Here is a 115343-nt window from a genome sequence, read left to right as displayed (position 1 = left end):
GCCAATTACAAAAGTGGGTGGAGGAAAATCAATGCCACTGGATCAAGAACTTCTACTCTTCCGACTTGCTTTCTTCTGAGTTTGTTCAGCTGTGGGCGACGACCAACAACCCGACGATTAATCACCAAATTTATGAAGATGCAAAAAAGCTCGGGATTTGGGTCAATGTTGTCGATGACACGCCGTATTGCGACTTTATTACACCATCAGTAATCAACAGAGGTAAGATTCAAGTAGCAATCTCAAGTGGCGGTGCCTCTCCGGTACTAGTGAGAAAAATTAGGCAGACCGTTGAGTCACTACTTCCACAGAACACTTCGTTGCTTGCTGAGTTTGCGGCATCAAAAAGAAATTCGATTAAAGAGCACTATTCAAATGTGACTGAACGTAAGCGCTTTTGGGAGTTATTTTTCGATAGCAGACTAGTAAACGAAGCACATAGTCGTGAACAGTTGGAGTCTGTATATCAATCTATGCTTCAGGAAAGCAGAAATGAGGAGGCGACGACATACTGGATAGAGTTTGGTCTCGATGTAGAGCTCTTAACATTAAAAGCACTTCAGCAAATGCAAGCAGCAGAGTTAGTCTTTCACCCGATTGATTGCCCTTTTGAATTTATTGACTTGGTTCGCAGGGATGCAAATAGGAAGCCCTTTAAGGATGCAGTGGAGTTGGCGACTTTGCTGCAGGAAGCGAAAGGTGGTTCGGAGAGACTTTGTGTATTGATACCATCCGGCAGCAGTGAATTTAATTTGCTCGTTGGGCAAAGCAAGTTGTTTAAGTTAGGAGCGGTGATGTAAAAAAGCTCCTAAGAAGGAGCTTTTAATTTTTAGTCTCTAAAGTTTTCAAATTGGAACGGTTGCCCCAAGTCTGCTTCCTTTACTAATGCGATAACAGACTGTAAGTCGTCGCGTTTTTTTCCAGTAACACGAACTTTTTCGCCCTGAATCGCAGCTTGAACTTTGATCTTGGCATCCTTAATCGCTTTCACAATTTTTTTCGCTGTTGGCGTGTCGATACCTTGCTTAAACGTAACATTTTGGTTCCACAGTTTACCCGATTGTTCAGCGGTTTGTGAGTCCATAGAGTTGACGTCCACACCACGCTTAGTGAGATTTCCTCGCAAAATATCTCGCATTTGCTTAAGTTGAAAATCATCTTCAGCGTTGAGTTTAACGGTTTCTTCTTTGAGTAACTCGAATGAGGCGTCGACTCCTCGGAAATCAAAACGAGTAGACAGCTCGCGAGAGGCATTTTCAACAGCGTTTCTTAGCTCTACAGTGTTGATTTCAGAGACGATATCAAATGATGGCATAATGTATCTATCCTTTCTAAAAACTTAAAAACGAGTCTTAACAGCTTCAGACAATAAATCAAGCATTTCTACGGTATGCTCCCAGCTTAAACATGGATCAGTGATCGATTGGCCATATTTTAACGCGCTAATATCATTCATTGGCTGGTTACCTTCTTCTATAAAGCTCTCTGCCATGATACCAGCGATCTGTTCGCTACCAGATTTGATTTGCTCACAGATATCTTTAGCAACGTCAAGTTGTTTTCTATGCTGCTTTTGGCAATTCGCGTGGCTGAAGTCAACCACAAGTCTTGCGGGCAAATCGAACTCATTCAGTTGAGCACATGCTTGTGCTACCGAATCACGGTCAAAGTTAGGGCCTTTGTCTCCACCTCTCAAGATAACGTGCCCATGAGGGTTGCCGCTAGTGCGGTAAACTGTCATTCGACCATTTTTATCTGGTGAGTAAAAGTAATGCGAAGCTTTTGCCGCTCGAATAGCATCAATAGAGATTTTGACGTTACCATTGGTACCGTTTTTAAAACCAACAGGACAAGACAAAGCAGAAGCCATTTCTCTGTGAATTTGTGATTCAGTTGTTCTCGCGCCAATTGCACCCCAAGTGATCAGGTCAGCAATATATTGACCTGTAATCATGTCTAGAAACTCAGTCGCGGTTGGCAGGCCAATTTTGTTGATATCCAGTAGAAGCTGACGAGCTTTGCTTAGCCCTGTTTCAAGCGCGTATGATCCATCCAAGTTCGGATCGGTAATTAAGCCTTTCCAACCGACGACAGTTCGAGGCTTTTCAAAATAAGTGCGCATGACAACAAACAATTCGTTTTCGTATTGTTTTTGAATACTGGCGAGTCTAGTTGCGTAATCGATTGCTGCGTCGGTGTCATGAACAGAGCAAGGGCCTACAATCACTAACAGTCGTTTGTCTTCGCCTAATAGAATTCTTTCAACGGTCTTTCTTGATTGCGCAATACATTCCGCTACGGAATCGGTGATCGGATGGGCACTTCCAAGCTCAGCTGGTGTTGGCATAGGCCCTAGCGCCTGGGTTCTAAGTTCGTCGGTTTTTAATGGCATGCTAAATTCTGTTTTGTCTATATTTGTTTTGAAGACGTAAAGATAACGGAATTACATGCAGTAATAAACTTTTATGTTGAGTTTAAGGCCCGCAAGTAGATATTTATTTCAATTCTTTAATGAGTACAGTAGATAAGCGCTAGACAGAATATTGTAGCAAGCTGAGTTGACAGAGGACTAGTCATGATTTCTAATCAATTGAAAATTAGCTTAGTTTGGAGTCATGATGACCGACAAAACCCTCAGAAATTCGACTTCTGATATCGAATTTGGTGATACCTTCCCTTCAATAAAAGAGCAAGCAAACGGAAATAGGCTTTATGTGGATCTGTCTCGCTTGGTATGTGAAAAAATCGCATTTCACCCTGCGTATGTTGATCCTCAAGCTAGTATCGAAGATAGCATTCGAAAAAAACTGGAGGAGTTATGTGGTCAGCAAATCGTTAGAGACTTCTTTGTTACGACGTTATTTGATGCGATCAGTTCTGAAATACGACCTCAGCACTCCGAAGTTCAAGTTTGTTTAACGGGCCTAAACAGCCATGAATTTAGCTCCTTGATCGGAGGGGAGTTGGAGCAACATGAGTTAAATCCCAGTATGGGAAGAAGAGGGGTGTCAAAACACGCATCAAAGGAATATAGGGCGGCTTTTGCACTTGAGTGTGAGGTGATTAAAAAGCTTCGTGAACAGTATTCAAATGTGGAAATTGTTATACCTTTTGTACGCACGCTGTCTGATGCTGCGACCATTATTGATAAACTCGCAGAACAAGGGTTACCTAGAGGTTTAGATGGATTGAAGGTCCACTTTTCTGTTGATGTTCCTTCAGCTGCTCTGCTTTCGGATAGATTACTTCATTATTTCGATGGACTTGTGGTGAACTTGGGCCATTTAACGCAATTTACATTAGGTATAGATCGCAATAACAGTGAGATGTCATACCTATTTGACTTGGATAACGAGTCTGTACTCTTGCTGCTAGATAAAACGATTGAATCTTGTAAAGCATGTAACAAGAACGTTGTGGTGTTAGTTGAGCATTTAGATAAAATGCCAAAAACTTTAGACTATCTATCTAGTCAAAGCGCCATTCGAGCTCATGTTACGTCGTAACAAACTTAAGCATATGTCAAACTACAGGTTATTGGAATTGACAAAAGGCATTGCACATCATTAACTGGTCAGATGACCTTTCAGTAATGTGGAATGCCAATGCTGTCCTTACTTACCAAAGCAAACTTGTATCTGAGCCTATTTGGCTTTTCAAAAGTACCGTTAATATGGCTTTGTAGGCCAAAAATAGTGTACTTAGACGGCTCTTCAATCTCTGTAAAAATACCGTTGAAACGAAGAACCAAGAATCACCTGAATAGTATGTACTTTGGTGTCTTGGCCATTGGTGCAGATATTGCTGGTGGCTTTATGGCTATGAGCAAGGCGAAAGAAAAGGGTGTCAATATTTCTCTTGCTTTTAAAGAGGTTCAAGGCAAGTTTTTAAAAAGAGCTGAGGGGGATGTTCTATTTACATGTGCGGATGGTGATAAGATTGCTCAAATGTTAGAGCAAGCGATCGAGACGAGAGATAGAGTCAACCAGCACGTGACGATTATCGCTACTTGTCCGAGTATTGATCCTGATTTACCGGTTGCGGAGTTCGTGCTTACGCTCTCGATTAAAGTTGTTGATTAATCTTCGATGTCAATTTGCTCTATTGCGATAATCTTGTTTTTATTCAGTACTATTTTCCAGCGATAAAAGCTGGGCTCTTTACCTACCCGATTTTCTTGAATAATAAGGTTAAATAAGTGACGCTTATCGACTGATTCGCGTGTAACTTGCCCTTTAGTCAATGTATAGACCTTATTAGAACCTTTATCCATAAGGCGTGTTAAAGAACGCATGCTAATAAGTAATACATCTTTCGTTTCTTCGTATCCACTCATAAAACGTGAAGTCGACATTTCTGTTTCACTTCGGTAGTGGAGAATGGTTTCCTCTCTTTGAACGACACGCTTCTTACGTATGATTTTAATTTTGTCTGGTAAATTGTCTCTGATTTTGTAACTTAGCCATTCGAGCTTTTGCCCAACGGTTTTTTTCGTGGTTGGGTCAACATATCGTTTCCGCCATTTTGGTTTGTCTTTTCTTACCCAGCGTAATAGAACGTCTCTTAAGTCATCTTTAAATATTTCTCTTAACGCGTAGAGAAATGACATGATAACAATGAATGAAACCGTAATTTCCCCCCAGTAATCTCGAGCGGTAATAGCGAGTATGGTGACGAACACCATGACAAAACCCGTAGCTATCCCTTTAGACGCGCGCCTTAGATTCTTTCCCAATGAAGTCGTCTCTTGCTTGAGTACAATTGGATGTTCGATTAAGCGACGAAGTAAACGCATTTTATTGCTCATTCTTGTTAAATCGGCGCGGACTTTTTCTGAGTTATAATTATTTAATTTTCGGTGATTTGTTTCTTTTTCAACGATTCTTATCAGCTTTTCTTTAACACTTACATACGCATCGTTTCTTGGTAAATGAGCAATTAAGGCGAGAAAATTTTGCTCCGTGTACCAAGAGAGGTAGTTGTCTATGTTGGCATAATAGCGTTTAAGGTTTTCTTCATACGGAATATTTCGTCTTAAACGTTTGAGTATATCGATGGCGAGCTCTATTACCTCATCAACTTCTTGTTCTGTGATGGTGTCTTTGTCTTGGCCATTTATGCGGTTTACTGTTTTATCCAATGCGATGACATATTGATACGCAAAAAGGCTCAAGCTCACACGGTACTGCCTACTTGGCAGCCGCTTTCTCTGAGCTAGTCGGCTGTGTATGAGAGGGAGTAAAGCTTCATCACTATAGTAAGTGCGTTTTTGACTGATGGAATTGTAATAAAACTCAGATTCACCGATTTTCTGTTGGCTAAGGCCCAGCTCACCGGGCACAAATAAGTAGATGTCCAAATTTGAGTGCTTCGATGTACCAATGGCGTGAGAGATTTTGAGTGTTATGCCGTCATGTTTGTCAACAGTGACCAACCTAGTCTCCTCAATTTATTATAATTTTAATGTTATAAGGAAAGCATAACCGAGTTTGGGTATAATCACCGAAAATTTGAATTGAGATATTTGACATGATTAGAGTTGGACAAGTAAACAACCTTGAAGTTGTGAAGCTTGCAGATTTTGGTGTTTTTCTAGACGCTGGAGAATTTGGAACTACATTACTACCTAATAAATATGTTCCGGAAGGAATTAAAGTGGGTAGCCAGCTGGATGTTTTCTTGTACTTCGACTCAGAAAATCAGTTGTCAGCAACAACAGCAAAACCTGTTGCCCAAGTGGGAGAATGGGGACTTATGAGCGTTGAAGGTGTTAACAGTACTGGCGCTTTTGTTAACTGGGGAATAAAAGAGAAAGATCTTTTGGTTCCTTTCAGTGAGCAACGTGGTCGCTTGAAGCAAGGCCAAAAATTGTTGGTCTATGTATACAATGATAAAGCCTCTGGCCGAATAGTCGGCACGACTAAATTCAATAAACTCTTGGATAAAACACCCGCAAACTATCGAACCAACCAGCAGGTTGAGCTCATTATTGCAGAGAGGAGTGAGCTAGGATTTAAAGCGATTGTTAATGGTCAACATTGGGGGATGATTTTTTCTTCCGACGTATTTGGCAAATTATTCGTTGGTAAACGCTTGAAAGGCTATATCAAAGCCATTCGAGAAGACGGAAAAATCGACTTATCTTTGCAAAAAGTCGGTGTTGGAAGAATGGACGACCTCAGTAGTAAAATTATTGATCAGCTAGAGCGCAGTGATGGCTTCCTTCCATTGAATGATAAGTCGACTCCTGATGCTATTTTCTCTGTTTTTAAAACCAGCAAAGGCACTTTCAAGAAAACGATTGGCGGGCTGTATAAACAGGGTAAAATTGTTATTGAAAAAGACGGAATTCGTTTAACTTAAAGTGTTAAAGTGTGCTTCAGTTCTGCCTGATTATCAGGCAGAACACTTAGTTAACCTGAGCTCAGGTTAGTTAGCCTTGTTGAGGGAAAATCATGTCTCAGATAGCAAACACGCCCAAGCCACCTTATTACGCGGTTATTTTTACGTCAGAAACCAATGACGATTTAGAAGGGTACGAAGCGATGGCAGAGCAAATGGTTAATTTAGCTTCAGAACAACTGGGCTTTTTAGGTATTGAATCGGCAAGAGAGCAAGTGGGTATAACGGTATCCTATTGGTCAGATATAGAGTCAATAAGACAATGGAAAGCAAACACAGAACACTTAGCTGCGCAGCGTCTAGGAAAAGAGAAGTGGTATGCTTCGTATAAAACTAGAGTTTGCAAGGTTGAGCGAGATTACGAATTTTGAAGCCACTTACAAACACCGAATAAAGAATAGTAAATGGACGTTATCATTCTAAACGGCGCTAGTAGTGCAGGTAAAACCTCTATCGCCAAGCAACTACAATCAAATTTAAAAGAGAATTTTTTGCATATAGGCATTGATACTTTTATATCCATGATGCCAGCAAGGTGTAATGAACTTTCTGAAATAGATATCTCTTCTGATGGCTTTTATTGGCAGCGTAATGTTTCTCAAGAAGAAGTAGCGTTGAAAATACAATGCGGGAAATATGGTAGACAGATTAATGAAGTGTACCGCTCTACGGTAAGACATTTCGTTGATTCCGGCATTAAAGTGATTGTAGATGATGTTATGGATGGTAGCAGAGAACAAAGTTTGTGGTTTGACGCTCTAGAAGGAACATCTTTTGGGTTTGTTGGAGTGTATTGCTCTTTATCAGTGCTAGAAGCACGAGAAAAGTGTAGAAGCGATAGGATGAATGGTTCAGCCAGAGAACAGGTGAAAATGGTCCATCAAGGGGTAAATTATAATCTAATGGTAGACACGACAAACCACTCAGCAAAAGAATGTGCGCTTGAAATAATTAGTGGACTGAAGCTAGAGCCTAAATAAAAACCTAGGCTCGTAGCGATTCTTAGCCTAAAACAGATTATTATCTCTGACTAACTCGCGCGGCAGTCCATTTTTCACTCTGGTTCCGACCCATTTACCTAATCCAATAATAAACCCATCATATCTCACTAAAGTAGGGCCTTGACCTGATGACTCTGGGCGAATGTCTTTGCCCATATACCAATCGCGTGCTTGCTCAGTTGAAATATCGATACAACTTGACTCACTACCTGTTGCGACCGATGTAGCGACTTGGTGTTGCCACTTAAACCCATTCCGGTGCGTTTCGGCTATTTTTATGCCCATTCGAGAGAAACGCAACTCGCCAAGCATAGGTTCAAGTTTTTCAGGGAAAAGCCACACATCTTTATCTCTTGTCCATATGACAGAATGCTGGGGTAGCGAGATATCAAGCTCTTGTTTCAGAGATTGGCAAATTTCATTACAGAGTTTTTTATTCGCTTTTTCAAAAGGAAATTTACCCAGTCTTTTCTTAACTGTTGGTGAGGGAAGACGACCAATCTTTTTAAACTTAGCAACGAAGAACCCTTCGCAGTCATAGGTTTGAGGGAAAATATGTACGTACCCTTCAGGTGTCAATGCCTTGCTTGCTTGAGAGAATAAATCAGACAGTGAAGTTGACTCAATGGCATTGGCAAAAGAACTGAGCAGATGAGAGCAAATATCCTGATTCTCTTCTTTGCTTAGGGCACAGGTTGAATACACCATAGTTCCACCGGGTTTTAAGGCGTGAAATGCACTTTCAACGAGCTTTTTTTGCACCTCTGCGATTTGTTGACTACTTTCCTCGCTCCAATTTTTTAAAGCATCAGGATCTTTGCGAATCGTACCTTCTCCAGAGCAGGGAGCGTCTAAGAGAATGGCATCAAATTGTTCTGGTAACCAAGCACCGAAAACATTGCCGTCAAAATTGGTTAACGCACAGTTTGTTACGCCGCACCTTTGTATATTGGCATGCAGAACTTTTACCCGGCTCGCAGACAATTCATTGGCGACAACAACACCCGCATTATCGAGTTTCGCAGCAATTTGAGTTGTTTTAGACCCAGGAGCGGAGGCAATATCGAGTACAGATACAAAGTCTTCCTCTTGTTGATGAAATAAAGCAGATACAGGCATCATTGAACTTGCTTCTTGAATATAAAATAGCCCAGCCATGTGTTCTGCTGTATTGCCTAATGGAGTCTCTGTTTCATTGGCTTCTATCCAAAACCCAGTGTCACACCATGGTATTGGTTCAAGCTTCCAGTTTTTCTTATCTGCTCTTTCTATAAATTCTTCGACAGAGATTTTTAGTGTATTGACGCGAATACTTTTTTTTAATGGCCGTTGGCATGCGGCAACGAATTCTTCTAGGGAAGTTTCTTTCGGAAGTATTGCTTTAATATGAGATAAAAAATTATCTGGAAGGTAAACGTTTGGGTGCAAGGTATATGTCCGCTCTGTGTTTCATGGCGAGAATTATATACCCAAACAAGCGAAAGATGCATTGTATTCAGCACGGCTAATTTAGGTGTATTGGGTATATTTTTTATCTTATCCTTTTGGTATTGGCATCCGCCAGTTTTTCCAAGTATCTTTGGCTGAAGGGTGTAGGAAGAATGTTTGTCCTTGTTTGGCTTTTGGCTCAAGCTCTACATCATCGGGGGTCGAAAAAGCAATTCCACCGCGAATCAAGCTCTCAACCGTGCCTGTTTTTAGGTTTGCTCCGGTGAGCCCAATAGATACATCGACACCTGACACATTCCAAAATACGCTGTTTTTACGGATTAAGTACGCGTAAGGTTTATTTACAGAAATCGTAGTGATTATCCTATCTGACAGCTCACCGAGCTTTACTTCCGTCACAACGCCCACTTCAATATCTCGGTACAAAATCGGGGTGCCCGCTTTTATAGAACCTTTGCGATCACTTTGTAGACTGAACTCGATACCTTGATCGATTTTGGGTTTAAAGTGTAAAGCAAATTCTTTAGTGATATTACCTGAACCGGGAGTGACAAATATTTCGGTCCCTAATAAATGCTCGATATTCTCAACTCCTGCAGAGCTTATTCTTGGTTGTACAAGCCAAAAGTAGCTGCCATCCTTAGCAACATTATCAAAATAACCAGAGAAAATAGTCAGCGTAACGGTAGTCTTATCATCAATAAAACTCGGTTGGGTAGAATCGACTCTACCAATAGTCGTGCCTTTATATTTAACACTTGCTCCCGGCTTTAGGTTCACAGGCTCATTAGTGGTTAACGTTACTTGATTCCCTGCTTGCTCAACTTGCATGAAGTTCTGATACAGTTTCCAATACTTGCCATGTTTGTTTTGAATATTGTCCATATGATCGAAAGCGATACCACCGACTAACAGGCTTTTAAGAGGTGCTGAGGAAACGTTGATTTTGTTTAAGGATGCTTCGATATTTACCCCTGAATAATTCCAAAATACACTATTGTTATCCACTAAATGACTATATTTGGCGTTTACTTTTGCGTGCACAGTGACACCGGGTTTGGACAACTCAAAGTTAACAATTTTACCTACTGGCAAGTTACGGTAGAGCAATGGGCTACCAATAGAAACTGGAGGAAGCTCTTGAGCGATCAAGTAAATATCTTTTGAGCCAGACCCTTCGGTTTGAGCAATATCTGCTAACTGCTTGCTTGCGAAGAGCTGATATTTACTTTTGCTTTGGCTGTTGCCTTGGCTTACAAAGCTGATACTACGACCGATTAACCGCTTGACTGGAGGCAGAGATATCGCAATACCAGAGTCGGTCATGTCGATATTAGCCCCGTTGGAAATATAGAATAGATTTTGAGATTTGATGAGGTGTTGGAATTGCTTATTGACTAATACATCCAACTTTACATTCTCGTTTTCTAACTTAATGTTGGCGACCGTACCGACCTCAATGCCTTTGTAGAGGAGGCTAGAGCTTTTATCTAGTCCGTAGGTATCGTCCGAAACCAATTGAATTAATATCGCATCATGCTGCTTGAGTTTAATGTTATCTTGTCGATAGGCAGTAAACTCTCGGCTAGGCGAGCCTTTTCCTGGCACAATGGTGAGGTAATTGCCTTTGACTAAGTTGGTTAAATTATCAAATGAATATAGCGACAGCCTAGGTTCTTCAAGAATAAAATTGCTATTTGTATTCAACATGTCACTAAAAGCCGGTTGAACGGCAGCATGAGCGATTATACCTTGGCGCTGAGCATCAAGCTCTAAAGTTGTAATCTGACCAATTTCTATCCCTCTATACATAATCGGAGCACCAGAAGAGTTTATCTTATTGTTTTCTGGTAAATATATTTTTATAGGTATCCCTCTACCTGCCGTTTCTATATCAGGGTAGAGCTTAAATTCTTGATCATTTTTTACTGGGGAACCTCGGTCAGGAGAGTCGACCGCTATAGCTCCACCTAGTAGTGCACTAATGCTACTCAAATGCACGTCTACACCATCAAAACCCACTCTGGCTCCTATACCACTTATGTTCCAAAATCGGCTATCGGTGGTAATGATATGTTGGTATTCGGGTTGAACTGAAGCCTGTATCAAGACTTCGTCATTTTCTTCGTCAAGTTGGTATCCATACACCTCACCAACTGGGATACGTCGGTATAGAATTTGTGAGCCAACAGAAATACCCCCTAAATCTTTTGCTTTCAGCCGGATATTCAATCCTTCGCGTGAGCGTATGTCTGAAGGTGCAATATCTAGGGCTCGAAACTTGGTTTCACGCTCAGATTTTATCGGACTAGGTTGTATAGCTATGTAATTCCCTGATACGAGCGCGTCGAGTCCAGTTACTCCAGAAAGGTTGGCTGTAGGCTTAACTAACCAAAATCGTGTATTCTTTCTAAGTAAAGTCTCCGCCTCAGGATAAACGTCAGCTTCGACATAGATACTTTCTAAATCTTTGGATAGCACGATATCTCTAACAATGCCGACCTCGAGTCCGTGATAGCGTATTGTGGTGCGGCCAGCAATCAGCCCTTGTGCATCTGTAAACTGAATTTGGATTTTTTGACCGCTATCGTGGATTGATTTTGACAAAAGCCAGCCCACTAAAATGATGGTCACTATGGGCAATACCCATAAAGGTGATATACGACTACTTTTCTTTATCACAGGTTTTGACTCATTGCTCATGTACAATTCCGTTTTCGCCGACAGGTTGACTCTTTAAATTCCATATCAATCGAGTATCTAAGCTTTCCGCTGATAACATTGTGCAAACTATCACGACACCAAAGGCTACCGCACCAAAGCCTGGGGTAAAATTCAAAATTTGGCCACGGTCAACGAGAGTAAGCATGATTGAAATAACAAACAAATCTACCATGGACCATTTACCTATCCATTTGAGAATAGAATAAATCTTCATGCATTGGCGTTGATACATAGACTTACGACAAGATATGGATACTAAAACATATCCGATACCTAGAATTTTTATTATGGGTACTAGGATGCTGGCGATGAAGATGATGATAGCGATAAAGATTAGATCGTGTTGAACCAATGAAAGAACCCCAGAAAAAATCGTGTCCTTTGTTTGCTTACCATTGGTAATCAAAATTGAGATTGGAATTAAGTTTGCCGGTATTAAAGCAAAGGTTGCCGTTACTAAGTAAGCCCAAGAACGTTGAAGGGAGTGAGGTTTGAAAGGTGACATTTTGTGCCTACACCTAGAACAACGGCTATGACTCTTATTCTGCGTCAGATAGCAATTTCCACATTGGGCGTATTCGAGATGTGCAAGTTTTTTGTCTCTCGATTGAACGTGATACCCTTCATCTTGCTGCCAGTTATTCCAGTATTGCTCTATATTGATACGCGCAAGTAGCAGTACGGTAAGAATCTGCAATAAGATTAAGGAGAGCAAACCAGTATCAATGGATATATCTGCGTAATCTTGTAGCTTAAAACAAGAGATAGCGATACTCACGAGAAATACATCAATCATAACCCAGTGCCTTAATTGTCGAATTAGCTTAAGGCTATGATTTAGTAGCTTCAAACGCTTTTGTCTAAGCGCGATATGAGCCAAAATTAATTCACTAAACAGAATAAATGGCGCTATTGAGCTGCAAAAAACGACCAGTAGGGCGAGAATCACGTAGTCTTCATTTATTAGGGCCTTTACGCCACTGACTAGGCTTCCTGAGAAAGAAACTCCGAATAAGTTGATATCGATAAAATTGTAAAAATGCGCGGGAATAAGCAATAACAAACAAGTCAAAGCGATTGCTAGATTTCCTGATAGGCTAGCCTGCTTTTTTTGATAAACAATGTGGTCACAGCGAGGACAGTGAGCGTTTTCGCTCTTGGTTAGCGACACACGCTCAATTGGCCATTGACAGCTCTGGCATTGGATTATCGAATTCGTGCTGTGTTTGTTGTTTAACATCTTTAGCCCAATCCCTCAAGGCGTCAATCGAAACAGAATACATCGTCCTTTATGTATTTTATCTGCTCCAACAGTATTAAAACTATTGATGAAAATAATTTGAAGTATAACAGCGCAGCGATTAATCGAGACAAAAAGAAAGTAAAGTTATGCGCTCACTAACAAAGCAAGTGGGTGCGTACGTTAAGGAAATCTTTGCTTTGTGTTTTTTATTTGTGCTATACATCCCTGATGCATTGTAAAGCGCTAAATTTTTCGAGCGCGATTCCAATTTATTGTATGGAATCTTTGAATAACTGTTGGAACATAAAATGAACATTGAACACTATCATCGCCTCACCAAGCAAGCTGTTGCATTGCTAGAGGGAGAGCAAGATCTGATTGCAAACCTGTCTAATCTGAGTGCTTTACTTAACTTAGAGTTAGACCGACTAAATTGGGTCGGATTTTATCTTTTAAAGGATGATCAACTTGTACTGGGGCCGTTTCAAGGTAAACCCGCATGCGTTCGTATTCCAGTTGGGCGCGGTGTTTGTGGAACTGCAGCGGCTACTAATACTGTGCAACGCGTTTATGACGTACATCAATTTGAAGGGCATATAGCCTGTGATGCAGCAAGCAATTCTGAAATCGTGATCCCTTTTTCTGTTGACGGTCAGCTTGCTGGCGTGCTTGATATTGATAGTCCAGAGGTTGGAAGGTTCAGTGAAATTGATGAGGAAGGATTAACGTTTTTAGTCCGTGAAGTTGAAAAGCTGCTTAATTCACACTCTAATAAATGAGATTTTAATCTTTGAGTGTGGTTTTTCATTTGCAGCTCACTATAATACTTGAAATCTTTATCTATATGCTCGCGGGGAAGCCCGCATTAACCAGGAATCCTCATGGAAAACACTGAAAAGTTGAAGAACAGCAAAGAAGTCATTGCTTATATTGCTGAATGTTTCCCTAAGTGCTTTACTTTAGAAGGTGAAGCAAAACCTTTGAAAATTGGCATTTTTCAAGATCTTGCCGAACGATTAAGTGAAGACCCGAAGGTCAGCAAAACTCAACTTAGAGCGGCTTTAAGACAATATACGTCTTCTTGGCGTTATTTACATGGTGTTAAGCCAGGCGCAAGTCGCGTTGATTTAGACGGCAATACATGTGGTGAATTGGAAGAAGAACATGTTGAGCATGCTAAGACTGCGCTAGCTGAAAGCAAAGCTAGAGCGCAAGCAAGACGAAAGGAGCAAGCTCAAAAGTCAAAAGAAGAGAAAGCGAAGAAGACGAGAAAACCACAGCCTCGTCGTACTCCGTCTAAAGCGCAAAAAGATGGTAGAAAGCCTGTAAAAACAAGAGCTCTGAATGCTGATGAAATGATTGTTGGCAAGCAAGTGAATGTAAACATGGGTAAAGGAAATATGGCAGCGACCATAGTTGAAATCAATAAGGAAGATGTACGTGTTCAACTTGTAAACGGTCTACAAATGGTCGTTAAAGCGGAGCACTTGCGCGCCTAAAGGAGATACTCCTACGCATGAAAACCCGTTTAAAATTGACACTGATTGCTGCTAGCCTTTGGCTAGCAGTCCCGTCAGTTCAGGCTCTTGAAGCCAATATCAGTAAGAAGGAACTTCCTGTTCTTGCACCTGAAACTCAACATGAAACTGCAAGTAAACGGGTGATGTGGAGATTTACACAAAATCACTACAAACACTTTGACCTCAATGACCAATTCTCAGAAGGCATTTTCGAACGTTACTTAGAGCTTCTCGATTTCAATCGCAATATTTTTACTCAATCCGATATCGACTCTTTCGCTAAATGGTCAGATCAACTTGATGATCAACTCAAAGCTGGCAATAACCAAATCGCCTTCGATGTTTATAATCTTTCAATGCAAAAGCGTTACGATCGTTTCAAGTACGCTCTCTCTTTGTTAGACAAGGAGATGAAGTTTGATGAAGACGAATCTCTCGAACTCGATAGAAGCAAAGCGGCTTGGCCGACAGATGAAAATGAGCTTAATGAGCTATGGCGTAAGCGCGTAAAATATGACGCGCTAAATCTTAAGCTAACTGGCAAAGAGTGGCCTGAAATTAAGGAAATTTTAGGTAAGCGATATAACAATGCCATTCGTCGATTGAGTCAAACTCATAATGAAGATGCTTTCCAACTTTACATGAATGCCTTTGCTCGCGAAGTTGATCCACACACCAGTTATCTTTCCCCTAGGAATGCTGAGCAATTTCAATCAGAAATGAATCTTTCTCTTGAGGGAATTGGTGCTGTGTTGCAAATGACAGATGACTACACTGTCATTCGATCACTTGTGGCTGGTGGCCCTGCATCTAAAAGCAAGCAATTAGGTGAAGGGGACCGAATCGTTGGTGTCGGTCAGGACGGTGAAGCTATCGTTGATGTTATCGGTTGGCGGTTAGATGACGTTGTTCAGTTAATCAAAGGACCTAAAGGGACTAAGGTTAAACTGGAAATTTTGCCAGATAATAAAGATGCAAAAAGTCACGTTGTCACAATTACTCGCGATAAAATTCGCCTTGAAGACAGAGCGGTGAAAGCAGAAGTTATTGAGAAAGATGGTAAGAAAATCGGAGTGCTAGAAGTACCGAGTTTTTATGTTGGTCTTTCTAAGGACACCGATAAGCTTCTTACTGATCTAAAGTCTCAAGGCGTGGATGGTATTATTGTCGATCTGCGAAACAACGGTGGTGGTGCTTTAACTGAAGCAACGGCTTTGTCTGGACTATTCATAAAAAGTGGTCCTATTGTTCAGGTTCGAGATAGTTACGGCAGGGTCAACGTGAACAGTGATACTGGCGGAAAAATCAGCTACCAAGGACCTTTGGTCGTGTTAATTAACCGCTATAGTGCTTCGGCATCAGAAATTTTCGCTGCGGCAATGCAAGATTATGGTCGAGCAATTGTTGTTGGCGAGAATTCATTTGGTAAAGGTACTGTTCAGCAACACCGCACTCTCAATCAAATTTATGACATGTTTGATAAAGAGTTGGGTTATGTGCAGTACACGATTCAGAAGTTTTACCGAATAAATGGTGGTAGTACGCAAAACAAAGGTGTCGTGCCTGATATTGCTTATCCGTCTCTTATCGATCCTTCTGAAACGGGAGAAAGTGTTGAGGATAATGCGTTACCTTGGGATCAAATTGCACAAGCTAAGTATCAGACTTTGAATAACTTTCAGCAAGAGATAAAAAAGCTCAGCAAAGAGCATAACTTGCGGATAAAAGATGACATGGAGTTCAAGTTCATTGAGCAGGATATTGCCGAATACCGCGCTACAAAAGAAGATAATTCTGTTTCACTGAACGAGAAAGTTCGTAAACAAGAAAGTGAAAAGGCTGATCAGCTTAGGTTATCCCGTATCAACGAACGTCAGAAACAGCAAGGGTTGAAACCTTACGCGTCATTGGATGATGTTCCGAAGGATTATGAGAAACCAGATGCTTACCTAAATGAAACGGTCTCTATAATCGTTGATATGATTAACTAGTTAAAAAACCAATCAAATATTAATAAGCGAGCCATACCGGCTCGCTTTTTTATATCAATCAATATGTATATACAGCGCTAATTAGTTTCGCGTTCTTCCAAGTATCGACCTAAGCTTTAAGAAAAGAAGAGGAGTGCGTAATGAGATGTTTGTTGCTTCTTTGCGCTTGTCTAAGTTTTTCATTGTCTAGCTCAGAGACAATGAAAACGGTTGATTTGACGCAATTTGATTTGCCATTTTTGCTTGGTGATTGGTATTTGGTGAACCCAAATCCAAATGATTCTGCTGAGAATTTTCGCACTATTAAGTTAACTTTAAATTCTAATTATGATTTTCAAATTAACATACAGAAAAAAGACTACAGTGTAGAGCACTGGGAAGGTGTTTACACGGCAGATGAGAATACATTAGTTCTAGGAATGAACTCAGAAGAGCCTCAAGTTTATGCCTACTCTGGTAACCATAACTTGTTAAATTTGAATGGTGTGACCTTTGTAAAAGCATTGTCCAATGCGCTTGCCGGAATTTGGTCTAGCGAACATCTAGGTGGCGATGATTTATTGGCAAGTGATGTTGAAAAGATGGATTTAATCCTTCAACCTGATTTTGTTTTTTTATTTAGAGTAAGTAATCAGGAAGGCGAAGAAGAAGTTCACAAAGGGGTTTATTACACAGAAGACGACCATTTAGTTCTCATTTACGAAGATGGTGAACATAGTACTCGATACTCTTTAACACGTGACCAGCTAACTCTTGAAGGTGAAGGTGGGGGGATGTACGCGGTTCTAAATCGAGTGCAATAATTATTCATTCGACCCAATTTAAGCTTATGTAAAATCAATATCTGAATTTTATATATTCCTCTTGTATCTTTGTTTAACTCCGAGTAGAAATAGACGAGTAATATTTTCATTGGTCATAAGGACTCGGACATGGCGAATACCCCGCAAGCCAAATATCGTAAAGATTATCAATCTCCTTCTCATACAATTACAGATATAGACCTAACATTTGAGTTACAAGAAACTCAAACGGTGGTTACTGCAAAGTCTCAACTATCTCAATTAGAAGACCAATCATCATTAAAACTAGACGGTGAATCACTAAAGTTAAAAAACATTGCCGTCGATGGCGAGAACTGGTCGAACTATGAACTTCAAGAAGACGGGTTAGTCATTCACTCCCTTCCAAAACAATGTGAGTTAACAATTGTTACTGAAATAAACCCAGAACAAAACACTGCTCTTGAAGGGTTGTATCTTTCAGATGGTGCTTTCTGTACACAATGTGAAGCAGAAGGCTTTCGTCGAATCACTTATTTTCTAGATCGCCCGGATGTATTGGCTAAATATACGACGACAATTATTGCTGACAAAGCTCAGTTTCCTTCACTATTGAGTAACGGGAACAGACTAGATGCTGGTGAACTGGAAGGTGGAAAACATTGGGTAAAATGGCAAGACCCACATCCTAAACCAAGCTATCTGTTTGCATTAGTCGCTGGGGAGTTTGATATCCTCACGGACAAATATAAAACACGTTCTGGTCGCCTCGTGCAACTTGAAATTTATGTGGACAAGGGCAACTTAGATCGTGCTAATCATGCAATGCTGTCGTTAATCAACGCAATGAAATGGGATGAGGAACGCTTCGATCTCGAATACGACTTAGATATTTATATGATCGTAGCCGTTGATTTCTTCAATATGGGGGCCATGGAAAATAAAGGTCTAAATGTATTCAATTCTAAGTTTGTTTTAGCGAATGAGAAAACGGCGACAGATACCGATTATTTAGGAATTGAAGCGGTAATTGGCCATGAGTATTTCCATAACTGGACCGGAAATCGAGTGACATGCCGAGATTGGTTCCAATTAAGTCTTAAAGAAGGGCTGACAGTATTTAGAGATCAAGAATTTTCGTCAGATCTGGGTTCCAGAGCAGTAAATCGAATTAATAACGTGCGCATAATTCGTGGGCCACAGTTTGCTGAGGACGCGAGTCCAATGTCACATCCGATTAGACCAGATAAAGTCATCGAAATGAATAACTTCTATACGCTGACAGTCTATGAAAAGGGAAGTGAAGTTATACGAATGATTCATACGTTACTTGGCGAAGAGAATTTCCAAAAAGGAATCAAGCTCTATTTTGAACGCCATGATGGAACTGCCGCGACATGTGAAGATTTCGTTGCTGCTATGGAAGATGCTTCAGGTATAAGCTTAAAACAGTTCCGTTTATGGTATAGCCAATCAGGTACACCAACGGTTAAAGTTGCCAGTAAGTATGATGCGGAGAATTCAACCTATACGTTAGAAGTGCAACAGAAAACGGAACCAACGAAAGAGCAAAGTGAAAAACACGCTTTACACATTCCTTTTGCAGTTGAATTGTTTTATGCCGACGGTTCAGCTATACCGCTTCAATATCAAGGTGGGTCAGTTTCAAACGTACTCAACGTCACTGAAAGTGAGCAAAGATTTACTTTTGACAATATAAAAAGTAAGCCAATTCCTTCTTTGTTTCTTGATTTCTCAGCACCCGTTAAACTCGAATATGACTATACAGATGAAGAACTTTGTTTCTTAATGATTAACGCTAACAACGATTTCGCTCGTTGGGATGCAGGGCAGATGCTTCTAGCGAAGCACATTAAATCTAATATTCAACGTGTACAGCAAAGTAATGACGTAGAGATACCCGCAACTTTGATCGATGCATTTAAAGGGGTTCTGCTAGATGCAGACGTTGACCCTGCACTCATTGCTGAAGCTCTGAAACTACCAAGTTTCAATGAAGTATCTGGTTGGTATGACCTAGTCGATGTTGACGCAATTGATATGGTTCTCAAGTCTTTCAAGAAAACACTTGCCGGTGAACTTCAGGAATCATTTAAAATTATCTACAGTAAGCTTGCCCAGTCTGAATACTCTTTACAGCATGATGCGATCGGCAAGCGAGCGCTACGAAACACTTGTTTGTCTTATCTTGCTTACACGGATAAGGGTGTGGAATTGATTGAACAACAGTATGAAAGTGCGAACAACATGACTGATACAATGGCTGCGATGCACGCTGCCAACAGTGCTCGCTTGTCATGCCGAGAAAGTCTCATGGCTGACTATAGTCAGAAGTGGAAGCATGATGGTTTAGTGATGGACAAATGGTTCCAGCTTCAAGGTTGTAACCCAGCGAAAGACGCTTTGTCCATCATAAAAGACACCATGTCTCATGAGGCATTTTCAATTAAAAACCCTAATAGAGTTAGAAGCTTAATTGGGTCTTTCATGAATTTAAATCCAGTAAATTTCCATAATGTCTCGGGTGAAGGATATAAATTTGCTGGTGGTATTTTACGAGAATTAAATGATAGTAATCCACAAGTTGCTTCTCGCTTATTAGATCCAATGCTTAAATTTAAAAAGTACGATCAGAAAAGGCAGCAGCTAATTAGAAATGAGCTTGTAGCTTTGAAAGAAATGAATAATCTTGCAAAAGATTTATATGAAAAAGTAACTAAAGCTTTGGATGAGTAAATAAGTTGAGGTGGCATTTTAGCCACCTCTCTTTCTAATTTGTAAAACTACTAATAAATGAATCATTACTTGTTTTCACTGTCCATCTCATACCAGTCTTTTATTGCTCACTATTCAGGGGCAGCTAGCCACGTACAGGTCATCACACATCAAGGCTTAAGAATTCGTCTACCAGCTTCCCACTTTCGGAAGTTTTTAAATCAGAACGGTGTTTCCGGCCAGTTTCGGCTAACAATCGACCAAAATAATAAGTTTGTTAAGCTGGAAAAATTGTGACTATCTAGCTCGATCTACCGGCAAATTAAACCATTATCACATTCTTGAGAAATTTGTTTCTTTGTAACAATGAAACAATTAACTAATCGTCAATAAAGCTCTTACAATAAAGCCGTGCCTTATTCTGAGCCTGTTAACTAATTTGAGCAAAAAAACGCCATAAAAGCACAGCAGGAATTGAACAAAGCACTATGCTTATTCCAACCCCTACAAAAAAATATAATCAATATTGTGGAGTGTAAATATGACCGCGCGTGATACTTTAATGCCGGTGCTGCTTGAAAAAGTTTATCAACTTATTCAAGACAAACTAGAGCTAGCTCAACAGCCATTTGTTACACAACTTGCAAATCATCTATTCGGAAACGTATCGCACGATGATTTACACGAAAGGAATGAATCCGATCTTTATGGAGCGGTTATAAGTCTTTGGCATCATATTAATGAGAAGAAGGCTGAAGAGGTTTCTGTACGAGTTTTCAATCCAACCGTTAGCCGACAAGGATGGCAATCTACTCATACTATCGTAGAAATTGTTGTTCCTGATAGCCCATTTCTTGTCGACTCAATAAAGATGGCTTTAAGTCGATTAGACCTAGCGTCACACCTTATGCTCCATGGCCCGACTCAAATAGATCGAAATAAGAAAGGCTCTGTTTGTGGAATCAATAGTGGTTCTGGTGTGTTTCAATCGCTTTTCCATATAGAGGTCGACAGGCTAGGTGACAAAGATACGATGGCAGCGTTGAAAAACGAGTTGCTGAAAGTGCTATCTGACACAGGCTTAGTGGTTAAAGACTGGCTTTTAATGGTCGAAAAGCTTGAAGAGGTGACTAACCAACTGGAAACAAAAAAGAAATCGTTACCGATTGACCAAGATCATTACACTGAGACGATCGATTTTCTTCGATGGTTAGGTGATCATAATTTCACCTTTATGGGGTACAAAGAGTATGATCTCGTTGATATAGAGGGTGATACTGAACTTAGACCGACAAAAGATAAAGGTTTAGGCTTATTTGCAGACTCTTCTCGAGTCAGAACTGTCAAGCTATCAGAATTTTCTGACTCTGCAAGACTAGAAGCCAGAAAGCCGTTTTTATTGATTGTTACAAAAGGAAATGCACAGTCTCATATACATAGGCCAGCATATACAGACTATATTGGAATCAAAAAGTTTGATAAAACAGGAAAAGTAATCGGTGAGCATCGATTTACAGGTTTGTATACCTCAGCAGTATATAACCAAAGTGTATCTGGAATTCCGCTTATTAGTGAAAAAGTAGAGCGCATTTTAGAGTCGAGTGGCTACCGTGACGGGTCATACTCTTATAAGGCTCTCCACAATATCCTAGAAAACTACCCAAGAGATGAGTTACTTCAAGCCAACGAAGAAGAGTTATTAGAAGTTGGTACTGGTGTTGTTCAGATGCAAGACCGGGATTTACTGCGCTTGTTTGTTCGTAAAGATCCATTTGGTCGATTTTTTAGCTGCATGGTTTACGTGACGAAAGATCGCTACAACACTGAGCTGCGTCGCCATACACAAAGAATATTAAAAGCTTCATTTGGTTGTGAGCAGGATGTCGAATTCACAACCTATTTCTCCGAAAGTCCTTTGGCTAGAACTCATTACATTGTCCGTGTTGACAATAATAATATGAATGTAAACGTAAAAAATATAGAGCAAAACCTGATGGAGGCATCGTCAAATTGGGATGACCGCTTGTCTGAAGCAATCGTGGCAAACTTTGGTGAGAGTAAAGGGTTACCACTTTCCAAAGAATACATGCGTGCTTTCCCTCGGTCATACAAAGAAGATGTTATGCCGGGATCTGCAGTTGCAGATATCGAAAGGCTTGAAGCGTTAGATGCTGGGCATAAATTAGGGATGTTGTTCTATCGCCCTCAAGAAGAGGCCGCAGATTCAAAAGCTGTTCGTCTGAAGCTTTATCATAGTGACGAGCCAATTCATCTTTCCGATGTTATGCCAATGCTTGAAAACCTAGGATTGCGAGTGATTGGTGAATCTCCTTATGAGGTCCATAAAACTAACGGCCAAACATACTGGATCCTAGACTTTTCGATGCTGCATAAAAGCGATAAAACAGTTGATCTGCGAGAAGCACGAGACCGATTCCAACAAGCGTTCGCGGCGATTTGGTCTGGTGAACTTGAAAGCGATGGCTTCAACCGCTTAGTACTTGGTGCATCTCTGACAGGTAGAGAAATTTCTATTCTTCGGGCTTACGCTAGATATATGCGTCAAGTCGGCTTTCCGTTTAGTCAACACTATATCGAAGAAACGTTAAGTCATTATCCAGAACTAGCAAAAGGGCTAGTGGATCTATTTGGCAAGCGGTTCGATCCAAAGTCGAAAGGCAGTAAGAAAGGCCAAGAAGACCTAATCAAGAAAATTACAGAGCAACTTGATCACGTAGAAAGCCTCGATGACGACCGGATTATTCGCCGCTACATGGAAATGATCAACGCAACATTGAGAACTAACTACTACCAAGTTGATGAAAACAAACAACCGAAGCCTTGGTTATCTCTTAAACTCAGCCCTACCGATATTCCAGAAATTCCAAAACCAGTACCTGCGTTTGAGATCTTTGTTTATGCCCCAGATATTGAAGGTGTACACCTTCGCGGAGGAAAAGTTGCTCGTGGTGGGCTTCGTTGGTCAGATAGACAAGAAGATTTCCGCACTGAGATTCTAGGGCTTGTTAAAGCTCAACAGGTTAAAAATACGGTTATCGTACCAGTAGGTGCAAAAGGTGGCTTTGTATGTAAGCGTCAACACAACTTGTCTAATCGCGATGAAATATTTGCTGAAGGGCAACGCTGTTACAAAAGGTTTATCCGAGCGTTACTAGATGTTTCGGACAATGTAATGGATGGAGAAATAATTCCACCAAATCTAGTTGTAAGACATGATGAAGATGATCCTTACTTGGTCGTTGCAGCAGATAAAGGAACGGCAACCTTTTCTGACTTGGCAAACTCTGTTTCTGACGAATATAACTTTTGGCTTGGTGACGCGTTTGCTTCTGGTGGTTCAAATGGTTATGACCATAAAGCGATGGGGATTACCGCGAAAGGTGGGTGGGAATCCGTAAAGCGTCACTTCAGGGAAATGGGTATCGATTGCCAAAAGACAGATTTTACTGCAATTGGTGTTGGGGATATGGCCGGTGATGTATTTGGCAACGGTATGCTTTTATCAAAGCATATTCGTTTACAAGCCGCATTTAACCATTTACACATTTTTATCGATCCCGATCCTAAATCTGGGCCTAGCTGGAAAGAACGTAATCGCCTGTTTAATTTGCCTCGCTCAAGTTGGGAAGATTACGATGCGAAATTAATTTCGAAAGGGGGTGGCATTTTCTCTCGCCGTGCCAAGTCGATTCCCCTTAGTCCAGAAATTCAGAAAATGCTGGGTACCAAAAAATCATCAGCAGCACCAAATGATCTGATCAAGATGATTTTGTCGATGGAAGTGGACTTACTTTGGAATGGTGGTATTGGTACTTATGTGAAAGCATCGACCGAGACGCATACTGAAGTGGGCGATCGCGCTAACGACGTATTACGTATTGATGGCCAAGATCTGAAAGCGAAAGTGGTTGGTGAAGGCGGTAATTTAGGGATGACCCAACTGGGTCGTGTAGAGTACGCGCTTAAAGGAGGTCGAGTTAATACGGACTTCGTGGACAATGTTGGTGGAGTTGATTGTTCGGACAACGAAGTGAACATTAAGATCTTCTTGAACGGACTAGTTGCACAAGGTGATCTTACAGTTAAGCAGCGTAATAACATCCTTGAATCAATGGAAGATGAAGTTGGTGAAATTGTGTTAGATGATGCATATTGCCAGTCGGAATCTATTTCTGTCACTGAACAACAAGGTGTTTCCATAGTAAAAGAGCAAATCCGATTTATTCATGCTATGGAAAAAGCCGGACATTTGGATAGAGCGCTCGAGTATATACCAGATGATGAAACTCTGTTAGAGCGTGAGAAGTTGGGATTTGCCCTAACCAGACCAGAGCTTTCAGTTTTAGTTGCGTACGGAAAAATGGTGCTAAAAGAAGAGCTTGTACATGAAGATATCTCAAATGATGAGTTTCATGCGCAACAATTGGTCAATTATTTTCCAACTAAACTGCGCGAAAAATTCACTAAGCATATGGTGAATCACCCACTAAGATCTGAGATTATTGCAACGGCTCTAGCAAACCAAATGGTTAACGAAGTCGGGTGTAACTTCATTACTAGGTTGCAAGAAGAAACGGGCTCTACTGCGGTTGAAATTGCAAATGCTTATAGTGCTGCGCGAGAAATTTTTGCACTAGGAGATGTGTTAACTAAAGTGCGAGCTTTGGATAATAAAGCTGATGCTACTGCACAATATGACGTCATTTACTTTGTCAGAAGAACGCTACGCCGGTTAACTCGTTGGTTACTAAGAAACAGAACTGCTAAACATTCGGTGAAAGAGGTGATCGAACTGTATAGAAGTGACGTGGTAACAATTACCGATAACCTCGATAAGATGTTAGTTCCTGAAGAAGTTGAAGAGCACAACCAAGTAGCTCAAGCTTGGGTAGAAAAGGGCATAGAATCTAAAGTAGCTAGCTATGTTGCTCGCCTATCAAGTCTATATTCGGTGCTCGACATATCTTCAGCAGCTAGAGAAACCAATCATTCTATTGAGCAGACCGGAAAACTTTATTTCAATTTAGGTGATAGGTTATCTCTGCATTGGTTCTTAAAACAAATTAACACTCAAGCGGTAGACAATCATTGGCAAGCGTTAGCTAGGGCAGCATTTAGAGAAGATTTAGATTGGCAACAGCGCCAGTTAACTGCTCAAGTTCTAAATTGTGCATGTGATCCGAAAAAGTTTGATGTTCTTAAAGCATTAGATGAATGGATAGCAAACAATGAAATCGCTTTGCACCGTTGGGAAAACATTTTGAATGAATTCAAAGTCGGTTCCGTTCATGAATTTGCGAAATTCTCAGTCGCGCTTCGTGAGCTGAACTTGCTAAATTTAAATTGTTTAACGAGTGAATAATTCTTTTGGTTATAAGTTTAGGCCCGCAATAGTGGGCCTGATTTGTTTACTTTATTAGAAAACACATAATTTCATTTACTCTAAAAGTGACGATGTCACATCGCGATAAGTTAGTATCTTGTTAAGCAAGCTAATGTTTTAATGGGTTGCTCTGTACTCACAATGTGAAGTTTTGTGTTTCAATCTGCTTGTGCTCTAATCATATGCGAATGAAATCGCCGATGGAGTAGTGAATTAACTGGTTGAAATCTTTGCCTATGTGTATTCAGGAGAGGTAGTAAAAATTTATATATATTGAAAAATTAAATTGAATTAAAACGAAAATACGTAAATAATATTGTCCCGTTTAGACGGGATTTTATCGGAGGCACAATGCTTTACCGTATTGCAAGAACAGGTTTTTTTCAACTCGATGCTGAAAAGGCACACGATTTAGCCATTCAAAATTTTAAACGCTTTAACGGCACTCCACTCGATTTATTTTATCGCCAACAACTTCCAAACCGTCCTGTCGAATGTATGGGATTAACTTTTAGAAATCCAGTTGGTTTAGCAGCAGGGCTAGACAAAAATGGTGAATGCATCGAAGCATTTGATGCGATGGGATTTGGTTACGTTGAAGTTGGAACGGTAACACCACGCCCACAACCTGGAAACGATAAACCTAGATTGTTCCGTCTTATTGAGGCGGAAGGGATTATCAATCGAATGGGCTTCAATAACCTTGGTGTCGACAACTTAGTTGAAAATGTTAAGAATTCAAAGTTCAACTGTTTGCTAGGCATAAACATAGGAAAAAACAAAGATACACCAATAGAGCAGGGAGTTGAGGATTACCTCATCTGTATGGACAAGGTGTATCAATACGCAGATTATATAGCGGTGAATATTTCTTCACCAAATACGCCAGATTTAAGAAGCCTTCAATATGGTGAAGCGTTAGATGAACTGTTATCGACATTGAAGTCGAAACAGAAAAAGTTAGAAGATATTCATGGTAAATATGTTCCATTAGCTTTGAAGATCGCGCCTGATCTTAGTGATCAAGAAATAACCCAGATCTGTCAATCACTTATTGAACATGAAATTGATGGAGTTATTGCAACAAATACGACACTCGATCGCTCTCTAGTTGAAGGGATGAAAAATGCTAATGAAACCGGGGGGTTAAGTGGTCGTCCGCTACAGTCAAGAAGCACTGAAGTAATAAGACTTTTGAAAAAAGAGCTAGACGGAAAGCTGCCTATTATTGGGGTTGGTGGTATTGATTCTTACGTTTCAGCTAAAGAGAAACTAATGGCTGGCGCAAATTTAGTGCAAGTATATTCTGGCTTTATATTTCATGGCCCATCATTGGTAAAAGATATAGTAAAAAATCTTTAATAGATTTTGTATATTTTGGGTGACGCTGTCACGCAAAAATGGTATAAATAAGTCATTAATTTTCAAGAAATTGAAGAGGATAAGCTTGAAGCTTTTCCTCTTTTTTTTTATTCAATCCTTCATAGAATTACAAAGTGTTATATGGGTAATCAATCATTTTGCCTATTTGATAACAAAAAAGAGTGATCAGGAACGATGTTGAAACCAAGTGATAAATGGACTTGGTACTATGACGAAGGAGAGGGCCACCTAATGCTCGATCTGGGGGACAACATAGTATTTAAGACCAATCTGCCTAAAAAGCTGTTAGTAGATTGTGCTTTCGGTTCCAATGAATTTTCTGTTGACGACGCGTCCTCTTTCCAAACGTTTAGAGAACAAATCGCAACATTGGATATTACGGAACCACGGCAAGCCGAATTGACATTATATTGTGTCGCGGCAAAAAGATTTCATAAAACCGTTCAACCTAAGAGCTGGTTTTTTGACCGCTCAAGTAATAATGAGTCTCCTAAAGAAGGAGACATTATCTACTTAGAGAACCAGCACAATAGAGGGCACTTTATTGTGTTGGATGTGGGAGACTCAGCAAGTTTGTGCTCGTATATTGATTTAGAAGAATACATTTTGGCTCCGGGTAAAGAGCTACAATTTGGCCAAGCTATAAAAGTTATGCATGACCGATTCACCGTATCAGGAAAAGTTCATGCTCGTCAGCCAGTATTCATGGCTGGCTAAACAAATTCGTTCCTTTGCTTTATTTTCTATCGGCCTTCGGGCCGTTTTTTTTTGCCTACAATAATTTAACTTCAATGCATCTTGATTCCATGATTTTACCGAGATTAGTCTATGGATTATTAACCTCAAAAGAGCACAGCATGACTTGCCACCATGAATGACGTCTACATTTATCCAAAAATGACGTCTGTATTTAGTCATTTTTAGTAACCAAAGTTATCTATTCGACCAAAGTTTAATACGATTTTGTACTGTAATTGAGCCCATTTATTCCCCGTTTCTCTCTATTTGTTATTAACTTACCAATATAAATTTAATCTGGTCTATACCAGATTAATGGCGAATAATAATGCATTTTATTGAAAACTGCTGGCGAATTTCAAAGTAGGGTTTGAGTCGTTTATTGGAGGAATAGTGTGGGGTCGGGAAGGATAACGAGGTTCATGGGTGAGGTAAAGGATTTGTTTGATTTCATCATCTAACAATGTCAGGTATAATCCGTCGTCATTTAATCGTATTTAATAGTGTCATGCATCAATATCTTGCAGTTACATCTAATGGACTAGAAAACCTTCTAGTTGAAGAATTATCAGAACTCGGTATATCTAACGCGAAACCAGTTCAGGCTGGAGTCAAATTTAAAGCTACAAATGAGCAAATATATCGTTGCTGTTTGTGGAGTAGATTAGCTTCGCGTTTTGTACGTGTGTTGTCCGAGTTTAACTGCAAAGACGATATGGATTTGTATCTGTCGGCGATGTCTATCAATTGGGTAAAGTCGTTTAACAGCACCAAAAATTTCATTGTCGATTTCAACGGCACAAACCGTGAAATTAGAAACAGCCAATATGGCGCAATGAAAGTAAAGGATGCGATTGTTGATAGCTTCGAAAAGAAAAACTTACCTAGGCCGTCGATAAGTAAAGATAAACCTGACGTGCGAATTCACGTTCGCTTGCACAAAGATAAAGCGCTAATTGGCGTCGATATGGTTGGTGGAGGTCTTCATCAACGTGGTTATCGCCCAGCTTCAGGTAGAGCTCCGCTCCGTGAAACTTTAGCTACGGCCATCATTTTGAGAAGTGGTTGGAGTATAGATAAATCACTTTTGGATCCAATGTGTGGTTCTGGAACATTATTGATTGAAGCTGCAATGATCGCTAGCAATATAGCACCAGGTTTAAAGCGAGAAAAGTGGGGCTTTGAAGCGCTGGAAGATTTTCAACCTGAGGCATGGATGGAAATAAAATCAGAAGCAAATATTCAAGGACGACGAGGTGTCAAAAAAGTTGACTGTAAATTTTTCGGCTTCGACAATGATCCAAAAGTGATAAAAATTGCAAAAGATAATGCTCGTCGTGCAGGTGTCGAATCACTCATAGAGTTTAAACAAGCAGATGCATCAACCTTATCTCGCCCTGAAGAATTTGAAACAGGTGTTATTGTTTCGAATCCCCCTTATGGTGAAAGGCTAGGTACCCAACCCGGTTTAATCGCGCTATATACGACCTTCGGTGCTCAGCTGAAATCTGAATTTCCCGGTTCAACAGCATCTATCTTCTCCAGCTCTAACGAGTTGCTAAGCTGCTTGCGCATGAGGGCAGATAGACAGTTTAAACTCAATAACGGCGCGTTACAATGTCACCAAAAGAACTATTTGATCTCTGCTTCATCAATAGCAGAGAAAGATGATTCTGAGAAAGAAGCAAATCAAGCGTCCGCTGTTGCTCCTGATTTTGCGAACCGACTCAAAAAGAACATAGGGAAAATTGGCAAATGGGCAAGGAAGGAACAGTTAGATTGCTATCGTATTTATGATGCGGACTTGCCCAATTATAATGTTGCGATCGATTTATATCTCGACTACATGGTGATTCAAGAATACGCGGCCCCTAAAGATATTCCAGAAGAGAAAGCGAGTCGCAGGCTCACAGATATTATTCGAGCTGCCATAAATGTAACGGGTATTGATGCCAACAAAGTAGTACTTAAAGTTAGGCAGAAACAGAAAGGGCGCTCACAGTATGAGAAGTTAAGTAGTGACTCTAAGCAGTTAACCGTAAACGAATACGGAGTAAAATTGTCGGTCAATCTGTATGACTACTTAGATACAGGTTTGTTTTTAGATCATAAGCTGACTCGTAAAATGTTAGGCGAAATAGCAAGTGGTGCTGATTTCCTGAATCTGTTTGCCTACACCGGCTCTGCAACTGTCCATGCTGCATGTGGCGGTGCAAAATCAACTACTACTGTTGATATGTCGAAAACCTACCTTGACTGGGCGAAGGAAAATATGACGCTTAATGGGCAGATAGGAAGACAGCATGCTTATGAGCAAGCGGATTGTTTGCAGTGGCTTGAAAAATGTGACAAGCAGTTTGATCTTATTTTTATTGATCCACCAACGTTCTCCAACTCTAAACGTATGGAACAGACGTTTGATGTGCAACGTGACCACATTATGTTGATGGAAAACTTGAAGCGAATTCTGAAAGAAGGTGGCACGGTCATTTTCTCAAATAACAAGCGTCATTTTAAAATAGATATGGAAGCAATGGCTGAGCTTGGCTTAAGTGCAAAAAATATTTCTCATAAAACACTCCCACTTGATTTTTCTCGTAACAAACACATCCATAATTGCTGGATGATCACTCATAAACCGTGTTAAGCCAATGAATAATAAGCTTACTTTATACAGTACTGGAGGGTGCCATTTATGTGAAATGGCACTTGAGTTAATTGAACGACTCAATTTGACAATCAAGCTGGATACGATTGATATTGCGTTTGATGATGAGTTGTTTGAGCGTTACGGCGTAACTATACCTGTCATTTCTTATCAAAGTAGTGAGCTTAATTGGCCTTTCGACTTAAAACAATTACAGCAATGGTTAGATAATAATGGCATTACTTACAATTCATAACGGTCAACTTGCTTTTGGAGATCATCCTCTTCTTGACCATGCAGACTTTACTTTACAGGAGTCTGAAAGAGTGTGTTTAGTCGGTAGGAATGGTGCGGGCAAATCCACGTTAATGAAAGTCTTAGCGGGGGATATACTGCTTGACGACGGGAAATATCAAATTACTCAAGATGTAGTAGTATCACGGTTAGAGCAAGATCCTCCAAGAAATGAATCGGCTTCTGTATTTGATTATGTTGCCGATGGCTTAGCGGAAGTGGGTGAGCAATTAAAGATCTACCAAGATCTGCTCGATCTTGTCGCTGAGCAGCCGACAGAGCAGAATATTCAGAAGCTATCTCGTACTCAAGAGCAATTAGAGCATGCAGGTGCTTGGCGCTTTGAAGATCGAATTAAAAATATCCTCGCTGCTTTAAATTTAGACGGGCACACTAAGCTAAACGAACTTTCTGGTGGGTGGCAGCGTAAAGCAGCCTTGGCCAGAGCATTAGTATGCGATCCTGATGTATTGCTTCTTGATGAGCCAACCAACCACTTAGATGTCGCTACTATTGAATGGCTAGAAGGTTTTCTAAAAGATTTTCGTGGTTCGATTATTTTTGTCTCGCACGACCGCACATTTATCAAGTCTATGGCCACTAGGATTGTGGACTTAGACCGTGGCAAATTGAACTCCTTCCCAGGTGATTACGAAAACTATCTTTCCGAAAAGGAAGAGCAACTGCGCGTCGAAGACATGCAAAATGCGGAGTTTGATAAGAAGCTTGCTCAAGAAGAAGTTTGGATTCGTCAAGGTATTAAAGCGCGACGCACGCGCAATGAGGGCCGCGTCCGAGCATTAAAGAAACTGCGTCAAGAGCGCAGTGAACGTCGTGAAGTGCAAGGTAAGGTTAATCTTCAAATTGATGATGCTGTTCGTTCTGGGAAAATAGTGTTTGAGGCAGAAAATCTTAACTACCAATATGAGAACCAAAGTATCGTTAACGATTTCAGCTTCAACATTATGCGAGGTGACCGAATCGCACTTATCGGCCCTAATGGTTGCGGTAAAAGTACTTTACTTAAAATACTGCTTGGCGACCTAAAGCAAGATAGTGGCAAGTTACACTGCGGGACGAAACTCGAAGTTGCTTATTTTGACCAATACAGAGAGGTCTTAGACCCTGAAAAATCAGTTATTGATAACTTAGCTGATGGTAAGCAAGAGGTCATGGTTGGTGGGCGTCAGCGCCATGCATTGAGTTATTTGCAAGACTTTTTATTTCCTCCAAAGCGAGCTCGCACTCCAGTTAAAGCTTTGTCTGGAGGTGAAAAGAACCGGTTGCTCTTAGCTAGAATCTTCTTAAAACCAAACAATCTATTGGTCTTAGATGAACCAACCAACGATTTAGATATCGAAACTTTGGAACTTTTAGAGGATTTACTTGCCAATTATCAGGGTACTTTGCTTTTGGTTAGTCATGACCGTGAATTTGTGGATAATACGGTAACGACAAGTTGGATATTTGAAGGCAACGGTGTCATCGAGGAATTTGTTGGTGGTTATCACGATGCACAGCAGCAATGTGAACAAGTACAAAAATCTCGTGAGTGTGATCTTGTAAAAGTTACGCCTGACGTTAAGTCAGAAAAACCAGCCTCCAAGCAAGAAACGAAAAGCAATAAACCTAAGAAGTTATCTTATAAATTACAAAGAGAGCTCGAATCTCTACCGGCTAGGTTAGAAGAGTTAGAAGAACAGATAGAACAGTTACAAGAGCAAGTGAATGACACGTCGTTTTTTGCCCAAGCTGTGGATGTTACCCAACCCGTATTAGACAAGCTTTCTGCTGTAGAGCAGGAACTAGAAATTGCCTTCGAGCGATGGGAAGAGCTCGAAGCAATGCAACAGGAAAGTTAACGATTAATGAGTAGTAAAATTTTTAAGCGTACCGCTATTGCAGCATCACTATCACTGCTGGCCATTTCACAAGCACATGCTGCTTTGTATAGGGTTGTTGAGGTCACTCCTGATACGAGTTTAAACACAGGGAGTACAGCGTCTAACTATACTTATGGAGTCGCTATACAGCCAGGTACTGAAAAAAGTAGTTCCGATGATTTGGGGTGTTTTGCTTCGTCTGCAAATTGTGGTGATGGCTCAGACTACAAGATGGCAGTTGAAACAGAGTTATATACAACTGATGGGTTGAGCTACCGAGAAGAAGCCCCTTTCGCGATGGATAATGCCTTCAAATACGTAGACTCGCAAGATGATTTTGAATCCTACTGCAGTGCTGAGTTAGGCTATGATACTTGTAATGCGTGGGCGTACTATAATTATATCCCTTGGTCGAATGAGCAGGGCAGTGATCCAACCGTTAACGCTAACTCCTATATTGAGGGTAACTCTACAACTCAATACAATAATCTAACAGGTTCAGGGAATACCGTTTTTAATAGTTTATATGGAACCGTTACATCGGGTGCGACGACTGCCTATGCGGTAGGGAACCGCAGCGTTTTCTCTGATGGTGTTGACAAACGGAACAAAGCGTTTAGTTTCCTTTCAGGAGATGCTTCAGATGATACACAGGTCAGTTCATACGATCAAAGCCGCGCTTTTTTTAGTGATGGGACATATACAGTGGGCAGTGTATCAACAACAGGAAGTAATAATAGTACAGCGGTGGAATATTATTCCAAGCCCGCAATCTGGACAAATAGCGGTGTGACGGTGTTAGGGTACGGAAATGGTTCTGCATCCACATACAATTCTACTTATGATACATATGGTCAAGGTAGCTTAAGAAGCTTCGTCATTGTTGGTGGTACTATATATGCGGTTGGCTACGATAGTTACGATAGCAATAATTATATGAACGCGTCGATTTTTACTGTGGCTCAAGCCGATTACGCCACTGCAAGCAACTGGACTATTACTGAAGTCGATAATGCTCAAGTCGACCCTGATGGCACATATACGTATACTAATTCTGTACTCAACTCGATTAATAAAAACTTGTATGCGGTTGGAGAAGCAAAGCGTTCAGGTAGCTTACCGTATAACCAAGCAGCTTCGAATCGTATGTTTATTGTCGATGTGTCCGCGAGTACTCCTACTGCCTCATTTTTCTCCGGCGGTATTTTTTTCGATGGAGCAGGAGGACAGGCGGAAGCGATAAACGATTACAATGAAATTGTAGGACACGTAGATGCAGAAAGTAATGCTGAAGTTGGGGGAAAACCTAGAAGACAAAGGGGCTTTATTTACCCATATAATGGGACAGGAACTGATGCGACACGCAGAGCAATTTTCGAAAATAAAGCTTGGTGGTTAGACGATCTCACTAATGGTGGACAATACTCCAGCAAGAACAACGAATATAGAATATTAGATGCTACTGGTATCAATGACGACGGTGTTATTTCAGCTACAGCATCAAAATGTGATGGGGGTTATAGTTCAACAAATGATTTTGCTTCGTGTAGTGGAACAGAAACCACAGTGGCAGTAAAGCTTGTACCAATTGCAGGCGCCACAAGCTCAGACATCGATTCACGAGATGCCAGCTACCCACCTACAGAACGCAAAGGTGGCAGTGTAGGGTGGTTAGGCTTATCGCTATTAGCTCTGTTAGGACTCCAAAGAAGACGCCGTACCTAATATCAATAGGTTAAACTTTAAACAATAGCACAGAATCACATTTTTGCTTCTGTGCTATTTTTATTGCTTGCTCCAGCGCAAATTTTGATCAATTCTTAATGTTAGGGTCATAAAAGATCCACATGGACGTAACACTTGTCAGTTGCGTTACACATAATAAGGTATGAGGATGACACTATGAAGAGACAAAAGCGTGACCGTCTTGAAAGAGCACAATCCAAGGGTTATAAAGCTGGCTTAAACGGACGCTCCTCCGAAGCTTGCCCCTATCAACAAATGGAGGCTCGATCATGTTGGTTGGGCGGTTGGCGTGATGCCAGAGTAGATATGCAAGCTGGTCTCTACAAATAACTTAAAACACCTCTACAATTTGACGAATATATACAAGTCCTATAAGCCCCCAACCGGGGCTTTCCAAATCCGTTTTAACGCACTATAACTAAATTATTACTACCAAATAATAGCAGCCAAGTATGACTGCTATAAAAAATACGTAATTAAAATTTCGATGTATCTTGAAAAAGGCCAACCTTAAGGTCTTTAGCAACATAAATTTCTTTACCATCAACAAGAACCCGGCCATCAGCTAAGCCCATAACAAGCTTGCGATTAACAACACGCTTCATGTTGATTTCGTATGTTACTTTCTTTGCTGTTGGCAAAATTTGGCCCGTAAATTTAACTTCGCCAACACCAAGGGCGCGACCTTTACCTTTGCCACCAACCCAACCGAGGAAAAAGCCAACCAGTTGCCACATCGCATCTAGTCCTAGACAACCTGGCATAACTGGGTCACCAGGGAAATGGCAGTCAAAAAACCATAGATCTGGAGTAATATCTAGTTCAGCAGTGATAAGACCTTTCCCGTATTCACCTTCAGTTTCAGACATTTTAGTAACACGGTCCATCATTAACATGTTTGGAGCTGGAAGCTGAGGGTAGCCTGGTCCAAACAATTCTCCCTGACTTGAAGCTAGAAGTTCTTCGCGGGTATAAGAATCTTTTTTGTTTTGCATTAGTAAATCACTCTAAATTTAAGTAGTGTGCATGTTAGTGAACAGGTGTAAGCTTAACAAGTCCGATGAGTATTATACAAACCAATTTTTAATCCAGCTCAATATTCCGGAAGAATGCTCATGCCTTTCAAAGCCTTCTATGCGTTTAGCTATTTGGCTAATTACACTAGAATCGTCATCTCCTCGGAAAGGGTGATTCATCAGAATAGGTATGGCTTCATCTACATTTGAAACGGACCAAATATGAAATTCTTCTTTCTTAATACTTTCAACGACGTCTTTATGCAGTGATAGATGTTTTAAATTAGACTTCGGTAGAATAACGCCTTGCTTCCCAGTTAACCCTTGGTGTTTACACACATGGTAGAAACCTTCAATTTTCTCATTAAGGCCCCCGACAGCTTGAACTCGTCCAAACTGATCGACAGCGCCTGTTACTGCTATTTGCTGATTAATTGGATATTCGGAAAGTGCGCTCACTAAAGAGCAAAGCTCTGCAAGCGAAGCACTATCACCGTCAACTTCACAGTAAGATTGTTCAAATACAACCGAAGCAGAATAAGGAAGTGGTTCATCAAGTTTCAAAGCCGAAGAAACAAATGCTTGCATAATCATCATCCCTTTAGCGTGTAAATTACCACCAAGCTCAGCTTTACGCTCGACATCAGAAATATCACCATCACCAAAATGGATAACGCAAGAAATCCTAGCAGGCTCTCCGTACGAGAGTGGGTGACCAGGGACATCGATCACAGTCAATCCATTCACTTGCCCAACACACTCTCCTTGAGTTTCAATGATGACTTGGCCATCAAAAATATCGGACAATGCTCGCTCCGGTAAGTAGGCTTCTCTATAGTATTTGGCTTCTATTGCTTTTTCTATATGCTCGCCGGATAGCTCTTCGCTAGAATTGCTTTCCAATACTGCTTCTTCGAGTAAAGCGCGATACCACATGATATCGAGGGGCAAATAATTCTGATCTTCCGTGTATCTCGCGCCTTCCGCCATCAACTTTAGCAACCCTGAGTTTGTAAGAGGCGGAATTTCGTACTTTCTACATAGCCATTTTAAAAAACCTAGATAGGTCGGAATAGATTGTTGAGTAAGTTCTATTTCCGGTTCGTATTCGGTGTATAAGTTGAAGCCATAATTAATATCGCTATCTAAATACTGCAAGTCATCGAGAGAGTCTCGGCTACCAACAACAATCACTTTGAAATCGTGTGCCTTAAGTAGGTTATCACTACAGATTCTTCTTGGCGTAAGGTTTAACGGCTCAACTAACTCACCTAGTAATGCGGATTTCAATTTAAACCAGCCAACAGGGTTAGCAGTGATTAAATTTGCCGATACTAAAATGATACCACTAGCAGCTTTATCAATTAGGCCTAGCTTTCGTTCCTTCACCTTGCCTTCGCGGTTCACGGAATATGACCCGAAAATAGTGTCGAAGCTTAGGCTTTCTGTTGAAACAATAGGCATATCTTCTGGAGAAATCTTTCTTATCGCTTCAGAAATAAGCCCACGATATAGTGAATTGTCAGGCGCATGAATCGTGAGTAATTTGGCAATGCCGGATACCTGGAGGAACTTTTCCAACGATTTTTTGAGTCGCAATTGAGAATCTAGATAGTAAATTTCTGAAATCGATTGGTATTGTTCTAAGGTAGAACTAAAATTATCAAATTGAGGTGCTACGGATTGCCAGCTTTCGTGGTTCATTGAGTTAGTATCGTATTTCTTTAAAGACTATAAAGTATATAGAATATCCGAGTGTTGTGTTAGCAACAAATGATTCGGTGCAATGTTTACCACGAGATTATTGTACAAACTAATAGTTATGAGTTACGCTGTAACTAAAATTTTAAGGGAATTGTATTTAATGAAATATCAGCAGCTTGAAAACCTTGAGTGTGGATGGAAATGGCAGTACCTAATAAAAAAATGGAAAGAGGGTGAGTCCATCACTCGTCATTTAGACTCAAGTGAAGCCGAAAATGCTGTACAAGAACTGCTGGTTTTAGAGCACGAGCCTGTAAAAGTACTCTCATGGATAGAGCAAAATATGTCTTTGGAGTTAGACAATAAACTTAAGCAAGCGATCAGGGCTAAGCGTAAAAGGCATTTTAATGCCGAACAGGTCCACACCAAAAAGAAGTCGATCGATCTCGATTATCGGGTGTGGGAGAAACTATCGAATAGAGCAAACGAGCTAGGTTGTACTTTATCAGATGCGATAGAGTACCTTTTAAGTGAAGCGTCAAGAAGTGAAAAAGCGAGTAAGACCGTAAATAACTTAAAACAAGATCTTACGAAGCTACTATCTGATTAAGGAGTTTTCAGATGTTGTACGCATTATTGATTATTGTGCTTGTTGTTGCCTGCTGGATTGCAGCCCAAGAAAAACCAGTTCTACACGTGAAGTTTAAAGGTGGAGTTATTGTGTGGTCAAAAGGGCATTTCCCGCAAATGTTTAAACACAATGTCATCGAGATTGGTGAAATTGTCCCATTTGATGGGGAGCTAAAAGTTTACCAAAAACGAACAGGCCCAAGCTTAAAGTTTTCTAGTATTGTTCCTCAGAAAGTTAAGCAGAGAATAAATAATGTTTTTCCTCATACGGGATTCATTGCTGACGGTGAAGAAAGAAAAAAAGGGTAGTGGTATTCGCATAGTTTAAATAATTATATTAAATCTTTGGTTTATTCTTACTAGCACTAAAAAATTAATGAACATTTATTGCTATATCTAGCTCATTATTATCTTGTTAAGTTAGGGTTTTTAATAAACCTTAGAATAAACAATAGGATAATTATTTTTATCTACCATTAGTGGCGCAACATAATCGTGCTATAAATAACACCTGCCATTTCTAGATTTCATCAAAAATATCTAATCATGAATTTTAAATATAACTTTTCAATTTTGCTCATCGACGAGATGTAACGACAGGAATAATATTCACATTAGCACTTTATTTGAGGAGATTTTCATGAAAGTTGTTGTTGAATTTCTAGAGTCGGGCCGTTTCAGAGATAATTTTTGGGATGGTGATTTCTATGTGAACCGTGGTGAGCGTCGTGCAGTAACCCCTTCTTTTGCAGCACAGTTAATAACTAATCGTATCGCATCACTACAACGTATTGAGGACAGTAAAGATTCGTAGCTCTAAGCTGCAGAGTCTAATGGAGCTTTGAGCCGGTCAACCTTTTGTTCGGCTTAAGCAAACTTTATCCAAAACCGCTATTTCTTTCCTTGGTCACTACTTTTCGCCTAAGTTTTTCCTTTCCCAATTTTTGATACGTCATACTGATAGCTGTTACATTTTTTCATACCCACTTTGTGTAGTTGGTTGATCACTTCCGTAAGTTTCTTTGTTAGTCTGGATGCGTACTAGCATAAATTTGTTAAGAATAAAAATAGACATCTGATTTTTAAAGAGATGCTACTCGAAGATTAAAGGAATAATGTCATGGTTGAGTCTAGGGAAACTATAGCTCGATGGATAATGTCTATCGGAATAGTGATTTTCGTATGCATTATTGTTTATGCTAGCTATACCCGAGAAAGCTTTGCTGACAATAAAAACAAAACGCTAGATGAATTTACTAAGCTAACCCAAACTCAACGTCACAACATCGTCAATGATTACATCGTACTTCAACATATAAATAAAAAACAACTCAACGAGTTTTACGCTTGTGTCAGCGAATTAGCCTTTACGAAGAACCCAGATACGGTGTTGGATTTTATCGTTAGAACTTGCAAGAAAGATTATGAAAACAACCAGCTATCTCAATATGTAGACTTTGACCAATTCGAGAACGGCATTGATGAAAGTAATGGTTCTTACATCGAACTTAACACGTTATTGAAAAAAAGAATTGGTGAATCTAACTCTTACCAGCCTGTAAATACTACCTATCGTTTTGTTATTTATGGTACCACTCGTCCTAAAGCTATCGTAAAAACACGCTTCAATGAAGTGAATAGCGAAGGAAAAACAGTCAAAAGGGATGCGATAGCATCTGTGGATGTTTCTACAGGTAAAGTTTTGAAAATAATAAGCTTAATGTGATCAACCTGTTTTAATAGTAAAATTTTCGATAGCCAGAGTAGCTCAGCATGGTAGAATCATACGTTAACTTGCTGAATTATATAGGGTAGTTAAGTGAAAATTTCTTTTATGGGAGCCCAAGGAACAGGGAAAACGTCGACATTGGAATATGTTGCTAGTAAATGTTTAGGGTCTTATTACATTATTCCTGATCAATATAGGTATATTACCCAATCCCTTGGCTACGACAAACCTCGATCAATATTGTTGGAAGCGGGAGAATCTCAACGAAGCCACACGATGAGTGCTTTAGTGAGCAGTGCATTAGCCAATTTTTCTCACGTAGATCGGAATAGTCATGAGTTCACTTTTGCTGACTTAGATCCTATTAGCTATTACGCTTTTTATGAATATTGGATCAGAAAGACTTCGGAGGAGAGGAATCAAAAGCCAACTTATTTGCCTTTTATTCAAAAGTTAGCGAAGCATTACTCTGAGATGTTCGACATAAATTTCTATTTACCTATCAATATAATCCCTTTAGTTAGCGATGAAATGCGGCTATACGATCCAGAGTTTCAAGCTGATATAGATATAATTATTCAAAAGTGCATCAAAACGTTCAAACCGAGAAAACTGATTAAACTAGAAAGCAAAACACTAGAGGATAGGGGAGAAGAGGTGTTATCTATAATGGCAACTTGTAGAAAATAAGGCCGTGTCAACGGCCTTTATCTTTAAAACTCTAGCTCTTGTAGATTTCACCATCAAAACATAGATTTAACAACACAACGATTTCATCTTCCGTCGGTAGCCTTGGGTTACAACCTGTACATGCATCAGCCATCGCATTTTTGGCCATCACGTGTACTTTTTCTTTCCAGGTATTCTCATCAACACCGAATTGTTTAAATCCATCTTCAATTCCTACTGAAGCTCGAAGCTGCTCAATTCGAGCGGCTAGAGATTCGGAATTATCTTCGTCGATTAACTTAGCCAATTTAGCGTATTTGTGTTCTGCTTCTAATGCATTAAAACGAATTACGTTTGGAAGTAGAATCGCATTTGCTCGACCATGAGGAACTCCAAACATACCGCCAACTTGGTGAGCCATAGAATGCACGATACCGAGTAGAGCGTTAGTAAAAGACATCCCAGCTAAACATGAAGCATCGTGCATGATTTGTCTAGCTTCAAGATCATTGCCATTTTCGCAAGCCGCAGGAAGTGTTTTGAAAATATCGGTTACAGCTCTTTCCGCCAAACTATCTGTATAAGCGTCTGCTAAAGGTGTGACGTAGGCTTCAAGTGCATGAGTTAATGCATCCATTCCCGTGTTTGCCGTTACATGTTGAGGCATGGATTGACAAACTTTGCCATCTACAATCGCGATATCAGGGCATAATTCGTAAGAAACAAGCGGATACTTTGTGCCTTTTTCTCTGTCAGTGATAACAGAAACACAAGTCGCTTCTGTTCCTGTACCTGAAGTTGATGGAATTGCTACGAACTTCGCCTTGTTACGCAAAGGTTTTATGGTGAATGGTGGGATAATATCTTCAAACTTAGTGTCAGGGTATTCGTAGAAAACCCACATAGCTTTAGCCGCATCAATAGCTGAACAACCACCTAATCCAATTATCCAATCTGGCTGGAAAGACTGCATAGTGTCAAAGCCACTCATAACCGTTTCAATTGAAGGGTCCGCTTCAACGCCATCGAACACATAAACTTCTAGCCCACTCGAGCGTAACAGTTGTTCTGCTTTATCAATATATCCAGTGCGTCGCATTGAACCTTTCCCAGTTACAATCATTGCGCGCTCACCAGTTAACTCTGCCAACTTTTCGAATGTACCAATACCGTGAAATGTTTTAGAAGGTACGATAAAATTTTCAGCCATAACAAATTCCTGAATATTATTAGTTTAAATTGTGAATTTTGACTTTACTTCGTTTGCGATCCTTCATTCTAATTATTTATTGTTAACATCCGGTTATACTTTTAATAATCACCTATGAATAGGGATGATGATTAGTAGATGAATTTTTAAAGTTAGAAGTAATAGCTAGCAACCTTGGAGGGAAGTGCTATCAAATCATTGTCACTAGCTTGTAGTGAAATAGGTGGATTTTTAAAAGTGATATTACCGCTACCTATTTGAAGATTAAGAAATCTGCCATCAGACAAACCAATATGATAGATCATGTCGATTGCGTGAGACATCCCATTTTGCTCGAAGCTTTTTTTGCCAACAGTCAAGCTAACAGCTTGATATGAATGCAACCCATCATTTATAAAGACTATCTCTTCATCAAAATTAATGGAATTTAATAAGTCCAAATGATTTGATAATGAATCCAGTGTAATAGTAATCATATTGACCTCCTACTTATTAAGACGTAGTGGATGTCTATATTTACTCACTATACAATGTGTTTGTAAATGCAAAAAACAAACATATTATTCATTAACGAAAAACCGATTAATTAACCTATAATCTATTTATAAAGAGCCATCAAATTATATAAATAGATATAATCATAACCCTTAGCCATAACGACGAGAAAAATAGTAAAAGTTAAGTTTGAAAAGGGGAGTGCTTAAAAATTAATCTAAATGGGGAAACATCGTAGCTGTTACAAAAATTAAAGAACGACAACCATTGTTGGTAATAACTGACCACAACCAGATTGCATTTCAACAAACGTGTAGCACTTAGTTTGAATTCATTTGTTCAATCTACTAGAAATACTTCGAGCAATAGAAATAACTCTGAGATAGATCTTCAAGCACGGCCAAGAATACGAGTCATTTCAATCGCTAGAGATTTAAATAATTTTATCTGATAATCAATAGCATTGGCTGCAAAGCAGCTAAACTATTGATTATTAATGTAAATTATATATTTTATGGTAAATGATAGTTATGTTTAATGATTTAAAGTGCACTTGTTTCGTAGGCTAGTAACCTTAGGCTCTTAGTAATCATATTTAACATAAGATACATAATGCGCACTGGTCAGCATGAGCAAAATCGGGCATCATCACCAACACCAAACCCGCGCTAGCCATTGATATTGCTCGTAATCCTTGGCCGTTAAACTTTTTTGCAATGCTTTCCCAAGCGCTTTGAGCTCTATGGTCTTTACTGCGATCAGCTGCTAGATAAACCAAAACTTCTTCTTCTGGCATTCCAATATGTTCAGCTAGAAAAAACGCTTCATTTTCAGTTAGATGACGTTCGCCATTTCTAATTTTACTAATCTTCTGCGTGCTGATACTCAAGTCATGTGCAATTTGCTTGTCTTGTACGTAGTTTTTAGCCGATTTATAGGCATCTAATATTTGTTCTTGGTACATGCGCGTTCCTCTAATCCCTTAAATTGTATACTCATAATCCCGTTTTTGGGCGATTTACAATCCCGATAATTGTCACTTGATATTCTACATAAATCGGGATTCAGTCCCTTTGTATGAATCGTCAGGGAAATTTTGTGAACCGCCCGTTTAGCAAGCTCGTATGATTACCAGTTGGATTTAACCAAGCCAATCAAAGACCATCGTCGTCCAGATTATCCTCGCGAATTTCTTTTGAATCAAAATCATGACGACGTCATTTATTCTCACGACGTGTCGGACGTTCCAGAAAAAGTTTCTGCGAGTCCGTGTTCAAATCTTCCTCGTGGCTTTAAACGTAACGGCGAGTTTTGCAAAGACATGCTGCGTGTGTATTCTGATGTGTGTCAGCAAAAAGATTCGGTTGAAGCTGTTCGACAATTACAATCTGCGCACGAGCGTTTAACTCGTCATGGTTACAGTTCGGCAATGGCCGACGATGACATCCGTCAATTAGCCGATACCAAGTCACGACAGTTTTTAAAATCCGTTCGAACGTTGCCGACTGTTGATGAGCAATTTGAAAAAGTTGTCGAGCTTCTAGCGGATTTGGGTTTGGCATTTACTGAAGCTGCCATTAAAAAAGCCACGGACAATGACGAATTGTTCTCATTGGTTAATCGTGCGCTCGATGAAAACTGGCTCGTTCACCAGCTTCGCCGAAAATGTGCCTATGAAGTTGAACAAGTTGCGCGTGATTTGGCGCTCGTTCAACGCTCAAAACAGATTTATTGCTCGGATTTCTCCTTAAATCGTCAACGTGATCGCCGTAATTCTAATGAAATCGCCTTAGATAATATGGTCGCGTTTGACGAAGAAAATCCCGATAACTGGTTTACTTTAAAGGAGTTATCGAGAAATCCGTCTCAAATCCAAGCATTCGACGCGGCGAAATGTTTGTAAGGCTTCGAGGCTTTGAGGAAATCGCCCAAGAATCCGGCCATGATGCAGTATTTATTACGACAACTGCCCCATCCCGCTTTCACGCCGTTTCTAAAGGATCAATCAATAAAAATTGGATCGTAGCTGGCAAACCGGACGCTAAATCTGCCCACAAACACTTAATGTCTGTGTGGCAACAGCTAGGAAAAACGCTTTCTCAGCATGACATTAAGCTCTATGGAATGCGCATTGTTGAACCACATCAAGATGGCACGTCACATCATCATCTTTTGTTGTTTTTAGACCGCAAACACACCAAGTTTGTGGTCTCCGAATTTCGCCGTTTATCGCTTAAAGATTCACCAAACGAAGCCGGAGCCAGTCAATATCGCTTCAAATGCGAGCACATTGACTGGTCTAAAGGCTCTGCAGTTGGCTATGTGGCGAAATACGTCAGCAAAAATATAGATGGCGCGCATATATTGAGCGATAAAGGCTCCAATCTCAATGGTTTAGACGCTGCGGAACGCGTTGTGACGTGGTCACGTTTAAATAATATTAGACAGTTTCAGTTCATTGGTGGCCCGTCGGTTACCGTTTGGCGCGAGCTCCGTCGTTTGCGCGAAGAATTTCAAGAGGACGATGCCATGCTCACTGACTTAAGTGAACCCGAACATTTTTTATTAGAGAAAGTTCGCCGCTCTGCAGACGAAGGCGATTGGAAAGCGTTTTGTTATGCGATGGGCGGCGTGTTGGTCAAAAGAAAAGATCAAACCGTGAAGGTTCAATACTCCGTACCCGATGCGATTCAGAAATTGTTGGTTTCTGGTGAGTTTATCCCTGCCCGTTTTGACGATATAGTACAAGCTCTCGTCAATAGCTGACTGCTAAGCGACATTTTCTTAGCGACACGTTTCCGTAATTAATATGTAATTGATAGTAACAAGTGTTTCACAACATTACTGTATGAGTCACCGTTATCATTTTTTTAACACATCGGATGTGTTATTTTCGCTAAAAATACAGAACAATAGCCTGAGCTTATCAATACAAGGAGTATAAAAGTGCAGGGTTATTTATATAATAAGAAAATAGTGCTAGCCACATTGTTCAGTTCTACCCTACTTTCTGGGTGTTATTGGGACGATCCTAGAACAGCAGCTGAATACGTCAGTAGTCATATCTCTAGAGAAAGCACCGTTAACCATTTGCAAGCATTGGAAGCCAGAGCATCGACTACAACAGATGGTACATCGGTGACCCGTGCTGCAGGAACTAGCGGTTATGAACAATCTACCGATTATGTGGTACGAGTGATGAAGCGTTATGGCTACAATGTGACTACGCAAGAGTTAGATTTTCGTGCTTGGGAGGAATTAACGGGTACAACACTGATTGTGAATGGTGTTGAGCTGAATAGTAACTATGACTCCTCCGAAAATATCGAACAAGATTTTTCGGTTATGTCCTATTCTGGTGATTCAAGTGGATTAATAAATGGAGATATTGCTTTCGTCACTCCAGATTTTCATTTTGATTCAGGTAACTATGATGATACCGATGGTTGTGAAGCATCCGATTTTGTTGATAAAGGTATCCAAGGAAAGATTGCTGTCATCCAAAGAGGTGGATGCTCATTTAGCGATAAAGTTGTAAATGCAGAGCAAGCGGGCGCTATCGCAGTTATCATTTTTAATCAAGGTAACGATGAAGGCAGAATGTCGGTTGTTAATGGCACCCTTGGTAGCGACAGTACTGCTACGATCCCAGCGTTTGGGTTGCGCTATGCGCTGGGCAAGCAATGGTATGACGATAGCATAGCCTCCTCTATTTCTGCCAACCTTAATGTTTCCGTTCAAGATAAAATGGTGGTGACAAAAAATGTCATTGCCGAAACTAAAAAAGGTAATCCAAACCAAATCGTCATGCTCGGGGCTCATTTAGACTCAGTACCAGCAGGCCCGGGTATCAACGACAATGGCTCTGGAACTGCAGGTCTACTTGAGTTTGCCACGACACTTGCCGATCTCGAAGCTCCGGTGAAAAATAAAATTCGCTTTGCTTGGTGGGCGGCAGAAGAGTCTGGCCTTGTCGGTTCAACTCATTATGCAGACACATTATTTTCCCCTATCTATACGCAGGCTCAAACTGAGATAATGCAAAAGTATGAACTGGAAAATCCTTCTGATTTAACGGAAACTCAGATTGATGAAGTCGAAGCCAGATATAATGAACTCAATAAGGTTAAGCTATATCTAAATTTCGACATGATTGCCTCACCAAATTATATCTTTGGCGTAATGGACGGAGATTTATCGGATACCAAAGATGCGCCAGATAACGCTTATACAGGCGACTTTCAACCACCCTATGGCACTTCTGACATTGAATCCATGTTCAACGAATTTTTCGAGTTAAGATCGGAAAGTACCGTACCTCAGGCTTTATCTAAACGTTCAGACTATGCGGGTTTTGCAGACTGGGGAGTCGCATTTGGCGGTCTATTTACCGGTGCGGAGAAAGTGAAAACTGCAGCGGAAGTCGAACAGTTTGGTGGTGATATTGGCGCAGCTTATGACCGTTGCTATCACCAAGCTTGCGACGACCTAAATAACATTAGCCAAAACGCCCTTTATCTAAATACTCAAGCACTTGCTTACGTGACAACCTACTACGCTTTCAGTCAACCTCTATTCTCAACAGAAGAATTGCCATCAAGCAAATTAAATGCGCTGATTGCTGAAGCTCCGAAAGCTAAATTGCGCATAGGCACCAAGCTGAAAGCCGCACCGAGCCACAGTGACCATAGCCATTTTCACGGTGATTTTGATCAAGATCGCCAGTGATACAACTTAGTATGATGCTGAAAATAAGGTTCCTTAACCGGGACCTTAATTCTTTACTAATTTCACTAGCTAGCACGTTAATTATTTATAAAATTAAACTAAGGATAGTCTTCTATGTTAAGGGCATTGTTTGGAGTTTTTCTAATTTCATGTTTTTCTTTCACAGTCAGTGCGTCTCCCCCGCCAATTGAGCCGATTACACCTTTCAACAAGTTGTTAGGAAAATCCAATGAAACATATACTTATGTTCGATGTTGGTACAGGCTTGGCCAAACTCATGATGATTCAGCAACTTCCTGGGAGTGGGCACTTAAGCCGAATGGTAAATACTACTCAATAGATGGGTATTGGAAGTCAGATATAAAGCTGAGAAATATGTTTTATACCACGACGACACAGCAGGAAATCAAACAAAGATGTATTGAAACGCTTGGAGTAACCGGCCCTGCTGAAGATGTATTGTTTTACGCTGCCGACAATCGATTTTCCTACAATCACACAATTTGGTCAAATGACAAAGAGGCAGCAACAAATATTAATAAAATGATTTCTTTCGGGGATAGTTTGTCTGATACAGGAAACTTATTTAATGCGTCTCAATGGCTTTTCCCGAATCCTAACACTTGGTTTCTTGGTCATTTTAGTAATGGGCTTGTGTGGACTGAATACTTGGCTAATGATCTAAATATACCCGTATACAACTGGGCTGTTGGCGGCGCAGCCGGTGAAAACCAATATGGTGTACTGACTGGTGTTAAGGAACAGGTTGAGTCTTACTTAAACTATATGACAGCAGCGGAAAACTATAACCCGAAGAACACATTGTTTACCCTCGAGTTTGGTTTGAATGATTTTATGAATTACGATCGCTCTTTGAGTGACGTGGAAGATGACTTCAGCTCTGCTCTGATGGAACTTGTTAGCTCTGGCGCACAAAGTATCTTGCTAATGACGCTCCCAGACGCTACTCACGCTCCACAATTTAAATACGCTACTGAAGAAGAAATTTCGAAAGTAAAACAGAAAATTTTAGCTTTTAATTCGTATATAGAGGAAAAAGCACAACGCTATAAGGAGAAAGGCATAAACCTACTTTTATTTGATGCGTACTCATTGTTTGAAAAAACAGTCCAAGACCCTAACGCCTATGGATTCGAGAATTCAACTGATGCTTGTTTAAACATAAATAGAAGCTCTTCCCAAGATTACTTGTTGAGCCATCCACTAACTGAAGATTGTGCACGTTATGGCTCAGATAAATATGTATTTTGGGGAGTGACTCACCCTACTACAGCTATGCATAAGTATATTGCTGAGCAAATGCACCCTTATGTAATAGCATTATTCACTACCAAATAAATTATCATCATTAATTTAAATTAAATGTAAGAAAGTATGCATTGCGATTATTTTGATATCAGTAAATAACTATTAAAAATCGCAATGCAGGCGTAGATAACGTGATTAAGTGAGAGGTTTAGCATCTTAAGCAGGATATCGCTCTAATTACTTAACTTTCCCGTTTTTTTATCGATTGTTCCATTGGCAAAAAGTGTCGCTATAGCCTTATCAATTCTAAGTTTTACTTCTTCATAGTTCTTAGACTTTGTTGACAAGCCAAATGTCTGATTTAACGACTTAAACTCCCTAAAGTAAACCTTGTCTGTAGGCTTAATATAAACATCCATTTTTTGTTTGTTTGCGTAGAGAAATTTAGCGCGGCCCTCTAGTAACATTTTGGTGGCGGATTTAATCGTTGTAGGAGTATAGATCTTAAGTTTCCCTTCTTTTTCAGCCTCCCAGACACCTGGCAGAATTGATAAGCTCCAACCTCGGACACAAATAATATCCTGACCATAATAGCTATCTAACTTCGTTGGAATCTGATCGACGGGCAAACTTGAATACATACCTAAATTTGCTGGTACATTGAAGTCAGTAAAATATACACTGCCTTTTAGTAGTTTTGCTTGAGTTTTACTGTTGATCACTGAACCAAATGCTATCTTTCCAGATTTTAAGTCACTTTCGAGTCGTTTTTTTGGTACAGATTTGAACTTGCAATTTAAACTAGCTTCCTTGCATATAGCTTCGAAAGATTTAACCATTGGACCACGAAACTCTTTTAATTCCTTATCGTAGTAATAGACGGGAAACCCATCGCTTAGCCCGACGACTACATCAATAGGTTTGTCTGAAGCGAACGCTACTTTCGTAAATAAAATTAGTATGATGAGAAAATATTTCATCTTGTTACTCTCTTCCTTGAATTAACTATATTTTAGTAAAATTAACTCTCAATACATGGTGATTAATAGACAATTAGCTAGGTTGTATTAAAAGTGAGAATGGATTAACTACAGCTGTAGTAGTAAGTGTTTTTGTGGCTATATTATTGAATAATATAGCCTATTATCTAAGGTGATAATTAGTATATATATACTAATATTATATCGTAGCTAATTTGAATACTTTACAAAAGGGAGTTTGATTATGAAGTTAATTGGCATAATAGTCTTTGGTTTAATCACATTTATGCCTGCAGCATTTGCCGAAATAGATGTTGTTAAAGTTGCGAAAGCGAGAACTGAGGGAGACAATAGATTTGTTTATCCGAATCATATTTTGCAGCTAGCGCTAGAAGCAAGTAAGGATAAGTATGGAGACTACGAGCTTGTAGAAACTAAATGGTCTGGAACAAGAGATAGAATGCTAACCGAGCTGAAGTCAGGGAAAAGAATTAACGTTCACAATGCTCCAACTCGAGGAGAATGGGAAGAAAAAACACTTCCTGTACACTTCCCAATACTTAAAGGTATATTAAACTATCGGATTTTCCTTATTCATAAAGATAATTTAAAGAAATTCAATAATGTACAAACCCTAGATGACCTCAAGCAGCTAAATGCAGGTGTGGGTGCACAATGGTCAACAACTAAAGCACTACGAAAAGAAGGTGGATTTAGAATTGTCACAGGCTCTACTTATGATGGATTGTTCAGTATGCTGATCGCGAAGCGATCAGATTATTTCATAAGAGGCATGAATGAAGTTTTTCGTGAATATGATGAACGTAAAGATAGACACCCTGAAATGATGGTTGAGCCGAACATTGTTATGGAACTTCCTCTACCGTGGTTTTTCTTTGTCTCGCCGAATAATCCAAGGTTAGCGGAACGAATCTCTTATGGGTTAGAAAAAATGAAAGCGGATGGCTCATTTGATAAAGAGTTCTATAAATACAACGGTGAAAGTATTAAGAAAGCGAATTTATCCGAAAGAAAATTATTCAGAGTAAAAAATCAAACTCTACCAGAGCACCCAATTTATAATGACCCTTCCTACTGGCTCGATGTAAACGATAGTCGAAATTAGTTAGTAAAAAAGGCCCTGTTTAGGGCCTTTTCTCTGCTGCTCTATGGAGAATACCACAGCTTACTATTGTTTACTGGCGTTTCACTTGGCAGTAAGGGGTTGTCTAAATAGAATGTTTTTCTATTCTTCATATTCGCTTTTTTTAAAATCTCTTTAATTTGAGGATGATTGTAAAAAAGCTCATCAAACGATCCATCTTCGATCGCAGCTAATAAGCCTTGCTCAATACGGTTCTTCAATTCAACATTGTTTTTGTTGACAAAATAATACATAGGCGAAATATATTTTAGCATCAAAGTTTTTTCGACTTCCAAATCTAATGTTGGATGGCTAGCTAGCTCCGTCCATGGTTCATGGACACCTCTAGGAAAATAATCAAACCTTCTTTTTGCCAATGTTTTAAAAAGTAATTCATATCCTCCAACAGGTAATACTTTTAAATTAGAGTGTTGAAGTATTTTTATATCCGGCCAATCATGTCCCTGCCCAGCAGTTAACTTTTTAAGATCTTCCAAACTCTCAACGCTATCAAATTTATATTGGTCTCCCGAATTAATAATAAAAACTCGATATCCAAGTAGACCTCTTAGTAATGGAATACGTATAGGCATTAGGTCTTTTTCACGTTGTTTTGAAGTCATAGTCCATACAACATCAAGTCCCTGCCCAGATTGCAGCGTTTTGATAGCCCTATTTTGAAACATGGCATGAGATGCAGGCTCTAACTTATACGGAGTATATTGTTCTTGAGTTTTGTCTAATACTAACTTGAGTAGTTCTATAAAATACCCCTGCCTACTATCACTTTCGTGCTCAATGGCAATATGTTTGATTATAGTGATATTTTCTGGCTCAGACTCTGCGACAACAACGTCGCTAATCATAGATATTGCTATTGTGAGACAAACCCTAAATTGTCTTTGGTAGCTTGATAAATTAATTGTCATTGTACTCTTTGCTTTTAACGTACCTTAAGCAATCTTAGACTAGTATGTGTCACTTGGTTATGTGAGATAGGTAAAAGAGATACTCAAAATCGCTCCTTTAATTTTGCTAGAGTGCCTATAATTTTTTTATTAAAAAAGGAACAACTTCTCAACCACTCATTAAAAGCGGAGTCTGTAATTATGGTGAACTCAGAAGAAGCGTCTCACAACGATGTAGATTACAAAGTCGAGGTAGAATACATAGAAGAAAAGGATGGTTACGTTGCCTCATTTAGTTTTGAAGGTCCTGCCAACAACCGAGGCTATTTTATCACTGTTGAAGCAACAGTGATGAACGAGCGCACGGAAGGAGTATCCGTATTTGATGAAGAGAGCTATGCCTTTGATATTGGGCACCGATTAGCGAAAAAGAATATCGACAAATGTTATTCATAAACATTTCTCTTCTAACCAATGGGGTGACCCATTGGTTACATTGTCACTAGTCTTACCTATATACTCTTCCTCTCGCCCTAAATATTGATCTTGTGATTACAGCTTTACTATAGAAGGTTTCTATACAACAATACCGTTTTATTTTGTTGGATTACCAAATGGGCTCTATACAGTATTTATCTCTGTTTATATTTATGGTTGTATCGACCATTACTCCCGGTCCAAATGTAGTGATGGTCACTGCATCAGGTGCTAATTTTGGAATAAGGCGAACACTTCCACATCTGTTCGGCGTGTCCGTTGGTGTTTATTTAGTCATGGGATTAGAAGCGTTAGGGATTAATCAGTTGTTCTCTGCGTACCCTTCTATTCCACTTTTTATTAAAATTGCCGGCAGTATTTACTTAACTTACCTTGGGTTACGCTTATTCCAGAAAGGTAAGCCTGATCAACAATCAAAAAAATCTCGACCGCTTTACCTTAGAGAGTCAGTATTACTCCAATTTTTAAACCCCAAAGGATGGATTCTTACTCTAACGGTTTTATCGGGATATACGTTGCAAGGTGATTTATACTGGATGTCTGCATTGGTTGTCGTCAGTATCTATGCTTGGACATGCCTGTTTACGACTGGGTTTTGGGTGGTGTTAGGAAGTCAAATAGCAAAAATACTCTACGATGACAAACATTGGAAGATTTTTAATCGCGTTATGGGTATTTTAACTATTGGCTGCGCCGTGATGTTGTGGAGTGGCTTTTAAAAATGATAACTGGCAGGTGTCCACCTGCCATCTTCAGTAGTTTAGAAGTACACTTCAACAGGCATGCCTTCGATTAGCATTTCTTTATTAAGTTTATCGTCTGTGAATGACAACGTCACTTTCATTAACGCTTTCTGTCCTTCAAAAGGTTTTGCTAATTGGGCTGGCAACTTTAACGCGAGCTGAGTTGGTTGAGAAACTTTCGCAATATACGTTTGTCCATTTGGAAGTTTTATCGTCGCATTTTCTCCCAACTTGGCTTTTTCTATGTATTTTGCGTCCAAGTATGCATCGATCTCTGCAGGATGAGACAAACGAGAAAATGTCATTACTTCTGTAGACGCTTCAATACGCTCACCCACTCTGCCCAGTTCATTAATCACCCTGCCATCAAAAGGGGCTTTTACCAGCAATAATTCTTCTTGCCCCTTCTTCTGCATTAACTCTGTTTGAAGTGTTCGAATTATATTGGATAAATCACCCACATAGTCTTCGTCTGCGCCACGAATTCTAGCTAGCTGTAATTGAAGAGTAGCATTGGAAAGCTGAGATTGAGTCGTATAGTAATTATTTAATACCGACGCATAGTCAGCAGTACTTACGTGGCCTTTCTTAAAGTAGTCGTCATACTTTTTTTTGATTGCGACCATTTCTGTATAGTTTTTCTCAGCATTCTTTTTGGCCACTAAGTATAAAGACACTTCGTCTCGCTCTCTTTTAGAGCTATATAGCTGTAGAGATTTTATCTCCGCTTCAAGGTACTTAATTTCTGCTTCCAAAACCACATTCTTAAGCAAAAATAGAGGCTGGCCTTTTGAAACGGTATCGCCTACTTTCACATACATTTCACTAATCGTGCTATTTTCTGGAGCGACGATATCTATCGGCTGGTAAGTAACAATCCCCGGTGCTATGGTGAAAATTTGTGGCCGAATAAGCCAATAGATAGTAAATAACGCTGGCGCTAATATTGCTGACAAAAGCAAAAACCAACGAAGTCGATATCCTGTTCGTTTAGCTTGTCCATAGGCAACCTTTACTCCTTTTTCAGAAGTTGGACTTTTTTGCTTTTCTAGCATAAATCTAACTTTCAAAATTTCTTCCCTCTTTTTAACACCCACCAAGGCGCCATGCTGGACTCTTCATGCGAACGTCTGATTATTTCATTGAATATCGAAAATGCTGTGATAAACCGTGAAAACAAAGCGTAGATTGGATACAAAAGTAGCCATCCTGAAAGCTTGATATCGCTTTGCTTTCTTTCTGAGATTAGTACCCAGTAGACGACAAATTTAATTACCACTACGGCCAAATACACGGAATAGATCAATATCGCTGCGGTCAATGATAGAACCGCTGGGTACGTAACTAAAATATGTACTAAATACCAAATGACAATAACAGGTAGTAGTACATTTTTTAGCACTCCATAAACTAAGGTATACAAGAATACCGGCCAACCCAGAAGCTTTGGTGATAAACCTTTGATATGTTTGCGCACATACAAAAACATCAAGTCACCATCCCACCTTAGCCTTTGTAAGATAAAGTCTTTAATTGTTTCCGGTGCATCTGTATGACCTATAGCGTGTGGAGTAAAAGCAAGCTTGGTATTCCTATATCTCCCTTTGTATTGCTTAAGCCTCATGGTTAAATCAAGATCTTCAGCAGTATGCGTGTCCCAGCCACCGACCCGCCGCAGAACTTGTTTACGAAAAGCCCCAAATGCACCTGAAATATTGTTAAGTAGCCCAAATTGAGTGGTACCCGTCTTGCCTCCTTGCATAGACATCATATATTCCAAAGCTTGCATTCTGGTTAATATGTTAGTCTTAGCGTTACGGACACGCAGTGCTCCACCTGAAGCGATGACATTTCTATCTCTAAATTGCTGTGCCATCACCAAAGCCATGTTATTGTCGAAAGAGGTATCACCATCCACGTTGATGACCAATTCATGGCGCGCTTTCAGTAGCCCTGTATTTAGTGTCGATACTCTCCCACCGCGTTGCCATTTTGGCACTACTTTTACCACGCGATCTTTTCGTCCTAGGTAGTCATGAAATGCTCTCATAGCGGCCTTGTAGGTATGCTGATTCTGGACCGCTCCATCAACAACGGCGAGGATTTCAATATTGCCGGGATAAACCTGCTCGACAAGAGTGTCTATAGTTGAGCGAATGGCTTCCCCTTCCCCGTAACAAGTAATAATAAAACTAATAGATGGCGTATGAGGTAAATCCGCTGTTTTATTTTTCCAATGCCATCTGAATATGCCAATAATCATTAGCATAATGAGTGGAGATTCGGCGATCAGTATCATTGGAAAAAATGAAACTAACACGTCAAAGTTAGCTGTTACTTGAGCAAACAGCTCTCTTACGCCATATGAGATATATCCGAAAGAATCAATCATTCAACTCACTCGTTCGGTTTTTCATCCATTGTTTTATATCTATTAGTGATGGGTCTGGTAGTTGCCAATGGTTAACTCTGAGTTCAATCAGATCGGACTCAATGAGTGTTCCAAATTCTTCTAGCCTTTTGTAAACGACTTCGAGAAAGTCGTATTCAAAATGTGGTAACAGTGCAAAGATCAGGTCATCACCGTACTGACAACTTAAGTCAGTGTTTCTAAAAAGCTTCTCTAAGTGTTCCGAAAGTTGAACGATCAGTTCTATGTAAGCTACATCACCATGAGTATTTATATACTCACGCGAGTTACTGATTTTTAGCCCGATAAGGAGGTCTTTTTGAGAATGGCGTATAGAAAGTTGGTTTTTCCACACTAATGCTGCTTCAAATGCAGCGACATTCGTTGTGCCTTGAAGTTGAATATTGAAGTTTGGGTTGAGTTGTTCTTCAAATAGGAAACGTTGGGCATTTTCCCCAACAGTGTAAGAATAGAATGTTTGCGCTTGGAGTTTATGGGTATCGTTTATGTGGTCACAGCTCAGGCACTTTGCGATAACGTTGGCTTCAGCAAACTCCTTTTTACAGCTATTGCAGTGATGCATTTCCAATGGTCGATCGTAATCGACTCCAATATGCTTCAACAGTGTCTTGCATGTTGGGCACTGCATAGATTGGGTTTTCATAAACTCGCTAGCATCGTCAACGTGGCCGCAGGTAAAGCAGTGCAACGCGTCATACGAAACAATATCTATATCAGTACAAGATGGGCATGAATCGACATAGTTTAAATGACCGGAGTTACACCTTTCGCAATAGCGAACACGATCAATACAATCTCCAACTGACATAATATCCAGCTGAATCATCCTATGTAGATATCGAAAAGGTGTTTTCTCTTGATTGTGGTAAATATCAAGTAGCGGATATCGGTATAATTCTTTGTTTAATAGTTCTTTTTTAGGTGCAAGCTTTCTATCAGAGTCTAGCCAAAGATAAGCAAGTAAACGGTCCTTAGGCTCCGACTGAAGATATTTTAACTTGTCCGATATAGGCTGTATTTTGTTTTTGGCCAACAAGCCATCGGAAAGAAAATGACTAAGAGGGCTTGTTTTGAACGTATAAATTCGCCAAGTCCAACCAAACTCTGAGTGATGTATTTTCTGAAGCAAGTCATCCTGTTGCTCTGGAGGAAGATTTATTATGCATATTTGCGCGCGCTCTCGAAATATATTTTCGCTTGGCTCCCTGAATTCGAGATTTAGCTCTAATGCGGCGAGTTCGTCACAGTGAGACCCAAACAACGTGACATAATCGGCATTAACCAACATAGTATTATCCCCTTTTAACATGCGATGTACGCATAGTCCTTGTCTAACTAGATGAATGTAAAAAAACATCAACTATTTAGACAACATATACTTCCGCACTACCAATTTCAACGCAGACATAGAAAATATTGAACCTAGAAAGTGTTTGGTGATTCCTTCTTCAACTACTAATAGAGCTGATTATGAATTTAGTGCTTTCGAGACTATTTAAGAGGGCTGTATTTAAGGCGAGCAGGCAAATTCTCTTGGTATTTTCCTAACAGCTTCTTGTTGATCAAGTTTTTAGTTTGATGATTCCAAACTATTGTAGGACTCCATATACCGTTAGAATTCAAGATTTTGACTGCTTCCTTAGCAGCAAATTCGCCTTGTTCTGCCGCAACATGGCTAAGAACGAGCCCCACGTAATCAATCATGAACTCATTGGTTGACGCCGTTAATGTGGCTGTTGATTGTTTGATAAACTTATGCGCAGATTCTTTGTTCCAGTCTGCAATACCCGCGTAATTGACAAAAATCACGAATGGGGCTTTCTGAGCTTCTATAAATGACTTCTTGAAGTCTTTATAGTTTTCTACAAACATAATGTTTAGCCGAACACCTAAAGATTGAGCAATGGTTGAAAAAATACCGACACTTTTTCTCTCAGATAAAGTGTTTGCAGCAATAATTACTCCCTCTTTATCTTCAGTCATTTCTGCTAAAGCAAAAAGTAGCTCTCTAATCGGCTGAACTTCAATCATGCCAGATGTGTTTTTGAATGGGTAACCATATTGGTCAATTGTCCAATTTATCCCGTTAAAAACCACTGGAATATCATGATTTTTCATATACGGAACTACAAAAAATTTTGATGCGTTATCATCAGTAGCAATAACAATATCTGGTTTCCACTGCTCAACGATACGATATGCTAGCGCCGCTTTTTCCCTCGCATAAGACTCCTTTTTATTTCTTTTCGTATCCATTTGAAAATATTTAATTTCGCAGCTGCCCTGCAAGTGCTCAAATATCGCATTGACATTCTGGTCTTGCCAAAGGTAACCATCGTGATATGAAGTCACAATGAGGCAACGAGAATCACTGGCATAGGCAAAATAACTGAAAAAGCCGAGAACGATTAACAGCGTAAGATTGGTCATTTTGCTCATACATTCAACTCCATTGCCCATGAATTTAAGGTTAGAATAACAAACCACCTTACCCAAGGGACTTTAGCGAGTTGTTTTAAATATGAGAAAATTATCTACGAATATATTAGTGATAAACGGCCATTAGATAGCTGCGAGCTGTTTGTTTATTAAGCATTTAACTTGAATTCAACATCATATCTTGAAAATTTAAAATAAGTGTCTAGTCCAATAAAATATGCACTAATGTTTTATTGTTTTCTGGTGGCAACATTATATTTAAGTCTATTGTCTTTTGACCTTTTGGATAAGTGATTGACCAAGTGGTTTCATTCTTTTCTATTTGTACATTTTTCTGATGCGTCGTGATAGTAAATGGAGCATCTGAGTTGATTAAAACTGCATCACCCTTCTTATTTGTCACCTTGCCGTAATATTTATTTACACTAAAAATACACACTGAATTCACAGTACATTGAAAACTTTTCGTTGGAGTAAAATTAAACGTTCTCCAGAAAAACGCGATTAAAAGTACCACTAACATCACGGAAATCTGCGCCAATCGCCCTTTGGTAAGTTTTTGTGCTGGCATATCTCGTTTTCTCCCATGCTACAAACTTCAAACTTTTGAAATCTAAAGAGCAAAACCCTATGAGTTATACGGTTATAACTCTGTCATTAAAATGTTAAATCAAGTATAGTTTTACGTTGAATATATCGCTGTTTGTAAATCAAAAATATAAATAACTAAGGAAGTAAAGTTTATTTATATTTTTGGTTTGGGCGATATTACGACATCAGTCGTGTCGGAAGTAAAGTGTAGTTAATTAGAAAAATGGAAACATGCAACATGAGCCATGAAACGAAGCTCGAGCAAAACTACAACTATACGGTCGTCCGCCAATTTACCCTAGTGACTATTCTCTGGGGCATTGTAGGTATGTCCGTTGGTGTTTTAATTGCCGCCCAATTAGTTTGGCCTCAGCTAAACTTTGATACTCCTTGGCTGACATACAGTCGGCTACGTCCACTCCACACCAATGCCGTTATTTTCGCATTTGGTACCAGCGCCCTTTTTGCTACCTCTTATTACGTCGTACAACGAACTTGTCAAACTCGATTGTTTGGTGGTCCGCTTGTGCCACTTACGTTTTGGGGTTGGCAAGCCATTATTTTGTCTGCTGCCATTACACTGCCATTAGGGTATACCTCAGGTAAAGAATACGCAGAGTTAGAATGGCCTATCGATATTGCTATCGCTATTGTTTGGGTTGCTTACGCCATTGTGTTTTTCGGTACTCTGGTCAAGCGTAAGACATCGCACATTTACGTTGCCAACTGGTTCTTTGGTGCATTTATTATCACGGTTGCGGTTCTACATATCGTCAACAGTATGGCAATACCATTGAATCTAGGTAAGTCCTATTCAATGTACGCTGGTGCAGTGGATGCAATGGTTCAGTGGTGGTATGGTCACAATGCGGTTGGATTCCTTCTTACTGCTGGTTTCTTGGGCATGATGTACTATTTTGTTCCCAAACAAGCCGAGCGCCCTGTCTACTCTTATCGCCTATCTATTGTTCACTTTTGGGCTCTCGTATCTCTTTATATTTGGGCAGGCCCTCACCACCTACACTACACCGCTCTGCCAGACTGGACTCAATCTCTTGGTATGATCATGTCACTTGTTCTATTTGCTCCATCTTGGGGTGGTATGATAAACGGTATCATGACTCTTTCTGGCGCGTGGCATAAATTGCGTTATGACCCTATCTTACGATTCTTGATTGTGTCTCTATCATTTTATGGCATGTCTACCTTTGAAGGGCCGATGATGGCTATTAAAACCGTCAATGCTCTCTCCCACTACACCGATTGGACAATTGGTCACGTTCACTCTGGAGCATTGGGCTGGGTTGCTATGGTATCAATTGGCTCTGTTTACCATTTGGTTCCTAAATTATTTGGCCAAGAGCGCATGTTCTCGATTCGACTCATCAATGTGCACTTCTGGTTGGCGACTGTAGGTACAGTTCTTTACATAGTCGCAATGTGGATTTCAGGTGTAATGCAGGGATTGATGTGGCGTGCGGTTAACTCAGATGGAACATTGACTTACAGTTTTGTGGAATCTGTTCAAGCATCCTACCCATTCTATACATTGAGATTTATTGGCGGATTTATCTTCCTGCTTGGTATGTTCTTAATGGCGTACAACACGTACAAAACTGTTTCAGCTCCAAAAGATAGCTTAAAAGCTGTCCCACAACCGGCATAGGGGATTAAAGAATGAGTTCTAATTCAAATAATCGCCATGAGGCAATTGAAAAAAATGTCGGCTTGCTTGCGATCTTGGTAGTGATTGCCATTAGCTTTGGTGCTTTGGTAGAAATTACACCATTAATGTTCCAAAAACAGACAACGGAGCCTGTGGAAAATCTGCGTCCTTATACTGCTTTAGAAATGGAAGGGCGTGATGTATACATCCGAGAAGGCTGTAATGTTTGTCACAGCCAAATGATTCGCCCTTTCCGAGCAGAGACCGAACGATATGGTCACTATTCTGTTGCAGGTGAAAGTGTTTGGGAACATCCATTCTTGTGGGGTTCTAAAAGGACGGGCCCGGATCTTGGCCGCGTTGGTGGTCGTTATTCAGATGAGTGGCATAGAGTTCACCTGATCGATCCTCGTGAGTTGGTTCCAGAGTCAAATATGCCTGGTTTCCCTTGGCTCGCAGACAATGTTCTTGATGGTAAGTTAACGCAGAAAAAGCTTGAAATTTTCCGCGATAACTTTGGCGTTCCTTACACGGACGAACAAATCGCAAATGCTCAAAAAGATGTTGAAGGTAAAACAGAAATGGATGCCATTATTGCTTACCTTCAATCACTTGGCCATGCGATGAAGTAAGGAGGCGACATGGATATTGGTACTATTCATAGTATATGGACTGTTTTGTTGTTCGTCTGCTTCATTGGCGTTGTTTGGTGGGCTTTCGGAAGTAAAAGAAAGGCCCGCTTCGAAGAAGATGCCAACATGATCTTCGACGAAGATGAAAAGGAAAAAAGCTCAACTAAGGAAGGAGAGACCAAGCAATGAGTACTTTCTGGAGTATCTGGATTACCGTTATTACAATAGGTACGCTTGTCGGTTGTGCTTTGCTTCTACGCTGGTGTTCAAAGAACCAATCGGACGTCGATGAAGGCGCTGATATGGGGCATGAGTACGATGGCATACGTGAGCTCAACAACCCTTTACCTAAGTGGTGGACTTACCTATTTATTTGTACCTTAATTTTTTCCGCTGTGTACTTGGCACTCTATCCAGGTTTGGGAAATTTCAAGGGATTATTAGGTTGGACAAGTTCAAACCAAAATGTACGGTCTTTAGATGAGTCTAAGTCTTCTGTCGCCAGTGCACAAAGTGAAAAGCGATTGGATCAATATGCGAAAGAGCTAGATGATGCAAACAAATATTTTGGTGAAGAATTCCAACTACTTGCGTACGCAAAAGATGGAAAAACGCTGTTACCTTTACCAGAAATTGCAAAGAATCCAAAAGCACTAAAAGTTGGTCAACGTATTTTCTTGCAGAACTGCTCCCAATGTCATGGCGCTGATGCGAGAGGACAAAAAGGCTTCCCTAACCTAACGGATGATGCTTGGCTCTATGGTGGCGAACCCAAAGCCATTATTGAGACGATCCGAAACGGTCGGATTGGCCAAATGCCTGCTTGGAAAGAGGTGCTTGGCGAACAAGGCGTAAAAGAAGTGGTTAGCTACACGTTGAGTCTTTCTGGCCGCTCTGTTAACGCTAGAGAAGCCGCAGCAGGTAAGAAACGCTTTGTCGTTTGCGCTGCATGTCATGGTACAGATGGTAAAGGCAACCCTGCGGTTGGAGCGCCTGACCTAACTGATCAATACTGGATATTTGGTGGTTCTCGCGCCGATGTTACTGCTACGGTCATGAATGGTCGCTCGGGTGTTATGCCAGCATGGAAGGACATTCTTGGTGACGACAAAGTACAGTTAGTCGCTGCGTACGTTTGGAGCTTGAGCCAACCTGAAAAAAAATAATCAGTATAACTCTAGGGTGACTTAGAGTTCACATGCCCCAGTAAAATGCTGGGGCTTAATTCTCCTAACGTTTCTTATTTGGTTGTTGAGAATATGCTTATGGAAAAGCCTTGGTATAAACAGTTCTGGCCGTGGTTTCTAATCATTTTGCCTCTAATTGTTGTGAGTTGGACAATCGCAACAGTCATCATTTTCTCAAAGAATTCAGTTTCTTTAGTTACGGAAGACTATTATAAAAAAGGCAAAGGGATAAACGTCGATATTAGTAAAATCAACGTTGCTAAAAACCTAGGTCTAACAATTAACTTGGTATCTAATGATGACTCGATCGATTTTAAATTGAGTAAAGGTCAACTTGAACACTACCCTGCCATCAAAGTGCTATTTGCACACCGAACCCTTCCCAATCGTGATTTCTCAAAGCTTGTAACGTCCGATGCTAATGGGAACTATAAGATTACCCTCGACCATAAGTTAAAAGGCCCATGGTTTATTGAAGTGAGCCCACACGACGACGCTTGGTTAATTCAAGGCCGGGTAAATTTCCCTGTAGAACGTTCAACCGTTTTAATGAACTAGCCTATGTGTAATAGCTGTTATCACTGTGGTGAGGAAGTCCCGAATAATAGCCACTTCCAAGTTGAAATTCTCGGACAGCAAAGAGAAATGTGTTGCCCAGGCTGTCAAGCTGTCGCACAAACGATAATCGACAGCGGTTTAGTTTCGTATTACCAGTTTCGTACTGAGGTTGCCGACAAAGCTGATCTCATACCAGAACAACTTCAAACTCTCAGCAATTTTGATAATGCAGAAATTCAATCAGAATTTGTAAGAGACACAGAGCATGGCCAAGAAGTGACATTGTCACTCGCAGGTATATCTTGCGCCGCATGTGCTTGGTTAATAGAGAAGCATCTTTCTGGTTTTGAAGGCGTTTTGTCTATTAGAGTTAATACGACAACAAATAGAGCTCTCTTACGCTGGGACAATTTAAATATAAAGCTTAGTCAAATATTAAATGCTATCCATCAGCTGGGTTACAAAGCTTCCCCTTTCGAGGCTGACAAACAAGAAGCTGAATACCATCAGGCAATGAAGCGCTATTTGTATCGTTTGGGGATCGCTGGGCTAGCAACGATGCAAGTTATGATGCTGGCAGTGGCGCTTTATTTTGAAGTGTTTAGCGACCTAGATGAGCAATTCAAATCTTACCTTCGTTGGGTAAGCCTGATATTTGCCACGCCCGTCCTTCTTTACTCTGCATATCCTTTCTATATCAATGCTTGGAGAAGCATAAAAAATAAAACTTTGGGTATGGATGTCCCCGTCTCTATCGCGCTTATATTTGCTTATATTGCCAGTACTTATGCGACAGTAACTGAAAAAGGTGAAGTATTCTTCGAGTCAATTTCAATGTTCACCTTCTTTTTACTACTTGGTCGTTTTCTTGAAATGCGAGCCCGTAGAAAAGCTGCGGCGGCAAGCGGTAATTTGCTTAAATTGGTGCCCGCCATGGCAACGACGTTAGATGGTCATCAGGTGGCAGTAAAAAGTCTAAAAGTGGGTGATAAAGTACGCGTATTACCCGGTGAACATATTCCAGCAGATGGCAAGCTCATTTCCGGCCAAGCTTTTGTGGATGAGTCCATGTTGACTGGTGAGTCTATTCCTGTCTCTAAAAAGCAAGGCGACAAAATTTTTGCTGGGACCTTAAACGGCGAAGAGTCATTTGAATTAGAAGTACATTCAACAAAAGCCAATTCAACATTATCCGGAATTGTGAAACTTCAAGAAGAAGCGCAATTATCCAAGCCCAAAATTGCCGAGTTAGCCGATTTAACCGCCCGATATTTTGTGGCTGTGCTTTTAATTGTTGCTGGCATAACTTGGTTGTACTGGCACCAACATAAGCCTGAAGACGCTTTTTGGATTATGCTGTCGGTATTAGTTGCTACCTGCCCTTGTGCTTTGTCTCTAGCCACCCCAACTGCGATAACCTGTGCAACATCTAAGCTTAGCCAAATTGGCATTTTGTTACGTCGTAACCATGTTTTCGAAACCTTATGTAAAGTGAATCATTTAATCCTTGATAAAACAGGAACTTTGACTGAAGGGAAAGTGACATTAAAGTCGACAGAATGCCACGCGAGCTTTACCCAAGAGTCTTGTCTATCCTTAGCGGCTTCGTTGGAAGCGCATGCCAATCACCCTATCGCAAAAGCGTTTACTGAATATAGAGATTCTTCGTTTAAAGTGGATGATATAGAAAATTGTATTGGCGAAGGTGTCGTTGGGAAATACCTTGATGAAGAAGTAAAAATCGGTAGTGCTTCTTTTGTATTAGGCGATAGGACGATAGACGAACCGAATTGTGTGTACTTGAGCTTAAATGGTAAGCACATAGCTACGTTTAGTTTTCACGATCCTCTTAGGCAAGATGCATCGGAATTTGTCCAACAGTTTAAATCTGCAGGAATAAAGGTCACTTTACTGACCGGTGACACGAGCAGCAATGCTCAGCCAGTCGCTGAAGCAGTAGGAATATCGAGTGTCGTCTCTTCAGCAAAACCACAGGATAAATTGGCCTTTTTAAATGCTCTTCCTTCAGAAGATATCACGTTGATGGTTGGTGACGGTATTAATGACGCCCCTACTTTGTCCGGAGCGCATTTGTCCGTAGCAATGGGAAGCGGTACCGACGTTGCAAAAGCATCGGCAGACATGGTTCTTTTAAGTGATAAGTTAGAGAAAGTCAGGCAGGCAAGGCTTTTTGCCATAAAAGCACGTAAAATAATAAGAGAAAATCTTATGTGGGCGTTAGGCTACAACTTGCTTGTACTGCCTCTTGCGGTAGGTGGGTTCATCGCACCTTACTTTGCGGTGGTCGGTATGTCTGCTAGCTCAATTATTGTAGTATCTAACTCTCTTAGACTCTTAAAGGATTGAATCGCAGCCATGGAAAGCTTATTTATCCTCATTCCGATAGCTATAGTGTTAGTTTGTGTCGCTGCAGCCATTTTTCTTTGGGCAGTAAAAACCGATCAGTTCGAAGATTTAGAGCGACAAGGACACAACATTTTGTTCGACGACGATGACGAGCAGAAAATCGACAACAAGGAACATAAAGAGTGACAGCAGATCCTTTGGCAGCACTTACAATAGGATTGCTAGGTTCGGCCCACTGTATGGGAATGTGTGGTGGAATAGCATCTTTACTCTCTTTAAAACAAAGTCAACGTTCGATTTTAATCCCAATACTATATAATGTTGGACGAATTTTGAGCTACATGTTGTTTGGTGCGCTTGTCGGAGGTGCCATTTCGACTATTTCTGGTGTATCTTCAACCGGACAAGCACTCACATGGTTGAGACTTGTCGCTGCGGTGTTTATGATTTTGCTCGCCCTTTATATTGGTAGTTGGTGGAAGGGTTTACTCTTTGTTGAGAAGTTAGGGGGATATATTTGGGTATTGATCTCCCCTATTGCTCGTACTTTGATGCCGATTAGAAAACCTATTTATGCCTTACCATGCGGTTTCATCTGGGGTTGGCTACCTTGTGGGTTAGTATATTCAGTACTTACATGGGCAGCAGTTTCAGGTAGTGCTTTGCATGGTGCAATCGTCATGTTGTTCTTTGGTATCGGTACGCTTCCAGCTATGTTTTCTGTGGCCTATGGCTCTACATTCTTATCCAAAATCCAGCAATCAGTATTCATTCGGCAAGTAGCAGCCATTTTGATTTTGTTTTACGGCATTTATACGGGGCACTTGGCACTTAAACTACTCAATGTGCTGTAACACACAGAATTAATGACCTTTTTATCTCTATCCATTCCGCGAAATGAGTGCTAAAATATTGATGTACATCAAATCGTGAAAGGTTGCTATGATTTCCGAAAAGCCGAATGCCAAGCGCGTACAATCTGGCGGTTGTGCAATCCATTGTCAAGATTGCAGTATTAGCCAGCTATGTATCCCATTTACACTCAATGAAAACGAACTCGATCAACTCGACGAAATCATTGAGCGTAAGAAGCCTATACAAAAAGGCCAAGAGATTTTTAAAGCTGGAGATAATTTAAAATCTCTTTACGCTATTCGCTCTGGAACAATTAAGAGTTATACGATCACAGAGCAAGGTGACGAACAGATTACAGCTTTTCACTTAGCTGGTGATCTTGTTGGTTTTGACGCCATTACAGGTGATGTTCACCCTAGCTTTGCTCAGGCCTTAGAAACCTCAATGGTTTGTGAAATCCCTTATGAAACTCTTGATGATCTTTCTGGGAAAATGCCTAAGCTTCGTCAGCAAATCATGCGTTTGATGAGTGATGAAATTAAAGGTGACCAAGAAATGATCTTGTTGTTATCTAAAAAGAACGCTGAAGAAAGACTGGCTGCTTTCCTATTTAATCTATCTTCTCGCTTTTCTCAACGTGGCTTCAGCCCAAGAGAATTTAGATTAACCATGACTCGTGGTGACATTGGTAACTACCTTGGTTTAACTGTTGAAACCATCAGCCGACTACTTGGCCGGTTCCAAAAATCAGAAATTCTGAGCGTCAAAGGAAAGTACATTACTGTACTAGACCACGATGCACTGAAAGAGCTAGCAGGCGTTACAGAATAGTCCTCTTCTATGACGCAGTTCTAAACTGCGCTGCGTCATACTTCCTTCAGATAAGTCCCTAATTCTCTAAACTATTTGCCTCAACTACGCTACATTTAATTATGTTTATACCTGAGCATAAGGAAAGCGTATGAGTATATACAACAATATCTTAGTCGTAGCGGATATTAATCATGATGAGCAACCTGCCTTAACTCGTGCAATGCAACTTGCCTCCAAAAGCCAATCTCGTAGCCACATTACTTTTTTCCTTTCTATTTATGATTTTTCTTATGACATGACCTCTATGCTCTCCATCGATGAAAGAGATGCAATGCGTAGAGGAGTAATACATCAACGTGAACAGTGGATGACAAAAATCTCAACGGCTTATGTTAATGACACGGTTGATTTTGAAGTCAAAGTGGTATGGCATAATCGTCCCTATGAGGCCATCATCGCTCAGGTATTTTCTGGCAACCATGATATTGTGATTAAAGGGACAAGAAAGCATGATGTCCTGGAGTCTGTGATTTTCACTCCAACAGATTGGCATTTATTGAGGAAATGCCCTACTCCAGTTCTACTGGTTAAAAACCAAGTTTGGTCTGAAAACTCCACTATCCTTGCTGCTGTGCATGTAGCGTCAGAAAGTGAAGCTCATATCGATCTCAATGACCGTATGGTCGAACTTTTGTTAGATATATCCAATCGGCTAGAGGCAAAGCCTTATCTCGTAAACTCATACCCTGTCACCCCAGCTAATATAACCATTGAGTTACCGGAATTTGACCCTACAACTTACACTGACGCTGTGCGTGCTCACCATCTGATGTCGATGAAAGCTCTGAGACAAAAGCATTCGATAGATGAAGAACAGACGGTCGTCAGTCAAGGGTTACCAGAAGATGTTATCCCAGAAACAGTAGAAAGCTTAAATGCAGCGATGGTGATTCTTGGTACAACAGGTAGAACGGGGTTATCTGCGGTATTCATTGGCAATACAGCTGAGCACGTCATTGATAAGATTGACTGCGACGTTTTAGCTCTTAAGCCACATGGCTTTGTTAGTCCGCTGGATCCAAAAAATGCGGTCTAATCGATATAGTTGGAGAAGTTAAGCTTCTCCAACTGCTTTCTTACTATCACTAAACGTTGGTCACATCGATAAACAAAGATTCATCGATATTTGTTGAAGATACCGTTGCTTCGTTAAACTCATACTCCTCTCGATCACCTTGCCTATCTAGCGGTAGGTTAACAAAGTCAAAGATCTGCTTATCTGCAAGCTGACTTGGACTAACATTTTGGATTGACTTAAAAATACTCTCAACTCTACCGGGAGTTTTTTTATCCCATTCAATCAACATTGATTTGATGGCTTGTCGTTGTAAGTTTTCTTGAGAACCGCACAAATTACACGGAATAATTGGGAATTGTTTGTGCTCAGCATACTTAATTAAGTCTTTTTCTCGACAGTATGTAAGAGGTCGAATTACCACATTTCTACCATCATCTGAACGTAACTTCGGCGGCATAGCCTTCATTCTTGAACCATGAAACATGTTTAGGAATAAAGTTTCAACGATATCGTCTAAATGATGACCAAGTGCAATTTTTGTGGCACCAATTTTTTCCGCAAAAGAATATAAAGTGCCTCGTCGCAATCGTGAGCATAATCCACAAGTTGTCTTCCCTTCAGGAATTTTTTCTTTAACTACAGAGTATGTGTCTTTATCAACGATATAGTATGGGATATCTAAAGTTTCAAAGTACTCAGGAAGAACATGTTCAGGAAAGCCTGGTTGTTTTTGATCTAAGTTAACTGCAATTACTTCAAACTTAATTGGCGCTGCTTTTTGCAAATTAAGCAAAATATCGAGCATTGCAAAAGAATCCTTACCACCGCTAATACATGCCATAACAACATCATTTTCTTCGATCATGTTGTATTCAGTAATAGCATTGCCCATATTTCGTCTCAGGCGTTTTTGTAGTTTATTAAACTCTAATGTTTCTTTTCTTGTGTCTATCTGATTCATTCCGGATTCTCTTGCTGCTGTCAGGATTATGCTTATTGCTAGCAGCCCATAAATTTACGGGAGTTTGTAGGGCGTGGATTATACGTTGTTTTTTGTGATGTTGGAATATAGGAAAAACCCCAGCTATTCTCTACAGAATTGTTGGGGTTCGTAACATTGAGAATGACATTTCTGTCTACTATCTGCTTAATATCGCACTTAATTTTGACTAAACTTGAATTGGCTGATTTCTACCGTTAGTGTATCGGCTTGCTCAGATAACTTTTTGAGTATATTCTCCGCATCATCAACCTGAACCCGAACGGAAGATGTTGAATCTGCAATAGATGTAATACTACTATTAATTTCTTCAGTTACCGCTCGTTGTTCTTCTGTCGCTGAAGCTACTTGCGTATTCATGTCGCTAATCTCACTTAGCTTAGACATAATTTCAGATAACATATCAGTATTTTTAGTGCAGGTTTCTACACCTTGCTGGACCGTTTCATTCGCACTTTCAATGCCGTTAGATACATTATTTGTTTCGCTTTGAAGCGCATCGATTTTCTCACGAATTTCTTCGGTAGAGGCCTGAGTTCTACCCGCCAATGAGCGAACTTCATCTGCAACCACAGCAAACCCTCGGCCTTGTTCTCCCGCTCTAGCTGCCTCAATAGCAGCATTTAGCGCAAGTAGGTTCGTTTGCTCTGCAATACCTTGGATAACATCCAACACCTCAGCAATTGAGCTGGTTTCTTTGTTTAAACGTTTAATTGCATCTACAGACGTTTCCATTTCTTGGTTCAATTGACTTATTTCACGACCCAGGACTTGTCCTATACTTACACCTTGTGTACCAGACTCGCTAGCATGTGAAACATCCTCAGATGCTCTACTGGCGAATTGAGAAACTTCGGAAATCGACACGCTCATTTCATTGATAGCCGTTGCCACTGAGGTTGTCCTATTGTTTTGATCCAAAATAGACGATCTTGTTTCTTCCATACTTTTGGACATTGTGATGGCATCTTGTCTTAGAGTTTGAGAAGTCGAAGAAAATTGCGTAAATACATTTTGAAGCTTAGAAAATAAAGCATTTAGTGACACAGATAATTCTGTCATCTCATCACGACCCACTTCCTGAAGCCTTTGGGTGAGATCGTTACTATCACTGATGTGTTTTATTTTTTGAGAAGCTGCCGAAATAGGTTTAGATATGCTACTACCTACAAAATAAGACAAAATAACGGAAAGGATTACAACAATGAGGATAACCACCACTATGGTGTTAAATACAGTGTCCATTAGCGCTTGAGTATCTGCCATCGCCTCTGCAACATCGACTTCTGTTAATATGGCCCACGGTAGCCCAGCAGCATCGATTGGAGCATACGCGGAAAATACATCTACTTTTCTGTAATCTGGTGTAATCAGAAATCCACTTTCCCCATCTAAAGCTTTACGTGAAGCTATAGTATCAACAGGTTGACGGCCGATCGCTGAACCCTTATCCTCAATCTGTTGAATTACATCTGCATTGATGCCTGCCAACTTAAGCGCAGAAAAGTAGTCGCTAGGGGCTTCAATCAAAAAGCGGGATTGGCTGCGTAAAAGGCCGTCAGGACCCACTAAATAGGATTCACCACTGTCCCCTAATCCAATATTTTTCCAAGCTTCATTAAATGTCATGATGGCATTGATTTCATCGACAGGCATCTGGAAGATAAGCACACCCACTTTTTTGTTTTGATGATAAATAGGTGTAGCTATAAAAGAAGCCGCTGCCTCGTAAGAAGGATAGTAAGGAGCAAAGTCTTCTAAGTGATACTCACCCTTATTTTTATTTACAGAATTTATGAATGCGTTGGAGATACCACTACCTCGATAAGGGCCTTGTCGTAAATTCGTCGCGAAATCTAACTCTTTGAATACGGAATAAACAATGTTCCCGTCTAAATCGACTAAGAATATGTCGTAGTAGCCAAATGCTTCTAAAAAATGCTTAATCGAAGGGTGGTAAATTTGATGAATCTCGTCATAAGTTGTACCTAGAGAATCCGCCATTAACAAATGTTTTTCTCCAAGCGGGTTAGAGTTCAATGCAATATAACGAGTTTGTAAAGCTTGGGCTTTCTCCGAAAGTTGCTGATACTTTTGCATTGCATTTGAGGCTTGTCCTTTGTTCGCTTCTTCATACGTTGCCCCAAACTGCTGGGTATAATAATCGGTTAGTTTGCTTTTGTCGTTTTCCGACACAGTGTTACTTGGGTATGACTGAAAAGTACGTTGAAATTCGACCATGGCTTGTTGAGTGGCAACATCATCGGCTAGTGTATCCAATTGCAATCTAATTTGATTAAAATATCTTTCTATTTCACCAGACTTTATCTCTCTTACCGAAATGAGCTGGTTTTTTGTTCGCTCATATAAAGCTGATTCTGAAAGTTTAGAAACCTTCCACCCTATAAATGTACCTGCGAGTATCAAGCCTGTAACACAAAGCAATGTGCTGGAAACGATGATTTTTGATGCAATTTTCATAGCCGATCCTTGAGCCAGTCCTAGATTTAAGCCACATATTCCAAAACCAATCAACGTTCGAGTATCAATTATTATATTTATCGTAACTAAGCAAAAGCTCAATAGTGCAATCGCTAACTTATAACATAGTATGCATACAGGGGGGATGTTTAATTTTTTTAATAGTATTTCGTACCGTCAACATGATATGTCAGCTATAAGATTGATAAATATACAACTTAGATATTCGGGAAGAGAAAACATATGAAAAGCATGATCAACAAGATCAGGTGAACAACTCGTAGAAAAGGTGTGATAATTTATGTTTTTGGAATCTCTTATTATGTCTCGAAACGTAAATTACCACACGGTCAGATTGGGTGTTTTATTTAGGAATATAAGGTAAAACTCGGCTGGTTTTTTCAGGGAGAACGATGCTTCTACCTGTACCAATATCGCTCAACAGAATGTGTGCCTTTCCGTTAACAATTGGTTTAACTAGTCCATTTGAAAACTCGATCTCCGCAGCATTTTTATCGGCAAACTCTAAAGTAATACCTTCAACATCTGGCGTAAACCAGCTTGAGAATGTCCCTCCTAATTCACTTAATACCGATTGCATTTGTGTTACTAAGTTTTGAACCTGTGCATAAGAAACGGTTCCAGAAAGCTGTTGCCTGGCGACAATAGAAGTCGAAAAGTCGCATTCCTTCCCTTTAGCGGTATCAATGAAAACCAGTGGGTTTGCTTCTCTAAGGTTTGAATCAAAAGGAACAATCAGTTCTTTGTCTGGTGCTACTTTTAAATTTTCATGGTGCTTGTCATTTTCCATCCAAGCTTTTAACGGTGTACAAAGACGACCTGTTTTTTTATTTACGAAGAAAAATGCGACTTTTACGCCTTGGTGCTGTTTAGACTCGTTGGGTTTTAGCTGAGAATATAGCTTAGAGTACGTAAATACATATTGCTGACCCCAGCTATTGAACGATGCTAACAATGTTAGTGTCGCAATAGAAATAAGTTTTTTTGAACGGTTCATTGTGTCCAATACTGCTCGTTACGTTTGATCATAGTTTGTAAATCATCAACATACGCCTGCCCTCTCTGGGAATACTTTAACAATCCGTTTGTCAGCGCAAGTGCTGAACTGTCGCTTAGAAGATCCGCTTTTTGCTTCCGCAAGTCAAATCTTATTTGGCGCAATGCTAGGTAAGCTTTGTTACGGTTTACATTCATAAAATAGGCATGAATGGATTGCTGAACGGAATGGTACTTTGCCACTTCATAGGTACTGCCAGCAGGTCGATTAAGTGGTACTAAGCCACAACCTGACGTGTAACACCACTGGCCGAAGTAATTGTTCCCTTCTCTAGCGAATCGTGATGTTCCCCAAGCAGACTCATTCGCTGCTTGAATCAATACTAGTGCGTAAGGAAGCACGTCAACATGATGTTCCATTGAATCAAACCAATTGATATCTACACCACTAGCGGGCACTTCTACCCGGTAAAGTTTACCTAACCTAACGGCATAGCTTTGATCTTCAGAGGAGAAATTACCTTGTTCAAAATCATGCCTCATCTTTCCAAGCCTAGCTCTCTCTTTAAGAATTCGAGAGTTTTCCAATTCGACACCTTTTTTGAGAAACTCAAAGAAGCGGCGCTTCCTCTCTGCCACATCGGAAATGGCACTAAAATCAGGTGAGTTTGATAAGGTCGTAGGTGAGTCTGCAATGACCGCACCTAGCGAATAATCGGCTTTGTCCGTTTCGTTGTCCGGCTCATTCATATAACCATGTGTAAGATAAAGACTAAAACCTGCGATTACTCCAAAAAACAATACTGAGATTCCCTTGTTACGCATGAAATACCTGAGACTTGTTGTTACCTTGATCGTCATCGTCTGGCTTACGCTCTGTTACTATGCGAAGTTTAATACCAAACATATTTCGATAAACGATCCCTTTGACATGGAAGAAAAACGGTAACACAAATATCAAACCAATCCCATAAAATATCGTAGCCAAAATAAACATAAACAAAACGAGTAAATAAACGCCAGTAAGAACGAAGAATTTTTTGTTTACTGCTCTAAAGGATAGGATTAATGCTTGAAGTGGTGAAATCCGCTTTTCACAAATAAGAAGTGTCGAGTTACTAAAAGCCATCGAGATATAAAGAGAAAGGAAGGGAAACAGCAAGCCCGCAACACCTTGCAAAATTAAACTGATTAATGTCGCGATAATAAGTGGCACAGTGAATTGTAGCCCTTTCCCAATATGCCGAAGATTAGTAGATAAACCTGCGGCATGACTCATTGCCATTAGTGAAACCCCCGCATATATAGGTACGCTAATGACTTCATAGCTAAAATTAGCGATGAATATCGACTGCATAATGTTTTGAGTTAGACCATTTGGTTGTTCTATGGCCTTTAAAATAACTGATGGATCTCCGATTTGTAGTCGAATCGCAATATAAAAAATAACCAATTGGACAACAAGTAAAATTACTATGGCCGGTGTAAAGGAGAAAAAGTTTTTAATGGTATTGTTCCATGCTTCCTTAAGAATGCTACTGGCTTTTAACTCATAATCTCCAGAAATAGCGGTTTCTACGGTACCACCTAAATTAAAATCTTTCTCGACTTCGTCTTTCATTATCTATTCCGAGATAGCTGGTGCTATCTTATTTGTTAGAGAAATTTCTTTATTATACTTGAATGTTATCAATACTAAAATCTTCAATATATACATATAGTTAGCACACCCTTCCACTTTCTAAGGAAATATCAATGGTAACCTTTTGAATTTTAAAAGATAAATCCATTCAGACTGCTGCGTTATGCTATTTTGTATCAAGATACTAAAGTACTTAATTGAACTGTAGATGAACATTTAGTTTTGCATTTGTAATATCTCGTCAACAAGTTTGGCAACTTCTACACTAGCTTTACCGTAGCGTTTCTCTTCAAATTCACTTTCTATTGCACTCGGCTCCAAGTTAATTTCAATGGTATGAGCCCCATGCATTCTCGCATCGTGTACAAACCCGGCGGCTGGATAGACGACTCCTGAAGTGCCAATCGAAATGAAAAGGTCTGCTTTTTCAAGGGCTGAATATATTTCACCCATTCTAAGCGGCATTTCGCCAAACCAAACTACATGAGGCCTAAGCTGAGCGGGTATCTGGCAGCAATGACAAAGGTCGCCGGTCAAAATATCTTCGTTGTGTTCTACTGTTTGGTTAGATTCAGAACAGCGAGCTTTCAATAGCTCACCATGCATATGAATGACGTTTTGGCTTCCACCCCGCTCATGCAAATTATCAATGTTTTGTGTCACGATAGTCACAGAGCCATCAAGTTCTGATTCGAGCCTACCGAGAGCAATGTGAGCAGCATTAGGCTCGATTTCTATAGATTGTAAGTTTTTTCGGCGTTGGTTATAAAACGATTGAACAAGGTCAGGATCTCTTACAAATCCTTCTGGAGTGGCAACGTCTTCAATACGATGATCTTCCCATAAACCATCTTGAGCACGAAATGTTTGGATACCAGACTCGGCAGAAATCCCCGCTCCAGTTAGCACAACGACATTCTTATAAGGAAACTTCATTAAAGGCCCTTTTTTATAGTTATTGTTAACGATTTTAAAGCATTACATATTTATCTATGTTGGTACAAGTTAAAGAGAACGGTTTCAGAAAAGTTTTGCTTGCTTCGTTAGCCTATTAGCCATGTAAAAATAAAGGCACCTTAATTGGTGCCTTGTGAGAGGAAGTATTTGTTCGCATTGCCATTTATAAAATACAGTGATTAATCCTCATTAATTGAAGATATCTTATGAATAGCTAGATCTGCACCATTGAATTCATCTTCTTCTGAAAGCCTTAAGCCTGTAAATTTATTTATCGCACCATAAACAATGATTGAACCAATAACAGCAATAAAAATGCCTAACACAGTTCCAATAACCTGCACGGTAAAGCTTACTCCACCAAGGCCACCCAATGATGTTTGACCAAAGATTCCTGCGGCAATACCTCCCCATGCACCGCAAACTCCATGTAATGGCCATACACCAAGTACATCATCTATCTTTGTTTTATTTTGTAGGTAAGTAAATAGGTAGACAAAAAGTGCGCCAGCAACGGCACCAGTAATTAAAGCTCCGATTGGATGCATGATGTCTGAGCCAGCACAAATTGCGACAAGTCCAGCTAAAGGCCCGTTGTGAATAAAACCAGGGTCATTTTTGCCCGCAAATAACGAAGCAAGTATTCCACCAACCATAGCCATTAGAGAGTTTATCGCTACTAAGCCGCTGATCCCGTTTATTGTTTGTGCTGACATGACGTTGAAACCAAACCAGCCAACACATAAAATCCATGCTCCTAGCGCCAAAAATGGTATGTTCGATGGCGCAAAGTTGGTATGTTTACCAGCTCTAACTCTTCCTTTTCTCATTCCTAAAAATTTTACAGCGACAAGTGCTATCCAGCCCCCTACACCATGAACAACAACCGAACCTGCAAAGTCATGAAAGCCATATCCAAAATTTGTCTCTAACCAAGATTGAAAGCCATAATTGTTGTTCCAAATCATTCCTTCAAAAATTGGGTATACAAAACCAACAGTAAAAAATGTCGCAATTAGGATCGGATAAAAACGCGCCCTCTCGGCAATACCGCCAGAAACAATAGCTGGAATAGCTGCAGCAAAAGTAAGTAAAAAGAAAAACTTAACCAACTCATACCCATTGCCTTGGGCTAATGTTTCAGCACCAACGAAAAAGTGGCTACCGTAGGCAACTTGATAACCGATAAAAAAATACGCAATAGCTGAAACACCAAAGTCCGCCAAAATTTTTACTAATGCATTAACTTGGTTTTTTTTTCTAACTGTACCAAGCTCTAGAAACGCAAAGCCGGAGTGCATTAAAAACACCATAATTGCACCTAACAACAAAAACAAAGTATCTGAACTTTGTGTTAGAGCTTGTACCGCTCCATACACTTGACTTGCGTCTTGGCTCATTAGAAAACTCCCCTTCGAACTTTAAAATGCACATTATTTGTGCCACAGAAATATCGTGCTCACCAAAGTGGTGAAAAACGCTAAAAGGAGCCTAGTAAGCAAATATCGAACCAGTTTATTAAGTAACGTCATATTGGTTAAAAAGCTTCGCTATCCCTGTTGTTTTCTCGTTTAAAAAAATATTTTTGTAACGGCAAGAAAATTCGACGCACAAATTTAGTGCATAGCGTTTTCTTTTTGCACCAACTTGATAACTAACCCCACGTCAGATCAATAGTAATTTTGAATAAAGTAAGCTGGGAGTATAGATTTTGGCGGGTAAGGCATTCTTGATAAACGAATTATCTTAAAGCTCAAAACAAATCGATCAATTGACATGCCTTTCTTGTAAATTGATAAAGTTAATATTATGTTTTTACCGTATGACATAAAAATATCATAAAACTGTAACATTACTCTAAAATACGTCATTTAAGGAGCTACTATGGCTGGGAAGCTTTCCTCTGCACCAATCTTTGATTTTTCTTCGATTAGGGCAAAGTTGCTGCTGATCGTTTCATTATTTTTGATTAGTATTTTTGGCTACGCGATATTTCAGCACAACAGCTTAGTAACGTTAAACCAGTTGGAAGCGGCCGCAAAAAACAATCTCACAAGTGAAATAGAGTTGCTTACATTAAGGCGCCATGAAAAAGATTTCCTATCCCGAAAAGACCCCAAATATATAAAAAGATTTGATGACACAATTCTTAAACTTCAAGAACGCGTAACCCATTTGGGAATGTCGTTGCATTCGTTTGACAACAAAATCGCATCTGAAACTAATTCAATCCTCAATACCCTCGAAAAATACAAAGACCAGTTTCATCATTTATCCGGCATAATTTTATCTATCGGCTCAAGTTCTGGTACTGGCCTACTGGGTGATCTTCAAGAGTCTCAAGATGCACTCCAAGCCGCTGTTAAGTCAATCAATAACGAAGATAAGTCACTTCTCATGACGCTTGTTCAGCTAGAGTTAAACTATTTGCTTACTCCTTCACAGTCTCTTGCTCAAGAGATACGCGATCAACACCGCATACTTCAGACTCTAGCGACTCAGCATAACTTTGTTGATGCATTTATGCTTCATACCCAAACATTTAATCATTTAGTCAATTCATTTGAGTCATTAGGCTTAAATGAAAAAGCTGGGGCTCGAGGTACGTTACGAAACAACGTACACCAAGCTGAAAAGAAGCTCATTCAATTAAATGACTCCATTGGTAGTTTAGTGCTAGAAAACAGTTCCAAAATAGAGCGAAATTTATACATACTAGGTGCTCTGATTGCCCTATTGCTCTCTTTTACGTTAATTTCAATCTCCACTTCAATTACCAAGCGAATAGAGGCAATTACTCATTTGATGGAAGATATAGCAAAAGGAACAGGAGACCTTACAGTTCGTATGCATGCAAAAGGCAAAGACGAACTGGCTAGGTTAGCTAATTCCTTCGATTGCTTTGTGACTAATTTACAAAACAACATTACCGCCATCGCTGATGTTATGCACTTGCTGCAGGATAGTACTAAGTCATCTAGTAAAATTGCGCAAGGCAGTATGAACAATGCTCAGCAACAAAAAATAGAATCTGAATCAGTGGCTACAGCAATTAACGAATTGGTAGTGACAAGCGAAGAAATCACCCAGAATATCGAGTATGCTGCCAATAACGCTAGAGCAGTTAAGAAAGAAGCTGACAAAGGCCTTAACTATACCCAAGAAGCGAATAGCAGTTTATTACTACTGTCTGAAGATGTGAAAAAGTCACAAACTATGGTAGCTGGACTAGAACAGCAAAGTATTGAAGTTCATAACATCATCTCGACAATTCAAGGGATCGCAGAACAAACAAACTTACTTGCGTTAAACGCAGCAATTGAAGCCGCTCGAGCTGGTGAAAGTGGTCGTGGCTTTTCTGTGGTTGCCGATGAAGTCCGTCAGCTTTCTCTCATGACCAATAATTCTATACAGCAGATTGAGTCCACGATAAATGGCTTAACTCAAGGTGTTTAAAATACCGTTGCTCTCATGCAAGATAGCTTAGTCAAAGCTGATGATACCAGCTCAAAAACGTCTCAAGCACTAGATTCAATTAATCAAATTTCAAAACAAGTCACTGAAATGTTTGACTTAAACTCACAGATTGCGACCGCTTCTGAAGAGCAATCTATGGTGTCTGCTGAAATAGATAGGAATGTTGTCAGAATTGCTGAATTGGCGAGTGATACTCATCAAAGAGCGAAAAAGTCTGTGATGAGTATTGAGCAAGTGAATCAAGTTAGCGTAAAGCTTGATAACATCGTTCAGCAGTTTAAATATTAACCACCCCTGCTATCTGTTTCACTTTTTGTTTGGAGGGAGCCTTAACGTATCATTCTTTGTAATCGCGTATCGTAATAGTATTCGCGCGTATCAACGATTTTGATACAGTGAAAATCTGGATGCATCGGATTAATAAGATAATTGAATTCGTCTTGAATAATGGCGGATGGAACCTGTAGCAGTAAAGATTCGTTTGAGGCTAGCCATTGCTGGCCTACGTCTCTAGCAAGACCTGAATCTGGTAGAGAGTCCCAGCCTTGAGGCAATGAGCTGACTGTATAGCGGGAAATAGTGACATCGTCGGGGAGCCATATAGTGAGCATCTTTAGAGGTGGCATATCCTCTATTGATTCATGGACTAAACGCTCAAGTGCGGCTAAAGATCGAGAACTGGCAGTATAGGTAATCAAAGCACCTTTTTGATGCCAACGTCCAGAGCCAAATAACCCTCCTTCACCAGTAAGACTAACAAAGTTTGCATGAGATAATCTGTACACTTCCATTACGCAGTAAAACCATACTTGAGCTTATTAATTTCCTCAATGACCAAGCCAATTCCAGTGACGGTGTCACATACAGAAAGTGGTGACTCTTTAGCAAATGCAATACTTGGGCGGTTTAACCAACGTAACGTTGAGTCACGATCACCAAAATACTCGTCGGCTTGTTTGACTAAGTCGGTTAGCATCAAAGCATGCTCACTTGACGTCGGACTTAATGTTGCGTCTTTATCTTTTTGTTTACGTTGTAAGCTTCGAAGGTTAACGCCAATCATTCTAGCATATTCCGCCTTAGTTACTCCTAGAATTGATGTTCCCTTCTCAAGGACGGCAACAGGCAATCCATTTCTAATTAGCATCAGACTATCGCTAACTGAGTGAACCTCTTCTTTGTCACCACCTAACATTTCATACGCTGAACGATACATACGACCTCCTATTGGTATTTCTTAATTTTAAGTGTCATTTGACGCAATATCAAGCGACAAATGACACTCTAGGTAATTCGACGCTATTGAATTGTTTACTAGAAGAAGCAGTAGTGTTTTTTATAAGTTGATTATGTTAGATATTTTTTAAATATAAATTTAGTTATAGTGCGCCAAAAAAAAGGAGAGAGTATCTTAAAATAACTCGGTTTCTTACCTATCAAACAAAAAATTAGGGTACTAGCGTGCAGCCAATAAGATAACCGCCTGTTAGTCCCCTATTTCAATCATTTACTAAGCGCGTTACTGACTACTCTTCGACACCTTTAGACTTAAGAAACTCCGTATACGTCCCTTTAAAGTCAGTAATTTTATCGTCCTTTATTTCTATAATACGAGTAGCAAGCGAATCAACGAACACCCTATCATGGGAAACGAAAAACAATGTCCCTTTATAGTTTTCTAAAGCCGTATTCAATGATTCGATTGATTCCATATCCATGTGGTTTGTTGGTTCATCCATTAATAGAATATTAGGCTTATGCATCATCAACTTGCCAAGTAACATCCGGCCTTGTTCACCACCAGACAACACTTTTACAGATTTCTTAATATCGTCCTGAGAGAAAAGCATTCGACCTAGGAAGCTACGTATGACTTGTTCATCGTCCCCTTCTTGACGCCACTGCCCCATCCATTCCATTAAATTCATGTCTTGTTCGAAATCTTCAGCATGGTCTTGAGCATAATAACCAATGTTTGAGTTTTCAGACCACTTAAACTCACCACTACGAGGGGCATGAGCACCAGATAACGTATTTAATAACGTGGTTTTACCTACACCATTTTCCCCGATAATTGCGACGCGCTCACCCACTTCAAAGATAGCGTTGAAGTTAGTAAATAGATCATCTTCGTATCCTTGAGTTAGCTCTTCAACAACCAATGCATTTCTAAACAATTCTTTTGATTGCTCGAATCGTATAAATGGGTTTTGTCGACTAGACGCTTTTACTTCATCTAGTTGAATTTTATCAATCAATTTCGCTCGTGAGGTTGCTTGCTTCGCCTTAGATGCATTCGCAGAAAAGCGAGCCACGAAAGTTTGCAGCTCTGCGATTTGAGCTTTCTTCTTAGCGTTGTCTGCGAGTAAACGTTCTCTTGCTTGACTTGCAGCCATCATATATTCGTCGTAATTACCTGGGTATAAACGTAACTCACCATAATCCAAGTCAGCCATATGAGTACAAACGCTGTTTAGGAAGTGACGGTCGTGCGAAATAATGATCATTGTACAGTTGCGCTCGTTAAGCGTCTGCTCCAGCCAACGAATCGTATCAATGTCCAAGTTGTTGGTTGGTTCATCAAGTAGCATAATATGCGGATCAGCAAACAATACCTGAGCAAGCAGAACACGAAGCTTCCAACCTGGTGCAACTTCGCTCATTAGACCAAAATGTTGCTCAACGGGAATACCAACCGCGAGAAGCAATTCACCAGCTTTTGCCTCGGCCATGTAACCATCCATCTCAGCGAATTGAACTTCTAGTTCAGCCACCAGCATCCCTTCTTCTTCACTCATTTCTGGTAAAGAGTAAATACGGTCTCGCTCTTGCTTACATTCCCATAGCTCTTTATAGCCCATGATCACAGTGTCAATTACGGTATATTCTTCGTAAGCAAATTGATCCTGATTTAGCTTGGCGATCCTTTCATTAGGATCGTAACTGACATTTCCACCCGTTGGATCAAGTTCACCACTTAGAATTTTCATGAAGGTGGACTTACCACATCCATTTGCACCAATTAGACCATATCGATGCCCCTCACCAAATTTAACAGAGATATTTTCAAACAAAGGCTTAGCGCCAAATTGTTGAGTAATGTTTGCAGTGGAAATCAAAACCGTTACCTTAAAAACTATAAATTTCGCGTCACGTTACTTGTTCGCCACCGGAACTTCAAGCATATATTCACTTTCTCCTAACCTAAAATGCTACAGAATTAAAACCACAAATTGAGTATACTTAAACATTTTCGCGTAGACTGTTAGATAATTTTTATGATCGCAAAGCAAGAGACAAGCTGGGTGATACTTGCTGGAGGGCGAGCATCGAGAATGAATGGTAATGATAAAGGCTTAATTAAGTTTGGGGGTAAAAACTTAATTGAGCACTCATTGACTACCTTAGCAGGCCAAACTGAAAACCTTTTTATCAATGCCAATCGCAATATTGAGCGCTACGAAAAATACGCCCCTGTCATACATGATGAAATTGAAGGCTTCCAAGGCCCATTGGCTGGGATACACGCAAGTTTATCCGCAAGTAAAACTGAATGGGTCGGCTTTGTGCCTTGCGATTGCCCATTTATTGCTGTCGATCTTGTAAAGCGTTTTTGCAATAACGCAGATGACTCTCAGTTAATTTATGTAGCTCATGACGGTGAGCATGTGCAGCCAATATTTAGCCTATGGAATGTAAAAGCTCTAGAAGCTCTAGCAGAATACCTAGCACGCGGCGAACGTAAAGTTGGTTTCTTTTATAAGGAAATTAACGCAACGCACCTAGATTTTAGTGATAAGCCGGAATGCTTTTTGAACCTTAATACACCAGAAGACCTTATAAAATTTGAAAAGACGAAGAAATAACTTCTCCGTCAGGAACAAGAAAATGGCCAGAACAATTATTTATACTTTTAAAAACAAACAAAAAACTCTTACATTCTCTTTCGAAAAGCATCGGAATATCCACGAAGCGGTTGCAGAAGCTGAAGGAATTGATCTTTCAGATTACCTAGCAATGGAGCAACAGATAGAGGCTGTATCTGATACAAAAGCGGTGAGAAACTATCGCGATGCGCATTTTAGAAAACTGGGGTTTGGCAAAATAGCTTTAGCTCAAAAAGAGAATAAAGGCGTAGGCGAAAAGTAAAACGACGTCATGTAATTCAGGCACAGCCATGTGCCTGATAAATTCACCTTAAGCTCCTCCATCCTTACCCTACTATTCTCTTGTTAAATATTCAGTCCCGCTTGACTCACAGCCACCGGCAAAAGGTCGACATTTTAGACTTATGGGACAAGTTGATTCCACCTCTACCATTATCTAACAGGTTTGTTAGATAAATTAGATAATCAATTCCTTATCTTTGAAGCATACTATTTTAAAAATCAAGTTAGAAAGCACATGTTCGAGTATATATTAAGAATCTTTCATAGCATTATTTAATAATTACTACCCAATTGAGTAGTTAAAAATAAAGCCAAGAACATTAGAAGATTCAAACTACTTAAATTAACCATTTTTTCAAATAATAAAGACTATTTTATTTTATCTAAAAATAAGAATAAGAATCAATCATTTAAACAATGAGTTACCCGTAATTATCTAATGAGGATTTAAGTATGGTGAGGTTATTATGAGTGATTTAAAAAAACAGTCAAAGTTCTCAATCAAGAATAAAAATAAAGAATATTTCGGCTACAGCATCATCAAGGTAGCTAATTCATTAGACAAAGATATCTCAAAACTTCCTTATTCAATCAGAGTTCTAGCGGAAAATATCCTTAGACATTTAGGTACTTCATTTGCAACAAGTGACGATCTAAAAACAGTTCTCGATTGGGATACCCACCAGCATGACTATAAAGAAGTGCCCTTCATGCCATCGCGAATTGTTATGCATGATTTAGCGGGTGTTGTTGCACTCGTTGATTTCTCTGCCATGAGACATCAAGCCCTTAAGCAGAGTCTAGATCCGAGAAAAATTAACCCTCTCGTCCGTACAGATGTCATTGTCGACCATTCCGTTCAAGTCAACCACACGAGAACATCACAGGCACTTGAGCTGAATATTGCCAAAGAAGTGCAGATGAATAAAGAAAGGTACACCTTGTTAAAATGGGGAGCATCAGAGTTTGACAACTTTAATCTAATTCCGCCAGGCAAAGGCATTATTCATCAAATCAACTTGGAATATTTAGCCAAAGGTATCAATTTTTCAACGGTCAATGGTGAAACAATGATTTTTCCTGACTCATTAATCGGTACCGACTCTCATACCACTATGATTAATGGTGCTGGCGTATTTGGATGGGGTGTGGGTGGCATTGAAGGTGAGTCCGTCATGTTGGGCCAGCCTTATGTTGTTCGCTTACCTAAAGTTATTGGAGTTAAACTAATCGGTCGTCCTGAAGAAACTGTTACCACCACTGATATCGCTCTATATATCACAAACAGATTACGTCAATATGGTGTAGTGGGTAGCTATGTCGAGTTCTTTGGAGAAGGTGCCGAGCAGTTAACGGTACAAAATAGAGCAACCATTTCGAATATGGCACCAGAATATGGCGCCACAATGGGATATTTCCCAATCGATGACAAAACAATTGAATATTTTAACCAAACGAATCGAAGCGAGTTTACCGAACTAGCGGAAGAGTATTTACGTATACAGCACCTATTCAAACATAGTGCCTCTCCTACCCCTCATTATTCCGGTGTTGTCTCAATTGATCTTTCTGACATTGATTCACTTTTGTCTGGCCCCAGAAGACCACAAGACAAAGTCAGGCTTAGCGCTCTGAAAGACAATTTTAAAAGCGCATTAAAAACTCACTATGGCCGCAAAGATTTACCAATTAGGCTGAGCAAAGATCAGAGCAAACAGGGAGGACTCAACCATGGGGATATTGTCATCGCAGCCATCACTTCATGTACCAATACTTCTAATCCAGATCTTCTCATCGGCGCAAGTATTCTCGCAAAAAAGCTTGTCGAGAAAGGCTTGAGTGTTAGTAAACATATCAAAACTTCATTTACGCCGGGATCGCGTGTGGTACATAACTACTTGTCTGACTCTGGTCTGTTGCCCTATCTAGAAAAATTGGGCTTTAATATTGTTGCCTACGGATGCGCAACTTGTGCTGGAAACTCTGGTGACTTAGAGAAAGAGATTTCAGAGCAGATAAAATCTAGTGACATAGTGGCAACGGCTGTCACCTCTGCAAACCGAAACTTTGAAGGCCGAGTTCACCCGTTAGTAAAATCTCACTACATTACTTCCCCTATACTTGTCGTTGCTCTGGCTGTTTTCGGAAACATACGGTTTGATAAAGATAGCGACCCTCTAGGCAAAGACAAGAACGGCGACCCTATTTACTTAGCGGATATTTGGCCAACTAAAGACGAGATTGACAACGTAAAATCTCACCACTTGAATACATCTTTATATGCCAACTCTTATTACGACGTTTATTCTGGCGCTGAAGAGTGGGACAGAGTTCCTACACATATTGGCCAAGTATACAATTTTTCTGATGATTCTAGCTATATCAAGAGCCCTAATTACTTTGATAAGCAAAAAGATAACGACATTAATCAAATCCGAAATGCTAGGGTTCTTTTGAAGCTAGGCGACAGTGTAACGACGGACCATATCTCTCCTGTTGCCGCTATTGATGAAGGTTCCGCAGCTGGTCAATACTTACTATCCCGTAACGTACAAAAGCACGACTTCAATACCTATGGTTCACGACGTGGCAATCACGAAGTCATGGTTAGGGGGACATTTGCCAATATACGACTTCAGAACATGTTGGTTCCAGGTAAAGAAGGTGGGTACAGCATTCATCATCCTACAGGGGCTGTAGACTCTGTTTATACCACTGCGCAACATTATGTTAGAGAAAGCACACCTTTGATTGTCATTGCCGGAAAAGAGTACGGTACAGGCTCATGTAGAGACTGGGCCGCTAAAGGTACTGCCTTACTGGGCATCAAAGCCATAATAGCGGAAAGCTTTGAAAGAATTCACCGAACCAACTTAGTCGCGATGGGCGTTTATCCGATTTCATTTCAGCATGGAGACACTATTCAAAGTTTAGGTTTAGTGGGCGATGAAGAATTTACCTTTGAAAGAAACGAAGGAAACAACCGACTTATTCATGTAACTGCAACTAGCCCAGATCATATTGTCCATTTTCAAGCAAACCTGTGCGTAGAGTCCCAGCTTGAATTTGAATACCTATCTGATGGCGGTTTAATGCAAACCATATTTAAAAATATTTATTAATAAGGAGAAGAGTGATGAACAAGCTATTTGAATTATTTTCTCAAGACAAACTCTACGTAGCACCAGGCGTTTATAATGGTCTGTCCGCAAAATTGGCAGAAAGAGCAGGATTTGAAATCATTTATGCTTCTGGAGGAGCCATATCCAGAAGCACGGGTCTTCCTGATCTAGGCATACTAACTTATACCCAAGTCGCTGATATTTTATTTCAAGTTGCTGAATCTGTTACCGTCCCAGTAATAGCAGATTTTGACAATGGCTATGGTAACCACATCAATGTGTCATTTGCAGCGAAAAGATTTAAATCTACAGGCGTTGCAGGTGTTCACATGGAAGATCAACAGCTTCCTAAACGCTGTGGGCATTATGATGGTCAACAGATTGTAAGCTCGTCTGAATTTGAAGACAAAATTAAGGCATTCAAAGACAGCGTTGGCGACGATTTGTACTTAATAGCAAGAACTGATGCAATTGCGGTTAACGGTATTGAAGACGCACTTGAAAGAGCAAACAAATACTATGAATCTGGCGCTGACATGATTTTTGTAGAAGCTCCTAGAACTATCGAGCAAATCCAACAAATCGGAGAAAACCTGACCTGTCCAAAGTTACTTAATATGTTTTATAGCGGCAAAACACCTGTCGTCCCATTAGAACAACTGAAAGAATGGGGCTACAACTTGGTCATTGACCCTAGTGATTTGCAACGCGCAGCAATTAAAGCGATGCAAGATACGCTAGAAGAAATCAGACTACACGGCCACTCTAAGGGAATAAAAGATAAATTGGTTAGCTTTGCTGAAAGAGAAGATATAATCGGCACAAGTAAATTGATGAAAGCCTAACCTCATAAGACGTGATATTTTTGGCATGGGAACGCCTCCCATGCCCTACTCCAGATAGGCTTTAGCGCTCAATTCCCGCTTCACGATAAACAGCACTCAGTTTTCTATCTAACGCCTCAGGGTGATTCTTCTCAATGATTTTAATTAGCGGAAAAGAGTACTGCCGATACTCGACTCGTCTTACTATAGACTCTTTAAACAAAGGATAAGCCAAATCATATCTCTCTAGATTCATGTAAGCATAAGCCAAGTGATATAGACTCCAAGCATCAACGCGATAATACTGTACCCAATTTTGTATTGCTTGCTTAGATTCCTGCCATTTTTCTAATCGGTTCGCACAGAAGCCTAACACAGCTTGAGCATAACTATATGGGCTTTGTTTAACTGCTGCTTTTGCATGAACATAACAGTTTTGCCAATCGCCAGCTTGCTTATAAATCAGCGCTAAATCTTTCTGAATGGAATAGTTATTAACGTCCTTGTACGGCTCTAACATTTCCAACGCTTTAGTGTGATCTTCTTGTTTAAGATAAGGCTGAACTTTATCGTGCAAAGCCACACCTGATAGCTTCTCATAGTCTTCAATATTGTCAGCAAAATAAGGCTTCAAATTTTTGAGCGTTATTTCCATCAATTCGTAGCTGCCTCCCCATTTCGGAAGCTGGGCATATAAAATGCTTTTCGCTAATGCGTAGTTATCGGGCTTAACGTTTAAACCCGCGATAAATACTTCCAAGATATAATCACCGGTATCCGGGCTGGGACTTGTTTTCGCCATCCGAATTAAGTTCTGATAGGCCGATATCAAGCTAGGATCTTTTTCTAGCGCTTTATTGAGATACTGACTTGCGATTTGAAATTGCTCATTCATCTTAGTCAAATCAAATGCACTCATAGAATGCATACTCCGCCCAGACCTTACATCCCAACCTTTATTCACATGATAAATGCCCAAATTAAGGTATTTGTATGCAGATTTTGACTTAGAAGACTTTAAAGCTGCAAACGATTCGCTAAGCCATTCACTTTTAAAATCCTTCTCGTAAAATAGCCGGTCAAAGGCAGGGTGATATTCCGACCAAGACACACTTCCTTGAATGTAGGCATCATTCAAACGCTTTTGCTCGGACTCTAGCTTTACAAAATCCTGTTTCTGTAGAAGGGAGCGATAATGTCCAAAATCGGCAGCATAGACGATACGCGAACTGAACGCAGCAGCGATTATGGTTAAGAAAGTAATAAGAGTGAGCATTTTCATCATAGTGATCCCCTAAGCAATCACACAACACTCCCTGTCATTACAACAATAGAACATTTGGTCAAAATACTGTTTACATTTTGTCGCGTCAATAAATTGTTATATCCCTGTAATAACATTCTCAACAGTGAGACACGCAATACGTATAAAACGAAAAAAGGCTCGATGGATAAGCATCAAGCCTCTGCACATAAGTGACTATTTTTATTATTTAATATTTAAAAATGCAGCTCCACGAACACCACCTGAATCACCATGCATCGCTTTAATGATTCTTGGGCACTTAGAGACTGACATTAAATGTTTTGGTATACGCTTTGGCATCTCTTCATAGATCAGATCAAAGTTAGATAAACCACCACCAAGTGCAACAACATCAGGATCATTTGCGGTGAAGATATTGGCCAAACAAATAGCTAAGAGCTCCATAAATCTATCAACATGCTCAGACGCTTTTTGTTCACCATTATTGTGGCTTTGAATAATATCGATCGCTTTCTTCGATTCGCCATAATAGTGCTCATATAACAGCTCAAAACCACGACCTGATAGATAGCTATCCAAGCAGCCTTTTTTACCACAACCGCAACCTAATAGCGGCGCGTTTTCCCCTAGATGGAACCAAGCGTCGATAGGTAGACGCGTGTGGCCAAATTCACCAGCGACATGATTGCAGCCCGAGAACACCTTACCTTCATGGATGATTCCACCACCAAAACCAGTACCTAAAATTAGCCCCATAACAGACGCTGAATCTTGAAGACCTTCGTCCCACGCTTCTGAAAGAGCAAAACAATTTGCATCATTCTCAATTTTAACATCGCGTTTAACTCTTGCTTCTAGGTCTTGTCTTAAAGTTTTACCACGTGCAGACGGAACGTTCACCGTAAGTACAGTATCGTCGTCCGCATTAACCATTCCTGGTATCCCTAAACCAATTTTGCCTTCCACTTCAAATTGCGCATCGTACTTTGCAACTAAACCGGCCAATGTGTCGATTAATAACTCATAGTCTTCAGTAGGCGTAGGTACACGCTCAACAGCAACTCGTTCTAATTTTTCGTTGAACGCACCAAATTCAATCTTAGTGCCACCGACATCAAAGCCGTAAAACATAAAATATTCCTCTTAAAATTATTATTAACTCATCCTACTAAATAAAATACCCAAGCGTGACTTTTTGCTTCGGCATACTTAACTTATTGATACAACGATACGCGTTACATGCAATTTATCCTTGCTTTTGCTCAACAAACGACTGTAAAAGCGGCCTCTCCATATTCGGCTTGTAGCGACTTTTTGTCAGCATGTAACTTTCTCTAAACACAGCAAACCAAGATTGTAATGTTTGCGACTCTTCCTTATAACCTAGCTGTTCAAATACCAAAGCTGCCACTTCTGCCGTAGCGAGGTGATTGTCATTTTCGGACTTACGCATAAGGTACTGTGATACCGAATCAGGTTTAATAGATAGAACAGGAAAATCATTTAAGTACGCTGATTTTCTATACATTCGTCTTGCTTCTCTCCAGCTACCATCTAAAAAAATAAGTAACGGACGCTTGCCTTCTGAGATTTCAGAATGACTCCCCCTCAAAAGCCTGTTTTTCTCCTCTACATACTCTTCTGGAAAAACTAAAATTGGCTGATAGGTATCGTCTTTTAAGATAGACAGGAGCTCAGGGTTTGGCTCTGTTCGGCTCCACTGAAACACATAGCACTCTTCAATCGTGTCGGCAATCAAACGGCCAGTATTGCTCGGCTTTAAAATTTCATTTTTATTCACCAAAACTAAAGCCGCTACTTTTTTACTTGGCTGAGGTTGAAACTCACATAGGCAATAGCATTTTGCAGCTAGACAGCCGCTACAGCGTTCCACTTTCGCACCGCGAGCTTTAAAAGGTTTGGTCGACTGGCTTAACCTCTGTTGGTATGCATCGTGAAAAGCGTGTGTTCTCATAAAGTTCGTTACTAAGGGCTAATTGCCCATTACAAAGATTGGAAATTTTTCGAATTGTACTTACAGTAAGATTAGATTGATAGTGATTGTTGTTATGAACGATGCAGAATTAACCCGAATTACCTTGTTCCTGTTAACTATATTAGTTTGTGCTGTTTGGGAGACCACACAAGCAACAAAAACGTTACATCGTCACAAAGTAATGCGTTGGGTAAATAACTTTTCTTTGGGCAGTATAAACTCTTTGATACTAAAGCTTGTAGTCCCTCTTACTGCATATCAAGCGGCATCAAAAACTTTGGCTCTGGAATCAGGACTATTGCATCAAGTCTCTATGCCGGCTCTTGTGGCTTTCGTACTATCGATACTCATATTAGATATCGCTATCTATTGGCAACACCGCTTATTACATCGTATATCAGTATTATGGCCGCTACACAAAGTACATCACGCCGACCAAGAAGTGGATATATCAACAGGTGTTAGATTCCATCCTTTAGAAATCGTACTTTCACTCATCATTAAGATTGCCATTATCATCCTATTTGGTATCAGCCCAATTGCAGTCATTACCTTTGAGATCATACTTAGCTCAAGTGCTATTTTTACCCATAGTAATGCAAAACTAAGCCCTAAGCATGACCGGCTGCTTCGTTCTGTATTCGTTACGCCGACTATGCATAGAGTTCACCACAGCATTGATGCCAGACACAGCAACTGCAACTTTGGTTTCTTCCTATCGATTTGGGATCGCGTATTTGGCAGTTATATCAAACCACCAAATACACACTTCAAAATAGGCACAAAAGAATTTAGGAATGATCGTGAGATATGGCTAGACAAACTACTCAGCCAGCCTTTTAGAAAAAAATAAATCTATCTGCAATTAGTCATATTTAGCGACAGCTGAATCAAACAGATTTTTCACTAATGCTATGTATTCATCTAAGAAATTGATTTGTTCGTTTGTCGCTGGTTTTGCCCAGACACCAGCGAGTACTTCACCTAACTCCTCCACTACTACGTCTGCTTCTTTTAACAGCTGAAAGCGAACACTAGAATGCATTTCCGGGTTTTGTTCAAATATCGCCATTATGTTACTGGCAATCATATCCGTAACGACATCTTCAACGCTCTCTTCACCTATATCACCATCTTCCGAAGCAAAGACGTCTAAGTTGAACGCTAAATGTTCGATCAAAGCTACATAACCATCGGTTTCAACAACCACAGTTTCCTCCATTAAACAGTCGTGCAGGATTTGGAATTCCTTCACTAATACTAAGACAAAACTAGCAAAATTAGCAATGTCACAATACCAGTGCAGAGTAATTTTATGCACTTGATACGTTATTCCACTGACCAAAGCAAAAAACAAACAAGTTCGAATAGTTTTTATTTAATATCATTTCTTTGAAAAAGACTTCAGAACTAAAGCAAAACATGTCCTAAAATAGGAACGTATCCCATAAATCTTGGAGTGAGTATGTGGCAAGCGATTTCTCAACAGCTATCTGAGAAGTTGATGTTCTCTTTCAATATGTCAGAGAAAACTAAACTGACCGGTGGAGATATTAGCGAAAGCTATATGGTTGGTGATGGTCAAGATAGATATTTTATCAAAATCAATTCTAGGGAGTTTCTTAGTAACTTCGAAATTGAAGCGGAAAATATCCAAGCGTTACGAAAAACAGATACTGTCTATGTGCCCGAACTCGTCATGACAGGAACAACAAAAACTCATTCCTTTATCGTTTTAAACTATTTGCCTCTTAAACCATTAGATGACAACAAAAGCAGCTACGTTTTTGGTCAGCAACTCGCAAAACTGCATAAATGGGGAGAGCAGAAAGAGTACGGCTTTGATCAAGACAACTATATAGGAACAACAATACAACCGAACAAATGGCATAGAAAGTGGCACCGTTTCTTTTCAGAACAAAGGATTGGCTGGCAACTACAGCTACTCGCTGAAAAAGGGATCAACCTTGTCGACGTAACCGACTTCACTCAGTTGGTGAATGAAGTATTAGCCTCACACCATCCACACCCCGCTCTATTACACGGCGATCTATGGCATGGAAACACTGGTAATTCTGCATTTGGGCCAATTTGTTACGATCCAGCATGTTATTGGGGAGATCGAGAATGCGATATCGCTATGACTGAACTTTTTCAGGGCTTCTTACCTGAGTTCTATCAGGGTTACGAGAGCGTTTACCCCCTTGATAGTGGATACAATCAACGTAAAGATATATACAATCTATACCATGTATTAAACCATTGTAACCAGTTTGGGGGTAACTACTTATCTCAAGCTGAATCTATGATACATTCGATTATTGGTCAGTAGTCCGCTTCAAAACTCGCTCAACTGTATCCACGATAGCTTGAGTTTGCGGATCAAACTCGACATTCACACTATCTCCAATTTGGCGACAGCCAAACAAGGTGCGATTGATCGTTTCAGGAATTAAGTGCACGTTAAACTGATTTTCTTTCACTTCACCAATTGTTAATGAACAACCATCTAATCCAATATAGCCTTTCTCCAGTACGTATTTCATTTTGTCTTCAGGCAAAGAAAACCAAATTGTTTTATTGTTTGGGGTTTCTATGATATCTGTGATTTGAGACATCAAGCTAATATGGCCTGACATACTGTGGCCACCAATCTCATCACCAAACTTAGCCGCTCTTTCAATGTTAACGAAATCACCTGGTTCTAGAAGGCTTAGATTTGTCGCATTTAACGTCTCCTGCATGAGATCGAATGAAATATGCTCTCCCTCTACCTTCGTGACCGTCAAACAACAGCCATTATGAGCCACAGAAGCTCCAACTGAAAGATGTTCACTTAGTTCGTTTGGCATTCTAACAATGTGAGTTTGAAAGTCTTGTTTCTTGTCGATGGCTTCAATCAACACCATTCCTTGCACTATTCCAGAAAACATAAGCTCGCCTTAAAAATTTACGTGACACTAAGTGTGACATTTATTTATCATGCAAAAAACTATTTATTTAGATGATATCGCTAGCTCAAATCAAAAATATGGAGAGTGTTGTTTGTGCAACAATATAAAAAGGAAGCCAATACACTAATAAAACTCGCGACCCCTGTACTTATTGCCTCTGTCGCTCAAACGGGGATGGGGTTTGTCGATACCATTATGGCGGGTGGCGTCAGTGCTACGGATATGGCTGCAGTATCGATTGCGGCAAGCATTTGGTTGCCTTCTATTTTATTTGGTGTAGGCCTACTCATGGCTTTAGTACCCATTGTTGCGCAGCTTAACGGCTCTGGACGACAGCAAAAAGTAGCTTACGAAATTCAGCAAGGCGCAGCGATGGCGCTATTGATATCGCTTCCAATAATATTAATTCTTTTTCAAACCCATGAGATTTTGAATGTAATGGAAGTGCAGCCTCTAATGGCTGAAAAAACCAACGGCTACATGCACGCTGTAATCTTCGCTGTTCCTGCTTATCTCCTATTCCAAACCTTGCGTAGCCTTACAGATGGCCTGTCTTTGACTAAACCTGCCATGGTCATTGGCTTTATTGGTTTGATATGTAATATTCCTCTCAACTGGATATTTGTATACGGAAAATTTGGCGCACCAGCTTTAGGTGGTGTTGGTTGTGGTGTTGCTACCGCGATAGTCTATTGGGTAATGTTTTTCTCTTTGCTGGCATATGTTTTACTGTCTAAGAAAGTTTCAAATGTAGGCTTGTTTGCGCAATTTTACCGGCCCGAGTTAAAACCAATCTTGCGACTATTTAAGCTGGGCTTGCCGGTCGCGCTAGCTGTTTTTTTTGAAGTGACATTATTTGCTGTTGTTTCATTACTCGTTGCACCTTTAGGCCCACTCGTTGTTGCAGCTCATCAGGTCGCGATTAACTTTTCGTCCCTTATTTTCATGTTACCCATGAGCATCGGCTCTGCAGTGAGTATTCGAGTCGGACATACATTGGGAGAAAAAGATGTGTTTGGCGCAACAGTAGCATCGAGAGTTGGCATCCTTTTAGGACTAGGTGTCACCATATTCACCGCTGCGCTTACCATACTACTGAGGGAAAATATCGCCCAACTTTATACACATAATCGAGCCGTAATTGAGTTGGCTATTCAATTGCTCATATTTGCCGCTGTTTATCAATTAACCGATACAGTGCAAGTTATCGCAGCAGGTGCTTTAAGAGGCTACAAAGACATGGCCGCAATTTTTAAATGCACTTTCATCGCCTATTGGATGTTTGGCTTACCTACTGGATACGTTTTAGCGTTAACCGATTGGATAACAGAACCCCTAGGCGTGTTTGGGTTCTGGATAGGCTTTATAGTGGGGTTATTTCTTGCAGCAATGACTCTAGGCTTCCGTTTACATTGGATGCACAAGCAATCTGACTCAATACAGCTGGCCTTCTCTACCCGGTAGACCTTTCTACGCTTAGTCGGAATTTTTGCTCTATCGTACCTGCTTGTTGGGAAACAAACAGGCTCTAGATACACTTTAATACATCGTATTCCCGTTTAGACTGCTATCCGGTATTTCTTGTATCGAGTCCCAATGCTCGACTATTTTTCCGTCCTCATCAAAACGAAAAAAATCCATAGTTATATACTCAACATTTCCAGGCCAAGTTTGATGCGTATGTAACGCAACAAGATCGCCTTCAGCAACAGCTCTAACAAAAGTGATGTCTTTATCTGGATACTCTTGCTGCATTCTGGTGAAGTACTCTATAAAAGGCTCTTTACCGTTTCCTACCAAAGGGTTATGTTGAATATACATTTCCCCTACATACTTATCTACAGCTTCACGAGGTTGTCCAAAGTAGGCCATTTTATAGAACTCAATAGCATTATTTTTATTCCTTTTTAAGAACGCGTTCATTTTCATTCTCCCCGTATAAACTATTTTTAATGTAGGCCACAAAAACAGTGTAGTGAAGAACACATATGCCATACAATCAGTTTTTCCTCTCTTACCTGCTACTGTTGGCTACCACAGCAGTCTTGAGTGGTTGTGACTTTCCGAGCTCCAATCATCCACAACAATCTTTTGAAAATTACATCGATAGAATCGCAACGGTTCAGGGCGTTGAGGTACAGCCTCTTCCTTCCATCCAATATCACCAGCTTCCCAGTAAACGGCAACTCAAGCTTCCTATTCCAACTCTTCAATTAGGACTTCTGGAGAGTTACGAGTTAAGAAAGTGCGGGTTATTTCATTTGATTGCAGAGAGGAATTCGATTCTAGGAAAAGTTCAGGATGAATTTCGCCTATTAGAATATCAAGCTCAATTAGTAAAAGGGTTGGCTCGATGCTTAAAGTCAGACTTAATTCAAGATGATCTCAAGAACAAGCTGTCGCAGATTCATTCAACCAAATCTAAACAGTTGCCTTTGCATCTATACAATCTTATTTACACAAGCGATTCGACGCGCAAACAGCTATACACTAATCAGTGGTTGGAAACCAACCTACAAACACATACCTACGTTATAAAGAAAGCGCTATCTGCATTGCAGGGTTATCAATCTGCCTACAATCTTCACTCTACGAAAATCACCAAACTCACCGACCACCAAGAAGCCATAGAAAAACAATTGGTTCTAGCCCCCCTACACTTTTCCTTAACGAATTCGACACTATACCTAAGCACAGCCACTAGGCAGCTAACAGAATTTGACCACAAAATCGCGTGCGGTAAAAATCGAAATAAAACTAGGTTCAATCGCCTACTTAACGTATTCAAAAAGAATTTCACAGGCACAATTCAGCCTTATTTAGCTTCGTTAGATAGCACGTACCAAAGTCTTTACCCTGAATTAAACCTGTTCTCAAATGAATTTCTAGAGCAAGAACTGAGAAAGAAAAAGTATCGGTTTCCTATCCATACAGCTTATCAAGAGTTTAAGGTAGCAACACTTCAACACGTTTTATACTGGAAGACTCTTTTTAAACGATGTAATACAGATGTACGCTCTCTAAATAGCTCTGGCTAGCAAGTTAAATGGCTACCTATCCCTCAAATACCTCGCAAACTTCGGGATTCCATTATGCGTATAGCCATTAAATTTGAACGTTATCGTCGAGCCTATCTCAGGCGGATGTTTTCGAAGATCATCGGTAAATCCGCTGCCAATATAAAACTCTACTCCATTGAGCATCTTAACCAGCAAAGCTCCCATCATTCCTTTATATTTTCCTGCTCCGGCTTTGTAACCAACCACAACCGCTTCTTGATCATTCGATACTTTCAATTTAAGTAGGTCATCGCTTCTCCCTTTGTTATACATAGCGTCTTTTTTACGAAGCATCACCCCTTCTCCGCCAGCGGCTGTAATCTTATCCAGCTCAGAAAACAACTCTTCTTCAGAAACTATTGGTCGATGGGGAACGTACTGGACATGGTCACGGTTGACGCTGTTCACCAACACCTTCAGGTTTTCATACCGTTCAAGATAATTTCCTTTTTGGTCAGGTAAGTCGAACACCATAAAAGAAATCTCACGCCACATATCGTCATTCGGGTCTTTATCAAGCACAGTTCTCAGAACAACGTAAAAGCGAGCTTTTCCCGCCCAAAGCTCTCCATCTAAGGGCGTGTTTGGTAAACTATCCGTAAACCATTTTGGAGCATATATGACTTTGCCTTTCCTTGTTTGTAATTCGCTACCAGTCCAGATTGCTCGAATACCATCAAGCTTTTCGCTAACCCAGTAATCACTTAGTGAAATTTTAGAATGATAGGTATTCGCTGTAGCAACAATATCGATGAAACTGTTTTTACGAAAAGGAACCGTTTCACTATTAACCGAAAAAGCGCAACTTATAGACAGTGCCAAAAGAGATATTTTTATATTCATTGTATCGTCATTTTTAATCCAAGCCGTCTATGAAGTGTCCGTATTACACTTAGCAATGGAAATAAAATGCTAGCTGATTATCCAAGATGAGCACACGAAATAGGTACCTGTTAACTTTGTTGTTTCAGTGTACTTGGGGATATCTCTCTAAGTTAGTTGAAAAGTGAAGAGCTCTGGGGGTCTAAATAAATACGGTTAGAAATGTGAGTTTTACCACAGTAAGTAAAGTAGATGTGTTTTGGCTTATGTGTCACTGAACGATACCAACCACCATTTCGAACAAAATCTTGCAAAGTACATCTGCCTTCATTGATTAGGCTGTTTGCCATTTGGATAAACACAACTCGGTGAATAGAAAAATCATCCGAATATTCGATTGCTTTTTCTAACTGTGAGGTAGGTGAAGAGGAAACACTTCTAAGGTTTTGAGGCTCAATAAACTCATGAAATACCCAACGAGCGACTTCGTCATCTGGGTTCTGCCCGTGTTTATTGTCTTCAAACCGTGCAGGGTAATATTCTGAGATCCTCGCCCATCCCTCTTTGATTTCAAAGACACCCACTATTTCACCCTGCTTCATGACGTGTGAAATTCTCGCTTTTATATCTGGAGCTAAGCGAACATTAAGCTCACTTACTGTGACTAAATATACCTCCACCTTCGCGAGCACGAAGCCAGAGAAAAGCAGCAGAAAAGAAACAATGATTACTTTCATAACCCAACTGATATCGACTACCCACGACATAATTATAAATGTAGCGGTAATCGAACAATTTGTGCTATTTCGTCATCAGATAGAGTACGCAGATCATAAAAAATGCTTATCAAGCGCTAGTCTTTGCGATTCGGCGTAGAAGACTGTTCTAGTTTTTCTTCCAATGCTTTAATACGTTTAAGAATTTCAATGTTTTGCTTTCTGAGCTCACGGTTCTTCACACCTGTGTCAGAAAAACCGAGCATTCTTTTCGCGTATAAACTCCCGACCACACCTAATATTCCTACGCCGAACAGAAACATCGTAAAGACCGCAAGGCGACCAATAACCGTGACAGGGTAATGATCGCCAAAGCCGATAGTAGAAGAAGACATAAACATTAACCAAACCGCATCTCCCAAAGTAGTGATGTTGGAATGTGGTGCGTTAACTTCAGCTAGGTATGCCACTAGGCCTAATATCAAGGTAAGTAATATATATAAAAGCAGTGCAAGTATGCCAATAACTCGATAGTTATAATTCTTTACACCAAACTCATCGATATCATAGAAACCTAGCTTATTTACTATTTTGTCTATAATTCCCATGTTGGCCTACTTGCTATAGAGTCGATAGTGGTTACGGATATTCTGTTGTATCTTCCAGATACCACTTAGCCTGCTCTTTTCCCATATACTTAGAAAGTGTCTTTAACGGTACAATTTTCAGGTCAACGACTATCAAGCCATCCAAAGTATCGTTGAAGGCCGGGTCGACGTTAAAACACACTAATTTGCCGTTCATTCCTAGATATTGCCGAAGAAGTACAGGTAAACCCTTGCCCTCTTCCATCCTAGCGAGAACTTTTGATAGTAGGGATACATTGGCTAAAGAGGAGAGTAAATTGGATTGCCAAAATGTATTACCTGCCGTTCTTAATGGAGTAGACGGTTTAACTAGAGAAGCTTTGTAATCATCGTAATGATGAATAGACAAGGTTGCTGCCATCAGTTGTCTTGCGACATCACTATATTCATTACTGATGCTCACCGGACCAAACAGGTGGGTATATTTAGGGTTCCTATAAACATATGTGGCAATGCCTTTCCACAATAGCAAAAGAGAGTTGATGTTACGTTGATACTTTTTTGCAACTACCGAGCGACCAACCTCGATACTGTTACCTAAAGTATCAATAAACTCCTGTTTATACTGAAACAAACTCCTAGAATATAATGCCTGTAAGCCATTTTTCTCAATTAACTGATCGACTAAACCTAACCGATAAGAGCCGACTAGCTCCTTATTTTCTTTGTGCCATACGAACAGCTGTTGGTAGTGAAGATCATACTCATCCAAGTCGCACGCCAAACCAGAGCCTTCACCGACCTCTCGAAAGCTTTCCTCCCTTACACGCCCTATCTCTTGCATCATTAAAGGAATTGCCTGCGTACCAACGCAGTACACTTCAAATTCTTTATGCTCAAGTAACAAAGCCGAGTCTGGTAAGCTCTCTAACTCAACGTCTAATTGCGCCGAGTCTAAAGGAGCAATAATTGGGGTTTGATAATCCACCTCAACATTTTGAGGTTTGTCTTCTGTAGAAGACATCAAGTAGGTATTTAAACGAAAATAATTGACGATATCTTTATCAGTTTCAAAGTCTTTAAGTTCGTTATATGGAATTGCGCTACCGAGAGAGATATGGATGGTTTTATCCGCTTTATTCAGAAGTTCTCTACCTAGCAGAGCGGTTCGAAGTAATGGGTGAATATGCCCTGCTCGATAAAACAAGCGACTGTTTTTGCCATTCACGAATATAGGTAGCGTGACCGCTTTGCTTCTTTTAACAAATTTTGCAACGGAGTTACTCCATTCGATATCCGAAAGCATACTTGAAGATTTACAATATGTAGACACCTCACCAGCTGGAAAAACAATTAATACTCCGCCATCCGCAAGGTGTTGATGTGCTTCTCTTACTCCTTTTGAGTTTGTTTTCCTTGCATTTTTTCCATTGAACACGTCAATTCCAATAAACAGCTCTTCAATTTCGGGAAGTCGTTTAAGAAGCTCATTAGCCAACACTTTGACATCTTTACGGACTCGACCGATAAAATCTGCGAGAATAACCCCTTCGATTGCTCCCAATGGATGGTTGGCAACAATCACAAGCGGCCCTTCTTTTGGTATCTCTTCAATATTGCCCCGTTCAAGATTGTAATCTATGCCCAATGTAGAAAGGGTATAATTCATGAACTCAAAGCTAGTCGGATCTTTTGGCCTTCTCTGATAGTGTCCATCTAGTTTTGATAAACCGGTTACCCACTCAACAAAAGACTCCCCAATGCCAAATGGCGTACGTCGTGGTAAACGAAAAGGACTTCCAAGCATATCTACTCCGCTCTGTTGACTAACTGTCCCAAGGCTCCGCCTTGTTTTATGTCTCTCACTGTTAAATAAACCCCACAAAGCCAAACAATACAGGCCATGCCGAATAACAAGCCGCCGTCGTTTCCGACAATTTGGCCTTGTGCATTAAATTCAGGCATCACTACACCAAGCGGTGTAAACAAATGGAAATAGATTGCACCAGTCATCACACCGACACTAAGAATCGCTCCAAACCCATGAAAACGAGTAAACAGCAATATCGCGGCAATTAGCTCTATGGTACCAATAGCATATCCACCTACACTACCAAACCAATCTAATCCTGACCAGTCTCCCAGAGTGCCAAAAATGTAGTTGGTTTCATAAGATCCAGTAAACTTAAAAAAGAGCGATTGAATGAAAACAAATGCTATAAAAGCCGATGGAAGATGTTTACTCGCAATAAATTTCATACCGTATCCCTAGTTGATTAACTTCGGCCAATTTTCATCTGCCTGACGAATGTGAAGAGCGGTATCTTGCTCCCAACGCTCTTTAATTTCCTTGTTGTAATTGATATACAACTTTCCATCGACTATTGACCACTGAAGCGGATCACCTGATGCAAAATCATTTTTTGCTGACACTGCCCAAGCACAATAGCCGCCGTATTGTGGTGCATACTTCTCAGGGTTTGCTAGGAACTTATCTAAGTTTTCTTTAGAAGAAAAATACCAAGTTGCTTCTTTGTATTCAGTGACATAGTCTGAATTTCCCTTAACTGGTTTCCCTTCAACAAAGTAGGCAACCGTATCGTAACCACTTAACGCTTTGTTGCTAAAAAAACCAGTATATATTTCATCCTGTGCGAAAGTGGAAAAACTCACCGCGAACAATAAAATGGCGAACAACTTTTTCATAACTTGCCTCCTACAAATTACGATACAAAAAACTCCGATGGAGCTATCTGATAACTTTGCTTAATCAATGATTCTTCCGTCAGATTTTGACAAGGAGAACCCGGAATATAAGCCATAGATTTGCTAGCTGCTGACACTGATAAAAAAGTAAAACTGACGGTTTTAGCGTCATCCCTGCTCATGCAGGTAGACATATGAGAACACTCTGGGTGATGGTGGGAGTGAAAATGAATTAATGAGCTTAAGCTTTTTTCTTTATTTGTTAAGCGCTGATAAATCATTTGTCTATAAGATTGCACACCTTCAGGATCGACCTTTGATGAAAATAGAGGGGAGTCTGTTGGAAATATATTGCTATCTTTCCCATCCCAAGCAAACGCAATAACATCTAGGCTATCCTTCGTTAAGTTAGGATCAAAGGCCAAGAGAGTAAACGGGGCAAACGAGGTTAACTCAATATTTTTAAACGCTTGTGACACCTCTGCCACCGACTGGTATACCGACAATTGTTTCAACAACTGGCCGCGACTAATCAGCGCCCCTTTTGGCACCTTACCTTGGTAATTATTTAATATGCACAACGACATGCCGTATTCATTCATGCTTATCCAACTCCCGCCACCCACGGGATCTATGGGCATGAGAACATCAACGCCATCAATTTTTTGTTGTTGAGGTGGTAAGGCAATTGCTCGAGATTTCTGTTCATCTCTGTTGAAAAGAACCTGATAGCCTTCTTCTGTAGTTAGCCAAGATACAGAGCACATAATTATTGTTCCCGAATAAAAGTCGCTGTCGCTGGCGCGACACCAAATTCTGCATTTGCTGAATTGCCGAGCATTTCAGTTATTACTTTCGCCATAGCGTAGTGATGAGTGGCATGTAAAGCTGCGAAAGTAATCTCACGAACAAGCGTAGAAGACATAGCGCTAGACTCGGTGTGAGAAACCGAAACTTCAGTAAGAATTGTGACAGGTTCCAAAAGCTCTTCGTCTTTTAGCTCCTGAAGCCACTGAATAATCATTTGTAGCTCAGCCATTGCTGTCTTCTTATTGTGTTCAACTTCATGCCCACGCCTACGTTGGTTGTAATCAATAATCTGGCGAGACTTATACAAAGAGTGAAAGATATCCAACAGATGCCTAAAGTGTTGGCCAATTGAACTAGAAAAATGAGGCTCTGCGATAACGGTATAATCTTTATCTAACAAGGTATTCAAAAACATAAAGCCTTGCTCTAAAGTCTCAATGCACCCTTTCACTGCATTGGAAGGCGAATGCTGTTCTCTTATATCTTCTAAAACTTTATTTGATGTAACAAACATAGGTATCCTTGCAAAAACATTTCTATCTAAATTGATGAACTAATCTGTGCTTGGGTATTGTGCTGTTAGCGTTTTCTCTTCTTTCCAAGCCCTAAATAAGCTGGTCATTGACGGGACCCGATGACCTCTTTTCTTCTGTTTGGCGCCAATGTCATATAGAATTCGATATTGGGTCAAAAGCGTTGAAAAGATGTCTCGTAACGGAGTGCTACTATCCCAAATATGTGCAGCTTCACTGCTGGCTCCATTTATCTCTAAAATTGTGAAGGCTTCGCCATTCATAAACTTATTGATATCTTCAAATTTAATATCGAGGCGCCCGTAGTGAAAACCCTCGATATCATCAAAAATCTGATCTAGCTGCTGAGTTAGTTTGTCAGTAATAAACTGATTGCCATTACGAAAAATCGATCCTCGACAATGGCTTCCCGAAAAGGTCAACTGAAACTCTTTATCTTTTTCAATTACCTGCCCCAATACTTCGTCATGTTTGGGCTTATACAAATGTTGTAGCTTCCCAGCTCTAGGACAAGAATCAATGAGCTGCTCCAGTGTCAGGTTGCCATCCCCAGTAACAATAGGTGCGTACTTTAACGTCATTGAGATAATCTTACCTTTTTCTTCTCCAGGATATCTCACGTAGAACACTCCTGCTTCGGCTTGGTATGGTGCTTTTTCCTGAAGCAAGAAGCGTGCATTACAGGGAAACGTACGAATATAATTTTCTAAAGCTAGGCCGTCATTAATTAACTTAACCCCTGCTCCTCTGCATCCTAAGTCTGGTTTGGCGACGATAGGAAAGTGAATGCCAGCATTCGCTAAATTCGCGATAGCTCTTTCATACTGCTTCGTATACGCTTCATCTGTTTTAGTCAAAGTGATAAACGGTGAAATCCATTTTTGAGCATTTTTACCTGCCAAACTTAAAATATCGTGTTTTGACTCTCCCACCATTCCACTTAAGTGAATACTAGGATTTGCAATTAGAGGTAACCTCCAGTCTACGTACCTGAAGCCCTGAAAAAGGCTTTGGAAAACAACCGGAGTATAAAAAAACCAGCTCGGCAAAAACTCATACGGCGAAATTCTTTTCTCTGAGTCAAACTCAATTAAAGGCATTCCAGCATTGACTCTTCCTTGTTCGATACACTGAACAAACTCTCTCGATTTCATGAATACCCTCTTGTGAATGACTTATTGACGACACGGTTAACAACAAACAAGACGACAAGTGCAATTGGAATAATCATCCAATGGTACTGTGACGAATGAACCCATGAGGTCATACCTAAGTAATAAATAGTTGAGAATACAAGCAAAGTCCAAAGTGACGTTGCGAAAATGACCGCGACACAAAACGTACCAAGTGGGATAGAAAAAAAGCCGCTCAACGTAAAGCCAACGCTTCTTAGCCCAGGCACAAATCGAATAATGAATATATTCAAAAAAGCATTTTGCTTAAACTTCTTCCTTAATACTCTAAAATATTGATTTGTTAAGGCTCGATACTTGAGTCCTCTAAAATGTTGGCAATATTTTCCTAGGTAATAGAGAGCTAAGTCTCCACTTGCTATCCCGATAAAAATTGCAACCAGAGCCACTGGTGTACTCATCAACCCTTGAGCCGCCAACGTAGCAGCGGTAATAATGGCCAAGTCTTCTAACAAATAGGACAAGAATATGACCCCAGCCGCAAGCAAATACCAAGAATGCGGTGTCGAGGTTAAATATTCATGTACCTGGTTAACTAATGACACAAAATCTCCTTTGCTTTATCTCAACAATTATCCAACTTGAGCTTGCTAGTATTTCATTGGTCAGCATTGTATTTGACCGAGAGCCGTTAAGAAAAATTGCACAACTCAGTAAAAATAAACATAAATAGCTTACTTGACAATGAGATACGTACTAACACACTTAATGTTCAATGTAATTTTGGGTTATTAACCCTAATGAAAATAATGATTTTAGAGCGTAAAATACAGTATGGTTGTGGAAAACATCCATCATTAGCGAAAGAACTCTTTAAGTGATTACGCTATACAATACTTTATTCAACTTTATTTCAAATAGTTACATTTTTAAAAGTTGAACAGTATCATCAAACGAACCAAAGGCGCTTGGCTCAAAGTTAGATCCAAAAAGTGAAAATCATGGCAAAGAAAAAAATTCAAAAATATCAACACGCTGCTGGTGGTTGGGGTGCTCTTGCAAGTACGGCACGTCATCTAATGAAAAGCGAAAATGTAGCGAAAAACATTCGCAACTTACTAAAAACAAACCAAAATATTGGATTTGACTGCCCTGGGTGTGCATGGGGAGACGAACTACAACATTCTCACTTCAAATTTTGTGAAAATGGTGCGAAAGCAGTGAACTGGGAAGCGACGAAAAAGCGCGTTGCTGCTGATTTTTTTCAACAGCACCCAGTTAGTTGGCTAAAAAAACAAGATGGTTACTTTTTAGAATACCAAGGCCGCTTAAGTGAACCAATGGCTTATGACGTCGATAGCGACCGATACAAACCAATCTCATGGGAAGCCGCTTTTGAATTAATAGCGAGTGAGTTAAACGCGCTCGAGAGCCCAGATCAAGCTGAGTTCTACACTTCTGGAAGAGCAAGCAACGAAGCTGCATTTATCTATCAATTATTTGTACGTAAGTTTGGTACCAACAATTTCCCTGATTGCTCGAACATGTGTCACGAAGCGAGTGGTGTAGCTCTTAACCAAGCGATAGGTGTTGGCAAAGGCACCGTGACATTGGAAGACTTTGAGAATGCTGACGCCATCTTTATTTTTGGCCAAAATCCTGCGACCAACCACCCTCGTATGATGGATACCCTTTACAAGGCATCTAAGCGAGGAGCAAGTATCGCCAGCTTTAATACCCTTAAAGAAAGAGGTCTAGAGCGTTTTTCTAACCCGCAAAATAAAGTAGAGATGCTCAAACGAGGATCGACACCAATAAGTAGTCTCTACCTTACACCTAAACTCGGTGGCGATATGGCTGCTGTACGAGGAATGGTCAAGTTTATGCTTGAGCGACACCGTTCAAATATCGAGCAAGGTGAATTAGGTATATTTGACCAACAATTTATCGAACAACACTGCCAAGGTGTTGAAGAATATTTGCAACAAGTAGACTTAACCAGTTGGGATAAAATCGAAGCACAATCTGGGTTATCACGTTCGCAGTTAGAAGACGCTGCTAAAATGCATTTAAACTCCGACAAGGTCATCTGCACTTGGGCGATGGGGATTACGCAACACAAACATTCTGTACAGACAATTCAAGAGATTGTGAACTTGCAGTTACTCCGTGGACAAATCGGTAAACTTGGTGCTGGCCTCTGCCCAGTTCGAGGGCATAGTAATGTTCAAGGCGATCGCACGATGGGCATACATGAAAAGCCATCATCAGCCCTTTTGGAAAAAGTTGAAGAGAACTTTGGTTTTAAGCCACCAATGCACGAAGGCCATAATGTTGTCCAAGCCATTCAAGCAATGAATCAAGGAACAAGCAAAGTGTTTATTGGTCTTGGTGGTAATTTTTCCGCAGCGACACCGGATACTGAACTTACTGAAAAAGCACTGAGTCAATGCAACCTAACGGTGCATATCGCAACTAAGCTAAATCGTAGCCACCTTATAACAGGTAAAAAAGCATTAATATTGCCTTGTCTAGGCCGAACTGACATCGACATACAGAAGACTGGACCACAGAAGGTTACGGTAGAAGATTCTTTTAGTATGGTTCACTCTTCTGCAGGGGTCGTTGATAGCGACACTGGGGACATGAAATCAGAGGTCGCCATAATCGCTGGTATCGCACAAACAACGATAGGCAACACTCCTGTGGATTGGGATGAGCTTGTTGCCGATTACGGAAAAATACGCGATCTCATTGAAAGCACCATCCCTGGATTCGAAAACTTTAACGAGAAAATCCAGCAACCTGGTGGCTTTTATTTGGGCAACTCTGCAGCACAGAGGAAATGGAACACTTTTGAGTGTAAAGCCCAGCTATTCACTCATGCACTACCCGACTCTGTTATTCCAGGTATCGTAAAGGAAGAAAAGCAGTCTGATGTTTTCGTGCTGCAAACTACCCGCACGCATGATCAGTACAATACTACTGTGTACGGTATGGATGATAGATATCGTGGTATATATGGACTGCGCAAAGTGTTGCTAATGAGTAAATCAGATATCGACTCACTAGGCTTGAAACAAGAAGACATAGTTTCAATGCGCACGGTATGGCACGATGACGAGGTGAGAGAAGTGTCAGGCTTTACGATTGTTGAATACGATATTCCACCGGGCAACATCGCTGCTTACTATCCAGAAACAAACCCTTTAGTACCACTTGATAGTTATGGTGATATGAGCTGGACGCCAACGTCAAAGTCCATCGCAGTCGAAGTCATCAAAGATGATTCATCTATCAAGGTGGAAGTACAAGAAAGCGATAATAATTAGTTGCATAAAGTTGGGAGCCTGCGGCTCCCTAATTTCACTTCCAGCCAATAATTTCTCAAAAACTTCACTTTTCATACTCATCAAATATCATATAATAAAGCTCGGCTTTTCGAGTTGCGTTTTTAAGACCCGTATTTTGTACAACTAAAAGGACTTACAGGGAAGTGAAAAGCCATTTGCTCAACAGCTACTATTTCCTACATTGGAAACGGTAGACTTTTAACTCACCATTATGAATAGCTTGAGCGGTTAAAGAAAACGCTTCAACATGGTTTTGAAACTCTTCATCGCCAAACTGACTGATGAATTGAGATTTCACAGGCTCTGTTTTTAACCTTTCTACAATATCAATGTTGTATCGCGTATACTCTTCATCTTGAGAAACACATCTCAATAAATTAAAGCCTGAATCAGCAAACAGTGCTTGATAAGCATCAACTGTTACCGGAAACACAGTCAGATCATCAACATCACAGAAGCGCTGCATTAGCGGCCCCCACTGATCGTCAGCACTTAACCAATCATTGATAAGCAAGTACCCTCCCGACTTTAGTACTCGAAAGATTTCATCAAACATTGTTTTTTTGTCACAAACATGTGCTAGCACACCTTTGCTATACACCACATCAAATGAATCTGATTCAAATGGTAAGTTATCTTCTTGATGAGTAACAAAATTCAACCTTTTCGCCAACTCATCCGGCGTATTCGCTATCGCCTGCTCGGTCATTCTTTGGTTGATTTCTAATCCTGTAACATTTGCTCTATGTTGTCTGGCCAAATGGTAGGCCGTTCCACCTAGCCCTGAGCCAATTTCAAGGCAGTGCTTGTGCGCGATATCGATGCCCTCAAATATAACATCGATAGCTTCATTGCCTCCTTCTGACATCATTCCTTTGCCATAAGCAAGTTCCAAGCAACTGCAATAATCCTCAGAATATTCTTCTAATAAGCTATCTATACTCATTAAGCTAACTCTACTCAAAAACACTTATTATATTAATTGTATCAACTGGGCTCTATCAACTAAGGTTGTATTTTCCCAATATAAAGCCTGCAATCGTATTCAAAACGAACCATGCCATTTTCTTCATACTTATCAAATGCTTTCTTTATCTCTTCAACGGCCAATTTGTAATCTTGGGAAGATTCATCGGGGCAATATGAACACGAACGAAGGCGCCCTAGCACGCCATCAAAATCGAACTCTTGCACATTAATAAAGGAATAAATATCCATCTTGCGATTAGCAAAAAAAGACGAGATTTGTTGCTCAGACAAATTTTGATGATTGACTTGGCTGTAGTCCGTCGCATACTTTTTGAGCACATCCTCATACGCGGCCTGACAACCTTGACCATATTTCCTGTCATTCCATATGAGAGCAAGCCAACCATTGTGGTTTAAAACTCGGGCAAATTCAGCTTTTGTTTCCGCATTGTTAAACCAATGAAAAGCTTGCGCGGCAGTGATCATATCTACCGAGTTGTCTGAAAGCCCCGTGCTTTCTGCGGAACCATTTAGGCTGACAAATTTACTACGATTGGCAAGTTTCTGCTCTGCTGCAAGCCTCATTGAATCATTAGGCTCAATTGCGGTCACATTCGCCCCATGGTCCAATAAAAGCTTTGTAAAAATGCCGGTACCGGAACCAATGTCTGCGATTGTAAGACTCTGAGGTATATCTACGTATTCAAATATTTTTTTTAATAGTGCTTCTGGGTAACTAGGTCGATATTTTTCGTAATCTTCCACTCTAGAAGAAAACCTTTGTTTTGAATCACTCATTCTGTTCTCCCGTACCATAACTCAACAGTCAACTTGCGCAGAAAAGATATTATATGAGTTCAAGACAAATGAACACCGTTAATCCAACCTTTCAATAAATCAAATAATTTGCTTATACATCAAAGGTATAGTTTATAGATTTAAAATATTACTTATTAATAATTATAATAAATATTTAATCGGACTGAAAAGAAGGAACTGCATATATATTAATCGAGTAAAAATTAATTCATTTATAAACAAAATATTCATGTTGGGTTAATTTGCATTTGTTTATAGTTTCTCTCGTAGTATGAAATAAGCAAATAACAGAGGAACAAATGATGAAAAAGCTATTATTACTATCTGCAATCGCAATCGCTTCAACATCGGCAATGGCAGCACAAAACAATAATCAAGGAGGAGGTTTCACTGGTCCGTCAGCGGATACTGTTATTACCACTGCCAAAGCAGCTCAAGGCGCTAGTGACGATGCCGCTGTCCAACTAACAGGTTATATCACCCAATCCCTAGGTGATGAAAATTACATGTTTAAAGACAATACTGGCACCATCCAAGTTGATATAGACAATGATAAATGGGGCGGCGTCAATGCAACACCTGAAACGAAAGTAGTATTGAAAGGTGAAGTAGACAAAGATTGGACATCTCGCACCATCGACGTAAAACAAGTGATGCTGGCAGACAAAACCGCTAATGCCAAAAAAGCGGCAACGGTTTACTAAGGTCAATATCGCTAATTAAGTGAACAGAAAATAGCGGAGATTGAGATAATCTTAGCTGTTTGAAAAAAACCTCCTTTCCATAGGAGGTTTTTTCTTGGGGGCTACTACACACCCCAGCCTTAAGCCAACAACTATCGTTAGGTTACTGGATTCCTAAACAAGCTCAGACGGCGTTATTTTCTCTTATATATATAAAGTTTCAAAGTTATAAACCTAAGATTTCACGGACGTTATATCTACACCCAAAAACATTATTAAAACGATTGAATATACATATGAAATTAGCCTATAACACCTAAGCTCAATGTAAACTATCATCACTTTTGCGTTAGGAAAGTCACAATAGATTGAGTAATCTCATCCTTATCTATTGCTAATGAAAGTGAGTGTAGCCCTTTTTCGTACGCTATTTCACCAATACTGTCACGTCTATGTTGCATTAAACTCTTGGAGAAAGATTTATTAAATTCTGGATGCCCTTGAATACCTAAGAAATTATCTCCAATCGAGATGATAGCATTGGGACAAAATTCATTTGATGCAATCACTTTACCGTTTTCAGGTAACATCACCACTTGATCTTGGTGACTAACAAGCAAAGAGAGCGTTTTATCATTTCTTATAGTCAACCAACGTGGTGAGGTAACAATATTCTGAATTGACACGCCGACTCCCCAACCCTTAGGCGATTTGATCACTTTCCCACCAAGTGCCTGTGCTATAAGTTGATGACCAAAACAAATTCCAACAGTAGTTTTATGCTGACGATAAAGCTTAATGACAAACTCTCGAAGGTCATCGATCCAGAGCTCTCTGTCATACACGCTGTATTTAGAACCAGAGATGATGTACCCGTCACAATCATCAACTTTCTCAGGGATCTCTCTCGATAAAGCGTCAAAAAATTTTAACGTGATCTCCTTTTTGTAGTTTACAAACAGTGATTCAAACATTTCTGCATAGCGTCCATGCTGCTCAAATAACTCAGGTGCAACTTCTCCACATAGAAATACGCCTACTTTCATAACTCACCGTTTACTGCTTTTCGAAAAATCTCGCTATATTGATTAGCACTGAATTGAATAGGATTACCGGCTGCACTAGGGTCTTTTTCTGCCATCTTGCCCACCAATTCTATCTGCTCAGTGCCAACATCAATCTCTGCTAGAGTTTCAGGTATCGACACAACGTTCCTCAGCTCTAGAACCCACTCAACAAATTTTTCAAAGCTCGGCTCCTCTATATTCAAATACCGAGCAAGAGTTTCCATTTTCCCTTCGATTACACTCCTGTTCGCAATCAGCACATAAGGCATTAAAATTGCGTTCAATAGCCCGTGGTGCTTATTGTACAGAGCACCAAGCGTATGAGCGAGTGCATGCATTGCTCCCAAGCCTTTTTGAAATGCGGTCGCTCCCATACATGATGCTATTTGCATTTGTCCTCTAGCGCTCAAATTTGTGCCATCTGCGAAAGCAACCGTTAAATTATCGTATACCATTTTTATCGCTTGCATCGCGATACCATCAGCCATGGGATGAAAAGCAGGGCTACAGTAGGCTTCCAAACTATGTGACAGAGCATCCATGCCTGTTGCCGCGGTTAAGTGAGGGGGAAGATCCAAGGTTAACTCAGGATCCAATAACACTTTTTTGGGAAGCATTTTGGGATGAAAAATTACTCGCTTTATTTTCTTGTCGGTATCCGTAATAACCGATGCTCTCCCTACTTCCGAGCCCGTCCCTGCTGTGGTTGGGATAGCGATAATCGGTGAGATACCCGAAAGTTTCGCTTGCTTCCAGTTATTATTAAAATCTTCAAACGCCCATAATGGTTCACTTTGTCCGGACATAAACGCAATAGCTTTTGCAACATCAATACTTGAACCACCACCCAAAGCGATGACGCCATCATACCGACCGAGGTGATATTGCTTTACCCCAGCAGCCACATCATTTCCTGTTGGGTTGGCCTCAAACTGGCTAAATAATTTACAACTTACGTGGTTTTGATTACAAAGCCTAATCGCTGCATCCACCATAGGAAAGTTGGTAATGCCGGGATCAGTGACAATTAAAGCATTTGATATACCTAACGCTCTGCATTCATCTCCCAAAGAGTTCAAGCAACCCGCTCCGACTGTAATAGAAGTAGGATAATTCCAGTAAGTAAAATCAGACATACTTTCCTCTCTCTAACTTTAACGCGAATCAGCTTGGATGTTTAATGTGAAAGGACTTGAGTCGAGTAAATGCATCAAAGCCAAATTTGGATAGCGTGTGCCCTCTTCCAGAATGCTTAACACCCGTCCAAGCTAAAGCTGGGTCTAAGTAATCACATCGATTGATAAAAAAAGTACCAGTCTGAATTTTTCGCCCTAACTCCGTACCACGTTCAATGTCCGAGGTGAATATGGAAGATGAAAGCCCATAGTCGCTGTCATTCATTAACATAACGGCTTCTTCATCGCTGGACACTTCCATGACTCCAACTACAGGCCCAAACGATTCTTGCGTCATCAGGCGCATCGAGTGATTAACATTTGTCAAGATTTGTGGAGCCAAATAAGCACTATTACCCGTATCCAACTCAAATTGCGCGGTGTCTATGTGCGACACTGCTCCCATAGCTTTAGCATCTTGAATTTGACTTCGTATAAAGTTAGCCGCTTCAACATTTACGACTGGTCCCAATGTCGTCGATTCATCAGTAGGATCACCTAGCTTTAAAGCATTTGCCAACCTCACCGCTTTATCGACGAATCTATCGTAAACAGAATGGTGAACATAAACTCTCTCAATGGCACAACATGACTGCCCAGAATTAAAAAAAGCGCCATCCACTATTGTCTCTACAGCAGAATCTAGGTTTGCATCTTCTCGTACATAGGCTGGATCTTTACCACCTAATTCAAGTCCAAGGCCAATAAACTGTCCTGCTGCAAACTGCTCCATTGCTCTACCTGTTTTTACTGAGCCAGTAAAAGCGACATGATTAACTTCACCCGAACGAACTAAACTTTCAGCCATTGAGTGACTTAAGTGAAGGTATTGCAATACACCTTCAGGTAGCCCCGCTTGCTGAAATGCTTCAACTAAACGCTCAGAACATAACGGTGTCTGCGCTGAATGTTTAATAATGACGCTGTTACCAGACAACAATGCTGGAATAACTGCATTGATAGCGGTGAGATAGGGATAGTTCCAAGGGGCAACAACAAAGACAACCCCAACCGGCTCTCGTTCCATGAAACGAGTAAAGCCTTTTTTTTCAGGTACAGTAGTTGTTGACAGTGCGCTTTCACTGGCTTCGATCATATACTCCCCCCGTTCAATTACGCCGCAAATTTCATTTTTTGCGTATTGAATCGGGCGGCCAATCTGCCAACATAATTCTATGCCTAACTTTTCCTGATTAATCTGGAACCACTCAAGCGCTTTCGAGCAAATCTGTTGGCGCTCTCGAAGTGGCATCTGGGACCAAATTCGTTGTGTCGATTGGGACATGGATAAGCTCGAACGAATATGTGCCTCAGTAGACAGTTCTCGTAAGACATATTCACTATTATTGATTGGAGAAATCGTTTTTTGATAGATGGCCATTTAGTATCCCTTAAATAATTTCAAAATAACGCTCCATTTCCCAGTCAGTAACATGCTTTCGGAACTCCCTTTCTTCCCATTCTCGGCTAGCCGCAAAGTGGTTAACGAAATCTTCACCAAACATTTCGCAAGCCACTTTCGACATGCGAAAACGTTGCGCTGCTTCCCATAGTGTGCTCGGCAATTGATATATTGAATCATGAGTCTGATCATAAGCATTCCCAGAAATTGCAGCGCTTGGCTCTAATTTGCTGATGACGCCATAAAGCCCTGAAGCTATTGCGGCAGCTAAGGCGAGATAAGGATTAGCGTCAGAAGCAGCTAAACGATATTCAATTCTTTGTGATTTACTATTGCCTGGAATAACACGCAGTGCCGTTGTCCTATTTTCCACTCCCCAAGTCGCAGACGTTGGTGCCCAAAACCCGGGAACCATTCGCGTATAACTATTGATTGTTGGCGCAATCAAACACAGAAACTCTGGCATAAGTTGCTGTTGACCAGCAAGAAACTGCCGCTGAATAAGGCTCATACCATGTTGCTGACTTTTATCAAAAAATAGTGACTTGCCCTTATCATCTTGCAATGAGATATGTATGTGGCCACTTTGACCCGGATACTTCCCAGACCATTTAGCCATGAACGTCGCGAGCAGTTCGTGTTTTTGAGCCCACACTTTAGTAAATGTCTTAAATAGCGCAGCTTTGTCTGCTGCACTTAAGGCCTCATCAACACCAATGGCTGCTTCTAAGACCCCAGCACCAGTTTCGGTATGAATCCCTTCAATGGGAAAGTCCATCGTTTCAGCCATTTCCAGCATCGATTCGTACAAATCAGAATGAACACTATTTCGTATTACCGAATAGCCAAACCAGTCTGGAGTAAAAGGTTTTAAATTTCGAAAGCCTTTTTCTCGCGCACTATGCGGAGTTTCATTGAATAGAAAAAACTCATACTCCAATGCTGCTGAGACATTAAAGCCTAAGCTCTTCGCTCGAGTTAAGACTCGGCGAAGGACAGCTCTTGGACAAACAGATTCTGCTGCACCACTAAACTCAGCCAGAAAAATTAGCATATTCTTTTCTGCATAGATCTCCCGACAAGAGTCTGGCAAGATCCTCACTTGTGCATCTGGGTAACCTGTATGCCAACCAGTAAACTGGGTATTGTCGTAGAGTTGATCATTGATATCCCAACCTAAAACGACATCACAAAATGAAAAACCATTTGATAATGAAGATTCAAACTTGGCTCTAGACATATATTTGCCACGCATTACGCCATCGTTATCAAACAAGCCTACCTTAACGTGGGATAGACCTCTCTCCTTGATAATAGCGAGTGCATCACTAGCTGTTTTTACGTCCTTTGCGTTCATCATTACCCCTCAATTATGGAGATGCGTTTTTTGGTAGATCACATAACAAAGGTAGATGAGAATCAGCCGATTAGACTCTTCGAATTCGGATAAATGTGAGCTTCAATGAAAGGTCTTAAAATGAAGAGGATGATAAAAACATTGTATGTGTACAAAGGACAAAAAATGGAGCCTCTAGGCTCCATCTGTGTTCATTGTAACGTCGGTGGCTGCGGCACTAACCTATCTGTACTTGTTCCGACAACCAAGGAAGTTCTTTTTCTAACTTGGGCATAAACTTATCGCGAATAATCTGTTGACTATTTTGGCTCATACACAAAGGTAGATTGTCGAGCTCATTTTGACGGCTATACAAAGATAGCTCTCGATATAGACCTTCATGTTCGGGCAATGCCAAACATGTCAGTTCAGAGCGTGGAATGCCATTTTGCAGTAAGCATAACGGTGTAGTAATCGTCCAGCCTAGCCCAGCACTGACGCACGATAATACCGCATGAGTGTTATCGAGTTTCACTTTTTCTGGTACATTGAGGTTGTTACGATTTACGTAGCTTTCTACTGTACGCCCTAAAAATGAGTCATCAGCATAACGAATAAGGTCAAGCTCTTCGCTTACCTGTTCTAGTGTTAAATTCTTACCTTCATATGTTCTTGGTAAAACAACTAAAAATGGTTCTTTTACAATGGGGAACTTTGTTAAATACTCATGATGCTCAGAAGATTCATCAGATATAACTATATCTACGTTCCGCTGAATCAGAGACTCTCTCGCTAACTGAGAAAGCTCGGTGCTGATTGTCCAGCTTTCTGAATGATGCTTAATTAACTTTACCAACGGTGTAGAAAGGTGACTCGCTAAAGAATCAACCATTGCAACTCTTAAAGAGTGTATTTTTTCAAAGTTATCTTGTAGCACAACCTGACGAACACTTTTCGCTTTTTCAATCAAATTGATTGCTTGTTCGTAAACATATCGGCCTGCGATTGTTAGCCCTGCAGGGCGCACACTTCTATCTAACAACTGCGCGTCAAGATTCCTCTCTAGATTTGCAAGAGTTTGAGAAACAGAAGACTGAGTAAGACCAAGCTGTTTAGCTGCCATCGTCATGTTGCCTGTTTGAGCCGTAACAATGAACACCTCTAACGTTTTTAAATCAAATCCTAATTCTTTCACAAATCCTTATCTCTCTTGTGCGAAGTATTATTAATATTGTTCCCTATGATTTACGCATGCCAAAACATATCAGTCAAGTAGTTACTCTACTTTATAATTCTAACTGTGGTTAATTACTAAGATTGCCAATAAAAAAGCCGCCTTATTTTCAGGCGGCTAGTTATCTCAAGTCGATTATTTTAAAGCTATTGCTACATTACTGCTTTTTAAGTTTTCGAATTTGTTTAAGCTGAACAATAATGTCCTGCTCTCGTAGCTTAGCCATTGCTACATAAGCAACGGGAACCAAGAATAATGAGAACAATGTACCCAATATTAATCCACCGACTAGCACCAACCCGATATTGATTCGGCCCACTGAACCAGGACCAACAGCCAAGGCGAGTGGTAATGACCCAATAATCATTGTCAGAGACGTCATCAATATTGGTCGTAACCTCGACTTGGCACTTGCAATTGCGGCTTCGAGTGCAGTTAAGCCCTCTTTTAATTGTTGCTTATTGGCAAATTCCACCAACAATATCCCGTGTTTGGTGACTAGGCCAACCAAAGTTAGCAAGCCAATCTTGGAGTAGATATTTAAGCTTTGCCCAAATAGATTCAACGTAAGAATTGCACCAACAAGACACAGTGGAACGGTCAGCAAAATGATCAGTGGATCGACAAAGCTTTCAAACTGCGCCGCTAATATTAAGAAAATAAACACTAGCGCCATGCCAAATAGCAATTGCATACCTTTAGAGGAGTCTTGTAATTCCTTCACTACGCCGTTGAACTGATATGACTGACCTTTCTCTAGGAGTTCAGGTACATGTCCATTCACAAAGCTTTGTACGTCGCTAGCAGTGTAACCTGGCAGTAGGTCTGCAGTAATTTCTGCTGAATCTAGTCCCATGAATGTCTTAATGTGTGATTCAGCGGTCACCTGCTTAATCGTGACAAATTGAGACAATGGTAGCTGCTGCCCCGATTTGGACATGACATACAGTTTATTTAGTACGTTGAAGTCACCTAGATCTTTTTGGTTTACCTGAACGCGAATGGGATAGGTATAGCCATCTTTCATCTTAATATACGCTGCTTGATTAGAGCCTAAGAAAGTGGACAATGCGCTGGTCACATCCGCGTAATCTACCCCAGACATTACGACCGCATTTTGATCGATAGACAAGTTGTATCGCAATATATCCCTACGCATTGAGTTCTTCACATTTGCGACACCCGGGTAGTTGTTCAACGCTTTAACAACTTTTTGTGCAGTGTTCCCTAGCGAGCTGAGGTTGTTGTTTGTCGTTGTTAACTCGAGAACTAAGCCACTTGGCAAGTTCAAATTATCAGCCGAACGAACAGACATTGACACTCCGTAGGCGGACACTGTCGAGCTTGCCTTAGCCATCAAACGTTTTATCACTTGTTCTATATTTTGGCCGCGCTCATCCCAAGGTTTTAAAATTACCTGGTTTAGAGGAGAGCCCTGAATATAGGCTAAGTTAGCTTCTATAGCTGGGTCACCTTTAAAGATGCTATTGAGTTGCGCATCGTTGTGAAGATTGTACGCTCGACCAACACCTGTCGGAGGTGTCGCAGATACATCGATAAAACCTGTGTCTTCAGTCGGCAACAGCACTTTTGGCATAAACCATACCGCAATTGCTGAAATTAAAATAAGCATCACTGCAATACCGAGCAACCAAAGCTTTTTCTCAAATGCCAGCTTTAAAAAGTGCACATATTTGTGTGTTAGTGTTTCTAGCTTCTCTTCGACCCACTCAAACCATTTTGGCGCTTT

General features: G+C 40.2%; 104 protein-coding genes and 1 pseudogene (2 of these 105 running past the window's edge). 53 read left to right on the top strand and 52 right to left on the bottom strand.

The window, feature by feature from the left end:
* Nucleotides 1-800, top strand: the 3' portion of a protein-coding gene (locus tag ACM2FC_RS05670; RefSeq protein ID WP_498479895.1) for a precorrin-2 dehydrogenase/sirohydrochlorin ferrochelatase family protein. Its footprint begins 139 nt before the window's first position; only the last 800 of its 939 coding nucleotides appear in the window; its start codon lies beyond the left edge, outside the window; its stop codon occupies nt 798-800.
* A 29-nt stretch (nt 801-829) separates the two neighbouring features.
* Here the strand turns inward: ACM2FC_RS05670 and ACM2FC_RS05665 are convergent, their stop codons facing one another.
* The gene (locus ACM2FC_RS05665; RefSeq protein WP_498479894.1) at nt 830-1315 is read right to left on the bottom strand and encodes a YajQ family cyclic di-GMP-binding protein; all 486 of its coding nucleotides are present in this window, start codon (nt 1313-1315) and stop codon (nt 830-832) included.
* 24 nt (nt 1316-1339) lie between these two features.
* Nucleotides 1340-2392 carry a 3-deoxy-7-phosphoheptulonate synthase gene (locus ACM2FC_RS05660; protein WP_498479893.1) on the bottom strand — a complete coding sequence of 351 codons (1053 nt, stop codon included), beginning with the start codon at nt 2390-2392 and terminating at the stop codon, nt 1340-1342.
* 226 nt (nt 2393-2618) lie between these two features.
* Here ACM2FC_RS05660 and ACM2FC_RS05655 point away from each other — a divergent pair, with 226 nt between their 5' ends.
* Together ACM2FC_RS05655 and ACM2FC_RS05650 are read left to right on the top strand one after the other, a co-directional pair.
* On the top strand, nt 2619-3506 hold the full coding sequence (locus tag ACM2FC_RS05655; protein ID WP_498479892.1) for a putative PEP-binding protein: 888 nt from the start codon (nt 2619-2621) through the stop codon (nt 3504-3506).
* A 99-nt stretch (nt 3507-3605) separates the two neighbouring features.
* The gene (locus ACM2FC_RS05650; RefSeq protein ID WP_498479891.1) at nt 3606-4082 is read left to right on the top strand and encodes a DUF4442 domain-containing protein; all 477 of its coding nucleotides are present in this window, start codon (nt 3606-3608) and stop codon (nt 4080-4082) included.
* Here the strand turns inward: ACM2FC_RS05650 and ACM2FC_RS05645 are convergent.
* On the bottom strand, nt 4079-5434 hold the full coding sequence (locus tag ACM2FC_RS05645) for a hypothetical protein (protein ID WP_498479890.1): 1356 nt from the start codon (nt 5432-5434) through the stop codon (nt 4079-4081). The genes ACM2FC_RS05650 and ACM2FC_RS05645 overlap by 4 nt on opposite strands.
* A 95-nt stretch (nt 5435-5529) precedes the next feature.
* Here ACM2FC_RS05645 and ACM2FC_RS05640 point away from each other — a divergent pair, with 95 nt between their 5' ends.
* From ACM2FC_RS05640 to ACM2FC_RS05630, 3 genes are all read left to right on the top strand, one after another.
* A complete protein-coding gene (locus ACM2FC_RS05640) occupies nt 5530-6363 on the top strand; it encodes a CvfB family protein (protein WP_498479889.1) in 834 nt (277 codons plus the stop codon).
* Between the two features lie 92 nt (nt 6364-6455).
* Nucleotides 6456-6773 carry an antibiotic biosynthesis monooxygenase family protein gene (locus ACM2FC_RS05635; protein WP_498479888.1) on the top strand — a complete coding sequence of 106 codons (318 nt, stop codon included), beginning with the start codon at nt 6456-6458 and terminating at the stop codon, nt 6771-6773.
* Between the two features lie 33 nt (nt 6774-6806).
* Nucleotides 6807-7382, top strand: coding sequence for a chloramphenicol phosphotransferase CPT family protein (locus ACM2FC_RS05630; RefSeq protein ID WP_498479887.1), 576 nt, complete (start codon nt 6807-6809; stop codon nt 7380-7382).
* Nucleotides 7383-7409: 27 nt separating this feature from the next.
* On the opposite strand, the gene rsmF is transcribed toward ACM2FC_RS05630, so the two are convergent.
* The 3 genes from rsmF to ACM2FC_RS05615 all read right to left on the bottom strand — a co-directional run bounded on the left by rsmF (nt 7410) and on the right by ACM2FC_RS05615 (nt 12816).
* Nucleotides 7410-8831, bottom strand: coding sequence for a 16S rRNA (cytosine(1407)-C(5))-methyltransferase RsmF (gene rsmF / locus ACM2FC_RS05625; RefSeq protein WP_498479886.1), 1422 nt, complete (start codon nt 8829-8831; stop codon nt 7410-7412).
* Nucleotides 8832-8939: 108 nt separating this feature from the next.
* Entirely contained in the window at nt 8940-11555 is a 2616-nt protein-coding gene (locus ACM2FC_RS05620; RefSeq protein ID WP_498479885.1) for a PqiB family protein, read from the bottom strand.
* Nucleotides 11545-12816, bottom strand: a complete 1272-nt coding sequence (locus ACM2FC_RS05615; protein ID WP_498479884.1) for a PqiA/YebS family transporter subunit — start codon at nt 12814-12816, stop codon at nt 11545-11547. Before ACM2FC_RS05615 ends, ACM2FC_RS05620 begins: the two co-directional genes overlap by 11 nt.
* A 311-nt stretch (nt 12817-13127) precedes the next feature.
* Between ACM2FC_RS05615 and ACM2FC_RS05610 the strand changes: the two genes are divergently transcribed.
* From ACM2FC_RS05610 to rmf, 14 genes are all read left to right on the top strand, one after another.
* Complete coding sequence (locus ACM2FC_RS05610) at nt 13128-13598, top strand: GAF domain-containing protein (RefSeq protein WP_498479883.1); 471 nt, start codon at nt 13128-13130, stop codon at nt 13596-13598.
* Between the two features lie 102 nt (nt 13599-13700).
* On the top strand, nt 13701-14318 hold the full coding sequence (proQ, locus tag ACM2FC_RS05605) for an RNA chaperone ProQ (RefSeq protein WP_498479882.1): 618 nt from the start codon (nt 13701-13703) through the stop codon (nt 14316-14318).
* Nucleotides 14319-14335: 17 nt separating this feature from the next.
* On the top strand, nt 14336-16330 hold the full coding sequence (prc, locus tag ACM2FC_RS05600) for a carboxy terminal-processing peptidase (protein WP_498479881.1): 1995 nt from the start codon (nt 14336-14338) through the stop codon (nt 16328-16330).
* A 140-nt stretch (nt 16331-16470) separates the two neighbouring features.
* Nucleotides 16471-17133: a hypothetical protein gene (locus ACM2FC_RS05595; RefSeq protein ID WP_498479880.1), complete on the top strand. Its 663-nt coding sequence runs from the start codon at nt 16471-16473 to the stop codon at nt 17131-17133.
* Between the two features lie 129 nt (nt 17134-17262).
* Nucleotides 17263-19869 carry an aminopeptidase N gene (pepN, locus tag ACM2FC_RS05590; RefSeq protein WP_498479879.1) on the top strand — a complete coding sequence of 869 codons (2607 nt, stop codon included), beginning with the start codon at nt 17263-17265 and terminating at the stop codon, nt 19867-19869.
* A 57-nt stretch (nt 19870-19926) separates the two neighbouring features.
* Entirely contained in the window at nt 19927-20145 is a 219-nt protein-coding gene (locus ACM2FC_RS05585) for a DUF2835 domain-containing protein (RefSeq protein WP_498479878.1), read from the top strand.
* 244 nt (nt 20146-20389) lie between these two features.
* Nucleotides 20390-25231 (top strand): NAD-glutamate dehydrogenase, encoded by a 4842-nt coding sequence (locus ACM2FC_RS05580; protein ID WP_498479877.1) that lies wholly within the window; start codon nt 20390-20392, stop codon nt 25229-25231.
* Nucleotides 25232-25603: 372 nt separating this feature from the next.
* Nucleotides 25604-26614 carry a quinone-dependent dihydroorotate dehydrogenase gene (gene pyrD / locus ACM2FC_RS05575; RefSeq protein ID WP_498479876.1) on the top strand — a complete coding sequence of 337 codons (1011 nt, stop codon included), beginning with the start codon at nt 25604-25606 and terminating at the stop codon, nt 26612-26614.
* A gap of 195 nt (nt 26615-26809) precedes the next feature.
* The gene (locus tag ACM2FC_RS05570; protein WP_498479875.1) at nt 26810-27352 is read left to right on the top strand and encodes a cell division protein ZapC; all 543 of its coding nucleotides are present in this window, start codon (nt 26810-26812) and stop codon (nt 27350-27352) included.
* Nucleotides 27353-27881: 529 nt separating this feature from the next.
* Nucleotides 27882-30020 carry a bifunctional 23S rRNA (guanine(2069)-N(7))-methyltransferase RlmK/23S rRNA (guanine(2445)-N(2))-methyltransferase RlmL gene (gene rlmKL / locus ACM2FC_RS05565; RefSeq protein WP_498479977.1) on the top strand — a complete coding sequence of 713 codons (2139 nt, stop codon included), beginning with the start codon at nt 27882-27884 and terminating at the stop codon, nt 30018-30020.
* 4 nt (nt 30021-30024) lie between these two features.
* A complete protein-coding gene (locus ACM2FC_RS05560; RefSeq protein ID WP_498479874.1) occupies nt 30025-30276 on the top strand; it encodes a glutaredoxin family protein in 252 nt (83 codons plus the stop codon).
* Nucleotides 30254-32176: an ABC transporter ATP-binding protein gene (locus ACM2FC_RS05555; RefSeq protein ID WP_498479873.1), complete on the top strand. Its 1923-nt coding sequence runs from the start codon at nt 30254-30256 to the stop codon at nt 32174-32176. Before ACM2FC_RS05560 ends, ACM2FC_RS05555 begins: the two co-directional genes overlap by 23 nt.
* A gap of 6 nt (nt 32177-32182) precedes the next feature.
* Nucleotides 32183-33922 carry a DUF3466 family protein gene (locus ACM2FC_RS05550; RefSeq protein WP_498479872.1) on the top strand — a complete coding sequence of 580 codons (1740 nt, stop codon included), beginning with the start codon at nt 32183-32185 and terminating at the stop codon, nt 33920-33922.
* A gap of 177 nt (nt 33923-34099) precedes the next feature.
* Nucleotides 34100-34273, top strand: a complete 174-nt coding sequence (gene rmf, locus ACM2FC_RS05545; protein WP_498479871.1) for a ribosome modulation factor — start codon at nt 34100-34102, stop codon at nt 34271-34273.
* A 146-nt stretch (nt 34274-34419) separates the two neighbouring features.
* Here the strand turns inward: rmf and fabA are convergent, their stop codons facing one another.
* Nucleotides 34420-34938 (bottom strand): bifunctional 3-hydroxydecanoyl-ACP dehydratase/trans-2-decenoyl-ACP isomerase, encoded by a 519-nt coding sequence (gene fabA / locus ACM2FC_RS05540; protein WP_498479870.1) that lies wholly within the window; start codon nt 34936-34938, stop codon nt 34420-34422.
* A 72-nt stretch (nt 34939-35010) separates the two neighbouring features.
* Nucleotides 35011-36663, bottom strand: a complete 1653-nt coding sequence (locus ACM2FC_RS05535) for a S16 family serine protease (RefSeq protein WP_498479869.1) — start codon at nt 36661-36663, stop codon at nt 35011-35013.
* 160 nt (nt 36664-36823) lie between these two features.
* Between ACM2FC_RS05535 and matP the strand changes: the two genes are divergently transcribed.
* From matP to ACM2FC_RS05510, 5 genes are all read left to right on the top strand, one after another.
* Nucleotides 36824-37273, top strand: coding sequence for a macrodomain Ter protein MatP (gene matP / locus ACM2FC_RS05530; RefSeq protein ID WP_498479868.1), 450 nt, complete (start codon nt 36824-36826; stop codon nt 37271-37273).
* Between the two features lie 11 nt (nt 37274-37284).
* Nucleotides 37285-37602, top strand: coding sequence for a DUF3634 family protein (locus ACM2FC_RS05525; RefSeq protein WP_498479867.1), 318 nt, complete (start codon nt 37285-37287; stop codon nt 37600-37602).
* 331 nt (nt 37603-37933) lie between these two features.
* Entirely contained in the window at nt 37934-38107 is a 174-nt protein-coding gene (locus ACM2FC_RS05520; protein ID WP_498479866.1) for a hypothetical protein, read from the top strand.
* A 306-nt stretch (nt 38108-38413) separates the two neighbouring features.
* On the top strand, nt 38414-39019 hold the full coding sequence (locus tag ACM2FC_RS05515; RefSeq protein WP_498479865.1) for a hypothetical protein: 606 nt from the start codon (nt 38414-38416) through the stop codon (nt 39017-39019).
* Nucleotides 39020-39112: 93 nt separating this feature from the next.
* On the top strand, nt 39113-39712 hold the full coding sequence (locus ACM2FC_RS05510) for an AAA family ATPase (protein ID WP_498479864.1): 600 nt from the start codon (nt 39113-39115) through the stop codon (nt 39710-39712).
* Between the two features lie 31 nt (nt 39713-39743).
* Here ACM2FC_RS05510 and ACM2FC_RS05505 read toward each other — a convergent pair whose 3' ends face one another.
* The 3 genes from ACM2FC_RS05505 to ACM2FC_RS05495 form a co-directional block, all read right to left on the bottom strand.
* Nucleotides 39744-40901 carry an iron-containing alcohol dehydrogenase gene (locus ACM2FC_RS05505; protein WP_498479863.1) on the bottom strand — a complete coding sequence of 386 codons (1158 nt, stop codon included), beginning with the start codon at nt 40899-40901 and terminating at the stop codon, nt 39744-39746.
* A gap of 152 nt (nt 40902-41053) precedes the next feature.
* Complete coding sequence (locus tag ACM2FC_RS05500; RefSeq protein ID WP_498479862.1) at nt 41054-41377, bottom strand: hypothetical protein; 324 nt, start codon at nt 41375-41377, stop codon at nt 41054-41056.
* Nucleotides 41378-41991: 614 nt separating this feature from the next.
* Nucleotides 41992-42360: a DUF3693 domain-containing protein gene (locus ACM2FC_RS05495; protein ID WP_498479861.1), complete on the bottom strand. Its 369-nt coding sequence runs from the start codon at nt 42358-42360 to the stop codon at nt 41992-41994.
* Between the two features lie 357 nt (nt 42361-42717).
* Here ACM2FC_RS05495 and ACM2FC_RS05490 point away from each other — a divergent pair.
* From ACM2FC_RS05490 to ACM2FC_RS05480, 3 genes and pseudogenes are all read left to right on the top strand, one after another.
* Nucleotides 42718-44162, top strand: a pseudogene (locus ACM2FC_RS05490) (replication endonuclease).
* A 180-nt stretch (nt 44163-44342) separates the two neighbouring features.
* Nucleotides 44343-46124, top strand: a complete 1782-nt coding sequence (locus ACM2FC_RS05485; protein ID WP_498479860.1) for a M28 family metallopeptidase — start codon at nt 44343-44345, stop codon at nt 46122-46124.
* Between the two features lie 114 nt (nt 46125-46238).
* A complete protein-coding gene (locus ACM2FC_RS05480; RefSeq protein WP_498479859.1) occupies nt 46239-47483 on the top strand; it encodes an SGNH/GDSL hydrolase family protein in 1245 nt (414 codons plus the stop codon).
* Nucleotides 47484-47626: 143 nt separating this feature from the next.
* Here ACM2FC_RS05480 and ACM2FC_RS05475 read toward each other — a convergent pair whose 3' ends face one another.
* Nucleotides 47627-48373, bottom strand: coding sequence for a substrate-binding periplasmic protein (locus ACM2FC_RS05475; protein WP_498479858.1), 747 nt, complete (start codon nt 48371-48373; stop codon nt 47627-47629).
* Between the two features lie 244 nt (nt 48374-48617).
* Here ACM2FC_RS05475 and ACM2FC_RS05470 point away from each other — a divergent pair, with 244 nt between their 5' ends.
* A complete protein-coding gene (locus tag ACM2FC_RS05470) occupies nt 48618-49499 on the top strand; it encodes a substrate-binding periplasmic protein (protein WP_498479857.1) in 882 nt (293 codons plus the stop codon).
* Between the two features lie 41 nt (nt 49500-49540).
* Here the strand turns inward: ACM2FC_RS05470 and ACM2FC_RS05465 are convergent, their stop codons facing one another.
* Nucleotides 49541-50446, bottom strand: coding sequence for a substrate-binding periplasmic protein (locus ACM2FC_RS05465; protein ID WP_498479856.1), 906 nt, complete (start codon nt 50444-50446; stop codon nt 49541-49543).
* A gap of 180 nt (nt 50447-50626) precedes the next feature.
* Between ACM2FC_RS05465 and ACM2FC_RS05460 the strand changes: the two genes are divergently transcribed.
* Entirely contained in the window at nt 50627-50881 is a 255-nt protein-coding gene (locus ACM2FC_RS05460; protein ID WP_498479855.1) for a hypothetical protein, read from the top strand.
* A gap of 158 nt (nt 50882-51039) precedes the next feature.
* Complete coding sequence (locus ACM2FC_RS05455) at nt 51040-51642, top strand: LysE family translocator (protein WP_498479854.1); 603 nt, start codon at nt 51040-51042, stop codon at nt 51640-51642.
* 41 nt (nt 51643-51683) lie between these two features.
* Here the strand turns inward: ACM2FC_RS05455 and ACM2FC_RS05450 are convergent, their stop codons facing one another.
* The 5 genes from ACM2FC_RS05450 to ACM2FC_RS05430 all read right to left on the bottom strand — a co-directional run bounded on the left by ACM2FC_RS05450 (nt 51684) and on the right by ACM2FC_RS05430 (nt 57107).
* Entirely contained in the window at nt 51684-52736 is a 1053-nt protein-coding gene (locus ACM2FC_RS05450) for an HlyD family secretion protein (protein WP_498479853.1), read from the bottom strand.
* Entirely contained in the window at nt 52733-54058 is a 1326-nt protein-coding gene (locus ACM2FC_RS05445; RefSeq protein ID WP_498479852.1) for a glycosyltransferase family 2 protein, read from the bottom strand. The genes ACM2FC_RS05450 and ACM2FC_RS05445 overlap by 4 nt, the downstream gene beginning before the upstream one ends.
* A complete protein-coding gene (locus ACM2FC_RS05440) occupies nt 54051-55385 on the bottom strand; it encodes a TackOD1 domain-containing metal-binding protein (protein ID WP_498479851.1) in 1335 nt (444 codons plus the stop codon). The genes ACM2FC_RS05445 and ACM2FC_RS05440 overlap by 8 nt, the downstream gene beginning before the upstream one ends.
* A 203-nt stretch (nt 55386-55588) precedes the next feature.
* Nucleotides 55589-56536: a hypothetical protein gene (locus tag ACM2FC_RS05435; protein ID WP_498479850.1), complete on the bottom strand. Its 948-nt coding sequence runs from the start codon at nt 56534-56536 to the stop codon at nt 55589-55591.
* A 202-nt stretch (nt 56537-56738) separates the two neighbouring features.
* A complete protein-coding gene (locus ACM2FC_RS05430; RefSeq protein ID WP_498479849.1) occupies nt 56739-57107 on the bottom strand; it encodes a hypothetical protein in 369 nt (122 codons plus the stop codon).
* 258 nt (nt 57108-57365) lie between these two features.
* On the opposite strand from ACM2FC_RS05430, the gene ccoN reads away from it, so the two are divergent.
* From ccoN to uspE, 10 genes are all read left to right on the top strand, one after another.
* Entirely contained in the window at nt 57366-58793 is a 1428-nt protein-coding gene (ccoN, locus tag ACM2FC_RS05425; protein WP_498479848.1) for a cytochrome-c oxidase, cbb3-type subunit I, read from the top strand.
* 11 nt (nt 58794-58804) lie between these two features.
* Nucleotides 58805-59425, top strand: a complete 621-nt coding sequence (gene ccoO / locus ACM2FC_RS05420; protein ID WP_498479847.1) for a cytochrome-c oxidase, cbb3-type subunit II — start codon at nt 58805-58807, stop codon at nt 59423-59425.
* A 9-nt stretch (nt 59426-59434) separates the two neighbouring features.
* Nucleotides 59435-59614 carry a cbb3-type cytochrome oxidase subunit 3 gene (locus ACM2FC_RS05415; RefSeq protein ID WP_498479846.1) on the top strand — a complete coding sequence of 60 codons (180 nt, stop codon included), beginning with the start codon at nt 59435-59437 and terminating at the stop codon, nt 59612-59614.
* The gene (gene ccoP / locus ACM2FC_RS05410; RefSeq protein ID WP_498479845.1) at nt 59611-60591 is read left to right on the top strand and encodes a cytochrome-c oxidase, cbb3-type subunit III; all 981 of its coding nucleotides are present in this window, start codon (nt 59611-59613) and stop codon (nt 60589-60591) included. The genes ACM2FC_RS05415 and ccoP overlap by 4 nt, the downstream gene beginning before the upstream one ends.
* A gap of 99 nt (nt 60592-60690) precedes the next feature.
* Nucleotides 60691-61170 carry a FixH family protein gene (locus ACM2FC_RS05405; RefSeq protein WP_498479844.1) on the top strand — a complete coding sequence of 160 codons (480 nt, stop codon included), beginning with the start codon at nt 60691-60693 and terminating at the stop codon, nt 61168-61170.
* Between the two features lie 3 nt (nt 61171-61173).
* Nucleotides 61174-63537: a heavy metal translocating P-type ATPase gene (locus ACM2FC_RS05400; RefSeq protein WP_498479843.1), complete on the top strand. Its 2364-nt coding sequence runs from the start codon at nt 61174-61176 to the stop codon at nt 63535-63537.
* A 9-nt stretch (nt 63538-63546) separates the two neighbouring features.
* The gene (gene ccoS / locus ACM2FC_RS05395) at nt 63547-63723 is read left to right on the top strand and encodes a cbb3-type cytochrome oxidase assembly protein CcoS (protein WP_498479842.1); all 177 of its coding nucleotides are present in this window, start codon (nt 63547-63549) and stop codon (nt 63721-63723) included.
* Nucleotides 63720-64391, top strand: coding sequence for a sulfite exporter TauE/SafE family protein (locus ACM2FC_RS05390; RefSeq protein WP_498479840.1), 672 nt, complete (start codon nt 63720-63722; stop codon nt 64389-64391). The genes ccoS and ACM2FC_RS05390 overlap by 4 nt, the downstream gene beginning before the upstream one ends.
* An 88-nt stretch (nt 64392-64479) precedes the next feature.
* Nucleotides 64480-65223: a fumarate/nitrate reduction transcriptional regulator Fnr gene (gene fnr / locus ACM2FC_RS05385; protein WP_498479839.1), complete on the top strand. Its 744-nt coding sequence runs from the start codon at nt 64480-64482 to the stop codon at nt 65221-65223.
* A 130-nt stretch (nt 65224-65353) separates the two neighbouring features.
* Nucleotides 65354-66301, top strand: a complete 948-nt coding sequence (gene uspE, locus ACM2FC_RS05380) for a universal stress protein UspE (protein ID WP_498479838.1) — start codon at nt 65354-65356, stop codon at nt 66299-66301.
* A 49-nt stretch (nt 66302-66350) separates the two neighbouring features.
* On the opposite strand, the gene ttcA is transcribed toward uspE, so the two are convergent.
* From ttcA to ACM2FC_RS05345, 7 genes are all read right to left on the bottom strand, one after another.
* Nucleotides 66351-67244, bottom strand: coding sequence for a tRNA 2-thiocytidine(32) synthetase TtcA (gene ttcA / locus ACM2FC_RS05375; protein WP_498479837.1), 894 nt, complete (start codon nt 67242-67244; stop codon nt 66351-66353).
* Nucleotides 67245-67442: 198 nt separating this feature from the next.
* Nucleotides 67443-69764, bottom strand: a complete 2322-nt coding sequence (locus ACM2FC_RS05370; protein WP_498479836.1) for a methyl-accepting chemotaxis protein — start codon at nt 69762-69764, stop codon at nt 67443-67445.
* Between the two features lie 364 nt (nt 69765-70128).
* Nucleotides 70129-70782, bottom strand: a complete 654-nt coding sequence (locus tag ACM2FC_RS05365) for a DUF2987 domain-containing protein (RefSeq protein ID WP_498479835.1) — start codon at nt 70780-70782, stop codon at nt 70129-70131.
* Complete coding sequence (locus ACM2FC_RS05360) at nt 70779-71606, bottom strand: glucosaminidase domain-containing protein (RefSeq protein ID WP_498479834.1); 828 nt, start codon at nt 71604-71606, stop codon at nt 70779-70781. The genes ACM2FC_RS05365 and ACM2FC_RS05360 overlap by 4 nt, the downstream gene beginning before the upstream one ends.
* Nucleotides 71599-72402 carry a hypothetical protein gene (locus tag ACM2FC_RS05355; protein WP_498479833.1) on the bottom strand — a complete coding sequence of 268 codons (804 nt, stop codon included), beginning with the start codon at nt 72400-72402 and terminating at the stop codon, nt 71599-71601. Before ACM2FC_RS05355 ends, ACM2FC_RS05360 begins: the two co-directional genes overlap by 8 nt.
* A 237-nt stretch (nt 72403-72639) precedes the next feature.
* Nucleotides 72640-73359 (bottom strand): Sir2 family NAD+-dependent deacetylase, encoded by a 720-nt coding sequence (cobB, locus tag ACM2FC_RS05350; protein WP_498479832.1) that lies wholly within the window; start codon nt 73357-73359, stop codon nt 72640-72642.
* 200 nt (nt 73360-73559) lie between these two features.
* Nucleotides 73560-74780, bottom strand: a complete 1221-nt coding sequence (locus ACM2FC_RS05345; RefSeq protein ID WP_498479831.1) for an ammonium transporter — start codon at nt 74778-74780, stop codon at nt 73560-73562.
* Between the two features lie 484 nt (nt 74781-75264).
* Between ACM2FC_RS05345 and ACM2FC_RS05340 the strand changes: the two genes are divergently transcribed.
* Nucleotides 75265-76836 carry a methyl-accepting chemotaxis protein gene (locus ACM2FC_RS05340; protein WP_498479830.1) on the top strand — a complete coding sequence of 524 codons (1572 nt, stop codon included), beginning with the start codon at nt 75265-75267 and terminating at the stop codon, nt 76834-76836.
* 15 nt (nt 76837-76851) lie between these two features.
* Nucleotides 76852-77145 (top strand): hypothetical protein, encoded by a 294-nt coding sequence (locus ACM2FC_RS05335; protein WP_498479829.1) that lies wholly within the window; start codon nt 76852-76854, stop codon nt 77143-77145.
* A gap of 41 nt (nt 77146-77186) precedes the next feature.
* Here ACM2FC_RS05335 and ACM2FC_RS05330 read toward each other — a convergent pair whose 3' ends face one another.
* From ACM2FC_RS05330 to ACM2FC_RS05320, 3 genes are all read right to left on the bottom strand, one after another.
* The gene (locus tag ACM2FC_RS05330) at nt 77187-77648 is read right to left on the bottom strand and encodes an RES family NAD+ phosphorylase (RefSeq protein WP_498479828.1); all 462 of its coding nucleotides are present in this window, start codon (nt 77646-77648) and stop codon (nt 77187-77189) included.
* Nucleotides 77648-78073: an Xre family toxin-antitoxin system antitoxin gene (locus ACM2FC_RS05325; RefSeq protein WP_498479827.1), complete on the bottom strand. Its 426-nt coding sequence runs from the start codon at nt 78071-78073 to the stop codon at nt 77648-77650. The genes ACM2FC_RS05330 and ACM2FC_RS05325 overlap by 1 nt, the downstream gene beginning before the upstream one ends.
* Nucleotides 78074-78383: 310 nt before the next feature.
* On the bottom strand, nt 78384-79976 hold the full coding sequence (locus ACM2FC_RS05320; RefSeq protein ID WP_498479826.1) for an ABC-F family ATPase: 1593 nt from the start codon (nt 79974-79976) through the stop codon (nt 78384-78386).
* A 159-nt stretch (nt 79977-80135) separates the two neighbouring features.
* Here ACM2FC_RS05320 and mobA point away from each other — a divergent pair, with 159 nt between their 5' ends.
* The 4 genes from mobA to ACM2FC_RS05300 all read left to right on the top strand — a co-directional run bounded on the left by mobA (nt 80136) and on the right by ACM2FC_RS05300 (nt 84993).
* A complete protein-coding gene (mobA, locus tag ACM2FC_RS05315; RefSeq protein WP_498479825.1) occupies nt 80136-80723 on the top strand; it encodes a molybdenum cofactor guanylyltransferase MobA in 588 nt (195 codons plus the stop codon).
* A gap of 22 nt (nt 80724-80745) precedes the next feature.
* The gene (locus tag ACM2FC_RS05310) at nt 80746-81006 is read left to right on the top strand and encodes a DUF2960 family protein (RefSeq protein WP_498479824.1); all 261 of its coding nucleotides are present in this window, start codon (nt 80746-80748) and stop codon (nt 81004-81006) included.
* A 487-nt stretch (nt 81007-81493) separates the two neighbouring features.
* Nucleotides 81494-84148, top strand: coding sequence for an aconitate hydratase AcnA (gene acnA, locus ACM2FC_RS05305; protein ID WP_498479823.1), 2655 nt, complete (start codon nt 81494-81496; stop codon nt 84146-84148).
* A 14-nt stretch (nt 84149-84162) separates the two neighbouring features.
* Complete coding sequence (locus tag ACM2FC_RS05300) at nt 84163-84993, top strand: isocitrate lyase/PEP mutase family protein (protein ID WP_498479822.1); 831 nt, start codon at nt 84163-84165, stop codon at nt 84991-84993.
* 61 nt (nt 84994-85054) lie between these two features.
* Here ACM2FC_RS05300 and ACM2FC_RS05295 read toward each other — a convergent pair whose 3' ends face one another.
* From ACM2FC_RS05295 to ACM2FC_RS05285, 3 genes are all read right to left on the bottom strand, one after another.
* On the bottom strand, nt 85055-86257 hold the full coding sequence (locus tag ACM2FC_RS05295) for a tetratricopeptide repeat protein (protein ID WP_498479821.1): 1203 nt from the start codon (nt 86255-86257) through the stop codon (nt 85055-85057).
* A 204-nt stretch (nt 86258-86461) separates the two neighbouring features.
* Complete coding sequence (nagK, locus tag ACM2FC_RS05290) at nt 86462-87370, bottom strand: N-acetylglucosamine kinase (protein WP_498479820.1); 909 nt, start codon at nt 87368-87370, stop codon at nt 86462-86464.
* A 115-nt stretch (nt 87371-87485) separates the two neighbouring features.
* Complete coding sequence (locus tag ACM2FC_RS05285) at nt 87486-88214, bottom strand: tRNA-uridine aminocarboxypropyltransferase (protein WP_498479819.1); 729 nt, start codon at nt 88212-88214, stop codon at nt 87486-87488.
* A gap of 94 nt (nt 88215-88308) precedes the next feature.
* Here ACM2FC_RS05285 and ACM2FC_RS05280 point away from each other — a divergent pair, with 94 nt between their 5' ends.
* Nucleotides 88309-89088, top strand: a complete 780-nt coding sequence (locus ACM2FC_RS05280) for a sterol desaturase family protein (protein ID WP_498479818.1) — start codon at nt 88309-88311, stop codon at nt 89086-89088.
* 12 nt (nt 89089-89100) lie between these two features.
* Here ACM2FC_RS05280 and ACM2FC_RS05275 read toward each other — a convergent pair whose 3' ends face one another.
* Complete coding sequence (locus ACM2FC_RS05275) at nt 89101-89445, bottom strand: DUF3802 family protein (RefSeq protein WP_498479817.1); 345 nt, start codon at nt 89443-89445, stop codon at nt 89101-89103.
* A gap of 255 nt (nt 89446-89700) precedes the next feature.
* Between ACM2FC_RS05275 and ACM2FC_RS05270 the strand changes: the two genes are divergently transcribed.
* Nucleotides 89701-90567, top strand: a complete 867-nt coding sequence (locus tag ACM2FC_RS05270; protein ID WP_498479816.1) for a fructosamine kinase family protein — start codon at nt 89701-89703, stop codon at nt 90565-90567.
* Here the strand turns inward: ACM2FC_RS05270 and ACM2FC_RS05265 are convergent.
* A complete protein-coding gene (locus ACM2FC_RS05265) occupies nt 90554-91168 on the bottom strand; it encodes a riboflavin synthase subunit alpha (protein ID WP_498479815.1) in 615 nt (204 codons plus the stop codon). The two genes, ACM2FC_RS05270 and ACM2FC_RS05265, sit on opposite strands and share 14 nt — an antisense overlap.
* A gap of 114 nt (nt 91169-91282) precedes the next feature.
* Between ACM2FC_RS05265 and ACM2FC_RS05260 the strand changes: the two genes are divergently transcribed.
* Nucleotides 91283-92653 carry an MATE family efflux transporter gene (locus ACM2FC_RS05260; RefSeq protein WP_498479814.1) on the top strand — a complete coding sequence of 457 codons (1371 nt, stop codon included), beginning with the start codon at nt 91283-91285 and terminating at the stop codon, nt 92651-92653.
* A gap of 75 nt (nt 92654-92728) precedes the next feature.
* Here the strand turns inward: ACM2FC_RS05260 and ACM2FC_RS05255 are convergent, their stop codons facing one another.
* The gene (locus ACM2FC_RS05255; protein WP_498479813.1) at nt 92729-93112 is read right to left on the bottom strand and encodes a nuclear transport factor 2 family protein; all 384 of its coding nucleotides are present in this window, start codon (nt 93110-93112) and stop codon (nt 92729-92731) included.
* 65 nt (nt 93113-93177) lie between these two features.
* Between ACM2FC_RS05255 and ACM2FC_RS05250 the strand changes: the two genes are divergently transcribed.
* On the top strand, nt 93178-94227 hold the full coding sequence (locus ACM2FC_RS05250) for a DUF3080 family protein (protein WP_498479812.1): 1050 nt from the start codon (nt 93178-93180) through the stop codon (nt 94225-94227).
* Between the two features lie 12 nt (nt 94228-94239).
* On the opposite strand, the gene ACM2FC_RS05245 is transcribed toward ACM2FC_RS05250, so the two are convergent.
* The 10 genes from ACM2FC_RS05245 to ACM2FC_RS05200 all read right to left on the bottom strand — a co-directional run bounded on the left by ACM2FC_RS05245 (nt 94240) and on the right by ACM2FC_RS05200 (nt 102160).
* Nucleotides 94240-95091, bottom strand: coding sequence for a DNA ligase (locus tag ACM2FC_RS05245; protein WP_498479811.1), 852 nt, complete (start codon nt 95089-95091; stop codon nt 94240-94242).
* Nucleotides 95092-95243: 152 nt separating this feature from the next.
* Nucleotides 95244-95807 carry an SH3 domain-containing protein gene (locus tag ACM2FC_RS05240; RefSeq protein WP_498479810.1) on the bottom strand — a complete coding sequence of 188 codons (564 nt, stop codon included), beginning with the start codon at nt 95805-95807 and terminating at the stop codon, nt 95244-95246.
* A gap of 116 nt (nt 95808-95923) precedes the next feature.
* On the bottom strand, nt 95924-96394 hold the full coding sequence (locus tag ACM2FC_RS05235) for a potassium channel family protein (RefSeq protein ID WP_498479809.1): 471 nt from the start codon (nt 96392-96394) through the stop codon (nt 95924-95926).
* Nucleotides 96395-96425: 31 nt separating this feature from the next.
* Entirely contained in the window at nt 96426-98180 is a 1755-nt protein-coding gene (locus ACM2FC_RS05230; RefSeq protein WP_498479808.1) for a bifunctional lysophospholipid acyltransferase family protein/GNAT family N-acetyltransferase, read from the bottom strand.
* A gap of 2 nt (nt 98181-98182) precedes the next feature.
* Nucleotides 98183-98632: a hypothetical protein gene (locus ACM2FC_RS05225; RefSeq protein ID WP_498479807.1), complete on the bottom strand. Its 450-nt coding sequence runs from the start codon at nt 98630-98632 to the stop codon at nt 98183-98185.
* A gap of 9 nt (nt 98633-98641) precedes the next feature.
* Complete coding sequence (locus ACM2FC_RS05220) at nt 98642-99079, bottom strand: YHS domain-containing (seleno)protein (protein WP_498479806.1); 438 nt, start codon at nt 99077-99079, stop codon at nt 98642-98644.
* Nucleotides 99080-99096: 17 nt separating this feature from the next.
* Complete coding sequence (locus ACM2FC_RS05215) at nt 99097-99846, bottom strand: NRDE family protein (RefSeq protein WP_498479805.1); 750 nt, start codon at nt 99844-99846, stop codon at nt 99097-99099.
* 2 nt (nt 99847-99848) lie between these two features.
* Nucleotides 99849-100403 carry a DinB family protein gene (locus tag ACM2FC_RS05210; protein WP_498479804.1) on the bottom strand — a complete coding sequence of 185 codons (555 nt, stop codon included), beginning with the start codon at nt 100401-100403 and terminating at the stop codon, nt 99849-99851.
* A 39-nt stretch (nt 100404-100442) separates the two neighbouring features.
* A complete protein-coding gene (locus ACM2FC_RS05205) occupies nt 100443-101576 on the bottom strand; it encodes a D-alanine--D-alanine ligase (protein ID WP_498479803.1) in 1134 nt (377 codons plus the stop codon).
* A complete protein-coding gene (locus tag ACM2FC_RS05200) occupies nt 101573-102160 on the bottom strand; it encodes a DedA family protein (protein WP_498479802.1) in 588 nt (195 codons plus the stop codon). Before ACM2FC_RS05200 ends, ACM2FC_RS05205 begins: the two co-directional genes overlap by 4 nt.
* Nucleotides 102161-102556: 396 nt before the next feature.
* Here ACM2FC_RS05200 and ACM2FC_RS05195 point away from each other — a divergent pair, with 396 nt between their 5' ends.
* Complete coding sequence (locus ACM2FC_RS05195; RefSeq protein ID WP_498479801.1) at nt 102557-104887, top strand: FdhF/YdeP family oxidoreductase; 2331 nt, start codon at nt 102557-102559, stop codon at nt 104885-104887.
* 190 nt (nt 104888-105077) lie between these two features.
* Here ACM2FC_RS05195 and ACM2FC_RS05190 read toward each other — a convergent pair whose 3' ends face one another.
* Entirely contained in the window at nt 105078-105854 is a 777-nt protein-coding gene (locus ACM2FC_RS05190) for a methyltransferase domain-containing protein (RefSeq protein ID WP_498479800.1), read from the bottom strand.
* A gap of 59 nt (nt 105855-105913) precedes the next feature.
* On the bottom strand, nt 105914-106675 hold the full coding sequence (locus tag ACM2FC_RS05185) for a class I SAM-dependent methyltransferase (protein ID WP_498479799.1): 762 nt from the start codon (nt 106673-106675) through the stop codon (nt 105914-105916).
* A 323-nt stretch (nt 106676-106998) separates the two neighbouring features.
* Here ACM2FC_RS05185 and ACM2FC_RS05180 point away from each other — a divergent pair, with 323 nt between their 5' ends.
* Nucleotides 106999-107400 (top strand): YgiW/YdeI family stress tolerance OB fold protein, encoded by a 402-nt coding sequence (locus ACM2FC_RS05180; protein ID WP_498479798.1) that lies wholly within the window; start codon nt 106999-107001, stop codon nt 107398-107400.
* Nucleotides 107401-107717: 317 nt separating this feature from the next.
* Here the strand turns inward: ACM2FC_RS05180 and ACM2FC_RS05175 are convergent, their stop codons facing one another.
* From ACM2FC_RS05175 to ACM2FC_RS05150, 6 genes are all read right to left on the bottom strand, one after another.
* Entirely contained in the window at nt 107718-108425 is a 708-nt protein-coding gene (locus ACM2FC_RS05175; RefSeq protein WP_498479797.1) for a glutamine amidotransferase-related protein, read from the bottom strand.
* Nucleotides 108422-109582, bottom strand: coding sequence for an iron-containing alcohol dehydrogenase (locus ACM2FC_RS05170; protein WP_498479796.1), 1161 nt, complete (start codon nt 109580-109582; stop codon nt 108422-108424). Before ACM2FC_RS05170 ends, ACM2FC_RS05175 begins: the two co-directional genes overlap by 4 nt.
* Before the next feature lie 28 nt (nt 109583-109610).
* The gene (locus ACM2FC_RS05165; protein ID WP_498479795.1) at nt 109611-111002 is read right to left on the bottom strand and encodes an aldehyde dehydrogenase family protein; all 1392 of its coding nucleotides are present in this window, start codon (nt 111000-111002) and stop codon (nt 109611-109613) included.
* A gap of 10 nt (nt 111003-111012) precedes the next feature.
* Nucleotides 111013-112383, bottom strand: coding sequence for a glutamine synthetase family protein (locus tag ACM2FC_RS05160; protein WP_498479794.1), 1371 nt, complete (start codon nt 112381-112383; stop codon nt 111013-111015).
* Between the two features lie 214 nt (nt 112384-112597).
* The gene (locus ACM2FC_RS05155; protein ID WP_498479793.1) at nt 112598-113554 is read right to left on the bottom strand and encodes a LysR family transcriptional regulator; all 957 of its coding nucleotides are present in this window, start codon (nt 113552-113554) and stop codon (nt 112598-112600) included.
* A gap of 196 nt (nt 113555-113750) precedes the next feature.
* Nucleotides 113751-115343: the 3' portion of an efflux RND transporter permease subunit gene (locus tag ACM2FC_RS05150; protein ID WP_498479792.1), read on the bottom strand. Its footprint extends 1494 nt past the window's final position; 1593 of the gene's 3087 nt are visible here — the last part of the coding sequence; its start codon lies off the right edge, out of view — the gene reads right to left on this strand; it ends in the stop codon at nt 113751-113753.

The sequence above is a fragment of the Vibrio sp. A37 genome (genome assembly GCF_059777565.1).
The sequence above is the reverse complement of the archived record's forward strand: the minus strand, read 5'-3'. Positions and strand labels throughout refer to the sequence as shown.

Bases quoted from the DNA above. Each gene is read 5' to 3' on its own strand.
- ACM2FC_RS05665 (WP_498479894.1), bottom strand. From the start codon at position 1,315: ATGCCATCATTTGATATCGTCTCTGAAATCAACACTGTAGAGCTAAGA.
- ACM2FC_RS05660 (WP_498479893.1), bottom strand. From the start codon at position 2,392: ATGCCATTAAAAACCGACGAACTTAGAACCCAGGCGCTAGGGCCTATG.
- ACM2FC_RS05655 (WP_498479892.1), top strand. From the start codon at position 2,619: ATGACCGACAAAACCCTCAGAAATTCGACTTCTGATATCGAATTTGGT.
- ACM2FC_RS05650 (WP_498479891.1), top strand. From the start codon at position 3,606: ATGCTGTCCTTACTTACCAAAGCAAACTTGTATCTGAGCCTATTTGGC.
- ACM2FC_RS05640 (WP_498479889.1), top strand. From the start codon at position 5,530: ATGATTAGAGTTGGACAAGTAAACAACCTTGAAGTTGTGAAGCTTGCA.
- ACM2FC_RS05635 (WP_498479888.1), top strand. From the start codon at position 6,456: ATGTCTCAGATAGCAAACACGCCCAAGCCACCTTATTACGCGGTTATT.
- ACM2FC_RS05630 (WP_498479887.1), top strand. From the start codon at position 6,807: ATGGACGTTATCATTCTAAACGGCGCTAGTAGTGCAGGTAAAACCTCT.
- ACM2FC_RS05620 (WP_498479885.1), bottom strand. From the start codon at position 11,555: ATGAGCAATGAGTCAAAACCTGTGATAAAGAAAAGTAGTCGTATATCA.
- ACM2FC_RS05615 (WP_498479884.1), bottom strand. From the start codon at position 12,816: ATGTTAAACAACAAACACAGCACGAATTCGATAATCCAATGCCAGAGC.
- ACM2FC_RS05610 (WP_498479883.1), top strand. From the start codon at position 13,128: ATGAACATTGAACACTATCATCGCCTCACCAAGCAAGCTGTTGCATTG.
- proQ (WP_498479882.1), top strand. From the start codon at position 13,701: ATGGAAAACACTGAAAAGTTGAAGAACAGCAAAGAAGTCATTGCTTAT.
- prc (WP_498479881.1), top strand. From the start codon at position 14,336: ATGAAAACCCGTTTAAAATTGACACTGATTGCTGCTAGCCTTTGGCTA.
- ACM2FC_RS05595 (WP_498479880.1), top strand. From the start codon at position 16,471: ATGAGATGTTTGTTGCTTCTTTGCGCTTGTCTAAGTTTTTCATTGTCT.
- pepN (WP_498479879.1), top strand. From the start codon at position 17,263: ATGGCGAATACCCCGCAAGCCAAATATCGTAAAGATTATCAATCTCCT.
- ACM2FC_RS05585 (WP_498479878.1), top strand. From the start codon at position 19,927: ATGAATCATTACTTGTTTTCACTGTCCATCTCATACCAGTCTTTTATT.
- ACM2FC_RS05580 (WP_498479877.1), top strand. From the start codon at position 20,390: ATGACCGCGCGTGATACTTTAATGCCGGTGCTGCTTGAAAAAGTTTAT.
- pyrD (WP_498479876.1), top strand. From the start codon at position 25,604: ATGCTTTACCGTATTGCAAGAACAGGTTTTTTTCAACTCGATGCTGAA.
- ACM2FC_RS05570 (WP_498479875.1), top strand. From the start codon at position 26,810: ATGTTGAAACCAAGTGATAAATGGACTTGGTACTATGACGAAGGAGAG.
- rlmKL (WP_498479977.1), top strand. From the start codon at position 27,882: ATGCATCAATATCTTGCAGTTACATCTAATGGACTAGAAAACCTTCTA.
- ACM2FC_RS05560 (WP_498479874.1), top strand. From the start codon at position 30,025: ATGAATAATAAGCTTACTTTATACAGTACTGGAGGGTGCCATTTATGT.
- ACM2FC_RS05555 (WP_498479873.1), top strand. From the start codon at position 30,254: ATGGCATTACTTACAATTCATAACGGTCAACTTGCTTTTGGAGATCAT.
- ACM2FC_RS05550 (WP_498479872.1), top strand. From the start codon at position 32,183: ATGAGTAGTAAAATTTTTAAGCGTACCGCTATTGCAGCATCACTATCA.
- rmf (WP_498479871.1), top strand. From the start codon at position 34,100: ATGAAGAGACAAAAGCGTGACCGTCTTGAAAGAGCACAATCCAAGGGT.
- fabA (WP_498479870.1), bottom strand. From the start codon at position 34,938: ATGCAAAACAAAAAAGATTCTTATACCCGCGAAGAACTTCTAGCTTCA.
- ACM2FC_RS05535 (WP_498479869.1), bottom strand. From the start codon at position 36,663: ATGAACCACGAAAGCTGGCAATCCGTAGCACCTCAATTTGATAATTTT.
- matP (WP_498479868.1), top strand. From the start codon at position 36,824: ATGAAATATCAGCAGCTTGAAAACCTTGAGTGTGGATGGAAATGGCAG.
- ACM2FC_RS05525 (WP_498479867.1), top strand. From the start codon at position 37,285: ATGTTGTACGCATTATTGATTATTGTGCTTGTTGTTGCCTGCTGGATT.
- ACM2FC_RS05520 (WP_498479866.1), top strand. From the start codon at position 37,934: ATGAAAGTTGTTGTTGAATTTCTAGAGTCGGGCCGTTTCAGAGATAAT.
- ACM2FC_RS05515 (WP_498479865.1), top strand. From the start codon at position 38,414: ATGGTTGAGTCTAGGGAAACTATAGCTCGATGGATAATGTCTATCGGA.
- ACM2FC_RS05505 (WP_498479863.1), bottom strand. From the start codon at position 40,901: ATGGCTGAAAATTTTATCGTACCTTCTAAAACATTTCACGGTATTGGT.
- ACM2FC_RS05500 (WP_498479862.1), bottom strand. From the start codon at position 41,377: ATGATTACTATTACACTGGATTCATTATCAAATCATTTGGACTTATTA.
- ACM2FC_RS05495 (WP_498479861.1), bottom strand. From the start codon at position 42,360: ATGTACCAAGAACAAATATTAGATGCCTATAAATCGGCTAAAAACTAC.
- ACM2FC_RS05480 (WP_498479859.1), top strand. From the start codon at position 46,239: ATGTTAAGGGCATTGTTTGGAGTTTTTCTAATTTCATGTTTTTCTTTC.
- ACM2FC_RS05475 (WP_498479858.1), bottom strand. From the start codon at position 48,373: ATGAAATATTTTCTCATCATACTAATTTTATTTACGAAAGTAGCGTTC.
- ACM2FC_RS05470 (WP_498479857.1), top strand. From the start codon at position 48,618: ATGAAGTTAATTGGCATAATAGTCTTTGGTTTAATCACATTTATGCCT.
- ACM2FC_RS05465 (WP_498479856.1), bottom strand. From the start codon at position 50,446: ATGACAATTAATTTATCAAGCTACCAAAGACAATTTAGGGTTTGTCTC.
- ACM2FC_RS05460 (WP_498479855.1), top strand. From the start codon at position 50,627: ATGGTGAACTCAGAAGAAGCGTCTCACAACGATGTAGATTACAAAGTC.
- ACM2FC_RS05455 (WP_498479854.1), top strand. From the start codon at position 51,040: ATGGGCTCTATACAGTATTTATCTCTGTTTATATTTATGGTTGTATCG.
- ACM2FC_RS05445 (WP_498479852.1), bottom strand. From the start codon at position 54,058: ATGATTGATTCTTTCGGATATATCTCATATGGCGTAAGAGAGCTGTTT.
- ACM2FC_RS05440 (WP_498479851.1), bottom strand. From the start codon at position 55,385: ATGTTGGTTAATGCCGATTATGTCACGTTGTTTGGGTCTCACTGTGAC.
- ACM2FC_RS05435 (WP_498479850.1), bottom strand. From the start codon at position 56,536: ATGAGCAAAATGACCAATCTTACGCTGTTAATCGTTCTCGGCTTTTTC.
- ACM2FC_RS05430 (WP_498479849.1), bottom strand. From the start codon at position 57,107: ATGCCAGCACAAAAACTTACCAAAGGGCGATTGGCGCAGATTTCCGTG.
- ccoN (WP_498479848.1), top strand. From the start codon at position 57,366: ATGAGCCATGAAACGAAGCTCGAGCAAAACTACAACTATACGGTCGTC.
- ccoO (WP_498479847.1), top strand. From the start codon at position 58,805: ATGAGTTCTAATTCAAATAATCGCCATGAGGCAATTGAAAAAAATGTC.
- ACM2FC_RS05415 (WP_498479846.1), top strand. From the start codon at position 59,435: ATGGATATTGGTACTATTCATAGTATATGGACTGTTTTGTTGTTCGTC.
- ccoP (WP_498479845.1), top strand. From the start codon at position 59,611: ATGAGTACTTTCTGGAGTATCTGGATTACCGTTATTACAATAGGTACG.
- ACM2FC_RS05405 (WP_498479844.1), top strand. From the start codon at position 60,691: ATGGAAAAGCCTTGGTATAAACAGTTCTGGCCGTGGTTTCTAATCATT.
- ACM2FC_RS05400 (WP_498479843.1), top strand. From the start codon at position 61,174: ATGTGTAATAGCTGTTATCACTGTGGTGAGGAAGTCCCGAATAATAGC.
- ccoS (WP_498479842.1), top strand. From the start codon at position 63,547: ATGGAAAGCTTATTTATCCTCATTCCGATAGCTATAGTGTTAGTTTGT.
- fnr (WP_498479839.1), top strand. From the start codon at position 64,480: ATGATTTCCGAAAAGCCGAATGCCAAGCGCGTACAATCTGGCGGTTGT.
- uspE (WP_498479838.1), top strand. From the start codon at position 65,354: ATGAGTATATACAACAATATCTTAGTCGTAGCGGATATTAATCATGAT.
- ttcA (WP_498479837.1), bottom strand. From the start codon at position 67,244: ATGAATCAGATAGACACAAGAAAAGAAACATTAGAGTTTAATAAACTA.
- ACM2FC_RS05370 (WP_498479836.1), bottom strand. From the start codon at position 69,764: ATGAAAATTGCATCAAAAATCATCGTTTCCAGCACATTGCTTTGTGTT.
- ACM2FC_RS05365 (WP_498479835.1), bottom strand. From the start codon at position 70,782: ATGAACCGTTCAAAAAAACTTATTTCTATTGCGACACTAACATTGTTA.
- ACM2FC_RS05360 (WP_498479834.1), bottom strand. From the start codon at position 71,606: ATGCGTAACAAGGGAATCTCAGTATTGTTTTTTGGAGTAATCGCAGGT.
- ACM2FC_RS05355 (WP_498479833.1), bottom strand. From the start codon at position 72,402: ATGAAAGACGAAGTCGAGAAAGATTTTAATTTAGGTGGTACCGTAGAA.
- cobB (WP_498479832.1), bottom strand. From the start codon at position 73,359: ATGAAGTTTCCTTATAAGAATGTCGTTGTGCTAACTGGAGCGGGGATT.
- ACM2FC_RS05345 (WP_498479831.1), bottom strand. From the start codon at position 74,780: ATGAGCCAAGACGCAAGTCAAGTGTATGGAGCGGTACAAGCTCTAACA.
- ACM2FC_RS05340 (WP_498479830.1), top strand. From the start codon at position 75,265: ATGGCTGGGAAGCTTTCCTCTGCACCAATCTTTGATTTTTCTTCGATT.
- ACM2FC_RS05335 (WP_498479829.1), top strand. From the start codon at position 76,852: ATGCAAGATAGCTTAGTCAAAGCTGATGATACCAGCTCAAAAACGTCT.
- ACM2FC_RS05330 (WP_498479828.1), bottom strand. From the start codon at position 77,648: ATGGAAGTGTACAGATTATCTCATGCAAACTTTGTTAGTCTTACTGGT.
- ACM2FC_RS05325 (WP_498479827.1), bottom strand. From the start codon at position 78,073: ATGTATCGTTCAGCGTATGAAATGTTAGGTGGTGACAAAGAAGAGGTT.
- mobA (WP_498479825.1), top strand. From the start codon at position 80,136: ATGATCGCAAAGCAAGAGACAAGCTGGGTGATACTTGCTGGAGGGCGA.
- ACM2FC_RS05310 (WP_498479824.1), top strand. From the start codon at position 80,746: ATGGCCAGAACAATTATTTATACTTTTAAAAACAAACAAAAAACTCTT.
- acnA (WP_498479823.1), top strand. From the start codon at position 81,494: ATGAGTGATTTAAAAAAACAGTCAAAGTTCTCAATCAAGAATAAAAAT.
- ACM2FC_RS05300 (WP_498479822.1), top strand. From the start codon at position 84,163: ATGAACAAGCTATTTGAATTATTTTCTCAAGACAAACTCTACGTAGCA.
- ACM2FC_RS05295 (WP_498479821.1), bottom strand. From the start codon at position 86,257: ATGATGAAAATGCTCACTCTTATTACTTTCTTAACCATAATCGCTGCT.
- nagK (WP_498479820.1), bottom strand. From the start codon at position 87,370: ATGTTTTACGGCTTTGATGTCGGTGGCACTAAGATTGAATTTGGTGCG.
- ACM2FC_RS05285 (WP_498479819.1), bottom strand. From the start codon at position 88,214: ATGAGAACACACGCTTTTCACGATGCATACCAACAGAGGTTAAGCCAG.
- ACM2FC_RS05280 (WP_498479818.1), top strand. From the start codon at position 88,309: ATGAACGATGCAGAATTAACCCGAATTACCTTGTTCCTGTTAACTATA.
- ACM2FC_RS05270 (WP_498479816.1), top strand. From the start codon at position 89,701: ATGTGGCAAGCGATTTCTCAACAGCTATCTGAGAAGTTGATGTTCTCT.
- ACM2FC_RS05265 (WP_498479815.1), bottom strand. From the start codon at position 91,168: ATGTTTTCTGGAATAGTGCAAGGAATGGTGTTGATTGAAGCCATCGAC.
- ACM2FC_RS05255 (WP_498479813.1), bottom strand. From the start codon at position 93,112: ATGAACGCGTTCTTAAAAAGGAATAAAAATAATGCTATTGAGTTCTAT.
- ACM2FC_RS05250 (WP_498479812.1), top strand. From the start codon at position 93,178: ATGCCATACAATCAGTTTTTCCTCTCTTACCTGCTACTGTTGGCTACC.
- ACM2FC_RS05245 (WP_498479811.1), bottom strand. From the start codon at position 95,091: ATGAATATAAAAATATCTCTTTTGGCACTGTCTATAAGTTGCGCTTTT.
- ACM2FC_RS05240 (WP_498479810.1), bottom strand. From the start codon at position 95,807: ATGAAAGTAATCATTGTTTCTTTTCTGCTGCTTTTCTCTGGCTTCGTG.
- ACM2FC_RS05235 (WP_498479809.1), bottom strand. From the start codon at position 96,394: ATGGGAATTATAGACAAAATAGTAAATAAGCTAGGTTTCTATGATATC.
- ACM2FC_RS05230 (WP_498479808.1), bottom strand. From the start codon at position 98,180: ATGCTTGGAAGTCCTTTTCGTTTACCACGACGTACGCCATTTGGCATT.
- ACM2FC_RS05225 (WP_498479807.1), bottom strand. From the start codon at position 98,632: ATGAAATTTATTGCGAGTAAACATCTTCCATCGGCTTTTATAGCATTT.
- ACM2FC_RS05220 (WP_498479806.1), bottom strand. From the start codon at position 99,079: ATGAAAAAGTTGTTCGCCATTTTATTGTTCGCGGTGAGTTTTTCCACT.
- ACM2FC_RS05215 (WP_498479805.1), bottom strand. From the start codon at position 99,846: ATGTGCTCTGTATCTTGGCTAACTACAGAAGAAGGCTATCAGGTTCTT.
- ACM2FC_RS05210 (WP_498479804.1), bottom strand. From the start codon at position 100,403: ATGTTTGTTACATCAAATAAAGTTTTAGAAGATATAAGAGAACAGCAT.
- ACM2FC_RS05205 (WP_498479803.1), bottom strand. From the start codon at position 101,576: ATGAAATCGAGAGAGTTTGTTCAGTGTATCGAACAAGGAAGAGTCAAT.
- ACM2FC_RS05195 (WP_498479801.1), top strand. From the start codon at position 102,557: ATGGCAAAGAAAAAAATTCAAAAATATCAACACGCTGCTGGTGGTTGG.
- ACM2FC_RS05190 (WP_498479800.1), bottom strand. From the start codon at position 105,854: ATGAGTATAGATAGCTTATTAGAAGAATATTCTGAGGATTATTGCAGT.
- ACM2FC_RS05185 (WP_498479799.1), bottom strand. From the start codon at position 106,675: ATGAGTGATTCAAAACAAAGGTTTTCTTCTAGAGTGGAAGATTACGAA.
- ACM2FC_RS05180 (WP_498479798.1), top strand. From the start codon at position 106,999: ATGAAAAAGCTATTATTACTATCTGCAATCGCAATCGCTTCAACATCG.
- ACM2FC_RS05175 (WP_498479797.1), bottom strand. From the start codon at position 108,425: ATGAAAGTAGGCGTATTTCTATGTGGAGAAGTTGCACCTGAGTTATTT.
- ACM2FC_RS05170 (WP_498479796.1), bottom strand. From the start codon at position 109,582: ATGTCTGATTTTACTTACTGGAATTATCCTACTTCTATTACAGTCGGA.
- ACM2FC_RS05165 (WP_498479795.1), bottom strand. From the start codon at position 111,002: ATGGCCATCTATCAAAAAACGATTTCTCCAATCAATAATAGTGAATAT.
- ACM2FC_RS05160 (WP_498479794.1), bottom strand. From the start codon at position 112,383: ATGATGAACGCAAAGGACGTAAAAACAGCTAGTGATGCACTCGCTATT.